Raw genomic sequence first — 113,440 nt, 5'->3', positions numbered from 1 at the left:
GCCGACATAGCCATAGACGCCCCGCACCCCGGCCGGGCAGTCGGGGCGCATGGGCATGGCGCTCCATGCCGGCTCGGTCATGCGCAGCACATGCCGCAGGTCGATCGCGTATCCCTGGTCCCCGACCTCCAGGATGACCGCCGGCCGGCGCACCACGCCGGCATGGCCCTCGTCCTGCCGGCCGCGCGCGGCCAGCAGGCGGGCCCGTTCCTCCATAACCCGCCGCGCATAGCGCCCGGCGCGGCCGGACGGATCGTCCGCATCCTGCCGCATGCCGTCGCGCCGGGTCAGAACACACCCCGCATCAGCCACGGCCCGTCGGCCACCATGTCATCGGCGCGTTCCGTCCCGTCCGGCCGGATCAGCCGCAGCAGGCCGCCCGCCGTCAGGCCGCCGCCCTCGGGCAGAGGGCTGTCGGGCGGCTGGCGCTGCAGCAGCGTCCGGGCCTGGCGCAGCAGGCGACGCCCCTCGCCGGCCTGCCCGCCGTCGCGCAGCAACCGCGCCAGATGGACATGCGCCATGACATGCTCGCGATCCAGGTAGATGGTGCGGCGGAATCCCCGCTCGGCCGCGCCGGCATCATCGGCCAGCACGCCGGACAGGAAATTCAGCCCGATATCCAGCGGGTGTCGGGCCAGCGCCGCCCGGCACAGGCCCAACGCCTGCTCCACCGCGCCGCTGTCCGCCAGGTCGCGCACCCCGGCCGCCGCGACGCCGGCCTCGGCCGGCACGTCCCGGCCCTTGCCGGGGCCCGCAGGGGGCGGCTGGCGGACAGGGCGGCCGGGCAGCGGCACGGCAGGCGAAAAAAGGGACGAGGCGGCGGCCGTCCGCCGGGGCGGCCGGGCCGGCCCGGCCCGGCAGTCCCGGGGACGAAAGGCGACCGTCCCGGGAAACGTCACGGTTTCCAGGAACGCGCCGCATTCCGAAACCGGGTCGGAATGGCCCAGCAGCAGCCAGCCCGGCGGCGACAGGCGCCCGGCCAGCGCCCGGACCAGGTCCACCGCCTGCGCGGCCTGGAAATAGATCAGCACGTTCCGGCACAGGATCAGGTCGAACGGCCCCGCCGGGCCGCCGCCCGCCGGCAGGTCCATGATGTTCCCGTATTCGAAGCGCACCATGCGGCGATAGGCGTCGCGCAGCACCCAGTGCCGGCCGCATTCGGTCGGACGGAACCATTGCGACCGTTCGGCCCGCCCGACATCGCGCAGCGACCAGGCCCCGTATTCCGCCGCCCGCGCCCGGTCCAGCGCCTGGACGCTGATGTCCGTGCCCAGGATGTCGATGGTCCAGTCGGGCTCGCCCCGCGCCCGCAGCAGGCGGCGCAGCAGGATGGCCAGCGAATAGGGCTCGGCCCCGTTGGAACAGCCGACGCTCCAGATCCGCATGGTCCGCAGCGGGCGCAGGCGGGTGATCAGGTCGGGCAGGATGGTCCGTTCCAGCGCGTGGAACTGTTCGGCATAGCGGAAGAAGAACGTCTCGCCGATCGTCACCGCCGATTCCAGCGCCCGCCATTCGACATCGCCCGTTCCGGGGCCGGACAGCAGGGCCAGGTATTCCATCGGGCGGGCGCAGTGGCAGGCTTCCATCCGGCGGGTCAGGATCATGTCCAGCAGATCCATCTTGTCGGCGTAGTAATGCAGCCCGGTGCGCGCGACGATCCACCCGGCCAGCCGTTCCAGGATATGCCGCCGTTCCGCCATCCCGCATTCAGACATCGCCGTCCCCCCACAGCGCGGCCCGCTGGTCCCGGGCGGACGCCAGATGGCCGATCCGCTGCCGTTCCCGCTCGATCAGCAGCCGGTCCGGGTCCATCAGCAACGCGGTCATGCCCCCATCCAGTTCAATTTCCCCCACCAGCCAGTCCCCGGCGGGCGCCCCGTCGGCGGGCAGGGCCGATGCCGGCCCGGCCTGCGGGCGGACGTCCAGCACGCTGTCGACCATGAAGGCCACGCGCGTGCCGCCGGCCTGGCCGCACAGCAGCAGCGGGCGATACAGCATCACGGCCTCATCCGGCGCCGCCCAGGGGCGCAGCCCCAGCAGCACCGCCAGGTCGATGGCCACCACGCGTTCGCCGCCCAGGCGAAAATAGCCCAGCACCGGCGCCGGGGTTCCCGGCGGGCGCGACAGGGCCGGCATCGGCACGCATTCCCGCACCGCGGGCACCGGCAGGGCATAGCTGCCGCCCGCCAGACGGAAGACGACGACGGCCCCTGATATCGTATCGCGTGATATCGTTTCCCTTGGCACCGCGGCTCTGCTGCCCCCACTCGGCGCACCGGTCCCGGCGGCCGCCGTTGCGGCGCCGCCCTCCCGGTTCTCTATTCACCGAAGATTGCATTTAATACAAGCGACGGCTACCTCCGGCAGGGATGCGTACCCGACACACCGGGCGCGCCGTGTATCCGTTGCCGGAGACCATCGTCATGGACAGCTTCAACCCGGGCCGTGCCGCCGACCGGTTCCTTCAGCCAGAAGAGGGGCCATCCGCGGGCACGCCGTCCCATGACGGAGCATCCCGAAGCCACGTGCCCTCCCGCTTTTCCCTGGGCCGCCTGGTGCGCGTGCTGGTATGCGCCGTGTTCTACGGCCTGTTCTATTTCGTGCAGCAGGTCACCGAACTGCTGGCGCCGCTGCTGCTGATCGTCGGCGTGGGCTGGAGCGTGCTGCCGCACGTGATCGGCGCCATCGGCACCAGCGCGGCCTCGGCCGACCCGCAGGCGCGCGATATCGTCACCCATGTCGCCGGCACCATTCCGCACCAGATCGTCGTCGGTTCCCATGTCGTCACGGCCATGTCGCTGGTGACGGACGGATTGCTGATGATGGCGGCCGCGGCGCTGTGCGCCACCCTGGCCGCCGTCGCCGCGCGCGAGATGTAGGGACCCATGCCCCGGCGGCCCGGCGGACGGCGCCCATGATCCGCCTGCGCGACGTCAGTTTTCGCTACGGTGACGGCGCCGCCGACGGCGGAGGCGGCGCTTCGGGTGGGGCCGCGCTGCGCCGCATCTCGTTCGACGTGCCGCAGGGCGGTTTCCGGTGGCTGCTGGGCCCTTCGGGGGCCGGAAAATCCAGCCTGCTGCGCCTGCTGTCCCTGGGCGCGCGCCCGACATCGGGCGGAATGGACATCCTGGGCAGCGCGATCGAACACGCACGGCGCGCCACCCTGGCCCGCCTGCGCCAGCGCATCGGCATCGTCCATCAGGATTTCCGCCTGCTGCCCGACCTTCCGGTCTTCGACAATGTCGCCCTGCCGCTGCGCCTGCAGCATCGGCCGGAAGATGAGATCCGCGACGAGGTCGAGGCGATCCTGTCCTGGGTCGGCCTGGGCGCGCGGGCGGCCTCGCGCCCCCCGCAGCTTTCGGGCGGCGAGCAGCAGCGTGTGGCCATCGCCCGCGCCGTCATTCACCGGCCGGCGCTGATCCTGGCCGACGAACCCACCAACGCGCTGGACGATGCCCAGGCCAGCCGGCTGATGGAGCTGTTCCAGGACCTGTCGGGCCTGGGCACCACGATCGTGGTCGCCACCCACAACGACGCCCTGATCCGCCGCTATCCGGCGCACGAGCTGGAACTGGCGCAGGGCAGGCTGGCGCGCGATGGCTGACCGCCCCGGACGCCCCTACCGCGACCGGCCATACGGCGAGCCGGGCCCCCTGGCGCGATGGAGCCGGGGCCGCCGCGCCGACGGGCTGGCCCTGCGCCACGCGCTGCCGGACCGGCTGCTGCCCGTGCTGGTCGCCGCCATGGCGGTGCTGGCCGCCCTGGCCCTGGCCGGCGCCACGGGGGCGCAGGTCCTGTCGGACCGCTGGTCGGCCGGCGCGGCGTCCATCGTCACCATCCAGATCCCGCAACCCGATGCCGCGGCCTCCGCCGCCGTGACTTCCGCCCCGGCACAGACGCGGGCCGACGCGGTCCTGGCCGCCCTGGCCGACATGCACGGCGCGTCGCAGGTCCATCGCCTGGCCAAGGATGAACTGACGGCCCTGCTGGCGCCCTGGCTGGGCCATGACGGCAATTTCGCCGGCACCTTCGCCCTGGCGCTGCCGGCGGTGATCGAACTGCACCTGCCCCCCGGCGGCTCCTCCGGCGGCGCGGATGACGCCGCCGCCCTGGCCCGCCTGCTGGACGCCCGCGCCCCGGGCACGCTGGTCGAACGCAACGACGTGTGGAGCGACCGGCTGGGCACGCTGGCCCGCAGCCTGCGCACCTGCGCCATCCTGGCGGTGCTGATCGTCGCCGGGATCGCCGCCGTGCTGATCACCGCCACCACCCGCGCCGGCCTGGGCGCGCGGCGCCAGCCCATCGAACTGATCCACGCCATGGGCGCCACCGACGGCTATATCGCCGGCCGGTTCGCCCGCCGCACCGCCCTGCTGGCCTTCACCGGCGGCCTGATCGGCAGCCTGCTGGCCCTGCCGGTGCTGGTCCTGCTGTCGCGCGTCGCCGCCCCCTTCGCGGCCTCGGGCACCGCATCGCCCCAGGCCCTGCCCGCGCTGACGGACTGGTCGGCCTGGCTGTCCGCCCTGCCCACGCCGCTGGTCGTCACCCTGCTCGCCCTCGCGCCGGCGGCGGCGCTGATCGGCTGGCTGACAACACACATCACCGTACGCACATGGCTCCGCCGCCTGCCATAAAAGCCAGTCCGGACGCGCGGCGTTTCCTGTATGGCGCGCTGGCCGGGCTGCTGGCCTTCGGCCTGCTGTGGGGCGCCGGCTTCGCCTGGTTCTTCCGCGACGCGCTGCGCCCGCCCGCGATGCCGCCCATCGCCGACGGCATCGTGGCGCTGACGGGCGGCCAGGGACGGATCGAGGCATCCCTGCGCCTGCTGGCCCAGGGACGCGGGCGGCAATTGCTGATTTCGGGCGTCGCCCCGCACGCCACCACGGGCAGCGTGGCCAGCCGCCTGCAGCCCCAGGGCGGGGGGGACGGCATCCCCGCCGCCCTGTGGCGGCATGTGACGCTGGGCCGCCATGCGACCTCGACCATCGGCAACGCGGATGAAACCGCCGAATGGGCCCACGCCAACGCCATCCATTCACTGATCGTCGTCACCGCCGGCTACCACATCCGTCGCGCGACGATGGAAATCCGCCGGACGGTGCCCGGTATCGTGCTCTACCCCTATCCGATCCAGCCTCCCGCCCTGCAGGCGCCGCTGCGCGTGGCCTCGGTCCGCCTGATGGCCACGGAATACGACAAATGGATCATGGCCAGCCTGGGCCTGACCCGCGACATGGACGGCTACGGCCGCTGAATGCCGGCCCGCGGCCTTGTCATATTCGCGTTTTCCGGTGTACGGCGGCTGCCATGACTTTCGTCCGCGCCTGCCTGTTCAATCTCTGTTTCGTCACGCTGACGGTCGTGATGGGCATTGCCGCCCTGCCGATCCGCCTGTTCGCCCACGGCTTCGCCCTGCGCTACGCCAAGCTGTGGACCCGCCTGTCGGTGGCGGCCCTGTGCCGGATCTGCGGGATCAGGGTCATCGTCACCGGGCGCGAGAACCTGCCCGCCGGTCAGCCCTGCCTGCTGGCGTCCCAGCATCAATCGGCCTTCGACACGCTGGTCTGGATGAACTTGGTGGACCGGCCCGCCTATGTGATGAAGGAAGAACTGACCCGCATTCCGCTGGTCGGGCCGATGCTGCTGCTGGCCGGCATGATTCCGGTGCGCCGCACCGACGGACCGAAGGCCCTGCGCGCGCTGCTGGCCGCGACCGGACAGGCGGCGGCGGACGCGCGGCAGATCGTGATCTTCCCCGAAGGCACCCGCACCCGCCCGGGCGAGAAGGCACGGCTGCATCCCGGTATCGTCGCCATGGCCAACCATACCGGCCTGCCGGTCATTCCCGTGGCCACCGATTCCGGTCTGCGCTGGTCGCGCAACGCCTTCTTCAAACGTCCCGGCCCGATCCATATCGCCATCGGCCCGGCCCTGCCCCCCGGACTGGGACGGGCCGGGATTCTTCCGGCCATCTCAGCGGCATGGGACGAACTGTCCGGCCGCTTCGGAAAAGCTCCATCCGAGGACAACCCTGTGGATAACTCTGTGGGCGTTCCCGTCATCGATCAGGACGGCCTGCAACCCCCGATTTGACGATCACGGTACTCGGGTCCGCCGATCGACCGGCACGGCGCCACGCGGTCCCGACAGGCAACGTGCCGAAATTCGGACAAATCCCGTATTTTTCAACGCCTTTCCGGAATCCCGCGCCAGAATCGGGCCGGTCCCCCGGCGCGGCCTTCCGCACCCTGCGGCTGCCGCGCGACATGGGCTGCCGGTCCTGTGGATAAATTTTGTCCCCCGCCCCTTCCTCTCCTGTGCCCGGACAATATGAAAGATTTGTGAATCAAGCTCTTCGCCGCCATCCGCAAAGTGCTTTATCAAGGCGCGATGCCCGGTTCAGTCCCCTTTTTGCATCGCCTGCGCCGAAGCCCGTCGGCCGGCCGCCGGGTGCGCCGCGCCGGACTGGTCCTGGGGTGCGTGGCCGCGCTGGACGGGCTGTGCTGGCTGGCCGCGCAGCGGGTGATGGACAGGGCGCTGGATGGCTGGACCACGCGCCTCGCCCGGCAGGGCTGGAGCGTGCAGGCAGGCCCCAGGGCACGGGGCGGATCGCCGCTGACGGCGCGCATCACGCTGCGGTCCCCCCGCCTGCACGGACCGATCGGCCGGCGCAGCGCGGCCTGGGGCGCGGACGGGCTGGCGATATCGGTTTCATGGCTGCATCCCGGCACCTTGCGGGTCGGACTGATCGGGACGCAGGCCCTGCGCCTGTCCGGCCCGGACCGCGCCGGCCTGCTGGCCCTGCGCGGCCGGGGCCAGGATGCGGACATCACGCTGCCGCTGGCCCTGCGGCCGGACGCGCCGGGGGGACAGGCCGCATGGTCGGCCCGGCGGCTGGATGTGCGGGTGCTGGACCCGGCGGGGCACGAGACCGGCTTCCGCCTGGATGGCGTGCAGGGCCACGGATTGTGGAACGACCAGGCCGGCCCCGACGCCAGCCGGCTGGCGCTGGCCGTGACGGCCGACCGGGTGGACCTGCCGCTGAACTGGCCGCTGATCGGGTCCATGCCCCCCACGCTGCCGGACCCGCGCCGCCTGCATGACGCCGGCGTGGAGGTGGCGTTCCCCGGTCCCACCCCCGGCGACCCATCGGCGCATATGCTGCTTCAGGACGCCCACGCCACCTGGTCCACCCTGTCGCTGCATCTGGTGGGACACGCGACCCTGCCGCCTACGGGCGGCCCGGACGGCACGTTCACCCTGTCCCTTACCGGCATCGGAACCACGATCCACGCGCTGGAACAGAGCGGAACGGTCCCCCGCGACCTGGCACGCGCGGTCACCGCACTGGACCGCTGGGCCGCCGAAACCGGCGCGGACGGACCCGCCGGTCCCTCGCCCGCCACCCCGGTGCTGAGCGACCGGCGCCTGGACCTGCCGCTGCGCCTGCGCGCGGGCGGCGTGTTCCTGGGCACGCTGCCAATCGGCAGCATCGCCGACGATCTGCCCTGACCTGAGAGGGGGTGGGCGCCCGCCTAGCGCCGACCGCCCTGCGGGCCCAGCGCGTCGCGCAGGGCCGCGACTTCGCGGCGCAGCCGTTCCAGTTCCTCTTCCATCGTCTCGGGTTTCACCGCCCCCGGCGATGCATCCCCGGCCGCGTGAGCGTTCCCATCGGCGAAAGACGGCGCGTCCGGCCGCGCGGCGGGACCGGGTGCCGGCGCGTCGGGCGCGGGCTGGTACATCGACACGAACATGGACAGCGCCCGGTCCATCATCGCCATGTTCTGCCGCCCGATCTTTTCCATTTCAGGCGGCAGGAAGGTTTCCATCGTCCGCTCCATGGTGCTGCGGATCTGCTTCTGGCTGGCGGCGAACTGCTCCATCATCTGGTCCAGATAGTCGGGCACCAGCCCCTGCATGCTGTCGCCGTAGAAGCGGATCAACTGCCGCAGGAAGGTCGCGGGCAGCATGGCGCGGCCCTTGGTCTCTTCCTCCATGATGATCTGGGTCAGGACCGAACGGGTGATGTCGTCGCCGGTCCGCGCGTCATAGATCACGAACTCCTTGCCACAACGGACCATATCGGCCAGCGTATCGAGCGTGATGTAGATTGAGCTTTCGGTATCGTACAGGCGTCGGTTCGCGTATTTCTTGATGACGATCGGGGCGACCGGGCTGTTGGCATCCGGCAATATACCCTCCATCAACGGGGCTGGGCCACATGCGGCCAAAGTGAAAGCGGCCCGTCGGACGACGAACGGCAATGCAACGGGAATGACATATCGAAGTTCGCGACCGCGATGCAATCGCCACGGCTACGACATGCGGGTCACGGAGGATAGCATGACCGGCTTTCCGGCGCACGATGCCTTGACGCACCCCCGCGCACCCGCCCCGCCGAAATGACCCGGTCCGACCCGCCCGAGGACCCGCCCGACCCGGCGGCCCTGATGCGCGACTGGCTGGCGATCTGGCACAGCGAGGCCACGGCCCTGCGCCTGGACCGCGAGGCCGCCGAGACCATGCAGCGCCTGACACAGCACATCGCTCAGCAATTCGCCCCCTTCTGGACCGGCCATGCCCCGCCGCCCGCCTCGCCCGAAACGGACCCCGGAACGCCCCATGGCGACGCCCACGCCCGCCCCCCCGCATGGCCCTTCCCTGGGCCCTTCCCTGGGCCCTTCCCCGGACCAATCCCCTGGGGAACAGCCCCCGCACACGGTGGCCCCGGGCCCGATGCTGCGCCGGGGTCCCCGGCCGCTGGCCCTGCACCTGTCGGGCGCGCTGACCTCGATGCCATTCGCGCGCAGCTCGACCGGATCGAACGACGGCTCGACCAGCTCGAAGACCGGCTTTCCGCTTCCGCCCGGCCTGCCGGGGGGTGATCCCGCCGCCCTCGACCCGGTTTTCCTGGCCGGAGTGGCCGCCTATCGCCGCCACCCCTACCAACGGGTGGACCCCGCGCCGCCGCCCGTGCTGTGGGCGCAGGGCGATATGCGGGTGCTGGACTACGCCCCCACGGGCGGCCGGCCGGTCCTGTTCGTTCCCAGCCTGATCAATCGCGCCTATGTCCTGGACCTGATGCCGGGGCCGGCGGCAGGCGGCGTGTCGATCCTGCGCGACCTGGCCGCGCGCGGACTGCGGCCGCTGCTGGTGGACTGGGGCTGGCCGGGCGAGGCGGAACGGCGCCTGGATTGCGCCGGCTACGTGACGGAGCGGCTGGAACCCGCCCTGGCCGCGATCGCGGCGCAATGCGGCGGCCCGGTCACGCTGGCGGGCTATTGCATGGGCGGGCTGCTGGCCGTGGCGGCGGCCCAGCGCCGGCCCGGCCTGGTGCGCGCACTGGCCCTGCTGGCCACGCCGTGGGACTTTTCCACCCTGCCCCCCGGCACGGCCGGCGCGCTGGCACACATCATCGCCCCCTATGCGGGCCTGATGGCGCTGACCGGGACGGTGCCGGTCGATGCGCTGCAGACCGCCTTCGCCGCCATCGATCCGCCGGGAATCATCCGCAAGTTCCGCCGTTTTGCCGACATGGCGCCGGACGACCCGCGCACCGCGCTGTTCGCCGCGATGGAGGACTGGCTGGGCGACGGAGTCCCGCTGGCCGCCCCGGCCGCCATCGCGTGCCTGCGCGACTGGTACGGCGCCAACCAGCCGATGCGCGAGTGCTGGCAGGTCGGCGGCACGACCATCCGGCCCTCCACGCTGGCCCTGCCGACGCTGGTCGCGATTCCGGAACGCGACAGGATCGTCCCGCCCGAAAGCGCGCGCCCCCTGGCCGCCCAAATCCCGCACGCCACCGAACTGCCGGTCGCGGGCGGCCATGTCGGCATGGTGGCCGGCCCCCGCGCCCGCGACCTGCTGGGGGCCCCGCTGGCCGCGTGGCTGCTGCGCCATGGCTGACAAAACGCATGGAAGGCGCCGCACGATCCTGTAGGATTCCATTCTGAAACAAGGATGGTATCCATGATCCCTGCCCCGGACCCGACACCGCGCGTGGCCTTGGTGACAGGCGGCACGCGCGGCATCGGCGCGGCCGTCAGCCGCGCCCTTCGCGACGCCGGCCGCCGGGTCGTGGCGACCTACGGCACGAATGTCGAACAGGCCCGCCATTTCGAAGCCGAGACCGGCATCCGCGCCGTTGCCTTCGACGTCGCGGATCTGGAAGCCTGCGCCGACGCCCTGGCGCGGATCGCGGAACGGGACGGCCCGGTCACCATCCTGGTCAACAATGCCGGCATCACCCGCGATTCCACCATCGGCCGCATGACCCGCGCCGCCTGGGACGACGTCATCGACACCAACCTGGGCGGGGCCTTCAATCTGTGCCACCTGGCCATGCCCGCCATGCGGGCCCAGGGATTCGGCCGCATCGTCAACATGGCCAGCATCAACGGCCAGACCGGCCAGTTCGGCCAGGCGAACTACGCCGCGTCCAAGGCCGGGCTGCAGGGCCTGACCCGCGCCCTGGCGCTGGAAGGCGCGCGCCACAACATCACGGTCAACACCGTGGCGCCCGGCTATATCGACACCGCCATGCTGGAAACGGTGCCGCCGCATATCCTGACCGGCATCATCGACCGCATCCCGGTCGGGCGGCTGGGCACGCCCGAGGACGTGGCCCGTGCGGTGACGTTCCTGACGGCGGACGAAGCCGGGTTCATCACCGGCTCCACCCTGTCGGTCAACGGCGGCCAGCACATGCCCTGAGGCTGCTTCAAGAGCCTGTATTCCTTTTTACCGGAATGCATCCTTCTCCCGCCTCAGGCGGGCGAACGTCGCCACGTCGGGGGCGCGCAGGAACGGGTTGGTCTGTTTTTCCAGCCCCAGCCGCACCGGCACGGTCGGCCGGGCCTCGGCGCGCAGGATGTCGATTTCCGCCACCCGTGCATGCAGCGCCGCGTTCTCCGGTTCGACTTCCTGCGCGAAACGGGCGTTGGACAGGGTGTATTCATGCCCGCAGCAGATCAGCGTCGCATCCGGCAGCGCGGCGATCCGGCGCAGCGAGTGGAACATTTCCTCGGCCGATCCTTCGAACAGCCGCCCGCAGCCCAGGCTGAACAGCGTGTCACCGCAGAACAGCGCCGGGACCAGGGGAAAATGGAACGCGATATGGCCGCGCGTATGCCCAGGCGTTTCCATCACGGTGCCGATGGCCCCGCCCAGCGCGATGTCGTCGCCCTCCGCCACCGCCTGGTCCAGCATCGGCAGACGGTAGGCATCGGCGGCGGCGCCGGTCACGATCGCACCGAAGCGCTTGCGCAGCGCATCGGTCGCCGCCACATGATCGGCATGATGATGCGTCAGGAAAATCTGGTCCAGCCGTCCACCCGCCTCCTCCACCGCCGTGACCAGGGGCGCTTCCTCGGCCGGATCGACCAGCGCGGTCGCGCCGCTGTCCTCGTCACGCAGGAACCAGGCATAATTGTCGGTCAGGATCGGCACCGGGCGGATCGAAAGTCCCATGATCTGTCTCCATCTCGCAGGGCACGCCCGTTCCATGCCGCGCGACGGCCGGGGGCACTTCCCTTCAACGTTTGTCCTGACAGGGCGTGATGCAAGTCGATATTCGCGCCGCCGCACGATTCTATGCCAGCCGGCCGGGGGAAAACACGGCCCGGCTGCTGCGCCAGCGGCTGCAGGCCTTCTGGCCGCATACCGGGGGGGATCGAGTACTGGGGCTGGGCTATACGCTGCCCTTCCTGCCGCTGTGGTCCCGGCCGGATCGCGGGCTGTGCGTTTCCGCCCGCCTGGATACGGCCGTCACGCGCGAAGCCCCGTCCGAGCGCGCGGCCGGCATCCATGACTGCCTGGTGGACGAGGGCCGCCTGCCCTTCCCCGAGCTGCATTTCGACCGCGTGGTGCTGGTCCACGCCCTGGAAGTCACCCACCGGCCCGACGACCTGATCCGGTCGGTCTGGAAGGTGATGAAGGATGACGGCAGGCTGCTGCTGGTGGTGCCGAACCGCGCCGGCTGGTGGGCCCATTCGGACGATACCCCGTTCGGCCAGGGCACCCCCTTTTCGCCCCGCCAGATCACCCGCCGCCTCGCCCATGCCTTCCTGCGCGCCGAACGGCACGACGGCGCGCTGTTCCTGCCGCCGGTCGCGGCCGCGCTGCGGCGCCTGGGCGCCGTCACCGAGGCCGTCGGCCACATGCTGCTGCCCGGACTGGGCGGGGTATTCGTGATCGAGGCGGTCAAGGACGTCTATTCCGGCGTCCCGGCCGCCCCGGCGCTGATCCGCGCCCCCCGCCGGATCTACGAACCCGGCCTGACCGCCCGATCCTGCGCCGGCCGCCACGCCGCCCGCCAGGGCGACCCGTCCGCCAAAGCAGGCTGACCGGCGGCGCGATCCGTGCCACACTTCGCGCCAGACGGGGCCCGGACCGGCTGGACCAGCCGGGACCGATGCTTGACCGTTACACCCGAACGCTTCATGAACCTCGGCCCATGTCCCTGATCCAGTCCCTGAAACTCGTCCTCGCCCGGCCGCACCCGGCCGCGCGTCCCTTTCTTCTCGCGTCGGGCGCCGCCGCCCTGGCGGGCCGGGCCCTGCCCTGGCGTCCGGCCCGATGGCTGGGCACCGCCAGCGGCCTGTTCTTCGGGTTCTGCCTCTATTTCTTCCGTGACCCGGAACGCGTGCCGCCGGTCGATACCCACCTGGCCCTGGCGCCGGCCGACGGCCATGTCGTATCGGTCGAGAAGGTCGTTCCGCCCGACTCCCTGGACATGGGCGACGTCCCGGTATGGCGCGTCGCCACCTTCCTGTCGGTGCTGGACGTGCATGTGAACCGCATGCCCGCCGCCGGCACGGTCACGCGGGTAGCCTACCACCCCGGCCAGTTCCTGAACGCCAGCCTGGACAAGGCGTCCGAGCTGAACGAGCGCAACGCGCTGCGCCTGACCCTGCCGGACGGGCGGAACATGGCGGTGGTGCAGATCGCGGGACTGATCGCCCGGCGCATCCTGTGCGACGCCGAGGAAGGCATGACCTATGAAGCCGGCGAGCGGTTCGGCCTGATCCGCTTCGGATCGCGCACCGACCTGTATCTGCCGCCGGGGGTCGAACCCCTGGTCACGGTGGGACAGACGATGGTCGGCGGCGAAACGGTCATGGCGCGTCTCTGACGCCGATGGATTCCCCCAACGTATCCCCTGGCGGCCCGCAGGACATGCCGGCGGTCCCGGTGCCCGAAGCGCCGGCGGCCCTGCGCCGGCCCCGGCGGCCGGGCCGCAGGCGGCGGCCCCGGGTTCGCGGTCCGTCCTTCAACCGGCTGATCCCCAACATCATGACGATGCTGGGGTTGTGCGCCGGGCTGACGGGCATGCGCTTCGCGCTGGACGAGCGGTTCGGCGACGCCGCCGTCGCGCTGCTGATCGCCGCGTGCATCGACGGGCTGGACGGGCGCATCGCCCGGCTGCTGCGCGGCACCAGCCGGTTCGGCGCGGAATTCGACAGCCTGTCGGACTTCCTGTGCTTCGGCGTGGCCCCGGGATTCGTGCTGTATCTGTGGGCCCTGCGTGACGCCGGGCGCTACGGCTACCTGCCCTGCATCATGTTCACCGTATGCATGGCGCTGCGCCTGGCGCGCTTCAACGCCAGCCTGGACGATACGGACAAGCCCAAATACGCCAGCAGTTTCTTCACCGGCGTTCCGGCCCCGGCCGGGGCCGGGCTGGCGCTGTTTCCCGTCTTCCTGGGGCTGGAAGCCCGCAAGCTGGGGTGGGACGGCATCTACGCCATCACGCGCCTGCCCCTGCTGCCGGCCCTGACGCTCAGCGGCACGGCGTTCCTGCTGGTGTCCACCCTGCCGGTCTGGTCGTTCAAGAATTTCAAGGTGCCGTCGGCCTACGTGCTGCCGCTGATGCTGGGCACCGGTGCCTATGCCGCGGTCCTGGTGGCCGATCCGTGGGGCGCGCTGGCCGCGGCCGGGGTCATCTACATCGCGCTGCTGCCGCTCAGCCGCCGCAGCTTCCACCGCCTGAAGCGCGAGGCGCAGGATCTTCAGACCGAGGACGACAGCCCGGATTCCGCCACCCCGGCCTGACCGGCGACGTCGCGCTCCAGCACCCGCGCCAGCCCGGCCAGGATCGCCGCCGGCGAGGGCGGGCAGCCCGGCACCGTCATATCCAGCGTGGCGCGGCCTTCCAGCCCGCCCAGCACGGCGTAATTTTCGGGAAACGGGCCGCCATCGATCGCGCAGGCCCCGACCGCGACCAGCGCCCGAGGCTCGGGCATGGCATGCCAGGCGGCTTCCAGCACCGGCGCCATGGCCCGCGTCAGCGGACCCGTCACCAGCAGCACCTCCGCCAGGCGCGGCGTCGCCACGAACGCGATCCCGGTGGCCGGCAGGCCGTAGGCCGCCCCGTCCAGCGCCGCGACCTCCATCGCGCATCCCTCGCACCCTCCGGTCTCGACATGAAAGACCGCCAGCGGCCGCGCGCCCGTGACGGGCAGGCGAACGGCCGGGCGCCGGCCCGCCAGGATCGCGCGCAACAGGGCCATGGTACCCTCCCTACAAATCCGCCGCGGCGGCGGACAGGCCGAACGACCGGACGATCATCGCCACGTCATCGGCATCCGCGCCCGCTAGCACATGCTCCAGCGCCGCGACATGTGCCAACGCCGGATCACGCACATGGGCCGCCCGCACCGCGCCGCCTTCCATCCTCACCCAGTACCACACCGCGCCGCGCGGCCCTTCGGCACAGCCCACACCCTCGCCGTCGCGGCGGGGCGGCGTCCCGGTTCCGGGCAACGGCCCGTCCGCGCCGGCGGATTCCAGGATGCGGACGCTGCCGCCGATCTCGGCCAGGCGCAGGTCGATCCGCGCCGCCACGTCACCGGCGCGGCGCACCCCGGTATCCAGCCAGCCCAGGCGATAGCCCGGCACCAGTCGGCGCAGGTCTTCCTCCCGCGCCGAGGCCCGGCCGGCCACCCCGCCGACGCCCAGCATCCGGGCCGTGTGCTCGCCCAGCACGCCGCGCCCCACCACCCGGGCCTCCAGGCCGGGCCAGTCCCGGCACCGCCCGACGACACGCATGCGGCCCCGCACCAGGTCCGCCACCTGTCGGGCCACGGCCGCGATCGCGGCTCCGTCCTCGGCATCGCCGGCCCCGGCATGCCCGTCCGGGCCCTCCGGCCGCACCAGATCCATCAGCAGCCGATGCCCGAACATCCGGCCGCACAGATCCATGACGCTCTCGCGCAGGTATTCGCATTCCGCCGCCAGCGCCGTCGCCCCGGCTGCCCGGGCGGTGCGGGCGACGTCATGCAGATGGGTCGCCACCCGCTCGATTTCCGCCAGCAGCACGCGGCAGCGCTCGGTTCCGGTGCCGACCATGCTGTCGGACGCGGCCTCGATCGCCCGGCACAGGGCGGATTGATGGGCGACCGACGCCCCGGCCGCCGCCCGCCCGGCCAGGCGCACCGCCGCCGGGGCATCCAGCCCGCACAGCCGCGCCATCACGCCGCGATGGGCATAGCCCAGCCGCCATTCCGCCCCCCCGACCGTATCGCGCCCCCCCAGCGCCAGACGCAGATGGCCCGGCGTGTGGTGCCCGCCGTCGGCCGGCCCGATACCCAGGATGGTCCCTCCGCCGGGCTGGGGCCGGAATTCCGGCGGATCGGGCGGCCAGGATACCGGGCCGGGCCGGGGACCCAGCGGCCAGGTCGCCGTCCAGACCCCATGATCCAGCCAGGGGCGCGTATCGCGCGCCTCCATCGCCTCGAACCCCCACAGGTCGTGTACGCACCGTTCCGGCAGCGACGCCGCCGGGCGCACGCCGGACAGGCCCAGGTAACGGCCGCCATAGGGGGCCACGCTGGCGACCAGCACCCGCTCGCCGCCCTCCAGGAACAGGGCATGCACGTCCTGTCCGTCGGCCCACAGCCCCACGAAGGGCAGCGGATCGCGGGCCAGCGTCGCGACCAGGTCGCGCCAGCCCTCTTCCTCCAGCCGGAACCGCCATGCCCCGGCCTCGGCCTCGCCCCGCCGGATCAGCGCGGCCGCGCCGCCACCGGGCGCGAAGGGTCCGTTCGGCGTCATCGCACCACCAGCCCGACCAGCACCGCCATGCCGGCCAGCAGCAACCCGGTCACCAGCCATGCCACCGGCTCCTCGCCCGGGGGCGCGGCACGGATGGACCCGCGCCCCGCCACCACGGCCGCAACCAGCGGCACCAGAAGCAGGGGGGCCGCGTCACACACCGCGACCAGGGTCAGCACCAGGCCCCCGAAGGGCAGGAAGGGCGGACGCAGCGACCACGCCGCACCGCGCACGCCCAGCGGCGCCGACAGGGCGGCCGATGCCAGCAACGCCACCATTCCCGCCATCCCGGACCGGCCGCCGGCCCCCGCTGCCACCGCCGCCAGGCCGATCATGCCCCCCAGCGCCAGCCGGGCCGCCCGCGCGGGGGACGCGTCCCGCATCGGCAGGACCATCAGCCAGAGGGTCACGATGCCCAGCAGCATCGTCCCTGTCCCGTCCGGCCCCGCCACCAGGTGCCGCAGCACGGGAATGGCAGTCATGACCGGTGCCAGCGCCATGGCGGCCGGGGCGTCCCCGGCCACCATGACGACCGGTGCCGCGGGCCCCAGCCCCGCCACCGTGCCCAGCCCCACGGTCAGCAGCACACCGCCCAGGCCGTCCAGCCGCCCCGCCGCGTCCGGCGTCGCGACCAGCAGCACCGCCCCCGGCACCGCCAGCAGAATCCCGGACAGGTTGAGGCGGAACGCGTCCCAGCCCAGCCGCGCCGCGCCGCGTGTGGTGGCGGTGGCCAGCGCCGCCAGCATCGCCACCCCGCCGACCGCCACCGCGCCGGATAGCGGGTCCGCGCACGCCGTCGCCACGGCCGACCCGCCGGCCAGCCCGTGCATCAGCGCCATCGTCCCCCGCGACGCCCCCGTGACCGTCCCTGGGGACACCCCCATGAACGCCCCTGGCGACGGCGACAGCATGACCAGGACCAGCGCCAGCAGCGGCAGGGGCAGCAGCACGCGCAACAGCCCGGACGGCACGGCGAAGGGCGTCGCCGGCCATGCCCCGCCCACGCAGGCGGCCAGGACGGCCAGCACCAGCCCGACCGCCGCCAGGCCGATCGAAGCGGCGCGGACCGAGGGTCGCGGACAGGCCGCCAGCATCGCCATCGACAGGAAGGGCCAGCACAGCGCCAGCGGCATCAGCAGCGGCGCGGCATTCATTCCATGCTCCTCCACGCGATCCGGCGCAGGCAGACGAACGCCACCAGCATCAGCGCCGCCTGCAGCACCACCACACCAGCCAGCATGCCCCCCCGTCCGGACAGGCCCGCCAGCAGCATCAGTCCGTTCACCGCCGCCGCCAGACCCGCGCATTGTCCCACCACCGACCGCCGCACGGCCGCCGCCAGCACGCCGCACAGAATGACCGTCAGCGCGGCGATCAAACCCGGTCGCGTCGCCATGTCGACCAGCCCGCGCGGCACCGCGACAACCGCCAGGACCGTCAGCATCAGCCCCGCGCCGACACCCACCGCGCGCTCCCGCGCGGTGGGCGGATCGTCCTCCAGCCGCGCCAGGCCCCAGGCCAGGGGCAGCACCACCGCCAGCACGCATACGGCCGCCAGGCACGGAAGCAGCGGTGCCGCCGCGTCCGATGCCGCGGCCAGCAGCGCCAGGGCCACCAACCCCCCGTGCCACAGCAACGCCGCCCCGCGCCCCCCGGACAGGACGACCGACACCACGATCAGCACCCCCAGCAGCAGCGACAGCATCACCCGAACTCCCGCCCCGCGAACAGGACCACCACCGCCAGCAGCGCGAACAGCACCGACAGGACCAGCCGGGCCCGCTGTGCCCGGACCGGGGCCAGCACCACCACCCGCACGGCCACGATGCCGGCACACGCCACCCCGACCCGCGCCAGCCACGCCGCCACCGCCCCCAGCAGGGACAGCGGCGTGGCCGCCCCGCCGTCCACGGGCACCAGGCCGCCGGGCCAGGCAAGGTCCCCCGCCAGCGTGATCCAGGCCAGCAGCGCCATGTCCCGCGCCAGTTCCAGCGCCGCCCGGTCCCGGCCGCCCAGATCGGCCAGCAGGTCCGCCGCCCGGGCATCGTCGCCCGGCCCGATATCCGGGCCCGCCAGCAGCAGCGCCACGGCGGCCAGGATCAGCGGCGTCCGTGCCCCGTCCATGTCCGGGTCATGCATGCGGGTCAGGATGGCATCGATTCCGCCATGGCCCGTCGCCAGCACCGCCCCCGCCACCACCAGGGGAAAGACCGTCTGCATCACCGCCAGCGCGGCGCCGGTGGCCGCCGCCGCACGGCCGGACCGCGCCTGGCCCGCCGCCAGGGCCGGCCCCAGCAACGCCAGCCGGACCAGCACCAGCAGGCCCGCGACCAGCAGCAGGTCCGACAGGCCGGAACCCGGCAGCCCCAGCGCGAAGGACGGCACCAGCGCGCACGCCGCCACGGAAGCCGCCAGCGCCAGGGGCGGCATGACGTCCGCCATGCCGGCCGCGCGCAGTCCCCGCTGCCGCGCCAGCGCCAGAAGCCGGCGCCAGCGCATCCGCACCGGCATGGGCCGATCGCCGCCCAGCCGCGCCGCGCCCGCCGCCACCACACCGCGCACGACCGGCGCCAGCGCCACCATCATCGTCACATGCACGGCCAGCAGCACGCACCCCAGCAGCAGCCCGATCATGGCCGGCCCCACATCCGCGCCAGCGCCGCGACCGCGATCCACAGCAGGACCAGGATCATCGCATGGCGCGCCGCCTGCGCCGCCGCCCATTCCGTCAGCACCCGGCCCCATCGGCGGCACCAGCGCCCGGCCCGCACGCCCCGCCGTACCACGCCCCGCGCCGGCCGCGTGGCGTCCAGGATCGCGTCGATCTGGCTGACGAACAGCGCCGGCCCGGCCTGCGTCGCGGCATCGCCGAACGGCATCCAGGGCGGCGAAGGGGGCGCACCCTCGGTCCAGGCCGCGACCGGACGGGATGCCGGGATGCCGGCCAGACGCGCCGCCGCCAGGACCAGCCCCCCCGCCAGCAGCAGAAGCAGCACGATCCCGGCCGGATAGAACACGCCATCCCCGCCCGGCGCGACCAAGCCCAGCCAGGGCGGTCGCGCACCCGACGGAACCATGCGCGCCAGTCTGGGCGCCAGTCCGGGCACCAGTCCGGCCGCCTGCCACCCCGCCGCGCGCGTCAGCCACAGCCACAGCCCCGGCACCAGGGACAGCGCCCCCGCAACACCCAGGCAGGCCAGGGGCACACGTAGCGCGGCGGCGGCGCAATCCACCGCGCCGGCGGCACGCGGCGTGCGCGGCCGGCCCAGCACCACGCAGGCCACCAGCCGCAGCGTGGCCAGCATCATCAGCCCGGACACCAGCCCCACCCCGCCCAGGGCCAGCAGGGGCGCGATTTCCCCCGCCAGTCCCTCCGCCCGCGGCAGGGCCAGCAGGGAGTGCACCACCAGCCAGAGCACGGCGAAGCCGGCCAGCGGCGGCAGGCCGCACCCCACCGCCAGCGCCAGGACCAGCACCCCGGACGCGCGCGGCATCAGCGCGGCCAGCCCGCCCGCCCGGACCAGGGCCAGCGGCCCCGCCGCCGCCGCGATGTCCCGCAGGACCAGCAGCACCGCCAGCATCGCCATGCCGACCCCGCCCAGCAGCAGCACCAACGCGCGAAACGCCCCCAGCGCCAGCAGCGGCAGGTCATCCGCGCGCCCCACCACCACCAGCCCGACCAGCAGCAGCCCCAGCCCGCCCCATGCGGCCAGCAGCCCGGACAGCACCCGCGCGGCATCGGGCGCCGTCAGGGCCCGTGCCCCCCCCGCCAGCGCCGCCAGCAGCCCCACGGCCGCGACACCCCCGCCCCACGCCGCCCCGACCGGGGCGGCGGGCCAGTCCACCAGCATCCGCACCGCCAGGCAGCACCCCGCGACCAGCCCCGCCAGGTCCCGGACCGACGCGGGCGCGACATGCCGCGCGCCGGACAGCGGACGCGGCGACAGGCCCATCAGCGCCGCGGCCGCGACCAGCACGGGCCCGGGCAGAACCGACAGGCGCCACGCGTCCCCGCCCGACAGCAGGGCCGTCCCCAGCGCCACCGCCGCCACGCCCCATGATCCGCTTGCGGGGGCCCCTCTGGGGCCGCCCCCGGGGCCGCGCGGCAGAACCACCAGCGCGGCGGCACCGACGCAGAACAGGACCGGATTGCCGGTCGCGACCGTCAGGGCGGCGCAGGCCAGCCCGGCATCCCGCGCGCCGGACATCAGGCCGAACAGCGTCAGGACCAGCAGGAACGGCAGGGACATGGCATCGACATGCAGGATGGCCGCGCCGAACCGCGCGTCCCCGCTGGCCGGAAAGCACGCCAGCGCCAGCCCCGCCAGCAGGGCCAGCCCCCATCCGGCCCGCAGCGCATGACGGCCCACGGGCAGCGTCGTCAGGCTGGCGAGCAGCAACCCCGACAGGACAAGAGTCAGAAAAAGCGGAAGGATGCGCCCAATCCCCGAATCACGGGCCAAATCACGGCACGATCAAACCACGCCGCTCAGATCATGGCGAGGGGAACCTTGCGTGCCGGCGGCGGGATCGAGCGGTCGATCGCGGCCAGGTCCTCGGCACTCAGCGCCAGTTCGGCCGCCGCGATGTTTTCACGCTGATGCGCCGGGCTGCCGGCCTTGGGAATCGCCACCAGATTGGGCTGGCGCAGCACCCAGGCCAGCGCCACCTGCGCCGGGGTCGCCGGACCCAGCGTGGTTTCGTGCCGCGCCGCGATCCGCGCCAGCACCGGCGCGCGCAGCAGGTCGCCCCCCTGCCCCAGCGGGGAATAGGCCATGGTCAGGACATGCCGGCGCCGGTCGGCCTCCAGCAGGTCGAATTCCACCCCGCGATAATCCAGGCTGTAGAGAACCTGGTTGGCGGCGCAGTGCACGCCCCCCGTGACGTGGGCCAGCGTGTCCATGTCGCCGGCATCGAAGTTCGATACGCCCCAGGCCCCGATCAGCCCCTCGTCCTTCAGCCGCTCGAACGCCTCGACCGTCTCCTCCAGCGGCACGGCGCCCTGCCAGTGCAGCAGGTACAGGTCGATCCGGTCCGTCCCCAGCCGCCGCAGCGAGGCCCGGCAATGTTCCGGCACCTGCCGGCGCGAGGCGTTGGAGGGCACGATCTTCGTGACCAGGTAGACCTCGTCCCGGCGTCCGGCGATCGCCTCGCCGACCAGGCTTTCGGATCGCCCGCTGCCATACATCTCCGCGGTATCGATCAGCCGCAGCCCCTGATCCAGCCCGCCTCGCAGGCTCTCGATCTCCTGCGCGCGCCGGTCGGCACGGTCGCCGAGCGCCCAGGTGCCCATGCCCAGGGCGGGAAGCCGCGTGCCGTCGGCCAATGTGACGGAACCCATCATGCCGGATCTCCTCCTGCCTGTGCCGGCCCGCCCATCAAGCCTTGCGGGCCCAGCCTTTTGCCTGCTGCTGCCAGTAGACGAGCGTATGCCCGGCCTCGCGGCATGTCACCCATCGCCGGCGCGCGGCTGCCACCGCATCCGCGTCGCTGCCGTCGAACAGGTCGAACACCCGTTCGAACGTCCCGGCATCCGGACAGACAACGCCGTCGATCGCAAAAAGATAGGTCGCGCCATTGGGCACGTCCGGGCCGTCGGTCAGCCAGATCGGCTGCAGCGCACCATGGCCCATGGCGGCGCTGCCATGCGGCAGCCAGACCGGATCGGCGGATTGCCACAGCGCCTCGTCCATCGCCTTCACCCGCGCCGCGTCGCCGCACCGCAGGACGGCACGCCGCCCGGCATCCAGCGTGCGCCCCAGCAGGGCCGGCAGCGCCTGTTCCACCGGGGTCCGCGTCAGATGATAGAAGCCGATTTCCGCCATGCTTCCCTTTCCCCTGGAGTGTGTCCGCATTCCCTAACAGGCTGTCGGATTGGGCGCTGCCGTAGTGATGAGTGATGGCGACGACGGCGTTTATGCGGCCGTCAGTCGCGTGATCCTACGGCAATTATATGCGAGGGCGACGAGCGTCCATTCTGTTGCGACGTTGGGGAGGCCACGGAGATGGAAACGGGTGAAGCCCATGGCGCTCTTGATGATACCGAAGACCGGTTCGACGGTCTGCTTGCGTAAGGCGTAAAGGGCTTTTGCCGGGTTCTGTTGCAGCCTGGCCTTCATTTCCAGGCGCCAGGGCTCGGTGATCCGGCGCGGCTCCCTGGGTGGCGGTTCTGGCCGGAAGTCATAAGGGCGCCGATTCACAGGGCGTCCGATGGCGACCAGCGGGTCCACGCCGCTGGCCTGCAACGTTTCGACGGCTTTGCCGCTGGCGAAACCCGTGTCGGCGAGGACGGTTCGTGGCAGGCCGATCCTCTCCTCCATACCCAGGATGGTGGCGGCGAAGCTGGGCGCGTCCGCCGTCGTCGCAACGACGCCATTTTCCAAGATCAACTGGCTGCCCTCGGCACAAACCACGGCCTGGGCATTGTAGGCTTGCCGGTATTCATGCGCGTCGGAGCGGCGCATCAGCTTGCTGTCCGGATCGGTCAGGTTGATCTGCCGGTCTGGTGGCGGTTCATCGTCCGGTTCTTTCGGCGGCCGACCGCGCCGTCCCCGCTTCGCATCAAAAGCTGCCTTCTTGCGCTCATATTCTGGTCGGGCGGTCTTGGCCTGCTCGCGGGCTTCCGCCTCCAGTCGCGCACAGGCTTCATCCAGCTTTGCCTTCAGAGCCTCCCGCCGGGCCAGTTCCTCCGGCAACGCCTGATGATCCACATCGGTTGTATCCGCCGCCTCTGCCCGTTCCATCAGGGTGGAGATATCGGTGGCCAGTTTCTCGCGCAGCTCTTTCGCGCGATCATAACGAATGGAACGGTATTTCGAGGCATTGGCATCGATCTTCGTGCCGTCGATCGACACCGTGCCAAGCCGCACCAGTCCCGTCTCGCGTGCCAGCAGGAGTACATGCATGAACGCTGCCTCGATCGCCGTGCGGTTGCCGCGCCGGAACGTCGCGATCGTGTCATGGTCAGGATGCAGGTTCGCCGCCACAAAGCGCATACCGATATCACGATATGTCGCCCGTTCGATCCGACGCGATGAGAACACGCCGTTCGCATAGGCGTAAATCAGCAGCGCCAGCATCAGGCGCGGATGATACTGCGCCTTGCCGCCAGTCCGCACAGGAACGGAAAATGCCCTCAACGGCACCCGCTCTACCGCCGCCACGATGAAATGCGCCACATCGTCCGACGGCAGCCATGACTTCAGATCCGGCGGCAGAAGATACGGCTGCGATCGATCAAACGGAATGAAGCTGCTCATCCTGAAAGCTTACCGCAGATCGCCAGAGCCAGGTACCCCAACCCGACAGCCTGCTAAAGCGTGTCCGGGAACGTAGGCTGGTGAGCGAGAACGGCCCGCAAGGCCGCGCCCGGCGTGTGTCTGCGAGCACCGGAGCGCAACAGACGCGCGCCGGATCGCCACCAGCGCGCGTTTCCGGACACGCTACTCATGGTACTCGCGGACGAACTGGTCCAGCAGCCGCACGCCGAAGCCCGATGCGCCCTTCGGGGTGCAGGGCACGCCCTTCTTCGCCCAGGCGGTCCCGGCGATGTCCAGATGGGCCCAGGGCACGTCGTTGACGAAGTATTCCAGGAACTTGGCGGCGGTGATTGCCCCCGCCGGCCGGCCGCCGACATTCTTCAGGTCCGCGATATCGGACTTGATCTGCTCGCGATAGGAATCGGACAGCGGCATGCGCCACAGAAGCTCGCCGGTTTCCTCGCCCGCCGCCAGCAGATGCCCCGCCAGCGCGTCGTCGTTCGAGAACAGCCCCGCGTGCCCATGCCCCAGGCTGACGACGATCGCCCCGGTCAGGGTCGCCAGGTCGACCATCAGGCGCGGCTTGAAGCGGCCCTGCACGTACCAGAGCACATCCGCCAGGACCAGGCGCCCCTCGGCATCGGTGTTGATGACCTCGACCGTCTGGCCGGACAGGGTCCGCACCACATCGCCGGGCCGCTGGGCGTTGCCGGCCAGCATGTTCTCGACCAGCCCGACCGCGCCCACGACATTGACGCGCGCGCCCCGTCCCGCCAGGGCCGCCATCAGCCCCACCACGGCGGCCGCGCCGGCCATGTCGGTCTTCATCTCCTCCATCCCGGCGGCGGGCTTGATCGAGATGCCGCCGGAATCGAAGGTCACACCCTTGCCGATGAAGGCCAGAGGCGCGGCGTCCGCCTCGCCGCCGTTCCAGCGCATGATGACGGTGCGCGGCGGCGCGTCGCTGGCCTGGGCGACGCCCAGCAGCGCGCCGAAGCCCAGATCCGCCATCGCGTCGCGGTCCAGGATCTCGACCTCCACGCCCAGGTCGCGCAGATCCTCGATCCGGGCCGCGAATTCGGGGGGACGCAGCACGTTCGCCGGTTCGCTGACCAGGTCGCGGGCCAGGCAGATGCCCCGCGTCACCGCCGAGAGGTCGGTCCACGCCGCCGCCTGCCCGGCGTCCGGTGCCAGGATCGTGATCTCCTCCAGCCGCCAGCGCGACTCCTCGGCCGGGCGGGTCTGGTAGCGGTCGAAGCGATAGGCCTCCAGCGCCGCGCCATGGGCCACATGGGCCAGCAGTTCGGACGGGACGGCATCGGCCGCGACCCACGCCGCCTCGGCCAGGGTGCCCAGTGCCTTCACCGCGGCGGCCGATGCGGTCTCGACGACCCGCACGCCGATCTCCGCCGCCTTGCCCAGCCCGACCAGCACGATCCGGTCGAACCCGCCCCCGGGCGCCAGCAGCATGCAGGTCCGCCCCCTGGTGAAGCGGAACGACGAGGCCTCGACCGCGCGGGTCAGCGCGCCGCCGGTCGCCGAATCGGCGGCGGTGAAGGAGGCCGGACGCGGGCCGTCCTCGGACACCAGAAGGGCCAGGGTGCCGTCGGCCGGAAGGGCGGCGGATGAAAAACCTGTCTGCAGCATGAGGGCGCTCCGGGTGGGGTTGCGGGGGACGGCGGGTCCCTCGATTTTGCCGGGCAGAATGCCCCATGCGCGGCCGTCTGTCCAAAACATGCGCCGACACTGCCCGCGCGCGCGAAAGGCGCATGACGCGCGGCGGGGAGTAAGCTAATGCCAAGGCATGACGCATTCATCCTCTCTCCTGCAGGCTGGCGACCAGGCGCTGCTGGACCTGGCGACCCGACTGGCCGACGAGGCCGCCGCCCTGATCCGCGCCATCCGCGCGCGCGGGTTCGAAACCGTCACGAAGTCGGATTCGTCCCCGGTGACCGAAGCCGACCACGCCGCCGAGGCTCACATCCTGGCCGGGCTGCGCGCCGCGTTCCCGCACATCCCGGTCATTGCCGAGGAAGAGGCCGCCGCCGGTATCCGCGTCGCGGGCGGCAAGACGTTCTGGCTGGTCGATCCGCTGGACGGCACGAGGGAATTCGCCGCGGGCCGCGACGATTTCACCGTCAATATCGGGCTGGTCCGCAACGGCCGCGCCGTGCTGGGCGCGGTCGCCCTTCCGGCCTATCACCAGCTCTATGCCGCCCATGTCGCCACCGGCGCCATGCGCATCGACGCGGACGGCACCCACGCGATCCATGCCCGCCCGGCACCCGGGGAAGGGCTGACGGTGCTGGCGTCGCGCCATTACGCCGACGATCCGCGCCTGGCATCGTTCCTGGGGGGGCACCGGATCGCGCATCTGGGCAATATCGGGTCCGCCGCGAAGTTCATCCGCGTGGCGGAAGGCGCGGCCGATCTCTACCCCCGGCTGGGCACGACCATGGAATGGGACACCGCCGCCCCGCAGGCCGTGGTCGAGGCCGCGGGCGGCAGCGTCGCCCTGCTGGACGGCACGCCCCTGCGCTACGGGAAGCCCGACTGGCGCAACCCGCATTTTATATGTGCGGGAAAGCGGGAGCATTCATGAGCGCACCGCGTTATGATCCAACCGAACCAACGGCTTGAGCGGACGGGCAGAGGAGTCATGACAGAGCGTCTGGAGGCAAACGACGCCGGCATCGCCCGGGCGGCCGATCTGCTGCGGGCGGGGGGATTGGTGGCATTCGGGACCGAGACCGTCTACGGCCTGGGCGCGGACGCCACCAACGACACCGCCGTGGCACGCATCTTCGCCGCCAAGGAACGCCCGCGCTTCAACCCGCTGATCAGCCATTTCCCCGATGCCGAGGCGGCCTTCGCCCAGGCCGCGCCCAACGACGTGGCGCGGCGCCTGGCCGAACGGTTCTGGCCCGGGCCGCTGACGATGGTGCTGCCGCGCCAGCCAGGCAGCACCATTTCGGACCTCGCCGCCGCCGGCCTGCCGTCGGTGGCGGTGCGCGTGCCGCGCGGCGCCATCACCACCGCCCTGCTGCGCGCCGTGGGCCGGCCGGTGGCGGCGCCTTCGGCCAACCTGTCGGGCCGGGTCAGCCCCTCGGACGCCTATCACGTGCTGCGGGGCCTGTCCGGCCGCATCGATGCGGTCCTGGATTCCGGCCCCTGTCCGGTCGGGGTCGAAAGCACGGTGCTGGACCTGACGGGCACCGCGCCGATGCTGCTGCGTCCCGGCGGCGTGACGGTCGAGGCGTTGAGCGAGGTCTGCGGCCCGATCTCGCACCCCGACGATTATGCCGACACGCTGCCGCTGTCGCCCGGCCGCCTGGCCTCGCACTACGCCCCGGGCCTGCCGGTGCGGCTGGACGCCCATGACGTGGCGGCGGACGAGGCCCTGCTGGCCTTCGGGCCGGAACTGCCCGGCGCCGGCCTGGTGTGGAACCTCAGCCCCGCCGGACGGCTGGACGAGGCCGCCGCCCGCCTGTTCGCCGGCCTGCGCTTCCTGGACAGCGAGGGCGCGCGGCGCGGCCTGGTCCGCATCGCCGCGATGCCGATCCCGCGCGTCGGGCTGGGCATGGCCATCCGCGACCGGCTGCGCCGCGCGGCCTCTCCCCGGCCGGCATGACGGGACACCCGCATGACGACCGTTCCCCTTCCCGCTGATCCGTGGCCATGAGCGACAAGTTCGACCCCAAGGAACTGAAGATCCTGTCGGATATCCTGGCCCTGGTGCTGGAGGAACATCCGGGACAGTCCGCGAACGCGCTCGACGCGCTGCGCAACCGCGCGCGGCGGAACGGCACCACGGGCGGCGCGCTGAAGAACCTGTTCACGGCCATCGCGCCCAGCCCGCCGCCCCGCGCGCAGCCCCGTCCCCGCGCGCCGCGCGGCGCGGGGGCCGCCGCAAGCGCGACGGAAATGCAGGCCGCCCGGGTCCGGATTTCCCAACTGACCGAAAGCCTCAACCGGCTCGACATCGACCTGCGCCATGCCCGCGCCCGGGCCGAGGAACTGCGCTCGCAGCTCTACCTGACCCAGCAGGCGCGGGCGGAAACCCAGGCCGCCCTGTCGGTCATGCAGGCACGGCCCATGCCCCGACGCCGGTCGATCGTCGTCCTGGCCTTCGCCGTGGGCGCCCTGGCCGGGATCGCCGGCATGGCCGGCATGGAATTCCTGCACGCCCTGGATACCCCGACCGCGCCCTACAGCGCCACCGCGCTGAAATAGGCCTCATTACTTTTCCCGGAATCATTGCATGACCGCCTGCCCCGCCCCGACCGCCGACCTGCTGGACCGTCTGGCACATCTGCTGGGTCCCTCGGGCATCCTGACCGCCCCGTCGGACACCGATCCGTACTGCACGGACTGGCGGGCGCTCTATCACGGCCGCACCGCCGCCGTGCTGCGCCCCGCCGACACCGCCGAACTGGCCCAGGCGGTCACGCTGTGCGCCCAGGCGGGGGTGGCGATGGTGCCGCAGGGGGGCAACACAAGCATGGTGGGGGGCGCCACCCCGGACGACAGCGGGCGCGAGGTCGTGATCTGCCTGTCGCGCATGAACCGCGTGCGCCGGATCGATCCGCTGGACCACACGATGGAAGTCGAGGCCGGGGTGACGCTGAAGGCCGCGCAGGACGCCGCGCGCGAGGCCGGGCTGATGCTGCCGCTGTCGATTTCATCGGAAGGCTCGGCCCAGATCGGCGGCGTGCTGGCCACCAATGCCGGCGGCAACAACACCGTGCGCTACGGCAACGCGCGGGAACTGGTCCTGGGGCTGGAGGTCGTGCTGCCGGACGGCAGCGTGTTCCACGGGCTGCGCCGCCTGCGCAAGGACAACACCGGATACGCCCTGCGCCAGCTGTTCGTGGGGTCCGAGGGCACGCTGGGCTTCATCACCGCCGCCATCCTGCAGCTTCAGCCGCAGCCGCGCGCGACCGAGGCCGCCCTGTGCGCGGTCGCCGACGCCAAGGGCGCGCTGGCGCTGTTCGCGGCCTTCCGCGCGCAGGACCCGGCGCTGATCCAGGCGTTCGAATACATGTCCGGCGCCGGCATGGACCTGGTCACGCGACTGGTCCCGGGCGCCAGCCTGCCGCTGGCCGAACCGGCACCGGCCTACGTGCTGGTCGAACTGGCCACCCCGCGCGCCAATGCCGACCTGCGCGGGGCGCTGGAGGACGTGCTGGGCGCGGCGCTGGAGGACGGCACGGTCACCGATGCGGTGATCGCCGAGAGCGAGGGCCAGCGCATGGCCCTGTGGAAGCTGCGCGAGGAACATGCCGAGGCCCAGCGCCGCGCCGGCGCCAGCGTGAAGAACGACGTCTCGGTCCCGGTCTCGCACGTGCCGGAACTGATCGACCGGGCCACCGCCGCCTGCGCGGCCCTGATCCCGGGCATCCGCCCGGCGCCGTTCGGCCATATCGGCGACGGGAACATCCATTTCAACCTGGTCCAGCCCGAAGGCATGGACCCGGCCGCCTTCCTGGCACTGGACCACCGGATCATGGATACGGTGGGGGCCATCGTGCGCGACCTGGACGGCTCCTTCTCCGCCGAACACGGGGTGGGGCGGCTGAAGCCCTACATGATGCCGGACTGGCGCGGCGGCGCCGAACTGGCCACGATGCGCCGGATCAAGGACGCGATCGACCCGCGCGGCCTGCTGAACCCCGGCGCCATATTTCCCCCCGATACGGGGAATCCGGCCCGCGTGACCCCGGACGCATGACCCCGGACGATCCGGCTGCATAACAGTCGTATAGCACCTATGCCGCGGGGCTTTCGCCGGGCCCCCGGCGGGGCTACACATGCGTATGTCGTTCGCCCGATCCGTCACCCGACTGCAGCCGAGATCGCGCCTGCCGATGCTCGACCGCTATGTCCTGCGGCAATTGCTCGTGGCCCTGCTGGCCACGACGGGCGGCCTGTCGGCGCTGATCTGGCTGACCCAGTCGCTGCATTTCGTCTCGCTGGTGGTCGAGCGCGGGCTGTCGCTGCGGGTCTTCATCGGGCTGACCAGCCTGCTGGTCCCCTCCTTCGTCGCCGTCATCCTGCCGATCACGACCTTCATCGTCGTGCAGTTCGTCTATCAGCGGCTGGCCGGGGACAGGGAACTGACGGTCATGCGCGCCGCCGGCCTGTCGCCCTTCTTCATCGCGCGGGCGGGGCTGCTCTGCGCCACCATCTCGGTGGTGTCGTGCATGATCCTGAACATCTGGATCGTGCCGCTGTCCTTCCATGCCTTCAAGCAGTACGAATTCCAGATCCGCAACCGAATGGCGGCCTTCATGCTGCAGGAGGGCGTGTTCACCCCCGTATCGCCCACCATGACCGTCTATGTCCGCTCCCGCGATCGCGACGGTACGCTGCACGGCATCGTGGTCGAGGACGACCGCCAGCCCGACAATCCGTCGACCGTCCTGGCCCAGCGCGGCACGATGCTGGTCGTCGACAACCAGCCGCGCGTGGTCCTGTATGACGGCTCGCGGCAGGAGATCGACCGCAAGAGCGGACGGCTGAACGTCCTGACCTTCAGCCGCAACACGATCGACCTGACATCCTCCCGCGGGGACCAGGCGCGCTTTCGCGACGCGACGGAAATGTCGCTGCATGAACTGCTGCACCCCGACCCGCAGGAGGTCGCCCCCCGCGACCGCGGCAAGTTCGCGGTCGAGGCCTGGCGCCGGCTGACCGCGCCGTTCACCGCGTTCTCCTTCGCCATGGTCGGGCTGGTCGCCGTGCTGCGGGGCGCCTTCTCCCGCCATGGCAACATCATCCGCCCGGCGGTCGCGATCCTCAGCGTCGTCAGCCTGCTGGCGCTCAGCCTGATGGTGCAGAACCTGGCCAGCCGCAATACCAGCCTGATCCCCCTGATGTGGGTCGAGGCGATCCTGCCCGGGATCGCCTGCGCGCTGATGCTGTTCCTGCCGGAACTGAAATGGCGCGATGCCGGCGCCCAGCCCGGCCTCGACGCGCCGGCCATGACGGAAACGGGCCGGTCATGACGGTTTCCGTCACCCTGTCCTTCTATATCGCCCGGCAGTTCACGCTGGCGGTCATGGCGATGATCCTGTCGCTGACGGGGCTGGTCTCGCTGTTCGATTTCATCGACCTGCTGCGCCGCGTGGCCACCCGGCCCGACGTGCCGACCAGCCTGGCCAGCGAGATCGCGCTGCTGCACGTCCCCTATTTCATGATCGAGATCCTGCCCTTCGGCGTGCTGCTGGGCGGGATCGTGTGCTTCTGGCGGCTGACCCGGTCGTCCGAGCTGATCGTGGCGCGCGCGGCCGGGATTTCGGCCTGGCAGTTCCTGACCGGCCCGCTGTCCTGCGCGCTGCTGATCGGCATCCTGGCCACCGGGGCCCTGTCGCCGCTGTCGTCCATCATGTATCGCCAGGCGGAAACGCTGGACCACGTCTATCTGCGCAGCGGCGGCCCGCTGAACCTGTCGGACGGCGCGCTGTGGCTGCGCCAGGCCGATTCCGGCCTGGTTCCCCACGGGGTCGCGATCCTGCATGCCCGCAGCGTCCACCTGCAGGGCGGGGTCCTGCGGATCGGCGGCATCAGCCTGTTCCGGCTGGACGATACCGACCATCTGATCGTCCGGATCGAAGCCCCCGAGGGCTATCTCGGCCGGAAGGTCTGGATTTTCCAGGATGCCAGGACGATCCGCCCCGACCGCCTGCCCGTCCCGGCGGGCCGGTTCGTCATGCCGACCGACCTGACCGTTCCCCGCGTGCAGGAAAGCTTCGCCTCGCCCGACACGCTGTCGGTCTGGGCGCTGCCCGGCTTCATCGCCCTGCTGGAACGTTCGGGCTTTTCGTCCATCCGCCACCGGCTGCATTTCCAGACCCTGCTGACATTGCCCATCCTGGCCGGCACCATGGCGCTGGTGGCGGCGGGCTTTTCGATGCGGCCGACGCGGCGCGGCGGCGTCGCGCGCATGATCGGCAGCGGCGTCGCCGCGGGGTTCGCCCTCTTCACGATCTCGAAGGTGGCCGCGCAATTCGGCGAATCCGGGGCGATGCCGCCGCTGCTGGCCGCCTGGGCCCCGACCGGAGCAGGACTCTGCCTTGCAGTTTCTCTGCTGCTTCATCTAGAAGACGGATGATGCCGATCCTGATGTCCCGTCGCCTGTTTCGCCCTGCCCGGGGCCAGCGTTCGCAGGCGCGTGGCACATTGCTGGCTGCCGGCCTGCTGGGCAGCACGTTCCTGGGCGCGGTCATCCAGGTTCACCGCGCCCATGCGCAGGTCCAGGCCAAGCCGATCAAGATCACGACCGGCAGCCCCATGTCGCAGTCGGCCCCCGTCACGTTCCAGGCGGACACCGTCACCTACGACAACGCGCGGGGCATCGTGACCTGGACCGGCAACGTCCAGATCTGGCAGGAAGACCACGTCCTGCGCGCCGATACGGTGACGTACGACCGCAATACCGGCATCGCCGCCGCCCACGGCCACGTCGCGATGGTGGAACCCGACGGCACGGTCATCTTCAGCGACTACGCCGAACTCAGCAACGGCATGCGCGACGGCATCATGACCCGCCTGCATATGCTGATGACCGAAAACGCCAAGCTGGCGGCCAACGGCATGCGGCGCACCGGGGCCAAGGTCAACGACATGGCGCGCGCCGTCTACACGGCCTGCAACATCTGCGCCCAGCATCCCGAACGGCCGCCCTTCTGGCAGTTGCGGGCCTATGACGCGATCGACGATACCGAACACAAGCGCATCGACTTCCGTGACGCCTATCTGGACATGTTCGGCATTCCGGTCATGTACATGCCCGCCTTTTCGATGTCCGACCCGTCGGTCAAGCGGCAGAGCGGCTTCCTGACGCCGGGGATCACGCCGCATGACCGCTATCTGGGCGCCTATGTCACCATCCCCTATTACTGGGTGATCGACAAACAGTCCGACATGACGATCCAGGGTCTGCTGTCCACCCGGACGGGCCCCCAGGTCAGCACCCAGTACCGCAACGCGCTGAATTTCGGCACGCTGAACATCCTGGCCGGCCTGGCCTACGACACCAACCGCCAGGGGTCGTACGTGAACACCTTCGGCAACACCACGGGCACGTCCGACGAGCACGGCATACAGGGCTACATCTTCGCCCAGGCGCAGGCGTCGATCACGCGCGCCTGGCGCGCGGGGGCGAACATCAACCTGGCCACGTCGGCCGACTACATGCGCGACTATCGCGTGTCCGGCTACGGCCAGGAAATGCTGACCTCGAACGTCTATCTCGAAGGGTTCGGAACCGGGTCCTATTCGCGCGTCGACGCCCAGGCCTACCAGGGCCTGAACCAGGGCGTCATCCGCGACAACGAACTGCCGTGGGTGCTGCCGCGCTACACCTACAGCTATTTCGGCCAGCCCGACGCGTGGGGCGGCCGGCTGGCGGTGGATACCACCGATTTCTACGTCTATCGCGCATCCGGCGTCTCGGACCAGCGCGGGCAGCTCTCGCTGAACTGGGACCGGCCGTTCCGCAACCATCTGGGCCAGCTCTGGAAGCTGACCCTGCACCTGGAATCGGCCATCCACCGGGCGACCAGCCTGAACCAGCAGCCGATCTACGCCCCGACCACGACCCGCCAGCAGATCACGGGCCAGGTCCTGCCGACGGTCGCGCTGAAGATGAACTGGCCGTTCCTGCGGGGCTTCATGAACGGCAAGGGCACCCAGATCCTAGAACCCATCGCCCAGGTCATCGCGGCGCCCAACACCGGCAACAGCCGCAACAGCAACCTGCCGAACGAAGACAGCCTGTCCTACGAATTCACCGATTCGACGCTGTTCGCGATCAACCGCTACCCGGGGACCGACCGGCTGGACGGCGGCCTGCGCGGCAATTTCGGCGTGCATGGCAACTGGACGTGGAACGGGCATGAAATCGATACGCTGGTCGGCGAAAGCCTCCAGGAGCATATCGACCACAACCGCATTCCCTATTCCGGGCTGAACCACCATTTTTCCGACGTGGTGGCGCGCGCGCGCTTCGCGCCGAACCAGTATATCGACTTCACCGGCCGCACCCGGATCGACCCGTATGCCGGCCGGATCGATTTCGGCGACGCGCTGGTCAGCACCGGGGTAAAGCATTTCCACCTGACCAGCGGCTATGTCTACGAACCGGTGACGCCGTATTATTATTATGCCACCAACATCCAGACGGCGAGCCCCAACGCGGCCTATTATGTGCGCACGAACGAGGTGACGGTCGGTGCCAACACCAACTGGCAGAACTACAGCCTGTCGGCCTTCGTCCGCCGCAGCCTGTCGCGCCAGCAATTCGTCAGCATGGGCGGCAACGCCGGCTACAACAATGACTGTTTCGGCTTCAACCTGATGTATATCAAGCAATATACGTCGATCGGCGGCCAACAGCGCAATTCGACCATCATGTTCACCCTGACCTTCAAGACCATCGGTGCCTTTGGTATTCGTGGCTGATCCGATGCGTGAGAGACCGAGCAGAATGCGACGCCGCCCCACCAAGACCGGTTTTTCCTCGAATGTCATGGCATGCCTGCTGGCGGCCGGGCTGGCGGCCGTCGCCGGCGGCCCGGCGCTGGCCGCCCGCCATGCGCCCCCCCCCGCTTCCGCCCATTCATCCGACCAGTCGGACGCGACGAGCCAGGATGCGATCATCGCCATCATCGACGGCACGCTGCTGACCCGCCGGGACGTGGACAATCGCGGACGGCTGTTCGCGCTGTCGGCGGGCCTGACGCTCAGCGACGACGTCATGGCCCGGCTGCGGCCGCAGATCCTCCGGCAGCTGATCGACGAGCGCCTGCGGCAGAACGAGATGCTCTCGCGCCACATCAACGTGTCGCCCGACCAGATCGCCGCCTCGATCGCCGACATCGAACGCCGGAACGGCATGCCGAAGAACGCCCTGCGCGACCGGCTGGCCCAGGACGGAATTTCGCTGACCACCATGATCGACCAGATCCGCGTGCAACTGGGCTGGTCGCAGGTGCTGCGCGAGGAAATGGGAACCCGCGGCCGCATCACCGCGGCCGAGATCTCCCAGCGCGAGGAGGCCCTGCGGCACGAGGACGGCAAGCCGCAATACCTGATCAGCGAAATCTTCATCCCGGTCGACGATCCCCGCCATTCCGAGGACGAGCTGAAATTCACCCAGACCATCATCCAGGAACTGCGCAACGGCGCGCCGTTCCCCATCGTGGCGGCCCAGTTCTCGCAGAACCAGGCGGCGCTCGAAGGCGGATTGATGGGCTGGGTGCAGGAGGACAGCCTGGACCCGCAGGTCGTCGAAATCGCCAAGGCCATGCCGCCCGGCGCCATTTCCAACCCGATCCGCGTCGCGGGCGGCTATGTCATCGCGACGCTGAACGGCCGCCGCGTGATCGGTCACCAGATGGGCACGCTGGTGTCGCTGCGCGAGGCGTTCATTCCCTTCACCACGCCCCTGGACCCGCAGGCGCCGAGCGAGCAGCAGCGCGATGCGCTGAAGCAGGCGCAGCAGATTTCCACGACCGTGCATTCGTGCCCGGAGCTTGAGGCGATCAACCACAAATTCGGCGACAAGCACCCGTCCAATCCGGGCGACGTGCAGCTCGAACGCGTCAACGAGCAGATGCAGAAGGTCCTGACCGGCCTGACCCCGGGCCAGGCCAGCCATCCGCTGGTGGCCCCCGACGGTATCGCGGTGCTGATGGTCTGCTCCCGCCAGCAGAAGAACTTCGCCCAGCAGACCCCCAGCGACATCGCCGACCAGCTGATGAACGAACGGGCGGAACAGACGTCGCGCCAGCTGGATCGCGACCTGCATCGCCGCGCCATCATCGAAATGCGCTCGAAGGTATGAGGCAGCCGCTCTGACCACTCCACCCCTGCCCGGTAGCCAGCCGTTGCTGGAACCGCTGCGCGACGTGATCGCCCGCCACGGGCTGGATGCGCGCAAGGCCCTGGGCCAGCACTTCCTGCTGGACCCCGGCATCACCGCACGCATCGCCGCCCTGGCCGGGGACCTGACGGGCCGGCATGTCGTCGAGGTCGGCCCCGGCCCCGGCGGCCTGACCCGTGCCCTGCTGGACAGCCCGGCCGAGACGGTCACGGCGGTGGAAGTCGATGCGCGCGCGGTCGCGATCATCGCCGAACTGGCCACCCTGTTCCCGGGCCGCCTGCACCTGGTCGAGGCCGACGCGACGCGCCAGGACCTGACGCGGCTCTGCCCCGCCCCGCGCCAGGTCGTCGCCAACCTGCCCTATAATGTCGGCACGCCGCTGCTGGTCGGCTGGCTGCGCCAGGCATCGGCCTGGGAACGGCTGACCCTGATGTTCCAGATGGAAGTCGCCGAGCGGATCTGCGCCGCCCCCGACAGCGCCCAGTACGGCCGCCTGGCCGTGCTGGCGCAATGGACCTGCCGGTGCGCCCTGGTCATGCGCATCCCCCCCGGCGCGTTTTCGCCGCCGCCCAAGGTCTATTCCGCCGTCGTCAGCCTGATCCCCCACGCGACCCAGCCCGACCCCGCCCTGTTCCGCGCCATGGAACAGGTCACGGCGGCGGCGTTCGGCCAGCGGCGCAAGATGCTGCGCGGCTCCCTGCGCCCGATCGGCGGCGAAGCCCTGCTGGCCGCCGCCGGCATCGACGGCGCCCGCCGGGCGGAAACGCTGGATATCGCGGAGTTCGACCTTCTGGCGCGGTGCCACGCGGAAAGGCAGGGGCTCCCCCCCTGACCCGCCAAAGGGCTCGGCCCTTTGGAAACCCGGTCGTTTTTCTTCCTACCCTGCCCTGGCCCGGCTACGCACGCGCGGGCGGCGCGTCGCCGCCGCGTCGCGTTCCACATCGACCATATAGTCGCGCGTCAGCGGCACGGCGTCGATCGACCGTGTGATCTGGAGCTGGAAATTCATGTGCCCCTGCACGCGGAAGGACAGTTCCGCCGCAGCCAGATAGAATTCGAACATCCGGCAGAACCGTTCATCGTACATCGCGGCGACCCGCTCGCGATTGGCGGCGAAGCGGTCGCGCCACAGCGCGATGGTCTTGGCGTAATGCAGGCGCAGGATCTCGCAATCCGTCACCCACAGGCCGGATTTTTCGATCGCCGCGAAGGTTTCGCTCAGCGCGGGCGAATAGCCGCCGGGAAAGATGTAGCGATCGATCCAGGGATTGGTCGAACCCGGCCCGTCATGCCGCCCGATGGAATGCAGCAGCATGACCCCGTCCGGAGCCAGGATATTCGCCACGAGGTCGAAGAACTGGCGATAATGGCCGATCCCCACATGCTCGAACATGCCGACCGATACGATGCGGTCGAAACGCCGCGTCACGGCCCGGTAATCCACCAGTTCGAACCGCACCCGGTCCGCCAACCCCTCGTCCCGTGCCCGCTGCCGCGCCACGCCAAGCTGTTCCTCGGACAGGGTGATGCCGGTGACCCGTGCGCCGTACTCCCGCGCCAGCGTCAGCGCCATGCCACCCCAGCCGCATCCGATATCCAGCACTTCCAGGCCCGGGCGGTCCAGCCGCAGCTTGGCGGCGATATGGCGCTTCTTCGCCACCTGCGCCTCTTCCAGCGTCTCGTCCCCACGCGGAAAATAGGCACAGGAATATTGGCGGTCGCTGTCCAGGAACAGGTCGTACAGCGCACCGTTCAGGTCGTAATGGTGCGCGACATTGCGCCGTGCGCGGGACGCCGGATTGAACTGCGTCCAGGTCCGCTTGCCGTAGCGGATCACCGCCGCCACCGATTCGCCGATATGGCCGGCCTGCATGCTGTTGGCCATCAGGACGTCCAGCAGGTCGTACAGCGTGCAGCCCGTGGGCACGACCAGACCGTCCATATAGGCTTCGCCGAACGCCAGGCCGGGATTGACGATCAGGCGCCGCTCGACCGACGGGGAGAGAATGCGCATCGCCGCGACTGGCCCAGGCGTGCCGACATAGGTCCGCCGCGTGCCGTCGGAATAGACGACGTCCAGCCGCCCCAGCGAGATGAAACTGCGAAAGATCCTGTCTATCAAGGGCGTCATGGACTCACCTCTCTTCTTTCGGCCGGGCCCGAAGCATGAAGGGTCCGGATCGATCCGTAAAGAACCGGTGATGACGCTTTGCGTGCCTTTTCAAAGACAAAGGCCCGGAAGAGCATGCTCTTCCGGGCCTTTGCGACAGAACGGAAACGGAAAGGATCAGGCTTCCGCCGGAGCTTCCACCGTTTCCTCGAGCGCTTCCTCGACGAAGCCCGAGGGCTCCTCCTTCTCGACGCCGATCTCTTCGCCACGGGCCTGGCGCTCGGCTTCTTCTTCCGAACGGGCCACGTTCACCGTGACGGGGATCGAAACTTCCGGATGCAGCGCGACGCGGACGTCGTACAGGCCCAGTTGCTTGATCGGGTTTTCCAGGATCACCTGCGTGCGGGCGACCGTCAGGCCGGCCGCCGTCGCCGCCTCGGCGATGTCGCGGGTCGTGACCGAGCCGTACAGGCTGCCGCTGTCGCCGGCCTGGCGGATCAGCACGACGGACAGGCCGTGCATGCGCTCGGACAGGCGCTCGGCCTCCTCGCGGCGCTTCAGGTTCAGCGCCTCGAGCTGCACGCGCTCGCGCTCGAAGCGCTCGCGGTTCAGGGCGTTGGCACGGATCGCCTTGCCCTGCGGCAGCAGGAAGTTACGGGCATAGCCCGGCTTCACCTTCACGACGTCGCCCATCTGCCCCAGGTTTTCGACGCGCTGGAGCAGGATCAGTTCTACTGCGGACATGATCTGCCTCCCTCAGCCGACAATGTAGGGCAGAAGCGCCATGAAACGGGCCCGCTTGATCGCCTGGGCCAGCTCGCGCTGCTTCTTCGCGGACACCGCGGTGATGCGGCTGGGGACGATCTTGCCGCGCTCGGACAGGAAGCGGCTGAGCAGGCGAACGTCCTTGTAGTCGATCTTCGGCGCGTTGGGGCCGGAGAACGGGCAGGACTTGCGGCGACGATAGAACGGCCGGCGCGCACCCACGGCCGTGCGACGGGCGGCGGGGTTGATTTCAGTGGTCTCGGACATGGATTCTTACTCCGCTTCGCCGTCGGTGTCGCGCCCGTCTTCACGCTCGTTGCGTGCCCGGAACTCCTCGCGATCGTCGTAGCCGCGACGGGCACCGCCGGCACCGCCACGTCCGCTTTCAAAGCGGCCGGCCGGCTTCGGACCACGGAAGCCGCGCTCGCGCTCGTCGCCCTTGCGGGACAGGATCACGGACGGCGCCTCGTCGATCTCGTCGACGCGCAGGGTCAGGACGCGCATCACGTCCTCGTTCAGGCCGAGCTGGCGCTCGATTTCCTTGATCGTCTCCGGCTTCGCATCCAGACCCAGGAGCATGTAGTGCCCCTTGCGGTTCTTCTTGATGCGGTAGGCCAGGCTGCGCAGGCCCCAATATTCGCGCTTCTTCACAGCGCCGCCATCGGTTTCCAGCAGCGCGGCGATCCCGTCGGCGACGGCCTCGACCTGCTGCTGCGATACATCGTTACGTGCGATGAACACGGTCTCATATAACGGCATGGGAACTCCCTTCGGATAAGGTCAACCCGACCGTTCCGGACCCGGTCCGGACGGCGCCCCTCCCGCGGGGCATGGGTATAGCCGGGGCGATGCCGCGTCCCGGCAGGGAAGGTGCGGTGTGAAGCACAAACCCCGGCCGACCACAAGGGGAAACTGCCGAAAAGCCGAATTCGGGCGGCCGGTGGATCAGGGGCGCAGGGCCCGGGGAACCGTCAGCCCCAGCCGGTCGGGAATGTCCCAGACCTCGCGCACCGTGCGCACGGGCCGGAATCCGGCCCGCAGATAGGTCTCCATCGCCCTGGGATGGTCGGCGGTGCAGGTATTCACCCGCACGCTGTCGGGGTGGAAGGCCCAGGCCGCGTCCAGGGCGGCCCGCAGGAAGGCATGGCCGATCCCATGCCCGATCTGGCCGGGCATCAGGCCGAAATAGGCCAGGTTGACCTCATCCGGCTGGGTCCGGTCCAGTTCGAAGAAGCCGCAGACCTGCTCGCCGCGCCACAGGACGTGGACCAGCACGCCCGGGTCGCGCAGCAGCGCCGCCAGTTCCCGGTCGGGCACGACGCGGCGCAGCCACCAGCAATAATCCTTGCCCACCCCGTCATACAGGCGGCGATAGAACGCAACGCCCGGCGCCGGCTGATGCACGATGCGGTAGCCTTCCGGCAGGGCAGGCGCCGGACCGGATGGCGGGGCGTCCATGCACAGGAAGGTCACGTCGACAACGGCCCGGGTCGCCGGCCCGGAGTCCGCCCGCGCGTCTCCGACGGACGCGACCATGGCCCGGCGAATCAGTTGTCGTCCAGGAACGAGCGCAGCTTGCGGCTGCGGCTCGGGTGCTTCAGCTTGCGCAACGCCTTCGCCTCGATCTGGCGGATGCGCTCGCGCGTCACGTTGAACTGCTGGCCCACCTCTTCCAGGGTGTGGTCGGTGTTCATGCCGATGCCGAAGCGCATGCGCAGCACGCGTTCCTCACGCGGGGTCAGCGAGGACAGGACCCGCGTCGTGGCTTCGCGCAGGTTGGTCTGGATCGCGGCGTCCAGCGGGATGACCGCCGTCTTGTCCTCGATGAAATCGCCCAGGTGGCTGTCTTCCTCGTCACCGATCGGCGTTTCCAGCGAGATCGGTTCCTTGGCGATCTTCAGGACCTTGCGCACCTTCTCCAGCGGCATGCCCAGCTTTTCGGCCAGTTCCTCGGGCGCGGGCTCGCGTCCGATCTCATGCAGCATCTGGCGCGACGTGCGGACCAGCTTGTTGATGGTCTCGATCATATGGACCGGGATGCGGATCGTGCGGGCCTGGTCGGCGATCGACCGGGTGATCGCCTGGCGGATCCACCACGTGGCATAGGTCGAGAACTTGTAGCCCCGGCGATATTCGAACTTATCCACCGCCTTCATCAGGCCGATATTGCCCTCCTGGATCAGGTCCAGGAACTGCAACCCGCGATTGGTATATTTCTTGGCGATCGAGATCACCAGGCGCAGGTTCGCCTCGATCATCTCCTTCTTCGCGCGGGCCGAATCGCGCTCGCCGCGCGACACGGTGGCGTAGACGCGGCGGAATTCGCCGACCGGCAGGCCGGTTTCCTGCGACAGGGATGCGACCTGGCCGCGCAGGTCCAGCACCGACGCCGAATGCTTGGCGACGAAATTCTTCCACGCCTTGCCCGGCAGGGCGGACACCATGTCCATCCAGCCCGGGTCCAGCTCGCTGCCGCGATACTTGATCAGGAAGTCCTCGCGCGAGACCTTGGTGCTCTCGGCCAGGCGCAGCATGCGCCCTTCCAGCCCGTTCAGCCGCTGGAAGATTTCCTTCAGGTGCTGCACCAGCACCTCGATGCGGGTGTTGTGCAGGTGGACCTGCTGCACCTTGCCCACCAGTTCCTCGCGCAGCTTCTCGTACGATTTCTCGGACTTGTCCGACATCTCGGCGCCCGAGGTCAGGGTCTCCAGCCGCTTCGACTGCAGCTTCTGCAGCCGGGAATACAGTTCCTCGATTTCCTCGAACTGCGCCAGGATCTCGGGCTTCAGCTTTTCTTCCAGCGCGGACAGCGACAGGCCGGCGCTGTCGCCTTCCTCGCCGTCCTCGCTCTCGGGGGCCGCGTCGAAGCTGCCGTCTTCCTGCTCGCCGCCCTCGGCGCCGGCCTCGGCTTCGGCGCCGCCGGACTGCATGGCCTCCAGGTCCACGATGTCGCGCAGCAGCATCTCGCCCGCCTTCAGGCGCTCGTGCCACGAAATGATGGCGCGGAAGGTCAGCGGGCTTTCGCACAGGCCGCCGATCATCTCGTCGCGGCCGGCCTCGATCCGCTTGGCGATGGCGATTTCGCCCTCGCGCGACAGCAGTTCGACGGACCCCATCTCGCGCAGGTACATGCGCACCGGGTCGTCGGTACGGCCCAGGCTCTCGGTATCGACGTTGCCCGCGGCACCCCCGGCTTCCTCGCCCTCGGTGTCGGCCTCCTCGGCCTTCTCCTCGCGATTGGCCTCGCTGTCGTCGTTATCCTCGTTCTCGACGACCTGGATGCCCATTTCGGACAGGACCGCCATCACATCCTCGATCTGCTCCGACGACATCTGATCCTGGGGCAGGACGGCGTTCAGCTCGTCGAAGGTGATGTACCCCCGTTCCTTGCCCCGTGCGATCAGTCTCTTGACGGCTCCGGATTGGGTATCCAGCAGAGTGGTGTCGTTGTCCTGATCGCCAGCAGTCGCTTCCGAACCCGCGGCTGTCTTTGTCGCCATCGCCTGCCCTATCCTCAACCGCTAAAGCGCCCTCGCCTGTGTCATGCAACGGCGTCGCCGGCCCTGTTTCGCGGTCCGGTCGCGTTGCCGCGCAGGGCGCGTAAACCACCGGATACGAAATGACCACTTTGTCGCATCTGACAAATTACAGTGTGGTGCAGGTGGTCGATTCACTCGCGGAAGTCAAGGCCCGGCATGGCGCGCCGACGCGCAACCTTACCCTTCGCCGGGCGTGAGATCCCCGCGCCGCAACGCCTCCCAGGCCAGAAGCCGGGTCCGCAAACTGGCCCACGACCGCGCGTCCAGCGTGCCGGCGCACAGGCTTTCGGTGTCCAGGCGGATATCTTCGCCGAACTGCCGGACATTCAGCAAGGCAAAAAAATGCCACCATTCCTGCACCACGTCGACCGCCATCAGGTCGTCGGGCGCGCTCAGCGACATCGGCAGCGGCCGGGCGGCCACCACCGCCATCCGTTCCTCCGCCAGGCCGCCCTCGTCCAGGCGCCGGTCCAGCGCCTTCGCATCCGTCAGGTCGCCCGACGCGGCCAGGTCCATCACCGCGGCCCGCACCCGCGCCAGGGCGGGCGGCAGGTCCAGGCGGCAATAGGCGTCCTCGACCTCGGGCAGGATATGGGGGTGGCGCAGCAGGATCGCGGTCAGGATGCGCATGCGCTCCTGCGCCGCGGCCGCTTCGTCGAACGGCGCCGGGGCGGACCCGGCCGGCCACGACACGCCCGCCTGCCTGCCGTCCCCGCGCTGGCCGCCCTGGCCCGCACGCTTCCCCTGGCCCGGACGGCGGCGATAGGTCTCGAAGAAGCGGTCCAGCAGCGTGCTGCGATATTCCGCCGCCAGCCCCTTGTCCGCGATCAGCGCCGCCGCCTCGACCAGGCGCCGGCGCACCGCGGCGCGCTGCTCGGGCCCGGGGTCGCGTACCCCCTGGGTCAGCAGGTCGAACAGCACGTGGCCGATCGGCCGCGCGCCCTCCAGCAGTGCCGCCACCGCGCCGCTTCCCTGCCCGCGCAGCAGGCTGTCGGGGTCCTCGCCCTCCGGCAGGGCGCAGAAGCGCAGGGTGCGGTTGATATCCAGCAGCGGCAGCGCCGTTTCCGCCGCCTTGACCGCCGCGCGCTGCCCTGCCCCGTCGCCGTCGAAGCACAGGATCGGGGCCGCCGCCATCTGCCACAGCGCCTCCATCTGTTCCGACGTCAGGGCGGTGCCCAATGGCGCGACCGCGCCGGGGAACCCCGCCTGGTGCAGGGCGATGACGTCCATGTAGCCTTCGACCACCACCAGTTCGACCGGCGGCGCCCCGCGCGGCCGCGCGGTGCGCAGCGCGGCCCGGGCGCGATCCATGCCGAACAGGGTCCGCCGCTTGGAAAACAGCGCGGTCTCGGGCCCGTTGAGGTATTTCGGCTGCCCATCCCCCAGGATGCGCCCGCCGAACGAGACCAGGCTGCCCCGCCGGTCGCGGATCGGGAAGGTCACGCGGTTGAAGAACAGTTCCCCCTTCGGGCGCCCGTCCTCGTCCACGCGCATCAGCCCGGCCTGCGCCAGCATCTCGGGCGTGACCCCGTGCGGCGCCAACTCGTTCAGCAATCCGCCCCGCCCGTCGCCGGACCAGCCCAGCCCGAAGCCGGCGATCGTCTCGTCCGACAGGCCCCGCCCGCGCAGGTAGGCCAGGCCCGCCCGGCCCTCGGGCGCATGCAGCCGGCGCACCCAGGCGGCCTGCACCAGGTCCAGCACGTCGGACAGGCCCCGGGCGCGCTGCTCGGCCTCGCGCTCCCGCGGGCTGGCGCGCGGCACCTCCAGCCCCGCCTCGCCCGCCAGTTCGGCGACCGCTTCGGGAAAGGAGCGTCCCTCGCTCTGCATCACGAAGGAAATGACGTCTCCATGCGCGCCACAGCCGAAGCAGTGGAAATGATCGTCATAGACGTAGAATGACGGCGTCTTCTCGCCATGGAAGGGGCAGCAGGCCTTCCAGTTCCTCCCCGACCGGACCAGCTTGGTCCGGCGGCCGATCACCGAGGCGATCGGCGTGCGGGCACGCAATTCCTCCAGAAAGGCGGGATCGAGCGCCACCGCGTCAGGCGGACAGCAGCGTCTTGACGGTGGCGCTGGCGCGGCCGGCATCCAGTGCCGCGCCGAAGCGCGCCTTCAGCGCGGCCATGACGCGGCCCATGTCCTTCATCGACGCCGCCCCCAGTTCCGCGATCGCCTCGCGCGTCGCCGCCTCCAGCGTGGCGGCGTCCAGCTCGGCGGGCAGGTAGCCGCGAATCGTCTCGATCTCGGCTTCTTCCTTCTCGGCCAGTTCGGGGCGGCCGCCCTGGCGGTACATCGCCGCCGATTCGGTGCGCGACTTGATCATGCCGCGCAGCATGGACACGATCTCGTCCTCCGCCACCTCGCCACCCTTGGCCCGGGCGCCGATGTCGACGTCCTTCAGCCTGGCGTTCACCATGCGCAGGGTGCCGACGCGCCCGGACTGCCCGGCCTTCATCGCCGCCTTGAGGTCTTCCATGAAACGCGCGCGCAGGGACATGATCCCGTTCTCCTGATCCAGTGGCGGGCGCCGGCGAGGGGCCGGAACATTTTTCCCACCGATTTGCCGTCGATCCGGGTGGGAATTTTCTTCCCAGCCGATCGGGACGCTGGTAGGAGATAATCCCGGAAGGAAGAATTCGCCATGCCGATATCGATCGAGACCATCATCGAGCGTCTGGGCGGCGCGGATCATGCCGCCCGGCTGACCGGCGTCGGGACCGAGGCCATCCGCAAATGGCGGCAGGCCCGCGCGATCCCGCCCAAGCATTGGACGGTCATCCTGCGCCACACCGGCCTCAGCCTTTCCGACCTGCAACCCGACAGCGCGTCCGACCGAGCGGAGACCCAGATGCCGGAGACCCCGTTACCCCCCGCCACCCAGCCCCCCGAAGGCGCCACCGCCGCGCTGGTCCTGGCCGACGGCACGGTCGCGTGGGGGCGCGGCTTCGGCGCGCATACGCCGGCCGCCGGCAGCGCCATCGGCGAACTGTGCTTTTCCACCGGCATGACCGGCTATCAGGAAACCCTGACCGATCCCTCCTTCGCCGGGCAGATCATCACCTTCACCTTTCCCCATATCGGCAATGTCGGCACCAACGCGGATGACGACGAAGCCCCCCGCGTGGCCGCGCGCGGGCTGGCGGTCAAGCAGGACCTGACCGAGCCCGCCAACTGGCGCGCGACGCAGGGGCTGGACGCCTGGCTGGCCGGCCAGGGCGTGCCGGGCATCTGCGGCGTCGATACCCGCGCCATCACGCTGCGGGTGCGCGACGGCGGCCCGCAGACCGCCATCCTGGCCTACCCCGCCGACGGCGTGTTCGACCTGGACGCCCTGCGTGCCCAGGCCGCCGCATGGCCGGGGCTGGAAGGCATGGACCTGGCCCGCGACGTGACCTGCGCCGCCCCCTATTCCTGGGACAAGGGCGTCTGGACCTGGCCCGCGGGCACCTGCCCGCTGCCCGAGCGCCGCCGCCGCGTGGTCGCGGTCGATTACGGCGCCAAGCGCAACATCCTGCGCTGCCTGGCCAGCGCGGGCTGCGACGTGACGGTCGTGCCGGCCACGGCCACGGCGGACCAGATCCTGGCCCACGCGCCGGACGGCGTGTTCCTGTCCAACGGCCCGGGCGACCCGGCCGCGACCGCCGAATATGCCGTGCCGGCGATCCGCGGCGTGCTGGAGGCCGGCAAGCCGGTCTTCGGCATCTGCCTGGGCCACCAGTTGCTGGCGCAGGCGCTGGGCGCGCGCACCTACAAGCTGGCGCGCGGCCATCGCGGCGCCAACCAGCCGGTCAAGGACCTGGGAACCGGGCGGGTCGAGATCACGAGCCAGAATCACGGCTTCGCGGTGGACGAATCCAGCCTGCCCGCCGACGTGCGCGTGACCCATACCAGCCTGTTCGACGGCTCGAACGAGGGCATCGCCTCCGACCGCTATCCGGCCTTCTCGGTCCAGTACCATCCCGAGGCCAGCCCCGGCCCGTCGGACAGCCATTATCTGTTCGACCGCTTCGTCGCCCTGATCGACCGCGTCAACGCACCCGTCTGAAAGCAGCACACCATGCCCAAACGGACAGATATCCGCTCCATCCTGATCATCGGCGCTGGTCCGATCGTCATCGGCCAGGCGTGCGAATTCGACTATTCCGGCGCCCAGGCCTGCAAGGCCCTGCGCGAGGAAGGGTACCGGGTCATCCTGGTCAATTCCAACCCGGCCACGATCATGACCGATCCCGGACTGGCGGACGCGACCTATGTCGAGCCGATCACCCCGGAATTCGTCGAGCGGATCATCCTGCGCGAAAAGCCGGACGCCATCCTGCCGACCATGGGCGGCCAGACGGCGCTGAACACCGCCATGGCGCTGGACAAGTCCGGCTTCCTGAAGGAACACGGGGTGGAGTTGATCGGCGCTGACGCCGAAGTCATCGACCGTGCCGAGGACCGGCAGAAATTCCGCGAGGCGATGGACGCGATCGGCATCGAAAGCCCGCGCAGCGTGATCGCCCATACGCTGGACGAGGCCCGCGCGGCGCTGGAGCAGGTCGGCCTGCCCGCGGTCATCCGTCCCTCGTTCACCATGGGCGGCTCGGGCGGCGGCATCGCCTATAACCGCGAGGAATTCGACCAGATCGTGGCCTCGGGCCTCGACGCGTCCCCGACCACCGAGGTGCTGATCGAGGAATCGGTGCTGGGCTGGAAGGAGTTCGAGATGGAGGTCGTCCGCGACAGCGCGGACAACTGCATCATCGTGTGCTCGATCGAGAACATCGATCCGATGGGCGTGCATACCGGCGATTCCATCACCGTCGCGCCGGCGCTGACCCTGACCGACAAGGAATACCAGCGCATGCGCGACGCCTCGCTGGCGTGCCTGCGCGCCATCGGCGTCGATACCGGCGGGTCGAACGTGCAGTTCGGCGTCAACCCCGCCGACGGCCGCATGGTGGTCATCGAGATGAATCCCCGCGTCTCGCGCTCCTCCGCGCTGGCGTCCAAGGCCACGGGCTTTCCCATCGCCAAGGTCGCGGCCAAGCTGGCCGTGGGCTACACGCTGGACGAACTGGCCAACGACATCACGGGCTCGACCCCGGCGTCGTTCGAGCCGACCATCGACTATGTGGTGGTCAAGATCCCGCGCTTCACCTTCGAGAAATTCCCCGGCACCCCCGCCCTGCTGTCCACCAGCATGAAATCGGTCGGCGAGGCGATGGCCATCGGCCGCTCGTTCCCCGAGGCGCTGCAGAAGGGCCTGCGCTCGATGGAAACCGGGCTGGCCGGGCTGGACCCGGTCGAGGCCCCGGGCGACGGCGGCGAGGACGCGTTCCGCGCCGCCCTGTCCCAGCCCCGGCCGGAACGGATCCTGATGGCCGCCCAGGCGTTGCGCGCCGGCCTGGGCGTGGATGAAATCCACGCCGCCTGCCGGTTCGAGCCCTGGTTCCTGCGCGAGTTGCAGAAGATCGTGGCGGCGGAACATGCCGTGGTCCGCGACGGCCTGCCCCAGGACGCGCTGGCGCTGCGCCGGCTGAAGGCGCTGGGCTTCTCGGACGTGCAGCTCGGCCGCCTGTCGGGCACCGGCGCGCACGAGGTCGCGTCCCTGCGCGCGCGGCTGGCGGTCGCGCCCGTCTACAAGCGGATCGACACCTGCGCCGGCGAATTCGCCTCGGCCACGCCCTATATGTATTCGACCTACGAGGGCGGGTTCGGCGTGCCGGATTGCGAAAGCCACCCGACCGACCGGCGCAAGATCGTGATCCTGGGCGGCGGTCCCAACCGCATCGGCCAGGGGATCGAATTCGACTATTGCTGCGTCCACGCCGCCTATGCGCTGCGCGAGGCCGGGTTCGAGACCATCATGGTCAACTGCAACCCCGAGACCGTCTCGACCGACTACGACACCTCGGACCGCCTGTATTTCGAGCCGCTGACCGAAGAGGACGTGATCGCGCTGATCCGGCGCGAGCAGGCCAGCGGCACCGTGCTGGGCTGCATCGTGCAGTATGGCGGCCAGACGCCGCTGAAGCTGTCCCGCGCGCTGGAGGCCGCCGGCATTCCGCTGCTGGGCACGCCGGCCGACGCCATCGACCGCGCCGAGGACCGCGAGCGGTTCCAGGCCATGCTGCACAAGCTGGGCCTGCGCCAGCCGGACAACGGCATCGCCCGCACGGCGGCCGAGGCCGAGGACGTGGCCGAGCGCATCGGCTACCCCGTCGTGATCCGCCCGTCCTACGTGCTGGGCGGCCGGGCGATGGAAATCGTCCATGACCGCGCCAGCCTGCAGCGCTACATGCGCGTGGCGCTGCAACTGGCCGGGCACGACATCGCCTCGGGCCCGGTGCTGATCGACCGCTACCTGAACGACGCGATCGAGGCCGATGTGGACTGCATTTCCGACGGCCACACCGTCTATGTCGCCGGCGTCATGGAACATATCGAGGAAGCGGGCATCCATTCCGGCGACAGCGCCTGCTCGCTGCCGCCCTACACCCTCTCGCCCGCCATCGTCACCGAACTGAAGGAACAGACCGAGGCGATGGCCCGCGAACTGGGCATCGTCGGGCTGATGAACGTCCAGTACGCCATCAAGGACCAGGACATCTTCGTCCTGGAGGTCAATCCCCGCGCCTCGCGCACCGTGCCCTTCGTCGCCAAGGCGACCGGCGTGCCGGTGGCCAAGATCGGCGCGCGGGTCATGGCCGGGGCACGGCTGTCGGAATTCCGGCTGGACGACCGCGCCGTGGCGCCGCACGTCGCGGTGAAGGAAGCGGTGTTCCCCTTCAACCGCTTCCCCAACGTGGACACGATCCTGGGCCCGGAAATGCGCTCCACCGGCGAGGTGATGGGCCTGGACGCGTCGTTCGAGCGGGCCTTCGCCAAGTCGCAGCTTGCCGCCGGGGTGCGGCTGCCGCTGTCGGGTGTGGTGTTCCTGTCGGTGCGCCGCAGCGACAAGGCCGCCATCCCGGCGCTGGCCCGCCGGCTGGTGGACATGGGCTTCACCATCCTGGCCACCCGGGGCACCGCGCAGCACCTGCGCGACGCCGGGATCGCGGTCGAAGTGGTGAACAAGGTGCTGGAGGGACGGCCCAACTGCGTCGATGCCATCCGATCGGGCGACGTGCAGATGATCATCAACACCGCGCAGGGCGCCCAGTCGGTGACGGACAGCTTCGACATCCGCCGTTCGGCGCTGACAACCGGCATTCCGCACTTCACCACCATCGCGGGCGCGCGGGCCGCGACCCACGCAATCGCGGCAATGCGGGAAGGACCGCTTGAAGTCGCGCCCCTTCAATCCTACTTTAGCGGATCGTTCTGAGCATACCGCACCGACGCCGGGTGCGGGACCGGTTCCTGCCGGCCCCGCACCCGGCGCATTCGGTCTTGTGGGATGCTCTTCTTCAACCTTTGATGTCAGTCGCGCGACTGACCTTCATTCCGGGGACGCGCCTTGCAGAAATTTCCGATGACAGGCAAGGGCCTGCAGCGGCTGGAAGAAGAACTTCGCAAGCTCAAGAGTGAAGAACGCCCGGCCGTCATACGTGCCATCGCCGAGGCCCGCAGCCACGGCGACCTTTCGGAAAACGCCGAATACCACGCGGCGCGGGACCGCCAGTCCTTCATCGAGGGCCGGATTCTTGAACTTGAGGACATCATCTCGTCGGCCGAGGTGATCGATCCGGCGAGCCTGTCGGGCGACCAGGTGAAATTCGGCGCCCAGGTCAGCCTGGTGGACGAGGAAACCGACAAGGAAGCCACCTACCAGATCGTCGGCGTGCACGAGGCCGACATCAAGCAGGGGCTGCTGTCGGTGTCCTCGCCGCTGGCCAAGTCCCTGATCGGCAAGCGGATCGGCGATTCCGTCTCGGTCCCCGCCCCGGGCGGCGACCGGACGTACGAGATCCTGGCCGTCACCTACGGCTAGGCGGGATGCGATGATCACCCTCAACGACGTTCGCGCCGCCGCCGCGCGGATCGAGGGGCGTGTCCTGCGCACGCCCACCGTTCCCTCGCACGCGCTTTCCAGGGCGACGGGGGCGGACATCGTCCTGAAGCTGGACAATCTCCAGGCCGTGGGCTCGTTCAAGGAACGCGGGGCCGCCAACAAGCTGGCGCTGCTGACGCCCGAGGAACGCGCGCGCGGAGTGATCACCGTATCGGCCGGCAACCACGCCCAGGGCGTGGCCCGCCATGCCGCGCTGCTGGAAATCGACGCGGTCATCGTCATGCCGCGCTTCACCCCGGCCGCCAAGGTCACCCGCACCGCCGCCTGGGGCGCGCGCGTGGTGCTGGAAGGCGACAATTTCGCCGAGGCCACGGCCCATGCCAACGCCCTGTGCGCGCGGGAAGGCCGGGTCTTCGTCCATCCTTACGACGACCCCGAGGTCATGGCCGGCCAGGGCACCTTCGCCCTGGAACTGTTCGAGGATGCGGGCCCGCTCGACATCTTCGTCGGTCCGATCGGCGGCGGCGGCCTGCTGTCGGGCTGCGCCGTGGTGGGCCGCGCGCTGCGTCCCGGCATGGACATCATGGGCGTGCAGGTCGAAAGCTATTCCTCGCTGTCCGCCTTCCCGGGGGACGAGATCATGCCCCCCGGCGGCGCCACGATCGCCGAGGGCATCGCGGTGCTGCAGATCGGGCGGCAGCCGCTGTCGGTCATTCGCGACCATGTCTCACGCGTGCTGGTGGTGCCGGAACGCGCGGTCGAGGATGCGATCACCCTGATGGCCGAGGGCGCCAAGCAGGTCAGCGAGGGCGCGGGCGCCAGCGCCCTGGCGGCGGTCCTGACCTATCCCGAACTGTTCCGGGGCAAGCGGGTGGCGCTGCCGGTGACGGGCGGCAATATCGACAGCCGCATCCTGGCCAACACGCTGCTGCGCTCGCTGCTGCGCGACGGGCGGCTGCTGTGCCTGAAGATGGAAATCCCGGACCGGCCGGGCGTGCTGGCCGACATCTCGCGCATGATCGGCGAGGCCGGCGGAAACATCATCGAGGTCTCGCACCAGCGCCTGTTCACCGCCGCCAGCGTGCAGGCGGCCGAACTGGAAGTGATGATCGAAGCCCGCGACCCCACCCACGCGATGGAGATCATGGGGCAACTGGCCAAGACCTACATCGTCCGCCGGGTGTAGCCCCTCATATCCTGCCCGCCGGCAGGATTTTGCTGGATCGATATCAAAAATAAAATATGATATCGGTCCTTATGAAGAAGGGGCTTTCATCATGTCCTCTGTCGTCATCCGCAATCTTCCCGAAGAGACGCATCGGGCGCTGAAAGCGCGGGCCGCCCTGCATGGACACAGCACGGAAGCGGAAATCCGCGCCATTCTGGAAGCCGTCGTCCGGCCGCCGAAGCGCGTCAGGCTGGGGTCGCTTCTGGCGTCCATAGGTCGTGAAGCCGACGTGACCGAGCAGGATGTCGCGGCCTTGCAGCAGGTTCGGGATCAGACCCCAGCCGAGCCGATGACATTCGAATGATCCTTCTTGATACCAATGTGGTCTCGGAGCCATGGAAGCCTGTTCCTGAACCGCGTGTCCTGGAATGGATCGACGCCCAGGCGATCGAGACGCTGTGGCTGTCGGCCGTCACGGTGGCGGAATTGCGATTCGGAATTGCCGCCATGCCGGCAGGCCGGCGGCGTTCGATCCTGCATCAGAGTCTGGAACAGGACGTTCTGCCCCTGTTCGACGGGCGTGTCCTGCCCTTCGATCTGGCGGCGTCCCAGGCTTATGCAGATCTGATGATGCGGGCCAGGTCCGATGGACGGGCGATCGGCCAGGCGGACGGCTATATTGCCGCAATTGCCGCATCCCGCGGTTACGCGGTGGCCAGTCGGGATGTGTCGCCGTTCGAGGCGGCCGGTGTGAAGATCCTGAATCCGTGGCAGGGCGCCTGATGGCCGGACAGATCCGGCAGTCCGTGGCGTCCACGGCATGGCCTTCGACGCCGGCCTATGTGTCGTCGATGGTGAAGCCGACCTTCAGCATCACCTGATAGTGGCTGACCTTGCCGTCCACGACGTGGCCGCGCGTGCCCACGACCTCGAACCAGCGGATGGAATGCAGGCTGTCGGACGCGCGGGCCAGCGCGCCCGCGATGGCACCCTCGATCGAATCGGGGGATGAACCGACCAGTTCGACGATCTTGTAGACATGTCCGGACATCGTCTTCCTCCCTGTCCTGTAGGGGGAAAACGATGCCCGGACGCCTTGGTTGCTATTTGGTCCCGAACAGCCGGTCGCCGGCGTCGCCCAGACCGGGACGGATATAGCCGTGATCGTCCAGCCCGCGATCGATCGCGCAGGTGATGATCTTCACGTCGGGATGCGCCCGGGACAGGAAGGCCACGCCCTCGGGCGCCGCCAGCAGGCAGACGAACACGACGTGCCGCGCCCCCGCCCCCTTCAGCCGGTCGATGGCCGCCGCCGCGCTGTGGCCGGTGGCCAGCATCGGATCGACGACGATGCAGACACGCTCGCCGATATCGTCGGGCAGCTTCATGTAATATTCGACCGGCTCCAGCGTCGCATGGTCGCGGAACAGGCCGATATGCCCCACCCGCGCCGCCGGCAGCAGGTCCAGCATCCCGTCCAGGATGCCGTTGCCGGCCCGCAGGATCGACACCAGGCACAGTTTCTTGCCCGACAGCAGGTGCCCTTCCATGCGCTCCAGCGGCGTTTCGATCTCCACCGCTTCCAGCTTCAGGTCGCGCGTGGCCTCGTAGGCCATCAGCAGGCTGATTTCGCGCGTCAGGCGGCGGAACCCGGCGGTGGAGGTCGTCGCCTGGCGCAGGCGCGTCAGCTTGTGCTGGACCAGCGGATGGTCCAGCACCACCACCGGGGCGGGCGGAGTCTGCTCGCCGCTCATGCGGGCACGAACTCCAGCGCCACGCCGTTGATGCAGTAGCGCTGGCCGGTGGGCGGCGGCCCGTCGGGAAACAGATGGCCCAGATGCCCCTTGCAGGACGCGCAATGGATTTCCACCCGCACCATGCCGTGGCTGGTATCGACCTGTTCTTCCACCGCGCCGGGCAGCGCGTCATAATAGGACGGCCAGCCGCTGCCGCTGTCATATTTGGTATCGGACCGGAACAGCGGCGTGCCGCAGGCCGCGCAGCGATACAGGCCGGTGCGTTTTTCATGGTTCAGCGGGCTGGACCCCGGCCGCTCGGTCCCATGCTCGCGCATCACGCGGACCTGCTCGGGCGTCAGCACGCCGCAGACGGTGGGGGTTTTTACCTGGGTCATGCCGCATTCTCCATTCGGGCGGGCGTCTTTCCGTCGCCGGGACATTCGCAATCCCGAAATTTGATGCCATCATGAACGACAAAATTACGGGAGAGAATACCCATGACCACCCAGACGCACCTGCATCCCCGACGCCCGGTCATGCTCGTCATCCTCGACGGGTTCGGCTGGCGCGACGACCCGACGGACAACGCCGTCCGCGCGGCCCATACCCCTGCCTTCGACCGCCTGTGGCAGGAAGGCCCGCACGCCTTCCTGAAGACATGTGGCGAGGATGTCGGCCTGCCGGAAGGGCAGATGGGAAATTCCGAGGTCGGGCACCTGAATATCGGCGCCGGCCGCGTGGTCATGCAGGAACTGCCGCGCATCTTCGCCGCCATCCGTGACGGCAGCCTGGCCGCCAATCCGGTCCTGATGGGCCTGGTCGCAACCCTGAAGCAGAGCGGCGGCACCTGCCACCTGATGGGCCTGGTCTCGCCGGGCGGCGTGCATTCCCACCAGGACCATGCCGTGGCGCTGGCGAAGATCCTGGCCGACCAGGGGGTTCCGGTCGCCTTCCATGCCTTCACCGACGGGCGCGACACGCCGCCGCATTCCGGCCGCGAGTACGTGGCCAGCCTGCGCGCCGCCCTGCCGGACGCCGTGTCCATCGCCACGATGTCCGGCCGTTACTACGCCATGGACCGCGACCGCCGCTGGGACCGGGTGGAAAAGGCCTATGACGCCATCGTTTCGGCCCAGGGGCCGCATGGCGAGGACCCGCTCGCGGTGCTGGATGCGGCCTACAAGGCCGGAACCACGGACGAATTCCTGCCCCCGACCGTGCTGGGCACCTATGGGGGGATGAAGGACGGCGACGCCATCCTGTCCTTCAATTTCCGCGCCGATCGCATCCGCCAGCTTTTCGACGCGCTGCTGGAGAAGAATTTCGAGGGCTTCGCCCGCTCGCGCGTCATCCGGTTCTCCGCCGCCGTCGGCATGACGCGCTACAGCGACCGGCTGGCGGAGCTGATCGGGGTGCTGTTCCCGCCCGAGACGCTGGACGACCTGCTGGGCGAGGTGGTGTCGAAGGCCGGCCTGCACCAGTTGCGCATGGCCGAGACCGAGAAATACCCCCACGTCACCTACTTCCTCAACGGCGGCAAGGAAGCCCAGCTTCCGGGCGAGGACCGGATCATGGTGCCCTCGCCCAAGGTCGCGACCTATGACCTGCAGCCGGAAATGTCCGCCCCCGAACTGACCGACAAGGCGGTGGCGGCGATCGAAAGCGGCAAGTACGACCTGATCGTCCTGAATTACGCCAACGCCGACATGGTGGGCCATACCGGCGTGTTCGGTGCCGCCGTCAAGGCGATCGAGGCGGTGGATCGCGGCCTGAAACGCCTGGTGGAAGCGGTGCACCGCCAGCGCGGCGCACTGCTGGTCACGGCCGATCACGGCAATGCCGAAACCATGTTCGACGCCAAGACCGGCGGCCCGCACACCGCCCACACGCTGAACGTCGTGCCGGTGGTGCTGACCGGCGTGCGCGAGATGACGCTGCATGACGGCCGCCTGTCCGACCTGGCGCCCACCCTGCTGGCCCTGATGGGCCTGCCGCAGCCCGCCGCCATGACCGGGACGTCGCTGCTGGTCGAAAAACACCGTTTTTAACTTGAAACGCGCGCTGGTGGCCGGCCTGCTCGCCGGGCTGGCCACCTGGGTCCCGGCCCCCTGGGGGGTCCCGGCCATTGGGGGATCGGCCGATGCCGCCCCGCCCCGTGCCCCCCGCCACCATGCGCTTCATTCCGGCCGGGGGACCGATGACGCGGCGGCGGCGGCCCGCCGCGCGGTGGAACAGGCCCGCCTGGCGCGGCAGGCCCTGATCGCCCGGCAGCAGCGCCAGGCCAGCGACCTGGCCGCCCGCACCCAGGCACGCAACGCGGCGCAGGCGCAGGCCCGCCAGGACACCGCCCGCGCCGCCGCCCTGTCGGCCGCGACGGTCGACGCCACCGCCCAGCTTCAGCAGACCGAACAGCAGACCGCCGACCTGGCCGGCCGCGTGGACGCCCTGCGAGCGGAACAGGCACGCCTGCGCGCCGAACTGGACCGGGATTCGGCCGCCATGGCGCCCATGCTGCCCCTGGCGGCACGGCTGGCGCGCTATCCGGCCGACACGCTGCTGGCCGCCCCCGTGCCGCCCGACGACGCCGTCACCGGCCTGCTGGTCATCAGGGGCCTGTCCGCGCAACTGGAACAGCGGGCCGACGCCATCCGCACCCGCCGCGCCGAACTGGCCCGGCTGGACGACGACCTGGCGCGCGAGGGCGCGCGGCTGGACGATCTGCAACGCCGGCAGGCGACGCAACGCGACGAGGTAGCCCGCGCCGCGCAGGCCGCGCGCCTGGCCCAGCGCCGGTCGACCGGCGCGGCGGCGCTGGCCGCGCGCCAGGTCGAGGACGCGACGCGGCAGGCCACCAGCCTGCAGGACGCCGTCGCGCGAATCGAGGCGCTGGAACAGGCCGCCGAGGACCGGCTGGAACGCGCGGCGCAGGCGGCGATGCGCGCGCACCACGCCGACGAGGCCGCCGCCGCCCACGCCCGCGCCCAGGCCATAGCCCAGGGTCCCGGGCCCGGTCCGGGCCCCGGGCCGGCGGCCGGGCGCGGCGCGCCGGTACCGGGCACCATCGTCACTGGCTGGGGCGCGGGGACCGAGGCCGGTCCCGCCACCGGCATCACCTACGCCCCCCCGCCCGGCGCCACGGTCCGCGCGCCCTGCGCGGGGCAGGTGGATTTCGCCGGCGCGTTCCGGTCGTACGGCCAGATGACCATCCTGGATTGCGGGCGGCATTACCGCTTCGTGCTGGCGGGACTGGGGTCGCTGGCGGTTTCCACCGGCCAGGCGCTGGCCCGGGGCGCGCCCGTCGGCAGCATGCCCGGCTGGTCGGGCCAGGGCGGCCGGCCCACCCTGTTCGTGCAGCTACGCCGGGGCGGCACCGCGATCGATCCCGCCCCGTTCCTGTGAGTAGGCAGTTTCCGCCGCGTGGGAGTTCGGTATAAGATTGCCGAAAATGACTCCCCACGTGCCCTTTGGCACGTACCGCCGTCCACGGCCCCACGCCAGGGGCGGCGGGCGGCTTCATTCAGGAGACGTACGGCATGACGTTCCGCACCGGCCTGCTGCTTGGTTGCGCCTTTCTGGCAGGTATCGCCGCGGGTCCGCAGATCACCCACCTTCCCGGCCTGGGGGGTGGCAACCTGACGTCCAACGCCCTGGCCGCCAGCCTGTCGAAGGACAGCGATTCACCGGCCGAGAATTTCCGCCTGCTGTCGCTGTTCGGCCACGTGCTGGAACAGGTGAAGGCGAACTATGTCGATCCGGTCTCGAATCGCGACCTGATCATCAACGCGCTGAACGGCATGCTGAGCGGCCTGGACCCGCACAGCTCGTACATGACCGAAAAGCAGTACGGCGACCTGCAGGTCCAGACCAAGGGCGAATTCGGCGGGCTGGGGCTGGAGGTGCAGGGCGAGGACAGCCATATCCGCGTCGTCTCGCCGGTCGACGACACGCCGGCGGCGCGCGCCGGGATCAAGCCGGGCGACTACATCGTCGCGATCGACGGCAAGAACATCGACGGCCTGCCGCTGGACGAGGCCGTGGGGCGCATGCGCGGCAAGCCGGATACCAAGATCACCCTGACCCTGATCCGGGAAAAGACGCCCAAGCCGATCGTCGTGACCATGACCCGCGCGATCATCCATATCCAGGTCATCCGATCGGCGCTGTACGACACGGTGGGCTACATCCGCGTCTCGCAGTTCAACGAGGAGACCGGCCCGGGATTGGAAGCCGCGTTCCGCAAGCTGAAGGACGAAGCCCACGGCCACCTGACCGGGCTGGTGCTGGACCTGCGGTCCGACCCGGGCGGGCTGCTGAACCAGGCGATCCAGGTCGGGTCCGATTTCATCCGCAATGGCGAGATCGTTTCGACCCGCGCCCGCCATCCGCAGGAAAGCCAGCGGTGGGACGCGCACGGCACCGACATCACCGACGACCTGCCGATGGTGGTGCTGATCAATGGCGGTTCGGCCTCGGCCAGCGAAATCGTCGCCGGCGCGCTGCAGGACCACCAGCGCGCGGTGGTGGTGGGCGAAAAATCCTTCGGCAAGGGCTCGGTGCAGACCATCCTGCCCATCCCGGGCGACGGCGCGCTGCGGCTGACGACGGCGCGCTACTACACGCCCTCGGGCCGGTCCATCCAGGGGCTGGGCATCGTGCCCGACGTGACAGTGCGCGAAACGCGCGAGGACCCGGCCTACAGCATCCGCGAGGCCGACCTCAGCCACATCATCAAGAACCAGGGCGGCAATACCGCCAAGCCGCCGGCCCGCACCGACCTGCCCGCCATCGTGTCGTCCATCCCCGACGAGCCGCCGGCGAACTGGCCGTCCTTCGACCCGACCAAGCCGGCCACCGACTTCCAGTTGCAGGAAGGGCTGAAGATCGTCCGCGCGATGGGAACGGGGCCGCGTTCGGCCGCCGCCGCCGTCCCCGCGGCGCCGCGTCATGACTGACGCGGCGACCCTGCCCTATCGCCGCAATGTCGGCGCCATGCTGTTCAACGCCCGGGGCAAGATCCTGATCGGCCGCCGCACCGACCAGCCGGGCGCCGGCGGCCCGCTGGATGGCGGCGTCTGGCAGTGCCCGCAGGGCGGCATCGACGCCGACGAGGACCCGGAAGAGGCGGTGCTGCGCGAACTGCGCGAGGAAATCGGCACCGACCGGGCCGTCATCATGGGCGCGCGGCCGGACTGGCTGACCTACGACCTGCCCGCCGCGCTGATCGGCCGGGCGCTGGGCGGGCGCTATCGCGGCCAGACGCAGAAATGGTTCGCCCTGCGCTTCACCGGGCAGGATTCGGATATCCGCCTGGACGACCAGCAGCCGCCGGAATTCGATGCCTGGCAGTGGATCGACCTGCCCAGCCTGCCGGAGCGCAATGTCGGCTTCAAGCGCGACATCTACCGGACCCTGGTCCGCGACTTCGCCCGCTTCAGCCAGCCTGCCTGAGGGCGGGCAGCACGTGCAGGCGCAGCAGCGGCGCCAGCACGGCCTCCCCATGGGATGCGCGCAGGTCGAACCACAGCATCTGCGCGATTTCCGCGCGGATGGCTGGCCGGCCCTCCAGCCGGCCGCGATACACCGCCGACTGCACGGTGAATCCCGGCTCGTTCGCCGCGGGCGCCGCGAAGCGGCCCAGCAGCGCGACCGATTCCGGATGCAGGCCGCAGCCCAGTTCCTCGTCCAGTTCGCGCCGCAGGGTGGCGGCCTCGTCCTCGCCCGGCTCGGCCTTGCCGCCGGGCAGCATGAAGGCATCGGTGCCGCGCTTGCGCACCAGCAGCAACGCCCCTTCGCGCACGATCGCCGCCGAGACGACGCGAATGACGGGCCCCAGGTCCTGCGACAGGCTCAATGCGCCGCTCCCGGCTTGCCGCCGCCACGGATGGGCGACAGCAGGAAGCAGAACGGCACCACCATGAACGCCCCTATGCCCAGGATCATGAAGACCTCGTTATAGGCCAGGATCGCGATCTGGCGGGTGAATTCCAGGAACAGCCGATGCTGCGCCACGGCGTTGACCGCCGCCGAGGCCACCCCGCGCCCCGCCGCCGCCTGGCGCGCATGCGCCAGGTAATCGACATAGGGCTGGCTGAACGGCGTCATCCAATGGACCATCTGCGTCTGGTGCGCCTGCCGGATTTCCGTCAGCAGGGCGGTGGACCCGGAGATCGCGATCGAGCCCAGCACGTTGCGCGCCATGCTGAACAGGGCGGACGCATCGGCGTTCAACTCGCGCGGCAGGGTCGCATAGGTGATGGTGGAAATCGGCACGAACAGGAACGCCAGGCTGGCGGTCTGGCTCATGCGGAACCACACCAGGTGGCGGAAATCCAGCGCCGGCACCAGATGCGCGGACCAGAACAGCGACACGCCCATGAAGAAGAAGCCGAACGCGATCAGCACCCGCAGGCTGACATATTTCATCGCCCGCCCGACCAGCGGGATCAGGATGATGACCGCGATGCCGCCGGGCGAGAGGATCAGGCCGGACAGCGTCGCGGTATAGCCCATCACCTGCTGCGCGAACTGCGGCACGATGATCGCCGAGGCATAGAGCAGCGCGCCCACCGCCCCGATCAGCGCCGTGCCGGTCGCGAAATTGCGGTCCTTGAACACGCGCAGGTCCACCGCCGGCCGCTTGGTGGTCAGCAGCCAGGCGACCGCCCCGCCGATGCCCAGGACGGCCAGTACCGCCATGGTGCGGATCATCCCCGACCCGAACCAGTCCTCGTCCTCGCCCCGGTCGACCGCGACCTCCAGGCAGCCGAAGCCGATGGCGATCAGGCCGATGCCGACGATATCGAGCGGCGCCTTCTGCTTCTGCGCCCAGGGCGGGTCGTCCACGACCATCGACACCGCGAAGGTCGCCAGCAGGCCCACCGGCACGTTGATGAAGAAGATCCAGCGCCAGGAATAATTGTCGGTGATCCACCCGCCCAGCGACGGCCCGATCACCGGCGCCACGATGGTCGCGATCGCCGTCAGGCCGAACGCCGCCGCCCGCCGTTCGGGCGGGAACGTGTCCAGGATGATCGATTGCTGGTTCGGCTGCAGCCCGCCGCCGAAGAAGCCCTGCATCAGGCGGAACATGATCAGTTGCGGCAGGCTGTGCGAGATCCCGCACAGGAAGGACGAGACCGAGAACATGAAGATGCAGATGATGAAATAGCGCTTGCGCCCCAGCAGCTTTCCCAGCCACCCGGAAATGGTCAGGACGATGCCGTTCGCCACCAGGTACGATGTCAGGGTCCAGGTCGCATCGTCATAGGTCGAGGACAGGCTGCCGGCGATATGCGGCAGCGAGACGTTGACGATGGTCGTGTCCAGGATTTCCATGAACGCCGCCACGGTCACGATGACCGCGATCAGCCACGGGTTGGCCCGCGGCTTCCAGGGCTGCGGCGCATCCGCCGCCGCCCCCGCATCCCCCGGCGGCGCGCCGCTCACTTCGTGTAGACCGTCGGCTCGACCGACAGGCCCAGCGACAGCGGCACGTCGGCGCGCAGCCCCTCGTCGATCAGGATCTTCACCGGCACGCGCTGGACGATCTTCACGTAATTGCCGGTGGCGTTTTCCGGCGGGAAGGCGCTGAAGGTGGCACCCGTGCCGAGCTGGATCGAATCCACATGGCCCCGCAGGTTCAGGAACGGATAGGCATCGACCGCGATATCGACCTTCTGCCCCGGCCGCATGTGGGTGACCTGCGTTTCCTTGTAGTTCGCGATCACCCAGACCTCGGGCTCGACGATCGAGAAGATCGACTGGCCTTCGCTGACGAAGCTGCCGCGTTCGATATTGCGCTGGGAAATCCAGCCGTCATGCGGCGCCCGGATTTCGGTCCAGCCCAGGTTCAGTTCCGCCTGGGTCAGTTGCGCCTGCGCCTGCGTCACCTGCGCGTCGAACTGGCCGACCCGCGTCTGCGTGTTCGAGATATTGGCCTTCACCGGCTCGGCCACCTGCAGGTTGCCCTGGGCCTGCAGCACCTGGGCCTTGGCGGCCTGCAGCGCGGCGGTGGCGTAGTCGATATCCTGCTGCGTGGTGGCCGCGCGGGCCACCGCGTGCTGGCGGCGATAATCGGTCTCGGCCCTGAATTCCTGCGCCTGGGCGGACAGCAACTGTCCCTGCGCCGCGATCAGGCGGCCGGGGAAATCCTTCTGCGCGACCAGCAGGCCGAACTGCGCGCCGGCCGCCTGGGCACGGGCGATGTCCAGCGTCGCGGCCGCGTTGTCGCGCGCGGCGCGATAATCGCGGTCATCGATCTTCGCCAGCAGGTCGCCGGCATGCACGAACTGGTTGTCGTTCACCAGCAGGGCGGTGACGTAGCCGCGCACATGCGGGGCGATCGTCACCGCGCGCCCGGCGGTGAAGGCATCGTCGGTCTCGATATCGTTGCGGGTCAGGAACCAGTACACCCCCGCCCCCACGGCGACGACCGCGACGAAGGCGATCAGGCCGATCCGCACCATCGGATTGGATTTTTTCCTGCGCGTGTCGTCCGGCGTCTTGCCCGGCGTAGCGCCGTCTTGCTCGGCCATACGGTTCCTCTTGTTTCCAGCCCTGCCGCCAGCGCGGACATATTGACCGAACCGGTCGGTCAATCCATGGCACGAAGCGCCCGATCCATCAACCGCCCCCGCAGGTGAAAAACCCACGCGCCACGATACCGCGCGGCGCTTCACGGCCATCAGGTTGTTTTGAAATCGTTTTTTAAAGCAATCGTAAAGGACGCGCCACCAGCCCGCGTTTACGGGCCGACTTCGCCGAATGCCTGTGTCCGGACCATCCGGGCGTACAACCCGTCGGCTTCCATCAGGGCCGCGTGGGTACCGCATTCGACCCCCTGCCCGCCCGCCATCGCGACCACCAGGTCGGCCGAGCGTACGGTCGACAGCCGATGGGCCACGACGATGGTGGTCCGCCCCTGGCGCAACTGGCCCAGCGCCTGCTGGACCAGGGCCTCGCTCTCGCTGTCCAGGGCGCTGGTGGCCTCGTCCAGCAGCAGCACGCGCGGGTCGCGCAGCAGCGCGCGGGCCAGGGCCACGCGCTGGCGCTGGCCGCCCGACAGGCGCTGCCCGCCCGGCCCCACCCGGGTGGCGAAGCCCTCGGGCAGCGCGTCGATGAAGGACTCCGCCGCGGCGGCGCGCGCCGCCGTGCGGATTTCGGCATCCGTGGCGCCCGGGCGGCCGATGCGGATGTTGTCGGCCACCGACAGGTCGAACAGCAGCGTGTCCTGGCTGACATAGGCGATGGCGTCGCGCAGGTCGCCCAGCCGGAGCGCCCGCAGGTCGACCCCGTCCAGCACGATGCGCCCGGCGCCGACGTCATGCAGGCGGGGGATCAGCGACAGGGCGGTGGATTTCCCGGCCCCGGACGGGCCGACCAGCGCCACGGTCAGCCCGGGCCGGGCCTCGAAGCTCAGCCCGTCCAGCCCGGCCCGTCCGTCCGGATAGAAGAAGGACACGTCCTCGAAGCGCAGATGGCCGTTGCCGGCGGGCAGCGGACGGGCATCGGGGGATTCGACGATGTCGGCGGGCTCGTCGATCACGGCGAAGATGCGTTCCAGCCCGGCCGCCCCTTCCTGCAACGCCGCGTTCAGCGATCCCAGCGCCCGCAGCGGGCGCGCGGCCAGCAGCAGGGCCGCCACGAAGCCGGAAAAATCGCCCAGCGTCGCGCCGCCCCGCGCGGCGCGCCAGCCGGCGAACCCCAGCACGGCGGCGACCGCCGAGCCACCCAGCACCTCCAGCACCGGATCGACGCGGGCCCGCCCCCGGGCGATGCGCTGCAGGGCCATGTGCAACTGGTCGAACGTGTGGCTGACGCGGGCCTCCTCGTTCTGTTCCAGCCGGTAGACGCGCACCGTGCGGGCCTGCGCGAAGCTTTCGGTCAGCAGGGCCGAGGTCTCGCCCATGCGTTCCTGCATGCCGCCCGAGGCACGGCGGACCTTCTTGCCCAGGCGCTGGATCGGCACCGCCGCGACCGGATACAGCACGGCGGCGATCAGGCTGAGTTCCCAATCCATGTAGAACATGGACACGACCAGGCCCGCGACCGTGACCACGTCGCCGATCGAATTGACCGCGCGGATCATCGCCTCGCGGATCGACACGGCATCGGTGGTGAAGCGCGCCGAAAGCTGCGCCGGGGCCTCGCGCTCGATGCGCGAGATATCGGTGTGCAGCAGATGCCGGAACATGCGCGCCTGCAGCCCGCGTATCACGATCAGGACCAGGTTCTGCACCGCCACGGTCTGGCCGTACTGGGACAGCGCCTTGGCGGCGGTGATCAGGATCACCAGCGCCGGCACCTGGTAGAGGATGCGCGGATCATGGGCGGCGAACATGTCCAGCGCCCGCTGGATCACCAGCGGGTACAGGCCGGTCAGCGACGCCATCACGACGGTCAGCCCGATCACCGATGCGATGCGCCCGCGATGCAGGCGCACTTCCGACCGCCACAGCCGGCGCAGCAGGACGGTACTGCGCTCGGAATTCTGCGGGCCGCCCCCGGGGGGCACCAGCGACGCGGCGGCAGGGGACGGGGTTCGAGGCGGGACGACGTTCATGGGGCTCTTTAAACAAGGAGTTCGCAACAAAGGAAAGCGACGGGCCGCCCGCCGGTTGCCCACCCGGTCAGGCGGTATCGGCGACCATGCGCTCAAGCTGGGCCATGCAGGCCCGCCGCCCGGCGCGGCATCCCCCTGCCATCCACCAGTCGCGAACCCGCTCCAGCACTGCGCCCACACGCGGCCCGGCCGCCACGCCGGCCGCCACCACGTCGCGCCCGGCCAGGGGGAAGACCGGCCGCGCCCGGGCCAGCAGGTCGGCCCGCAGCCCGTCCCATGCCGCCGAGGGCGCGCCTACCCGCTCCGCCTGCACCCGCCAGCTTCGCCGGACCAGGATCTCGGCCGCCTCGTTCGCCAGCATCCGGCGCCGCGCGTCGTCGTCCGCCCCCGGTTCGGGCACCTCCGGGTCGGGCGCCGCCGAATCGGCCGTCACGCCCAGGGAGGCCAGGGACGCGGCTTCGGCCCGCGACAGGCGCAACCGCGCCGCCAGAAGGCCGGGCGTCGCCCGGGCCAGGACGCCGAGGAACAGGATGGCGTCGGGCGGCGCCCCGGCGGCGACCAGCCGGGCCAGCGCCGGCAGGTCGTACCCCTCAGGCAGCAGCCGCGCCAGCACGCCCGTCCGCTCCATCAGCCCCAGGCTCTCCATCACGGCGGGGCCGGAGAGGATGCGCCGCAATTCGGACCAGACGCGTTCGGCCGACAGGCGCGACAGGGCCCCGGCCGCCGCCGCATCCGCGATCGCCGCCATCGCCGCCGCATCCGGTGTCCCTTGGCCATAGCGGGCGTGGAAGCGGAAGAAGCGCAGCACGCGCAGCGCGTCCTCGCGGATGCGGGTCGCCGGATCGCCGACGAAGCGCACATGCCCGGCTTCCAGGTCCGCCCGGCCGCCGAACGCATCATGCACCACCCCGTCCCGGCCGCAGGACATCGCGTTGATGGTGAAATCGCGCCGGGCCGCGTCCTCGGCCCAGTCGTCGGTCCAGGCGACGACGGCGTGGCGCCCGTCGGTACGTTCGTCCCGGCGCAGGGTCGTGATCTCGTAGGGGCGGCCCGCGATCACCGCCGTCACCGTTCCATGGGCCAGCCCGGTGGCCACGACCTTGATCCCCGCCGCCTCCAGCGCCGCCAGCACCTGGTCCGGCGGCTCCGGCGTGGCGAGATCGAGGTCCGAGACCGGACGGCCCGCCAGCAGGTCGCGCACCACGCCGCCCACCAACCGCGCCCGCGGCAGCACGGCCCACAGGCGGTCCAGCCCCGCCCGCCCGTCCGGCAGCACTGTCGCCAGACGGCACGGCAGGTCGTCCGCCGCCACGGCGCACCCGTACGTCATGCCGGGCCGATCACGCGGCACCCTTTACCGGGCATGCCATTCATTCGGATGCGTCGGGCGTCGGCAGGCGCGACAGCGGGAAGAAGACGTTGCGGCTCCACACCCCCAGGCAGGGCACGCCGCAACAGACCCCGGGGACCGCCAGGGCCGCCAGTTCGTAATAGACGGCACGGGCAATCCGGGCCTGGATGGGAAAGGCCCCGTCGCCGTCGCGCACATGCAGGTAGGGAACGGGGCCGCTGCCGCATTCCGCGCAGGGCACGTTCCAGTCGGCCTGGATCGGATGCTCCGGCCCGGCACAGACCACCAGATCCACATTGGTGCGGAAGGACAGTACCTGGCTGCGCCCGCACCCGGCCCAATGCAGTTCCACGGCAACGAAGGGCGCATCCTCGACGGTGATCGTCCCACGCTCGGTCGGGGTCTGCATCCAGTACGCCCCCTCGGCATCCCGCGTCAGGACCGAGGCGAACAGGCAGACCATCGGCTTGCGGCGGATCGGCGTGCCGCGATAGAGCCACGTCCCGTCGCGCTGCACCAGGAACGGCAACGCCCCGCAGGACCGCCCCGCCCCCCGCGGCCGCTCCGGAGGGGACGCGTGGGGGCCGGCGGCAGCCAGGGAGGAGCATTCCGCGCCGGCCAGATCGAAGGCGGCGTGCGTATTCTGATCGTCAGCCAACTGCGTTACCCGCGCCTGTTGAACCATGCTCCCCGATATAGGGATCAGACCCGACGTGATGAAACCCCCAACCCCCGATAAACCCCCCAACCAAACCCGGGACTTGATGAACCCGGACCTTGATGAAACCCCAGGACCTGTCAGATTAAGGGTATGACGATATCGGACGCCCTGCCCTCCGCCACCGGAACCGTACCGGACACCGCGCGCACCTCCATGCCCGACGCAGCCGCCGCCGACCTGGGCCTGGCGGACCGCCTGGGCGGCAAGCTGCAGGCCGCGCGCGCCGAGATCGGGCGCATCATCCACGGCCAGCGCGACGTCATCGATCAAACCCTCGTCAGCATCCTGGCCGGCGGCCATACGCTGCTGGTGGGCGCGCCGGGGCTGGGCAAGACGCTGCTGGTCACGACGCTGGGCACCGTGCTGGGGCTGGAGGCGCGGCGCGTGCAGTTCACGCCCGACCTGATGCCCTCCGACATCACGGGCAGCGAGATCCTGGACGAAGACGAGCATGGCCGCCGCAGCTTCCGCTTCGTGCGCGGCCCGGTCTTCTGCCAGTTGCTGATGGCCGACGAGATCAACCGCGCCAGCCCCCGCACCCAGTCGGCCCTGCTGCAGGCTATGCAGGAACACCGGGTGGCCATCGCCGGGACCGAGCACGCGCTGCCCCATCCGTTCCACGTCCTGGCCACCCAGAACCCGATCGAGCAGGAAGGCACCTACCCGCTGCCCGAGGCGCAGCTCGACCGGTTCATGCTGCAGGTCCCGCTGGGCTTCCCCGACGCCGCGGCCGAACGCGCCATGCTGCTGGCCACGACCGGAACCCAGGACGCCACCCCGCGCCCCGTCCTGACCGACCGCGAACTGATCGACGCCCAGCGCCTGGTCCGCGCCCTGCCGGTCGGCGACAAGGTGGTCGATGCCATCGTGCGCCTGGTCCGCGCCGCCCGGCCGGAAACCACGCAGGACGCGACCATCCGCGACTCCGTCGCCTGGGGGCCCGGCCCCCGCGCCGCGCAGGCCCTGATGCTGGCCACCCGCGCGCGGGCGCTGATGGACGGGCGCCTGTCGCCCAGCATCGACGACATCGCGGCCCTGGCGGAGCCGGTGCTGGCCCACCGCATGTCCCTGACCTTCACCGCCCGGGCCGAGAACAGGAGCCTGCCGCAACTGATCGACGGCCTGCTCCAGACCCTGGACTGACCGCCGGCGGTGACGCGATCCTCTCCCTCCCTCCCTGACCACGGGCCTGACGACCGGCCGGGCCGCGCGGCCCGGCTGCTGCGCCGCCTGCTGCGCCGGCCGCCCCCGAACGGCCGCGCCACGGCGGGCGGGGACGCGGCCCTCGATACGCCCGGCGCGGCCGTTCCCCTGCCCCTGGCGGCGGAAACGCTGGCCGCCCGCATGCCGGCCCTGATCCTCGCGGCCCAGCGCATCGCCGCGACCGTGGCGGTGGGCCACCATGGCAGGCGGCAATCCGGCCCGGGCGAGGATTTCTGGCAGTTCCGCCCCGCCCAGCCCGGCGAGCCGGTGACCCGGATCGACTGGCGGCAATCCGCGCGCAGCCTCCGCGCCTATGTGCGCGAGACCGAGGCCGAGGCCGCCCAGACGCTGTGCCTGTGGTGCGACCCCAGCGCGTCGATGCGCTGGCGCTCGGGCGCGGCGCTGCCGCTGAAATCGGACCGCGCGGTGCTGCTGGCCCTGGCGGTGGGCACGCTGGCGCTGCGCCAGGGGGAACGGGTGCGGGTGCTGGCCCCGGACGGCCCCATCGACATCCCCCCCGGCGGACGGGCGGCCCTGGACCGGCTGGCCGTGGCGCTGCTGCGGATCATGGAGGGCGGACCGGACAATCCCGGCCTGCCCAATCCGCACCAGGTTCCCCGCCATGCAAGGGTCGTGCTGCTGGGCGACGGGCTGGGCGAGATCGCGCCGCTCGACGCCCTGCTGCGCGGCCTGGCCGCGCGCCCGGCGCGGGCGCACCTGCTGCTGGTCAACGACCCGGCGGAGGCCAGCCTGCCCTATGCCGGGCGCGTCCGCTTCGCGGGGCTGGAGGACGAGGCCGCGATGACCCTGTCGGGCGTCGAAGGCCTGCGCGCCGCCTATCGCGATGCCTATGCCCGCCATCAGGACGATCTGGCATCCGTGTGCCGCGCCACCGGCCTGGACCTGATCCGCCATGTCACCGACCAGCGGCCGGAAACGGCGCTGCTGGCCCTGCACGCCGCCCTGATGGATCGGGGCGGCGCGGCCGGACGGGCAGCGCGGGGGGGGCGCGGCCGATGATCTTCCAGTTTCCCTGGCTGCTGGCGGCCCTGGCGGTCCTGCCCGTCATCTGGCTGCTGCTGCGCGCCCTGCCGCCGGCACCCCGGCGGCAGTCCTTTCCCGCCATCATGCTGCTGCGCGGACTGCACGCCCGGGTCACGGACGCGGCGACCGCGCCGCCCTGGCTGCTGCTGCTGCGCTGCCTGGCGCTGGCCGGCCTGATCGTGGGGCTGGCGGGGCCGGTGGTGCCACGCGACCAGGCGACGGGTCCGCGGGCCGAGGGCTCCGGCGATCCGCTGCTGGTGCTGGATAACGGCTGGGCCGCCGTGCCGGGCTGGACCCACCGGCTGGCCGCGCTGGACACCGTGCTGGACCGCGCCGGCCGCGCCGGACGCCACGCCCGGCTGCTGACGACCGCGCCCGGCCCGGCGGGCGAGACCCCGGCCATCGGCGCGGCGATGACGCCGTCCCTGCTGCGCGGCGCGCTGGATTCCACCCGCGCCATGCCCTGGCCGACCGATCGCGCCGCCGCCGCGCGGGCCCTGCGCGCGCTGGCCGCCGGCGGATGGCGGGGGCCGGTGGTCTATGTCTCCGACGGGTTGGCCGGCCCGGACGATCCGGCATTTGCTGCGGCGCTGGCCGCTATCGGCCCGGTACGCACTCTGACGGCGCCGGACCTGACGGTCGCGTCCCTGGTTCCCCCTGCGAAGGACGATCCCGGCGCGGCCGGCGACACGCTGCGGGTCGCGCTGGCCGCCCTGCCCCAGCCCCACCCACGCCACCTGACCGTGCGGGCCGAGGCCGCCGACGGCGGGGTGCTGGCGCTGGTCCCGCTCTCGCTGGCCGCCGGGGCGGACCGCGCCACGGCCGGCGTAGCGCTGCCCGCCGAACTGCGCAACCGCATCGACCGGCTGGTACTGGACGACATGCCCGGCCCGGCCGGCATGCGCCTGCTGGACGAAGGCGACCGGCGGCGGCCGGTCGGGCTGATCGGCGTCGCCGGCACCGATACCCCGCTGGTCGGGCCGCTGTTCTACCTGCGGCGCGCGCTGGCCCCCACCGCCGAACTGCGCGAGGGCTCGGCCGCGACCCTGCTGGCCCGCCCGCTCTCCGTGCTGGTCGCCCCGGACGGCGCGCTGGACAGCCCGCAGACCCGCCGCGCCGTCGCCGCCTGGGTGCGCAAGGGCGGCATGCTGGTCCGCTTCGCCGGACCGCTGCTGAACGGCAGCCCGGACCGCGACATGGCCTCGCCCGACATGCCCGCCGCCCCTATGGAAGCCCCCCAGGACGACGCCGCGCATCTCCCCCCCGCCGACACGCTGCTCCCGGTGCCGCTGATGCAGGGCGAGCGGCAACTGGGCGGCGCCATGTCGTGGGGCAAGCCGGAACAACTGGCCCCCTTCCCCGACGCCTCGCCGTTTCACGGACTGCCGATCCCGCCCGAGGTGACGGTGTCGCGCCAGGTCCTCGCCCGCCCGGCCGCCGACCTGGCGGATCATAGCTGGGCGCGCCTGTCCGACGGCACGCCGCTGGTCACCCATGCCGCGCTGGGCGCGGGCGAGGTCGTGCTGTTCCACGTCACCAGCACGGCGGACTGGTCCAACCTGCCGCTGTCCGGCCTGTTCGTCGCGATGTTGCGCCGGCTGGCCGAACGCGCGGCCGGCGTGGAAGCGCCCGCCGACCACAGCCTGCTCGCGCCGTACATGACGCTGGATTCCGACGCCATCCTTGGCCCGCCCCCGCCGGGCGCCCGCGCCCTGCCGGCGGACGCGTTCGGCACGCAGGCGGCCTCGTCCGCCCACCCGCCGGGCCTGTACGGCCCGCGCACCGCCCGCCGGGCCCTGAACCTGGGCGACGCGATGCCTCCCCTTTCCCCCCAGCAGCCGATCGGACAGGCCGCCAGCCTGGACGGCCAGCGCCGCGACCTGGTGCCCGGCCCGTGGCTGGTCGCGGCGGCGGTGCTGCTGCTGGTGCTGGACGCGCTGCTGACGCAGATGCTGCGCGCCGGGCGGCTGGCGGGCGGGCGCAGGGCCGCCGCCCTGGTCGTGGCCGGGCTGCTGGCCGCCCACGCGCCCGCGCGCCCCGCCCTGGCCGATCCGCCGCCGGCCGGCGTGCCGGGCGCCGCGCTGGAAACCCGGCTGGGCTATATCCTGACCGGGCACGACGATATCGACACCGTGTCGCGCCAGGGGCTGCAGGGCCTGTCGGATTACGCCAACGCCCGCACCTCCGCCGTGCTGGGCCATCCGGACGGCGTGGTGCCGGGCCGCGACGACCTGTCCTATTACCCGATGCTGTACTGGCCGGTCACGGCGGACGCGACCGCCGATCCGGCCCGCGCGGCGGCGCTGAATGCCTATATGCGCCACGGCGGAATCCTGATGATCGACAGCCAGGGCGTCGATCCGGCCGCCCCCGGCGGCGGGCATGACAGCTTCGCCGCCCCGGCGCCCGGCACGGCGGCGGCACTGCGGCGCATGACGCAGGGGCTGGACATCCCGCCGCTGACCCGGCTGACCGACCATCACGTGCTGGCCCACACCTTCTACCTGCTGCACGGCTTCCCCGGCCGCTATGACGGATTGCCGGTCTGGGTGGCGCGCGAGGGCGACAGCGCCAATGACGGCGTCAGCCCGGTGATCGTGGGCGCCAGCGACTGGGCCCATGCCTGGGCCGTGGATGCCCAGGGCGATACGCCCTACGCCACCATGCCGGACGGCAATACCCAGCGCGTGGCGGCCTACCGGTTCGGGGTCAATGCCGTGCTCTACGCCCTGACCGGCAATTACAAGGCGGACCAGGTCCACGTCCCGGCCCTGCTGCGGCGGCTGGGGGAATAACCGATGCCCGACCTGCACACCTTGCGCCACATGACGGGGTTCGCGCCCCTGGTTCCGTCCTGGGTGCTGTTCGTCCTGGCCGGCCTGGCCGTCGCGGCCGCCCTGGCCGGGCTGCTGCGCCGCGCGCGCGGCACGCTGTGGCGCGCGGCGGCGGCCGGCGTGCTGCTGCTGTGGCTGGCGGGGCCAGAGCGGATTCGCGAGGTCGGGCAGGTGCTGCCCGAAACCGGCCTGCTGATCGTGGACCAGTCGCCGTCGATGGGCATCGGCCAGCGCGCCGCGATCGCGCGCCGCGCGGCGGAACAGATCCAGGCCCAGGCCGCGCGCCTGCCCGGACTGACCCTGCGCACCGTCACCGTGCGCGGCGGCCACGACCAGGGCACGCAGCTCTTCGCCGCGCTGGACCAGGCGGCGGCGGACATTCCCCCCGGCCGGCTGGCCGGCGCCATCATGCTGACCGACGGCCAGGACCACGACGTCCCCGCATCCGTGCCCGACCATCTGCGCCCCACGGACGCCGCCGGCCACCGTACGAACCTGCCGCTGCACGTGCTGCTGACGGCGCGGGGCGAGGAAACCGACCGGCGCCTGCGCATCCTGCAGGCGCCGCCCTACGCCATCGTCGGCCAGACCGCGACCCTGCGGGTGCAAATCGACGATCTGGGTCCCCATCCGGCCGCCGACGGCCGGGCCGAACTGACCCTCAGCCGGGGCGGCGAGCCCCCCCTGCACCAGATGGTGCACGTCGGCACGCCGCAGGACATCACCCTGCCCGTCACCCATCCGGGCCCGATGCTGGTCGGCCTGTCGGTCTCGCCCCTGGCGGGCGAGGTCTCGACCGCCAACAACCAGGACGTGGTGCGCATCAACGGCGTGCGCGACCGGTTGCGGGTGCTGCTGGTCTCGGGCACCCCCAACCAGGGCGAACGGGTCTGGCGCCGGCTGCTGAAGGCCGATCCGTCGGTCGACCTGGTGCATTTCACCATCCTGCGCCCGCCGGACAAGGATGACGGCACGCCGCTGTCGGACCTGGCGCTGATCGCCTTCCCGGTGCGCGAACTGTTCCAGCAGAAGATCGGCCAGTTCGACCTGATCATCCTGGACGGGTTCGAGAACCGCGCCATCCTGCCGCGGGCCTATCTGGAAAACATCGCCGACTACGTGCGCAACGGGGGCGGCCTGCTGCTGATCGGCGGCCCGGAATTCCTCGGCCCCGGATCGCTGCAGGACACGCCGCTGGGCGACATCCTGCCGGCCCACGTGCCGGTGGACGGCGGAATGGTGGAACAGCGCTTCAAGCCCGCGCTGACCGCCGCCGGCCAGCGCCACCCCGTCACTGCCGACCTGCCGGGTGCCGGCACTGCCCCGGACGGCCATGATACCGGCCATGACGCCGACTGGGGGCCCTGGTACCGCGCGCTGCGGGCGGACACTTCCCACGGCCAGGCGCTGATGGACGGGCCGGACCACACGCCGCTGCTGATCCTGGACCGGGTGGATCGCGGCCGCGTCGCCTTCCTGCTGTCGGACCAGATCTGGCTGTGGTCGCATGGCGAGGGCGGCGGCGGCCCGCAATCGGAACTGCTGCGCCGGATCTCGCACTGGCTGATGAAGGAGCCGGAGCTGGAGGAGGAACAACTGACCGCCGCCATCGCGGACGGGCGGATGGTGGTGACGCACCGCACCGCCGCCGAGACCGGTCCCACGGCCGTGACCATCACCGCGCCGGACGGCATCACCCGGCAGGTCCCCCTGCGCCCCATCGGCATCGGCCTGTCGGAGGCCGCCGTGCCCGCCACCCAGCCCGGAATCTGGATGGCCGACGACGGCACCCATCGTGCCTTCGCCGCCCCCGCGCCCGGCGATCCGGTGGAATTTTCCGACCTGCGCGCCACCGCCACGATCCTGTCCCCCATGGCGGACCGGACCGGCGGCGGGGTCTACTGGCTGGGCGACGACGCGGCGCAGCCGCGCCTGCCGGCCCTGCACGCACCCGGCCCGGGCGCCGCGTCAGGCCCGGACTGGATCGGCTTTCCGCAGCGCGACGCCAGGCTGGTCACCGGCCGCACCGCCCGCCCCCTGCTGGCGGGCTGGATCGTCCTGCTGCTGGCGGGCGGGCTGCTGCTGGCCGGCTGGTGGCGGGAAGGAAGATGATTTCCGTCGCATTGGACCCTGATCTGGATTATGAAATGGCTGCCGGTTCCGCGTCCGGCAGGCCGGCCCGCCCCGTCACCCGCCGGCCCGCATCCGCCCCGAACAGGTCGCGCCTGTTATCGAGACGAGTGTCACTGAGACCAACGATGATTGTCAGATCCGGTATCCGCATCCTCTTCATCGCGCTGCTGGCCGGCAGTGCGGTGCTGATCGCTCCGATGCATTTCGCCTACGCCCAGGATGACGAGGAATCGGACGCCGAGGCCGCCGACGCCGCGAAGCAGGCCGAGGCCCGCCGCGCCGCCCGCGCCGCCGCGCCGCCGGCCGCGCTGCCGGGCGCGGTCTCGTCCGAGGACATCGGCGGCCACGCCAACGGCGACCTCAATCCCACCGCCGCCCTGTTCGACGCGATCAATCGCGGCAGCCTCGGCGCGGCGAAGGAAGCCCTGAATCGCGGCGCGGACACCGAAGGGCACAATGTGCTGGGCCAGACGCCGCTGGACATGGCCATCGACCTGAACCGCAACGACATCACCTTCCTGCTGCTGTCGCTGCGCACGCTGAACGACGACCACGTCATCGCGGCCTCGACCACCCATTCGGGCGTCTCGATCCAGAACGGTGCCGGGCATCTCAGCATCAACGGCAGCAGCCATGGCAAGCGCGTCGTGGTGGCGGGAAGCGGCGGCACGCCGCAGCCTTCGATCGGGTTCCTGGGCTTCGGGGGAAGCTAAGAGGCTGTGTCAAAAGCCCTGCTGCTGAGCGAGAGCGGCCAGAAGGGCCGCGCCCGGCGTGTGTTTCCGAGCACCGAAGCGGAGCGGCCTTATGGGCCGAGAGCATCGGAGCGCAGGAAACGCACGTCGGATCGCCAGCAGCAGGGCTTTTGACATAGCCTCTAAGGCGTCACCCGATCGGACGGCCAGGGCCCTGACCCTGGCCCGGGACCGCCAAAGGGCCTAGCCCTTCGGCGATTCGGTGGTGGCATCCAGGGACAGCGCCTCGTTGCGCAGCGTATCCAGCGGGATCATCTGCCCGTCGCGCTGAAGGTGCCAGAACGTCCAGCCATTGCAGGACGGCGCGTTCGTCAGCAGCGCCCCCAGCTTGTGGATCGACCCGCGCTGCGTGCCGCTGACCAGCGTGCCGTCCGGCGCCACGGTGGCGGACACGCGCTGATGGCGATCGTACATCACCGTGCCGACCGGCAGCAATCCACGTTCGACCAGGCTGCCGAAGGGCACGCGCGGGGTCTCGCGCTTCGCGGGGGTCGTCAGCACGCTGTCCAGCGGCACCGGGCGCTCGCGCCGGGCGCGGCCGATCGCGGCCTCGGCATAATCGGGGTGACGTTCGATGCCGATGAAGCGGCGGCGCAGGCGCCGGGCCATCGCCGTCGTCGTGCCCGTCCCCGCGAACGGGTCCAGCACGATGTCATCGACGTTGGTCGAGGCCACCAGCACCCGGTGCAGCAGGCTTTCCGGCTTCTGCGTCGGATGCAGCTTCAGCCCGTGGGAATTGCGCAGCCGCTCGCCCCCCGTGCACAGCGGCAGGTACCAGTCCGACCGCATCTGCACGTCGTCGTTCAGCGCCTTCATCGCCTGGTAATTGAAGCGATAGCGGCTGTCCGCCCCCCGTGCCGCCCAGATCAGGGTTTCATGGGCATTGGTGAACCGCCGCCCGCGGAAATTCGGCATCGGGTTGGATTTGCGCCAGATCACGTCGTTCAGGATCCAGAATCCCAGATCCTGCAGGATCGCGCCGATCCGGAAGATATTGTGATAGGACCCGATCACCCAGATCGTCCCGTCCTTGCGCAGCAGGCGACGTGCCTCGCCCAGCCATGCCCGGGTGAAGCGGTCATATTCCGCCAGGTCGCTGAACTTGTCCCAATCGTCATCGACCCCATCGACGACACTGTCGTCGGGCCGCCGCAATTCGCCGCGCAACTGCAGATTATAGGGCGGGTCGGCAAAGATGCAGTCGATCGACCCCGTCGGCAGGGTCTGCATCAGTTCGACGCAGTCGCCGCGCAGGATCTGGTCCAGGGGCAATTCCATCATCACCGCGCCGCTCATGACACGTCTTCCAGGACGGCGGGGACCAGTCCCGGCGCCATCCCGGGCGCCGCCGCGGGCACCAGCCCCAGCGTCAGTTGCCGAACCAGCCCGAACGCTTCGCGATGATGGGGGGTCGTGCCCGCGCGGCACAGCGCCGCACGATGCTCGGCGGTGCCGTATCCGGCATTGCGCTCCCACCCGTAGCCCGGCCAGCGGCAGGACAGCCGCGCCATCAGCCGGTCGCGCACCACCTTGGCCACGATCGAGGCCGCGGCGATGGACAGGCTTTCGCCGTCGCCGCCGACGACGCACTGCGCGGGACAGCCGAAATCGGGCGCGGCATTGCCGTCCACCAGCACCATGTCGGGCTGGTGCGGCAGCCGCGCCACGGCGCGGCGCATCGCCAGGAAGGCGGCACGCAGGATATTCAGCCGCGCGATTTCGGAAACCGAGGCCGCGGCGACCGCGATATGCACCCCCCGCGCCGCATGCAGCGCGGCATAGGCCCGCAGCCGCGCCGCTTCGGTCAGCTTCTTCGAATCGTCAAGCTGGGTGGCAAGGCGCCGGGGCACGCCCGAATCGAACATCACCGCGGCGGCCACCACCGGCCCCGCCAGCGGCCCGCGACCGACTTCGTCCACCCCGGCGACCCGGCCGCCATGCTGCATCTCGCGTGTGTAATCCGGCATCCACCCCATCCTGAACCGGGGCGGATCGGGCGCCACCGCCCGATTCGCACGCCGAATCACGTCCAGTAAGGATGGAAACCACCTTTACGCCATGTTGCGCAAGATGCTGATTCCACGCCGAGTCCTTTCAAACGGAAAAATCTTGCCCGTCATGCGACTCGACCGGCCGAAATCAGCCCTTCGCCTTGCGGCGCGGGGCGAAGATCAGTCCCATCAGCAGGCCCACCGCCGCCGCGATGCCGATCGACACCAGCGGCCGGTCCTGGACGAACAGCACCGCCTGTTCCAGCTTGCCCTCGCCTTCCTCATACAGTTCGGCGAATTCCTGCCGGGCCATGCCGGCCAGCTGGTCGGCCTTGCCTTCGGCCTGCATTCCCACGTCGCCGGTCAGGCCGCCGGCCGCGTCCTTCACCCGCCCCGTGCCTTCCTCGACCACGCCCTTGGCCTTTTCGACGAAGGTATCGCTGGTGGATTCGGTCATATCTTCCTCCTTAATCGGGATAGCGCTGCCAGGCAGGATGCCACTGTAATGATGGCAGCCTTAGGGCCATCCCACGCCTTCGGGGGCAGAACGAACGGGACGCGCCCCGGGTTCCGGAGCCAGGCGCCGCCGCACGTCCCCCGAGGCAGGACGATACCACGCGGAACGGGAAAAAGGATGGCCCCAGGCCGCATCCCAGCCCGGTCCCCCGCTGGCGGCGGGCGGCAGGACTGTTACATTTTTACACCGATTATAAGCAGGATTTAACGTCAATTCCCGACGCAGATGCTAACACTGCCCCCGAAGCCGCTCACGCGGCACGACGCGCCCGACGCCAACTGGATTGAGGAAGACCCGACGACCATGGACAAACCGACACGCGACCCTTCCGAAGCGCCCGCGCATGAGGCAGCCGGACGGCAGGGCGGGCCCCGGGGCGGATCACGTCGCCGTCTGCTTCTCTGGGGAACGGCGCTGGTCGGCGCGGCGGTGATCGCGGCGGCGTTCCTGCGGCCGCATACCGACGCCACCGGCGGCAGCGGCCGCCACGGCCACCAGGCGGTCGGGGACGCGCAGCCCGTTGCCGTGGCGACGGTCCATCCCGGCGACATGCCGATCGAACTGACCGAACTGGGCACCGTGGTGCCGATCACGAACGTCACGGTACAGCCCCGCGTCGACGGCTACCTGATGCAGGTCCTGTTCACCGAGGGCCAGCACGTGAAGAAGGGCGACCTGCTGGCGCTGATCGATACCCGGCCGTACGAGGTGGCGCTGGCGCAGTACCAGGGCCAGCTGGCCTCGGACATCGCGCAGCTCCAGCAGGCGCGGGTGGACAACGACCGCTACCAGCGCCTGGTCCGCCAGAACAGTATCGCGACCCAGACCGCCCAGGACCAGCAATACAAGGTCGCGCAGCTCGAAGGCACCGTGAAGGTCGACCAGGCCATGGTCGACAACGAAAAACTGCAGCTCGTGTACTGCCACGTCATCGCCCCCGTGGACGGGCGCGTCGGCATCCGCCAGGTGGACATGGGCAACTACGTGACCGCCGGGCAGACCAACGGGCTGGTCATCCTGACGCAAATGCAGCCGATTTCGGTCATCTTCACCCTGCCCGAAACCGAACTGGGCGCGGTGGCCGAGCGGCTGCGCACCGGCATCGCCCTGCCGGTCGCGGCCTGGGACAGCACCAACACGCGCAAGATCGCCGACGGCACGGTCAGCGTGCTGGACAGCCAGATCGACACCTCGACCGGCACGGTGCGCCTGCGCTCGATCTTCACCAACCAGGACGAAACCCTGTTCCCGAACCAGTTCGTCAACGCCCACCTGCTGGTCAACACCCAGCATAACGTGCTGCTGGTGCCGACCAACGCGGTCCAGACCGGGCCCAACGGACCGTTCACCTATGTCGTCAAGCCCGACAACACGGTCGAGGTCCGCGACATCAAGACCGGCGCCACCCATGGCGACGTGGTGGTCGCGGCCTCGGGCCTGAAGGATGGCGACGTGGTCGTGACCGACGGCACCGACCGCCTGCATGCGGGGTCGAAGGTCACCATCCCGGCGGCGGCCGACACCAAGACGGGCGCCGATACCAAGGCGGGCACGGACAACGGGTCCCGTTCGGGCGCCCAGGGTCGGCAATGACCCCCTCGGCCATGAACCCGGCCAATCCCCCGATCCGTCTTCCCCTGCCGGAGAGCCGTGCGTGAATCCCTCCCGCCTGTTCATCGAACGCCCGGTCGCGACCACGCTGCTGATGCTGGCCATCATGCTGGCGGGGCTGCTGGGCTATCACTTCCTGCCGGTCTCGGCCCTGCCGCAGGTCGAATATCCGACCATCACGGTCCAGACCTTCTATCCGGGGGCCGGGCCCGACGTCATGGCCACGTCGGTGACCGCGCCGCTGGAAACCCAGTTCGGACAGATGCCGGGCCTGGACCAGATGACGTCGCAATCGTCGGGGGGGGCCTCGGTCGTCACCCTGCGCTTCGGGCTGTCGATGTCGATGGACGTGGCGGAGCAGGAGGTGCAGGCCGCGATCAACGAGGCGCAGATGCTGCTGCCCACCGATCTGCCGGCGCCACCGATCTACGCCAAGGTCAACCCGGCCGACACGCCCGTGCTCACGCTGGGCATCACCTCGAAGACCCTGCCGCTGACCGAGGTCGAGGATTACGTCTATACCCGCCTGGCACAGAAGATCAGCCAGATTTCCGGCGTCGGGCTGGTGACGCTGTCGGGCGGCAACCGCAAGGCGATCCGCGTGCGGGTCAACGTGCCGAAGCTGACCTCGTTCGGCGTGGACATGGACACGCTGCGCACCACGATCGGCAACGTCAACGTCAACTCGCCCACCGGCACGTTCGACGGCGCGCAGCGCGCCTCCACCCTGCGGGTGGACGGCCAGATTTCCGGCGTGGACCAGCTCCTGAATCAGGTCATCGCCTACCAGGACAGCGGGCCGGTGCGCATCCGCGACGTCGCCACCGTCGTCCAGGGGCCGGAAAACACCCAGCTTGCCGCGTGGTCCAACCGCACCCCGGCTCTGGTGCTGAACGTCCAGCGCCAGCCCGGCGCCAACGTCATCGCCGTGGTGGACAACATCAAGTACGCCCTGCCGCAACTGCAGCAGGCGCTGCCGCCCGGAATCTCGATCACCCCCCTGACCGACCGGACGACGACCATCCGCGCTTCGGTCGCCGACGTGGAATTCGAACTGGTGCTGGCGATGGCGCTGGTGGTCGCGGTTATCTTCGTCTTCCTGCGCAACGTCCCCGCGACGATCATCCCCAGCCTGTCGGTTCCGCTGTCGCTGGTCGGCACGCTGGCCGCGATGTACCTGCTGGGGTTCTCGCTGGACAATTTGTCGCTGATGTCGCTGACGATCGCGACCGGCTTCGTCGTGGACGACGCCATCGTCATGATCGAGAACATCTCCCGCTACATCGAGGCCGGCGACGACCGCATGACCGCATCCCTCAAGGGTTCCGGCGAAATCGGCTTCACCATCATCTCACTGACCGTGTCGCTGATCGCGGTGCTGATCCCGCTCCTGTTCATGGGCGACGTCGTGGGGCGGCTGTTCCATGAATTCGCCATCACCCTGTCGGTGACGATCATCCTGTCCGCCGTCGTGTCGCTGACGCTGGTGCCGATGATGTGCGCGCGGCTGCTCAGTGAACGGCCGCACGGGCCGGACGCCAAGGGGTGGTCGGCCACGGTCGAACGCTGGACCGAATCGGTGATCGCGGCCTATGGCCGCGCGCTGACCGTGGTGCTGCGCCACCAGCCGCTGACCCTGCTGGTCTTCGTCTGCACCCTGGTGCTGACCGGCGTGCTGGCCTGGTTCATCCCCAAGGGCTTCTTTCCGGTGCAGGACACGGGCGTGGTCCAGGGCATCTCGGTCATGGCGCAGTCGACGTCCTTCGATGCCATGTCGACCCACCAGCAGGCATTGGGCGACCGCATCCTCCAGGACCCCGACGTCGTCAGCATGTCGTCCTTCATCGGCGTCGACGGCCAGAACATGACGCTGAACCAGGGCCGGTTCCTGATCAACCTGCGCCCGCACGACGACCGGTCGGAAACCGCCAGCCAGATCTCCGCCCGCATCCAGCAGGAGGTCGCGGACATCCCCGGCGCCAGCCTGTACCTGCAGCCGGTGCAGGACCTGTCGCTGGACACCACCGTGGCCGCGACCCAGTACCAGTTCCTGCTGGAAAACCCGGACTACGACCAGTTCCGCACCTGGGTGCCCACCGTCGTCGCCGCCCTGCAGAAGGAACCCGCCCTGGCCGACGTCACGTCCGACCTGCAGGCCGAAGGGCTGATCGCCCACGTGACCCTGGACCGCACGACCGGCGCCCGGTACTCGATCACGCCGCAGACGATCGACAACGTGCTGTATGATTCGTTCGGCCAGCGCCAGATCTCGACCATCTACACGCAATCCAACCAGTATCGCGTGATCATGGAGGCCGATCCCGCCTTCCAGAAAAGCCTGACCTCGCTGGACAAGCTGTACCTGCCCGGCATCAGCGGCAATTCGGGCAGCAGCACCTCGGGCCCGACCCGCGCACCCACCTCGGGCCTGGTGCCGCTGCGCTCGGTCACGACGGTGACGCGGGGCACGGCGCCGCTGCTGATCACGCATGTCGGCCAGTTCCCGGCCACCACCATCTCGTTCAACGTGTCGCCCGGCTATTCGCTGGGCGAGGCGACGAACGCAATCGAACGGGTGGAACAGTCGCTGCACCTGCCCGCCAGCTTCCAGACCTCGTTCCAGGGCACGGCGGCGGCCTTCCGCAACAGCCTGGGCAACGAATTGTGGCTGGTCCTGGCGGCGCTGGTCGCGGTCTATATCGTGCTGGGCATCCTGTACGAGAGCTTCATCCACCCGATCACCATCCTCTCGACCCTGCCGTCGGCGGGCATCGGCGCGCTGCTGGCCCTGCAGCTCAGCGGCGCGGGACTGGACGTGATGGGCATCATCGGCCTGGTGCTGCTGATCGGCATCGTGAAGAAGAACGCGATCATGATGATCGACTTCGCGCTGGAAGCCGAACGGGTCGAGGGGATGGAGCCCATGCACGCCATCCATCACGCCGCCCTGCTGCGCTTCCGCCCGATCCTGATGACGACGCTGGCCGCCATGCTGGGCGCGCTGCCGATGATGATCGGCACCGGCACCGGTTCGGAACTGCGCCGTCCGCTGGGCATCGCCATCGTCGGCGGGCTGATGGTCAGCCAGTTGCTGACCCTGTTCACCACGCCGGTCATCTACCTGCTGATGGACCGGATCAGCCTGCGCCTGCGCCGCCGCTTCGGCCGCACTGACGCCGATGTCGCCCCGCCCCGGACGGCGACATGAACCCAGTCCGCCTCTTCGTCCTGCGACCGGTGGCGACCACGCTCCTGACCGTGGCGCTGCTGCTGGCGGGCGTCATCGGCTACCAGGCGCTGCCGGTCGCGGACCTGCCGAACGTCGATTTCCCGGTGATCCAGGTCCAGGCCCGACAGGCCGGCGGATCGCCCGAGGAAATCGCCAGTTCGGTGGCGGCCCCGCTGGAACGCCGGCTGGGCGCGATCGCCGACCTGACCGAGATGACGTCCCAGTCCACGCAGAACCAGGTGCGGATCACGCTGCAATTCTCGCTGGACCGCGACATCAACGGCGCCGCCCGCGATGTCGAGGCCGCATTGCAGGCCGCGCGCGCCGACCTGCCATCGTCGCTGCGCCAGAATCCCAGCTATTTCAAGGCGAACCCCAACGGCGCGCCGATCATGATCCTGGCGCTGACGTCCCGCACGGCCACGATGCCGCAATTGTACGACATGACGACCAACGTCCTGCAGCAGCACCTGTCGCAGATCCGCGGCGTGGGCGAGGTCGAGGTCGGGGGCAGTTCCCTGCCCGCGGTGCGGGTCGAGATGAATCCCCTGCCGCTCTATAAGTTCGGCATCGGGTTCGAGGACGTGCGCGCCGCCCTGGCGTCGGCCAACGCCCATACGCCCAAGGGCTTCATCGACCAGAACGGCGTGCGCTACACGCTGGATACCAACGACCAGGCCCGCAGCGCCCAGGCCTATCGCGACCTGATCATCGCCTATCACAACAGCCGGCCGGTCCGCCTGGCCGACATCGCCCAGGTCAATGACGGGGTCGAGGACGTGCGCAATGCCGGCTATTACAACCGCCAGCAGGCGGTGCTGGCGATCATCTTCGCCCAGTCCGGCGCGAACGTGATCCACACGATCGACCAGATCAACGCGGAAATCCCGGCCCTGCGCGCCGCCCTGCCGCCCAGCGTCCAGCTTCACAGCATCCTGGACCGCTCCATCACCATCCGCGCCGCCCTGGCCGACACGCAGTACACGCTCGTGATCTCGGTCGTGCTGGTGGTGCTGGTGGTGCTGGTGTTCCTGCGGTCGGGCCGCACCACGCTGATCCCCGCCATCGTGGTGCCGACATCGATCATCGCCACCTTCGGGGCGATGAAGCTGCTGGGCTATTCGCTGGACAACCTGTCGCTGATGGCGCTCACGGTCTCCACCGGCTTCGTGGTCGACGACGCCATCGTGGTGATCGAGAACATCAGCCGCCACCTGGAATCCGGCATGGACCGGCGGCAGGCCACCCTGCAGGGCGCGCAGGAAGTGGCGTTCACCGTCTTCTCGATCTCGATGTCGCTGGTCGCGGTCTTCCTGCCCATCCTGCTGATGGGCGGCGTGGCGGGGCGGCTGTTCCATGAATTCGCGATGACGGTGTCGATCACGATCCTCGTCTCCATGGTGCTGTCGCTGACCCTGACCCCGATGATGGCGGCGCAGGTGCTGGGCGGCGACACGACGGCGCCCGCGGAACCGGCGACCGGACTATGGGCCCGCGTCGCCATGGTGCTGGAACGCATGCTCCACGCGCTGCAGAACGGATATGCCCGCACGCTGGACGGCGCGCTGGCCTATCCGCGCCTGGTGCTGCTGTCCCTGCCCTGCACCATCGCGCTGATGGTCGCGCTGTTCATCCACATGCCCAAGGGCTTCTTTCCCGACAGCGACACCGGCCTGCTGATGGGGCGCCTGATGGGGGACCAGTCGATTTCCTTCCAGGCCATGACCCAGAAGATCGACGAGACCCAGCGCGCGATCATGAAGGACCGCGACGTCGTCAGCGTGACCGGCTTCATGGGCGGGCGCGGTTCGGCCAACCAGGCCAACCTGTTCGTGGTGCTGAAGGACAAGTCCCAGCGCGGCGACCCGCCCAGCACCACGATCGCGCGCATCGGCCGGCGCCTGCGCAACATGGTCGGCGCGCATTTCTACGCCATGGCGCCGGGCACGCTGCGCATGGGCGCGCGCCAGAGCAACGCGGCCTATCAGTACACGCTGGAATCCGATTCGCCGGGCGAGCTGTACGAATGGACGCCGAAGCTGGTGGCGGCGCTGCAGAAGCATCCGCAACTGGCCGACATCTCGTCGGACATCCAGCAGGGCGGCTCGGCCCTGAACGTCGCGCTGGACCGCGAAACCTCGGCGCGGACCCTGATCACGCCGCAGCTCGTGTCCAACACGCTCTATGACGCGTACGGCCAGCGCGCGGCATCGGTCATCTTCAACGCGCTGAACCAGTATCGCGTGGTGATGGAGGTCGAACCCCGCTTCTGGGAAAATCCCGACAGCCTGAAGCAGGTCTGGGTCAGCACCGCCGGCGGAACCGCGAGCGGCGGCACGCAGTCGAATACCATCCGCGTCTCCAGCGCGGCCAGCGCCAGCACCGCCGCCGGCCTCAGCAGCCAGTCCTTCCGCAACCAGATCGCCAACAGCCTGGCCGGCGGCAATTCGGCCTCGAGCGGCTCGGCGGTCTCGACCAATTCGGAAACCATGGTGCCGCTGGACATCGTCTCGCGCATCACGCCGCAGCTCACGCCGCTCTCGGTCAACCACCAGGGCCAGTCGGTCGCGGCGACGATTTCGTTCAATCTCGCGACCGGCGTGTCGCTGGACCAGGCGGTCCAGATCGTGGACACCGAGATGGTGCGCCTGCACGTGCCCCCCACCATCCATGGCAGCTTCGCCGGCAATGCGGGCCAGTTCCAGAAATCGGTCAATAACGAACCGGTGCTGATCCTGGCCGCCCTGGCCGCGGTCTACATGGTGCTGGGCATCCTGTACGAAAGCTACGTCCACCCGCTGACCATCCTGTCCACCCTGCCCTCGGCCGGGGTGGGCGCGCTGCTGGCGCTGGACCTGACGGGCGAGGATTTCTCGCTGATCGCGATGATCGGGATGATCCTGCTGATCGGCATCGTGAAGAAGAACGCGATCATGCTGGTCGATTTCGCCATCGAGGCCGAACGCGACGGCCACAGCCCGGGCGATGCCATCCGCACCGCGTGCCTGCTGCGCTTCCGCCCGATCATGATGACGACGCTGGCCGCCGCCCTGGGGGCGCTGCCGCTGATCCTGGGCCATGGCTACGGGGCGGAACTGCGGCGCCCGCTGGGTATCGCCATCGTCGGCGGCCTGGTCGTCAGCCAGGCGCTGACGCTGTACACCACCCCGGTCGTCTATCTCTATCTCGACCGCTTCGGCAGGTGGTGCCGGGGCCGATACCTCTCCGCCGCCCGCGCCCTGACGGGCAGGCGCGATCCACTCTCCCAACAGGATGCCTGAACCGGATGACTTCGCCATTTTCCCTGATGTCCCGCCGGGGCGCCCTGCATCTGGGCGGCATTCTGGCACCGCTGGCGCTGGCCGGCTGCATGGTCGGGCCATCCTACCACCGCCCCGCCGCCCCGGTTTCGGCCCGCTTCAAGGAACTGACCCCGGCCGCAGGCTGGGAACGCGCCCGGCCCGCCATGGCCGAACTGCCCAAGGGCGCCTGGTGGACGATCTATAACGATCCCGTCCTGAACCGACTGGAATCGCAGGTCGCGATCTCGAACCAGAACGTGCGGATGTACGAGGCCAACTACCGCCAGGCCCGCGCCATGATCGACAGCGTGCGGGCACAGCTTTTTCCCACCCTCAGCGGCAGCCTGGGGTTCAACCGCAACAGCCAGGGGCGTGGCTCGCGCTCGGCGTCCACCGGCAGCCTGGTCAGCTACGGGGGGGCGGCGACCAACACGACCGAGACGACCTATTCGATGGGCCCCAGCGCAAGCTGGGACCTGGATCTGTGGGGCCGCATCCGCCGCAATATCCAAAGCCAGGTGACCGAGGCCCAGGCCAGCGCCGCCGACCTGGCGAATGCCACCCTGTCCTACCAGGCGCAGCTCGCCACGGCCTATTTCAACCTGCGCTACCAGGATTCGCTGCAGGAGCTGCTGCGCCGCTACGTGGATTTCAACACCCAGGCGCTGCAGATCACGCAGAACCAGTACGAGGCCGGCACCGCCGATCCGACGGCGGTGATGCAGGCCCGCACCCAGCTTGAACAGAATCGTGCCACGCTGATCCAGGCCGGCATCGCCCGCGCGCAGTACGAACACGCCATCGCGGTGCTGATGGGCCGTCCGCCCGCCGACCTGACGATCACGCCCGGCACGCTGCCCCGCCAGATCCCCGCCATTCCGGTCGGGGTCCCCGCCGACCTGCTGCAGCGCCGCCCCGACGTGGCCGCCGCCGAACGGGCCATGGAACAGTACAACGCCCAGATCGGCGCCGACATGGCGGCGTTCTTCCCCGACGTCACGCTGACGGCCGACTATTCCTACAGCGGCGACCCCATCGGGCAACTGGTCCAGGTGGTCAACCGGATCTGGTCGCTCGGCGCCTCGGCCTCGGAAGTCCTGTTCCAGGGCGGGTCCCGCATGGCGGCGGTGCACGGCGCCAACGCCCAGTACGACAGCGCCGTCGCGACCTACCGCCAGACCGTGCTGACGGCCCTGCAGAATACCGAGGACAATCTGTCCAACCTGCGCATCCTTGAACAGCAGGCAACCCAGCAGCAGATCGCCCTGGATTTCGCCAACCAGGCCGTCCAGGTCTCACTGAACCAGTACGAGGCCGGAACCCAGATCTACACCACGGTCATCACCAACGAGACCACGGCCCTCAGCAATGCCGAATCCGCCCTGTCCATCCAGCAGCAGCGCATGGTCGATTCCGTGGCGCTGGTGCAGGCGCTGGGCGGCGGGTGGAACGCCACCAGCCTGCCGTCGAAGGCTTCGATGCAGACCGACAATCCGTTCCTGCCCTCCTTTATCCAGAAGGACAAAAACCAGTAGGGCCGGAACCGGCGATGCCCGAACCGGCTGGGGCGATCACAGGATCGCCTTGGCCGTCAGCAGCGCGATCAGCAGGAAGATGACGAAGGCCAGGATGAAGATGAAAAACAGGATCTTCGCAATTCCCGCCGACGCGGCCGAAATACCGCTAAACCCGAACACTCCGGCCACGATCGAAATCACCAGAAAAAGCAGCGCCAGCTTCAACATCATCACAACTCCATAAAACGTTCCGTGAAATCAAACGCTTCGACTGGCTTGCAAGTTCCCCCGCCGGATCGGCCGCCCGGTTCAGGGCGCCGTCCGCGCCGGCGGCGGCAGCGCCAGATAGGCCAGCCGCTTCACCTCCCGCCGCGCCAGGGTCACGCTGTCCAGGATCAGGCCGCAGGTCAGCGCCAGTCCCGCCAGCATCATGCACCCGGTCGCCAGCACGGCCGTCGGCAGCCGGGGCACCAGTCCCGTGCGCAGGAATTCCAGCACGACGGGCACGCCGGTCCCCAGGCCCAGCAGGAACAGCAGCGCCCCGAGCGTGACGAAGAACTGCAACGGGCGCTCCTGCTTCACCAGATTGACGATGGTCCGCAGGATCCTGATCCCGTCCCGATAGGTCCGCAGCTTGGAAACCGTGCCCTCGGGGCGTTCGACATACTGCGTCGCCACTTCGCCGATCGGCATGCTGAGTTCCAGCGCATGCACCGTCAGTTCGGTCTCGGTCTCGAAACCGGCCGAAAGGGCGGGAAAGGATTTGACGAAGCGCCGGGAAAAGACCCGGTAGCCCGACAGCATATCCGAAAGCCGATGGCCGAAGACCGCCGTGACCAGGCCGGTCAGGACCTTGTTGCCCAGCACATGGCCCCGCCGATAGGCGGCCTCCCGATCCGTCACGCGGGCGCCGTTGACCATGTCCAGCCCTTCGTCGCGCGCCATGGCCAGCATGGCCGGCGCGGCCGCGGCATCGTAGGTGGCGTCGCCATCGACCATCACATAGAAATCGGCCTCGATATCGGCGAACATGCGCCGGACGACATACCCCTTGCCCTGCAGGCGTTCCGTCCGCACCACCGCCCCGGCCGCCGCGGCGACGTCCACCGTCCGGTCGGTGGAGTTGTTGTCGTAGACATAGATGACCGCGCCCGGCAGTGCCGTGCGAAAATCGTGCACGACCTGGGCGATGGCCAGTTCCTCGTTATGGCATGGCACCAGGACGGCAATCCTGCACTCATCCACGTCAAATGCCTCGCCAGCCATGTCGCGAATGCTGGGTATCGTCTGATAACCTGCCACTTCCATCCTCATGCCAAAAGAAACAGAGACCCGGCCGGATGCCGATCATGAAGTCGGCGCCGGGGCCGTTCCAGGGAATAAAGGCGCGACACAATCCTTGAAGCCGCGCCCACCGCCGCGTAGGACACAAAAAACAGACGATCCGGTCTCTGGAAACCCGGCGCGGGTCATAGCGTTCTTACTGTGAGAAAGCCAGTGTCTAATCATCCAGAAAATGTCTCCGCACCCGATCACGAAGGGGGAATGGACACATCTGTTCCATGTGTTGGTCCGGCCTCCTTCTGGGCACCACAGCATATCCTGGAATCGGCATGGCTGGAGCACGCACCGTTCGCGTTCTGGCTGATGGAGAAGGTTCAGCCGGCCGTCTTCGTCGAACTGGGGACGCATGCCGGGTTCTCGTTCCTCGCGTTCTGCCAGGCGGTCCAGCGGCTCAGGCTGCCGACACGGTGCTATGCGGTCGATACCTGGGCGGGGGACGAGCACGCCGGCTTTTACGGCGAACAGGTATTCAACACCCTGTCCGGCCTTCAGGGGCAGCATTATGCGGGATTCTCGCGACTCATCCGCGCGTATTTCCACGATGCGCTCGTCCATTTCACGGACGGCGAGATCGATCTCCTGCACATCGACGGACGACACCGCTACGAAGATGTCCTCGAGGACTATACGACCTGGCTGCCGAAAATGTCCGAACACGGCGTGGTGCTGTTCCACGACATCAACGTTCGGGAAGGCGATTTCGGGGTCTGGCGCCTGTGGGAGGAACTGCGCGCCAGACACCCGTCATTTGAATTCTTTCACGGGCACGGGCTGGGCGTACTCTGTCCGGGTTCGCGCGTGCCGCCCGGATTGCGCCCGCTGCTGGAGAGCGGCACCGAGGCCCGCGTGGCGATACGCGAAGCCTACTCACGGCTGGGCGCCGCCGTTTCGACCCAGTACGTGCTGGAACGGGCCCACAGGGAACTGAATGCCGAAATCGGCGCCTTGCATCAGCAACTGGCGACCCGTGCCCAGGACGAAGAGCGGCTGCGCGCGGATCTGTCGTCGATCCAGCACGAACGCGACAGCATCCAGAAGGATCTTTCCGCGAATATCGACGACCTGAACCAGCAGTTGGATGCCCGTGACCAGGAGGACGAGCGCCTGCGTACCGACCTGTCGTCGGTTCAAGGCGAACTGTCCATTACCCAACGGGATCTTTCCAGCGTCCAGAACGTGCTGGCGCTGACGAATACCGAGGTCGCGCAGATCCGGGCCAGCACGACCTGGCGCGCCACGAAGGTCGCCCGGGACGTGGGGTCGCGCCTTTCGCCCCGTGTGCGTCACCAGTTGCGGCGCGGTGCCAAGGCGGTGTGGTGGGCCATGACGCCCCATCGGATGCCCGCGCGACTCCGTTTCCGCCGCGCGCGCGCGGTACAGCACGCCGTCTTCAGCGAGACGCCAGGCGACCCGTCCTGCCCGCACATCGCCTATCAGCCCTGGCCGGCATCATCCGGCACCGCACTGCCGAACGGGATGCCGCAAGGCACCTATCGGCTCGCCTCCGACCCGTCGGGCTACGTCTTCGTACCCCGGCGGCGCCCCGACAATCTGGACGCGCAGATCGCGCGCCTGGCGAAGCGCCCCGCATTCTCGATCGTCGTGCCGCTGTACAACACGCCGGACGATCTGTTCCAGCGAATGGTGGGCTCCGTCCTGGCGCAATGGTATCCGCACTGGGAACTGATCCTCGTCGACGACAAGAGTCCGCAGCAATCCGTGCGCGACAATGCGTCGAAGCTCGTCGATCCCCGGATCAGGACCATTCTGCTGGAAAGCAACATGGGAATATCGGGTGCGACCAATCGGGGGCTGGCCGAAGCCGGCGGCGACTACATCGTGTTCCTCGATCACGACGACGAACTGACCGACGACTGCCTGTTCGAACTGGCGAAATGCATCGACGCGGAAGATCCCGACTACGTCTACAGCGACGAGGACAAGATCGAGCCGGACGGGCGTTTCAGCCAGCCGTTCTTCAAGCCCGACTGGTCGCCCGATACGCTGATGAGCACGATGTACACGTGTCACGTGTCGTGCGTGCGCCGCGCGCTGCTCGAAACGGTGGGCGATCTGCGATCGGAATTCGACGGAAGTCAGGATTGGGATTTCGTCCTGCGCGTGACGGAAGCGGCCAAACGCATCTCTCACGTGCCGAAGGTGCTCTATCACTGGCGTATCATCCCGCAATCAGTGGCTTCAGATTTGAATGCGAAGCCTTATGCGGTCGACGCGGGCCGTCGCGCCCGCATGGCGGCGCTCGAACGTCGTGGACTGAAGGGAACGATCGAAGCCGTCCCGCAACTGGCGGGATATTTCCGCGTCAATTATGACGTGCAGGGAACCCCGCTGGTATCCATCATCATTCCCACCAAGAACAACGGGACCGTATTGAAAAACTGTCTCGATTCCATTTTTGGACATTCGCATTACCGAAACTTCGAAATCGTCCTGCTTGATAATGGTTCAACCGACGCGGCAACGGTGAATTACCTGGACTCCCTTCACGCCAACCCGAACGTGCGGGTGATAAGGCATGACGCACCGTTCAACTATTCCGAGATCAACAATATCGGCGTCGGCGATGCGAAGGGCAGCCTATTGCTGTTCCTGAACGACGACACTCAGGTGATCTCACCTGACTGGATCGGACGGATGGCCGGATATGCGCAACTTACGCATGTCGGCGCTGTCGGTGCCAAGCTGTTGTATCCAGACAGCCGGAAAATCCAGCATAGTGGCGTCCTGAATCTGGCGGATGGTCCCAATCACGCCTTTTGGTCTGCCGACGCATACACTCCGGGCTATTTCGCCCGCAATTTGCTCGAATATGACTGGATCGCCGTGACCGGAGCCTGCCTCATGATCGAGCGAACGAAATTTGATGCTGTCGGCGGGTTCGACGAGTCCTTCCCGATCGCCTATAACGACGTCGATCTGTGTTTCCGTCTGGTAGAACACGGCTTCTATAATGTGGTGTGTCCTGGCGCTGAGCTTTTCCATTATGAATCTCTAAGCCGAGGAAATGACAACAAAAACAAAGAAAAACGGCGACGCCTCGATCAGGAAAAAAATCGGCTTTATTATAAAAATCCACATTTCCTGATGCACGATCCTTTCTACAATCCCAATTTGGGACCCAATGATTTTTATTTTTCGCTTTCATGAAACCGACTCGCTTTAATTCGATTTTTCTATAATTTTTTGCGGAATAGTTATGGTGTCCCACCTGAAGCAGTCCATCGCACGAGCCGACGCCGTCTCTTTCGATGTGTTCGATACGCTGTTCGTCCGCCCGCTTGCCGATCCGGAAGACCTCTTCGACATCATCGGCGAGAAATTCGGCATCGCCTCCTTCCGCCGCCTGCGCCAGGAAGCGCAGGTACGGGCGTTCCAGCGCATGCGGGAGAACGGACAGAAGGAAATCACGCTCGACGGCATCTATGCGTGCTTCGATTCCGTGTCGGTGCCGGCATCCGTGCTGCGCGATGCCGAGTACCAGCTCGAACTCGCCCTGACGCTGCCCAATCCCGATCTCATGGACGTGTTCAGGCAGACGATCGCCGATAAACCCGTCGTCATCACGTCGGATATGTACCTGCCGCAAGCCTTCTTCGACGATCTTTTCCACAAGCACCGGCTGCAGCCCAGCGCGACCTTCATTTCGTCGGAGCGAAACGCAACCAAGCGCGATACCGGTGAACTGTTCGACCGGGTGTCACAGGAACTCGGCATAGACCCGGGGCGCATCCTGCATATCGGGGACAATCCGCTGTCGGACGTGGAACGGGCCAGGCAAAAAGGCCTGTCCGCCTATCATTACGTCGATCCCACACGACAGCAGAAATCCAGTCGCTTTCCCCCGTCGGCATCGATCGCCGGCAGCCTCATCCGCTCGATCGCCGATCGGCCGCCGCCGGGATCGTTTACCGAACTCGGGTTTCGTTTCGGCGGGCCGGCGGCAGTGGGCTTCCTCGACTGGATTGTCCGCAAATCAGCGCAGGACAAGATCGACATCGTGCTGTTCGTATCGCGAGACGGATATGTTCTTGAACGCCTCGCCCGCACGATGCCCGCGGGGACCTTGCCGCGTTTCACCTATTTCATGGGCTCGCGCGTCGCCTTTACGCTCGCCGCCACCGACGAGTCCAACTTCAATACGCAGATGGAATTCTTCCTTGCGGGCGCACATGGATTGCGGCCGATCGAGGTGCTGGAGCGGCTGGGCGTCACGCCACCGGCCGACCGGGTGATGGATGACCTCGGCCTCGGAGCCGGAATCGTCATCAGCAATGACAATATCAGCCGCATCCGGGATTTCGTGGGCGCCTTCCGCGGAGACATCCTGCAGGTATGCCGTCGCAACCGGCGCGGCCTCCTCAACTACCTCAAACAGGTGGGCGTTGAACCGGGCATGCGCGTCGCCATGGTCGATGTGGGCTGGAACGGAACGACGCAGGATGCCTTCGACCTCGCCCTCGGCAAGCTGATGCAGGTCGAACTGTTCGGCTACTACCTGTGCCTGAACGAATCGGATGATTGCCGGCGGCGGCGGCAAAGACTGAGGATGGACGCCCTGCTGTCGCGCGAATCAATCGGCCCGGAACGGGTAACCGCCGTTTATGCCAATCGTGTCGCCGTCGAACTGTTCTTCTCGGCACCCCATGACGCCGTCATCGGCTACCAGGATGCGATTGGAAAGGATGTCGCCATCATCGAGGATTCCGGGCGAATTGCCATTGATGGCCATGCCCGAATTTCGACGGAGATCACGGACGGCATCGAACAGTTCGCGCTGACATTCCGTAATCTTTGCGCCGAGATCGGCCTTGTTGCCGATCCGCTGGCGACTGCACTGCCGGTTGTGGACTTTGTCGAATCGATTGACGCGGAAACGCGCGGCTTACTGGCGTCCGTCGAAAATTTCGATGCATGGGGCAGTACGCGAAACCAGCGCGTCGCGCTGACGACATACCTGCCGTAAGGCAAGGCCCGTCCCCTGCCGGGCATCGGCGCCCCCCGACGGGCCGCCGACGCCCGGACCTACAGGATTTTCCTTGCCGTGCGCTCCTTCCCTCCCAGAAGGTCGATCGCGAAAAGGATCCAGCCGACAATGAAGGCGAAAAACGCCCACTGGATATGGGGTGGCACAAAGCGGAACGTCACGACGGAACGACCCTGTCGAACCGGTATCTGCTGAAAAATCTCGCCCGTCCGGCTGATCGGCACCGGGTTGCCGTCGACGGACGCGTGCCAGCCCTCCATGTACATTTCCAGGCGGGTCAGTTGCGACGGTCCGGTGCAATCGACGTCCATGAGATCGCGGGAACGAGGCGTCAGCACACAGCCGGGTGCCGCGGCATAGGGTGTCGGATCGGGCAGTTCGAAAATCCGCATCACGCCGTTTCCGAATGCTTCCCGCACGCCATGATCGGCTGCGGCATAGTGCTTGAACGATGCGAAGCCCGGGCTGTCCAGTGATCCCGCAGGCACCAGGACAAATCGCACGCCCGCCTTCCGATAGGCCTCGACGTTCACCACCAGATTGTCCGCCGCGGACGGACCGTTCGGATCGTTCCGGCTGAAGCCTGTGAAGAGGATCGACGGCGCATTGGCATCGAGGTGCCGGGCAACGTAATCCGTCCAGTCCCTGGGGAGCGGAAGATCGTTGTGGTTGATGGACGCAATCCCGAAATAGCTGCCATAGTTGGGTTGAACCGGCCCGAATGTCGCGAAACGCTGAAAACCGAGATGCTGCTGCAGGTACTGTACCCCTGTCAGGTCGATGGCGCCATGCGACGGAGAACTGAGTGACGGCAAGGCAAACAGCACGGCGACTTCCGCGACGAGCACGCCCGCCATGCCGCGTGACCGTGTCGCCGCCGTCAGGGGCAGCCAGGCCAGCACGCCGGTACCGATCAGCAGGATCGCGGCAAACACGATGCTGTCCAGCGCAAGCCTGTTGCGCGCCAGGGGCAGATGATGTCGATGCGTCACATAGGCGGTCACGACGCAGACGGCCGCAACGGCAATGCAGGCGGCGGTAACCCGGGCGAACCTGTGGTTTCGTGCCAGGTCCGTCAACCCGAATGCGGCGAGCACGCACAGGCAGAATTCCCAGGACGGCGACAAATAACGGTAGAGCGCCACGAACTTGAACCCCGGGAAGAACTGGGCAAGGAGGCCGGCCCCCGGTGCGCCGTACGCGATGCCGATCGTCACGACAATCCACAGCCCCAGCGCGACCCTCACGCCGCGCAACGCCTGTCCTCCCAGGCCGCACAGCGCAAGGACAGGCAGAATGCAGCCTGTGTATCCCCCCACCGATGACCAGAACTCCGTATATTGCGGAATCTGGAAGATTCCGCCGAAGGCATAAGGCACCAGCAGGGCGAACAGGAAGGCCGGACTCAGCGAGATGAACGCGAAACCACCATTCGCGTGTCCCCCCGTGTTGGCAACAAGCATATAGTCGCCGAACGGAACGAGGATCAGTGCGGAAATCGCCAGTGCGGCCAGGCCAGAAACGACGATCCGGCGCAGGAAGGCCCAGCGCATCGGACGCGCGAGTGAACCCAGCCGCACCAACGTCCAGGCAAGGACCAGCAGGCCGTCCAGATAGGCGACCTCGGGAAAGCCGGCATAGAGCGAAGCGGAGAGCCCGATCGTGACCCATGCGCCGCCTCCCCTGCGTCCGGCCTCGACCCGCTCCCGTATCGTTTCGACGCCCAGGAGGGTCAATGGCAGGAAGGCGATGGGATTGATAACGGCATTGGCCAGCCAGGCGAATGTGCCATCGAATTCGAATACAAGGGCCGCGGCAAGCGCGCCGAAGCGCATGCATCCGATCTTGCGCAGTACTGCATAGGTCGAAAGGCCCGCAATGATCTGCAAGCATAGATGCATGTACAACTGGCCATTATGCAGCGCCAGCAATAACGTCAATGGGAACAGCGCCGCCGACTGCATTTCCCCGGCAAGGGGCATACCCACGCCCTCATAGGGATTCCACCACGGCAGGCGTCCGCTCAGAACATCCTCGGCCGCCCGATACCCCAGTGCATGACTCGTGAAACCGATGTTCGGGTCGATGGTCGGCATCGGCGGATAGCCGGTTAGCGGACCGGCATGCAGACCGGTCTGGAGCCCGGCATAGAGCAGCGCAGGATCGGCGATCAGCAGGCCGATCAGAAGTGGAAACTTCAGGAGAAGTGGAGCACACACCAGCAATATGACACAAAGGGCGTTTTTATTTATATCGACCGATTTATTTTTTTTTATGATATTGATCATTATTGCCCACATTGCAAAATTGAAACATTTTCTCCCGAAAGGCGGCAATGCGTCCGGTTTCCCAGGCACATCCTGAACATTCAATTCAGAGGAGATCGGCCCCCCCGATTCAACACACCGTCCATGGCCCCTCGGACCATAAAGCGAATTCTGGACATTTTTCTATCAGCAAAAAAACCAAATATGACAAAAAATGGAATGACCCTTCTTAAGAAATATATCCTCCACGATACGGGAATATATTTCCTTCGCGCTAAAATGATAGAATTCCTCACCATGTAGTAATTTCTAAACGGACTGTGCAATGATATTACACGACCCAATACATTTATTCTTCCATTCCCCAAGGAATGACTCATGATTTTCTCGAAACTTATAAAACTCCGATAGCCGCGAGCCATCGCCCGCAGGCCCCATTCCACATCGACCAAGTCTATAAATAGGGATTCGTCCATCAATCCTATTTTTTGCAATATTCTGGCTGGAATTAGTGAACCGGACGCAATCAGAAAATCAACTTCCACTAATTTTTCTTTTTCCGGATCGACGTGCTGTCGAACGACCCTGCGTCCATCCCCTCGCCAGATAGCATTTATCTGCCCGTCCTGCGTGTCCCGATACGCATTTGCTACCGCACCGACCCAGACACCCTCATGTTCCAGCTTTACGCATATATCATGGAGATGGTTCACCGAGCCTTCGGGCAGGATCGTATCCTGATCCATCAGCAAAATATATTTGGCACCCTGCCCGATCCCATGGGAAATGCCGACATTCTGTGCGTGGGCCAGCCCCATATTTTCCGAAAGTTCCAGAAATTCATGCGGGCCTTTTCGAACGACGCCGCCAATCTCGGCAGCGTTGCGCGAATGGTTGTCCACGACGACGATTCTTCCAACCTGCTCATGAAGAGCTGCCATCACATCCCGAAATACCGCGATGTCGGAATTATAAGTCACCACAACAGCGCATATTTCGTGATTCATAAGAGTACTGAGAGTCCGTTCGGAACGACAATGAAGGGGGGCGGAATTTTCCCGACGCATATAAGCCAGACGCAAGAACGCACGTCCATCACCATTCTGGCACCCATTGACACCAGACGGTAAGGAAGCGCGGCCGGACATGCCGTCATGGGGACGGCAATGTCGCCCTATTCAGTTTCGATTATCGGGACAAACGCCGTATCGCTCACGCCGCCGGGTTGGCCAACAATGTGGTGACCGTCCGCGCGACACTGTCACGCCAGTGCGGCAGGCGGACGCCGAACACGTCATGCAGGCGCGTGCAGTCCAGGCGGGAATCCTGCGGCCGGGCGGCCGGGGTCGGCCAGTCGGCGGTGGTGATGGCTTCGACGACGGGCATCGGGCGGCCGAGGCGGGCCGCATCCTGCAATGCGGCGACGGCCAGGCCGTGCCAGGTGGTGTCGCCGCTGCCGGCGGCATGAGTGATCCCGGCGAACGCATCCCGCCAGCCGTCACGGGCAATGGTGTCGGCAATGGACAGGATAGCGCCGGCCAGGTCGTCGGCACTGGTCGGGTTGCCCCGCTGGTCGCCCACCACCCGCAGCACCGGGTTCTTCGCCCCCGCATTCAGCATGGTCCGCACGAAGTTCCGCCCATATGGGGAATAGACCCACGCCGTCCGCAGGATGATCGCGCGGTCATGGACCGCCAGGATCGCCTGCTCGCCTTCCGCCTTGCTGCGACCATAGACCGTGCGGGGCGAGGTCGGGTCGGTTTCGACGTAGGGCGCGCCCTTGGTGCCGTCGAACACGTAATCGGTCGAAACATGGATCAGCGGGATGCCCCGCGCGGCGCACAGCCGGGCCAGATGCGCCGGGCCGTCTCGGTTGGCACGCTCGGCCCCCGCCACGTCGTCCTCGGCCGCATCCACCGCCGTCCAGGCGGCAGCGTTGACGACCAGGCCGGGCGCGGCCTCTGCGATCGCGGTGTCCACCGTCTCCGGCCGATCGAAATCGAGGTCGGGGCGCCCGAGGCAGTGCAGGCCGGGCGAGTTGGACCGTCCCAGCGCGGTGGCGAGCTGGCCGGACCGGCCGATCACCAGGATCGGGCAGCCCACCATCAGAACCAGTCCCGCACGGTGGAAAAGTCCGGCGCGGCGGCGTCCTTCTCCGACAGGACGGCATCCTCGGGCGCCACCGGCCACGCGATGGCCAGGTCCGGGGAATTCCAACGCACCGAGCGTTCGCAGTCGCGGTCCCACAGGTCGGTGCATTTATACTGCACCTCGGCATTCTCGGTCAGGGTGCAGAACCCGTGCAGGAATCCCGGCGGAATCCAGAGCTGCGACCCGTTTTCCTCGCTCAGTTCGGCGGCGACCCATCGGCCGAAGCTGGGCGAGCCCTGCCGCGCATCCACCGCCACGTCCCAGATCGCGCCGCGCGTGCAGCGCACCAGCTTGCCCTGGGCGTGGGGCGGCAACTGGCAATGCAGGCCGCGAATCACGCCACGCTGGCGCGACAAGCTGTGATTGTCCTGCACGAACGCCACATCGATTCCAGCTTGGGCCATGGTGCGCAGGTTGTAGGTCTCGGAGAAGAACCCCCGCTCATCCGCGAAGCGGCGCGGCGTCAACAGCAGGATGTCGGGGATGGAAAGGTGTTCGATCTGCATGCTGTCTATCTCCCGTCCGCCAGGTCGCGCAGCAGGCGTCCCAGTTCGGTCTTGTGCACCGTCTGGGCGATCGCGCGCAGTTGCGCGGCGTCGATGAATCCCATGCGGAAGGCGACCTCGGCGGGCGATCCGACCAGCATGCCCTGGCGGGACTGGATGGTCTGCACGAACATCCCGGCCTGCATCAGCGCGTCGGGTACTCCGGCATCCAGCCAGGCGCAGCCCCGGCCCAGCTTTTCCACCTGCAGCGAGCCTTCTTCCAGATAGATCCGGTTCAGGTCCGTGATCTCCAGCTCGCCCCGGGCCGAGGGGCGGATCGCGCGGGCGAAGGCGCTGACGCGGGAATCGTAGAAATACAGCCCCGTCACCGCCCAGCGCGACGTCGGCTGGGCGGGCTTTTCCACCAGGTCGCGGGCGCGGCCGTCGGCGTCGAAGCTTACCACGCCATAGCGTTCGGGGTCCTGCACCTGGTAGGCGAACACCGTGGCGCCGACATCGCGCCGCGCCGCCGCCTGCAGCAGCACGCTCAGATGGTCGGCGAAGATCAGGTTGTCGCCCAGCGCCAGCGCGCAGGCCGCGCCCTGCAGCCAGTCCTCCGCGATCAGGAAAGCCTGGGCGATGCCGTCCGGCGAAGGCTGGACGCGATAGGTGAAGCGCACCCCATACTGCGTCCCGTCGCCCAGCAGGCGGCGGAACTGCGGCAGGTCGTCGGGCGTCGAGATGATCATGATGTCCCGGATGCCCGCCAGCATCAGCGTCGAAAGCGGGTAGTAGATCATCGGCTTGTCATAGACCGGCAGCAGTTGCTTGCTGGTCGCCAGCGTCATCGGGTGCAGCCGCGTGCCCGACCCGCCGGCCAGCAGGATGCCCTTCATCGCGGTCTCGATCTTCTGCGGATTCATGCTGCGGCTCCTGCCGGGGTAACGCCCAGCCGCCGATTGCTGTCATGGCGGGCCTGCAATGCCGTCCACCAATCCTGATGGTCCAGGTACCACTGCACCGTCCGGCGGATTCCGGTCTCGAAATCGTGGCGTGCGCGCCAGCCCAGCGCGGCCTCGGCCCGCGAGGGATCGATCTCGTAGCGGAAATCGTGGCCTGGCCGGTCCGTGACGAAGCGGATCAGCCGCGCGTGCGGGCCCGCCGGGTCGGGCCGCAAATCGTCCAGCACCGTGCAGATCGCCCGGACGACGTCCAGATTGCTGCGCGGCTGGCGCGCGCCGATGGCGTAGGTCTCACCCGGCTGGCCGCGTTCGACCGCCAGCACCAGGGCCTCGGCATGGTCGTCGACGAACAGCCAGTCGCGCATGTTGGCGCCATCGCCATAGACCGGCAGCGCGCGGCCGCCGATAGCGTTGATCGTCACCAGCGGGATCAGCTTTTCCGGGAAATGCCAGAAACCGTAATTGTTGGTGGTGTTGGTCACGAAGGTCGGCAGCCCGTATGTGTGCTGCCACGCCCGCACCAGATGGTCCGACGCCGCCTTGGACGCCGAATAGGGGCTGCGCGGGTCGTAGGGCGTGCTTTCGGTAAAGGGGGCATCCCCCGGCTGAAGCGTGCCGAAGACCTCGTCGGTCGAGACGTGGTGGAAGCGGAATGCCGCCCGCCCCGCCGCATCCAGCCCCGACCAGTACTCCCGCGCCGTGTCCAGCAGCGTATAGGTGCCGACCACGTTGGTCTGCACGAACACGCCCGGCCCGTCGATCGACCGGTCAACATGGCTTTCGGCCGCCAGGTGCATCACCGCATCCGGCTGATGCGCCGCGAACACCGCCCGCATCGCCGCCCCGTCGGTGATATCCGCCCGGACATGCACATAGCGTGGGTCCGAGGAGATTTCGGCCGTGGACTCCAGCGTCGCCGCATAGGTCAGGCTATCGACATTCACCACCGAATGGCCCGTGCCGCCGATAATGTGCCGCACCACTGCCGAGCCGATGAACCCGCATCCACCCGTTACAAGAATCCGCATTGTCCTACCCATATGCAGCCGTTTTTTTCGATTAGTCGCTGAAATTGGAAAAGATTCAGTTTACGCCGCCTTCCGCCGCTCGGCAGCTTTTTTCCTTTCCGTCCCATAGACGAAAAAACCCGGCACAAGGCCGGGTTTCTTTTCGATTCGCCAGAAGGGCAGCCGATCAGGCCGCCAGGCTGTCTTCGGCAGCCGCTTCGGGGCGGGGGCCGCTATCCTGGCCCTTGGCCGCGACATCGCGATCGACCAGTTCGATCACCGCCATGTCGGCCGCGTCGCCATGGCGGATGCCCGCCTTGAGGACACGGATATAGCCGCCATTGCGGGCCTTGTAGCGGTCGGCCACCGCCGAGAACAGCTTGGAGACGATCACATCGTCACGGAGCTGGGCATAGGCCTGACGGCGCGCATGCAGGTCACCCCGCTTGCCGAGCGTGATCAGCTTTTCCACCACCGGGCGAAGTTCCTTCGCCTTGGGCAGGGTGGTCGTGATCTGCTCGTGCTTGATCAGGGCGACCGCCATGTTCCGGAACATGGCAGCGCGATGGGACGAGGTAACGCCGAGCTTCCGGCCGGCAACACCGTGACGCATGATGAAGTCTTCCTGTCTTTCCGGTCAGAACGGCTCGTCGAGCCTCTTGGCCAGGTCTTCGATATTTTCCGGCGGCCAGGCCGGCACATTCATACCAAGGGACAGCCCCATTGAAGTCAGGACTTCCTTGATCTCGTTCAGCGACTTGCGACCGAAGTTCGGAGTGCGCAGCATCTCCTGCTCGGTCTTCTGCACCAGGTCGCCGATATAGACGATGTTGTCGTTCTTCAGGCAGTTCGCGCTGCGGACCGACAGTTCCAGTTCGTCGACCTTGCGCAGCAGGTTCCGGTTGAACGGCAGGTCGTCCTGCGGCTCTTCGGTCCTGACCGGACGCGGCTCGTCGAAATTGATGAACAGCTGCAGTTGGTCCTGCAGGATACGCGCGGCCAGGGCCACCGCATCCTCGGGCGTCACCGCGCCGTTGGTTTCCACCGTCAGCAGCAGCCGGTCATAATCGGTCACCTGGCCCACGCGGGTCGGCTCGACCTTGTAGGACACGCGACGCACCGGCGAATAGATGGCATCGACCGGAATCAGGCCGATCGGCGCGTCCTCGGGACGGTTCGCCGCCGCCGGGACGTAGCCCTTGCCCAGGTTCACGGTGAATTCCATGCCGAACTTCACGCCCTCGTCCAGCGTGCAGATCACCAGGTCGGGATTCATGACTTCGATATCATGCCCGGTCTGGATCTGGCCCGCCCGCACTTCACCCGGCCCGGTGGCCGTCAGCACCATGCGCTTCGGCCCCTCGCCATGCATCCGCAGGGCAAGCTGCTTGACGTTCAGCACGATGTCGGTGACGTCCTCGCGGACGCCGGCCACGGACGAGAACTCGTGCAGGACGCCGTCGATCTGGATCGCCGTCACCGCCGCGCCCTGCAGCGAGGACAGCAGCACGCGCCGGATGGCATTGCCGAGCGTCATGCCGAAGCCGCGCTCCAGCGGCTCCGCCACCACGGTCGCCGTGCGTAACGGCTCTCCGCCCGGCTCGACTTCCAGCTTCTCCGGCTTGATCAGAGATTGCCAGTTTTTCTGGAGGACCAAGGTGATGGCCTTTCAAAACTGATCTGCACCAAGGCAGACGGCACCCGCGTAACCGGGCGCCCGGATGACAATCAACCCCGTCCGCGACAGCGCGGACGGAAAACGAACTCGGACCCGGAGATCAGACGCGACGACGCTTGCGCGGGCGGCAGCCGTTGTGCGGCACCGGCGTCATGTCGCGGATCGAGGTGATCGAGAAGCCGACGGCCTGCAGGGCACGCAGCGCGCTCTCACGCCCCGACCCCGGACCGGACACCTCGATCTCCAGCGTCTCCATCCCATGCTCGCGCGCCTTGCGCCCGGCGTCCTCGGCCGCGACCTGGGCCGCGTACGGGGTCGACTTGCGCGAACCCTTGAAGCCCTGGGCACCAGCGGAAGACCACGCGATCGCATTGCCCTGCACGTCGGAGATCGTGATCATCGTGTTGTTGAAGGTGGAGAGCACATGCGCCACCCCCGAGATAATGTTCTTCCGCTCTTTCTTGCGAATACGCGGAGCAGCAGCCTTCGCCATAGTCTTCCTGGTCCTGTCTGTTCAAAGACGCGGCCCGCGCCCGGTACCGCGAGGGCACCCGACACGGGCCGCGAATGCGGCGAAAGCCGCTTAGCGGGTAGCCTTCTTCTTGCCGGCGATCGCAACGGCCTTGCCCTTGCGGGTGCGGGCGTTGGTGTGGGTCCGCTGACCACGAACCGGCAGGCCGCGACGATGGCGCAGGCCGCGGTAGCAGCCCAGGTCCATCAGACGCTTGATGTTCATCGCGACTTCGCGACGCAGATCGCCTTCGACCCGATACTCGCTGTCGATCAGTTCGCGGATCTTAAGGATCTCGTCGTCGGACAGCTCGTTGACCCGGCGCTCGGCCGGGATCTCGAGACGACGGCAGATTTCCTCAGCCTTCGTCTCGCCGATGCCATAGATATAACGCAGGCCAATCGTCACCCGCTTGTTGGTTGGGATGTTCACGCCGGCAATACGCGCCACGCCACTTACTCCTCGTCCACCCGCATCGCACGGGCCCTAAAGATCGTCGCCGGGGCTTTTCCACACCACCGGCCATGCCGGAGCGTCGTGAACGTGCCGGCACCGCCGGTCAACCCCATCATCAATCGGATTCGTTTTCTCGGCACTCCGTATCCCATGACACGGGAGCCGATACCTTGAGGGCGCGCAATATACCCGCGCGCCCTTTGGAGTCAATGAATAACGATCACTTCTTCGTGATCGCATCCATGATTTCGAACACCTTCGCCGTCACCGTGTCGATATCCGCCATGCCATCGATCCGGCGCAGCAGCCCCTCGGCCTCGTAGTAAGGCAGGATCGGGGCCGTCTGCTTGCGATAGGCCACCAGGCGGGCCGCGACGGTCTCACGCCGGTCGTCCTCGCGGCGCACGAAGCTGTGGCCGCCGCAGACGTCGCAGGTGCCCTCCACCTTGGGCTTCTTGAACAGGTCGTTATATCCCGCTCCGCAGGTCGCGCAGGTGAAACGCCCGGCGATCCGGTCCGCCAGCGCCTCCTCGTCGACTTCCAGAAACAGGACAACGTCGATTCGGGCTCCGCGACGCTTCAGCATCGAATCGAGCGCTACCGCCTGCCCCTGGGTCCGCGGGAATCCGTCCAGAATGAATCCCTTGGCGCAATCGGGCTGCGCGATCCGGGATTCGAGCATGGCGACGATGACGTCATCGGGCACCAGTTGCCCGGCATCCATCAGCGCCCTGGCCTGCTTGCCGATCGCGCTTTCCGCCGCGACCTCGGCCCGCAGCATGTCGCCGGTCGAGATCTGCGCAATTCCATACCGGGCTTCCAGCCGCTTGGACTGGGTGCCCTTGCCGGCCCCGGGGGGGCCAAGAAAGATGACGTTCACCGCGCCCTGCCTTTCCCACGGGCCTTGCGCATCAGGCCCTGATACTGGTGCGCCACCAGGTGCGACTGGATCTGCGTCACCGTGTCGATGGTGACCGACACGATGATGATCAGGCTGGTGCCGCCGAAATAGAACGGGACATTATAGTGGCTGATCAGGATCTGCGGCAGCAGGCACACCGCGACCAGATAGGCGGCGCCGATGCTGGTCAGCCGCGTCAGGATCCGGTCGAAATAGGCCGCCGTGTTCGCTCCGGGACGGATGCCGGGGATGAAGCCCCCCTGCTTGCGCAGGTTGTCCGCGGTTTCCTGCGGATTGAAGGTCACCGCGGCGTAGAAATACGAGAAGAAGATGATCATTCCCGCATAGAACAGCATGTACAGCGGCTGCCCCTGCCCCAGTTCCTGCCCCAGGAACGACAGCCAGCCCGGCATGGACGCGTTGTTCATGAAGCCGGCGATCGTCACCGGGATCAGCAGCACCGACGACGCGAAGATCGGCGGAATCACCCCGGCCGTATTCACCTTCAGCGGCATGTGCGTCGAGTCGCCGCCATAGATGCGCTGGCCGACCTGCCGCTTGGGATACTGGATCACCACGCGGCGCTGCGCCTGTTCCATGAAGACGATGAAGGCGATCGTGATCGCGGCCAGGACCAGGAAGACCAGCACGAAGAACGGCGACAGCGCGCCCGTGTAGCCAAGCTGAAACAGGCTGGCCAGGGCATGGGGCAGGTTGGCGACGATACCGGCGAAGATGATCAGCGAAATGCCGTTCCCGACCCCGCGCGAGGTGATCTGCTCACCCAGCCACATCAGGAACATCGTGCCGCCCAGCAGCGTCACCACGCACGAGACGATGAAGAACATGCCCGGCGCCACCACCGCGGCCCCGGCGGCGCTGTGCATGTTCTCGAGCCCCACGGCAATGCCGTAGGCCTGGAACAGCGCGATCAGGACCGTCAGGTAGCGGGTATATTCATTCAGCTTGCGCCGTCCCGCCTCGCCTTCCTTCTTCAGGTTTTCCAGCGAGGGAAGCGCCGCCGACATCAGCTGCACGATGATCGAGGCGCTGATATAGGGCATGATGTTCAGCGCGAACACGGTCATACGCCCCAGCGCACCGCCGGTGAACATGTCGAACATGCCCAGGATGCCGCCCTGGTGGCGGGCCAGAAGCTGGCCCATGACCGTGGCATCGACACCGGGAACGGGAATGTAGGTTCCCAGGCGGTAGACGATCAGCGCCCCGAGGGTGAACCAGATTCGCTTCTTCAGTTCCGTTGCGTTGGCAAAGGAACTGAAATTCATATTGGCAGCCAGCTGCTCGGCCGCGGAGGCCATGCGCCCGTCCTTTCACAACAACAGCGCCACCGCACGAAACGGGACGCTGTCATGACACATCAGCAAAGAGTGTAGGGTGTCGCCTCGGTCCGGCGCAAGAGACAAGGCCGGAGAGGACACCCAAGGGGCGGCAATATCCCGATCGGAAGGGGGGCGCCGGACCGGCGCCCCACCCCGAATCGTGTTCCGCCGCAGCCCTCAGGCCGGAGCCTGGGCCTCGTCGCGCGCCGCCTTGGTCCGGACGCTGCCGCCGGCCTTCTCGACCGCGGCAACGGCGGTCGCGGACGCGCCGGAGACCTCGATGGTCACCGCGCGGGCCAGCTCGCCCTTCGCCAGCAGGCGGACGCCCGCGAACTTGCCCGACCCGACCAGGCCGGCCGTGCGCAGCACGTCCTCGGTCACCACGGTGCCGGCATCGATCTTGCCGTCCGCGATGGCCTTGTCCAGCGCGCCCAGGTTCACCGGAGCATATTCCTTGCGGAAGATGTTCTTGAAGCCGCGCTTCGGCAGACGGCGATACAGCGGAAGCTGACCACCCTCGAAGCCGTTGAGGGACACGCCCTCACGCGCCTTCTGGCCCTTCACGCCCTTGCCCGACGTCTTGCCCTTGCCGGACCCGATGCCGCGACCCAGACGCTTCTTGCGATAGCGGGAGCCCGCGTTATCGCGCAGTTCGTTCAGGTTCATTTCAACCCTCCACCTTCACGAGGTGGGACACCTTGGTGATCATGCCGCGAACCGAAGGAGTATCCTCCAGTTCCCGGGTGCGGCCGATCTTGTTCAGGCCCAGCCCGACCAGCGTCGCCTGCTGACCCGGCTTGCGACCGTTGCCCGAGGCCACCTGGGTGACCCGGATCGTCTTGGCCTCAGACATCGGCGGCGGCCTCCCCGGTTCCGGCCACGTCGCGGCGGCCCAGGATGTCCGACACCTTCTTGCCACGGCGGTTGGCCACCGTGCGCGGGCTGGCGCAACGCTCCAGCGCGGCGAAGGTCGCCTTGACCATGTTATGCGGGTTGCGGGTCCCCAGTGACTTCGCGACCACGTCATTGATGCCCAGGCTCTCGAACACCGCGCGCATCGGGCCGCCCGCGATGATGCCCGTGCCGGCATCGGCCGAACGCAGCACCACCTTGCCGGCGCCGAAATGACCGGCGACGTCGTGATGGAGGGTACGGCCCTCCTTCATCGGGACGCGGATCATCGCGCGCTTGGCGCGGTCGGTCGCCTTGCGGATTGCCTCGGGCACCTCGCGGGCCTTGCCGGCGCCGTAGCCGACGCGACCCTTCTGGTCCCCCACCACGACCAGCGCGGCGAAAGCAAAGCGACGGCCGCCCTTCACGACCTTCGCAACACGGTTGATCGTGACCAGCTTGTCGACGAGATCGTCGCCTTCGCGCTCACGATCGCGGCCACCCCGGCCGCCTTCTCTCGGTTCACGTGCCATTGCGTGCCCCTTTCCTTAGAAGGCGAGACCGCCCTCGCGGGCAGCCTCCGCCAGGGCCTTGATACGCCCATGATACATATACGAACCGCGGTCGAAGACGACCAGCGACACACCCGCCGCCACCGCGCGCTCGGCAACCAGCTTGCCGACCGCGACAGCCGCGTCGGAATCCGCGCCGGTCTTCAACTGCTCGCGCAGCGCCTTGTCCAGGCTCGAAGCGGCGGCAAGCGTACGCCCGGCGACATCGTCGATCACCTGGGCATAGATGTTCTTGCCTGACCGGAACACGGACAGGCGCGGACGCCCGCCGCCCTTGCGGCGAAGCTGGAAGCGCAGACGCTGACGCCGACGCTCCCGCAGATCCTGCTGCGTGCTCATTACTTCTTCTTGCCTTCCTTGCGACGGATGGTCTCCGTGTCGTAACGGACGCCCTTGCCCTTGTAGGGCTCGGGCTTGCGGAAGCTGCGGATGTCCAGAGCGACCTGACCGACCCGCTGCTTGTCCACGCCCTCGACCACGATGGCGGTCGGGCGCGGCGTCGTGATCTTGATGCCCGCGGGGATCGCATAGACGATGTCATGCGAATAACCGAGGTTCATGACAAGGTTGCTGCCCTGGACCGCGGCACGATAGCCGGTGCCGGTCACTTCGAGGGTCTTGGAGAAGCCCTCGGACACACCCTTGACCATGCTGGCCACCAGGGCCCGCGTCGTGCCCCACATCATCCGCGCCGGGGCGGCGGTGCCGACCGGACGGACCGAGACCTTGTTGTCGGCGATCTCGGCTTCGATGTGCTGCGACAGCGGCAGCTTCAGCTCGCCCAGCTTGCCCTTGGCCACGAAGATGCCATCGACGATGGACACCTGAACGCCCGACGGAACCTCGACGGGATATTTGCCTACACGCGACATGTATCCCTCCTCAGAACACGCGGCAGAGGACCTCGCCGCCAACATTGGCAGCGCGGGCTTCCGCATCGGACAGGACGCCACGGGGCGTGGACAGGATCGACACGCCGAGACCGGCATAGACCCGCGGCAGTTCCTTGATCTTCGAGTAGACCCGGCGCCCGGGCTTCGACACCCGGTGGATCTCCTTGATGACCGGCTCGCCATCCAGATATTTCAGCTCGATACGAAGCTGGGCCACGCCCTTGCGCAGGTCTTCCTGCGCATAGCCGCGGATATAGCCTTCGCGGCGCAGGGCCTCGAGCACATTCGCGCGCAGCTTCGACGCCGGCGCGACACAGGCCGCATGACGCGCACGCTGCGCGTTGCGGATCCGGGTGAGCATATCACCCAACGGATCAGAAAGTGACATCGTTTCCCGCCCTTACCAGCTCGACTTGACCATGCCCGGGATCTGACCGCTGGAGGCCAGGTCGCGCAGAGCCACGCGGCAAAGTTCGAACTTCCTGTAGTTGGCGCGGGCGCGCCCGGTCAGCTTGCACCGCAGGCGCACGCGAACGCGCGATCCATTGCGGGGAAGCTCTGCGAGTTTCATGGATGCCTCGAACCGATCCTCGACCGGAAGCGTCCGGTCCATGATGATGTTCTTGAGCGCAATCCGCTTAGCCTTGTCCCGGCCTGCCATGCGCGCACGCTTGGCATTCCGGTTAACGGCGGAGATCTTGGCCATGCCTTGTTCTACCCTCCGGAACCTGTCGGGCCATCCCGACGGTTTTCCAAACAACGTGTCTAATAGGTCTTCTGACCTCTGGGCGGAAGCCCCAATCGCCGCAATCAGGCGGCGAAGGGCAGATCAAACGCCTTCAGAAGAGCCTTCGCTTCCGCATCCGTCTTCGCGCTGGTGACGAAGATGATGTCCATCCCACGGATATCGTCGACCTTGTCGTACTCGATTTCCGGGAAGATGATCTGCTCCTTCAGGCCCATGGCGAAGTTGCCACGACCGTCGAAGCCCTTGTTGCCGGGCAGGCCGCGGAAATCGCGGACGCGCGGCAGCGCGATGGTCACCAGACGGTCCAGGAATTCGTACATCCGGGCGCGACGCAGCGTCACCTTGCAGCCGATCGGCAGGCCGGCACGGATCTTGAAGCCGGCGATCGCCTTCTTCGCAACCGTCTTGACCGGCTTCTGGCCCGAGATCAGCGTCATTTCGCCAAGGGCGGCATCCAGCTTCTTCTGGTCGCCCGCGGCTTCACCCACGCCCATGTTGATGACGATCTTCTCGAGATGCGGAACCTGCATCACGTTCTTGTAACCGAACTCCTCGCGCAGCTTCGCGCGCAGCTCGTCCTGAAAACGCTTCTGCAGACGCGGCACCGAGCGGGTCTCTTGCACTTCAGACATCCCCGCCTCCTCAGCCTTCGACGACTTCGCCGGTCGCCTTGGCGACGCGGACCTTGCGGCCATCTTCCAGGATACGGAAACCGACGCGCGTCGGCTTGCCGCTCTTGGGATCGACCAGCTTCAGGTTCGACAGGTGGATCGGCATCTCCTTCTCGATGATGCCGCCCTGCTCACCCATGCGGTTCGGACGCGTATGGCGCTTGGCCATCGCGACGCCACGGACAACCGCCTTGTTGTCATCGGGCCGAACCGACAGCACTTCACCACGGCTGCCCTTCGACGAACCCGTGATCACGACGACCTGGTCGCCCTTCTTGATACGCGCAGCCATCACAGCACCTCCGGTGCCAGCGAAATGATCTTCATGAACTTGCGCGCGCGCAGTTCACGGACGACCGGGCCAAAGATACGGGTGCCGATCGGTTCCTGCTGCTTGTTGATCAGGACGGCGGCGTTCCGGTCGAAGCGGATGGCGCTGCCATCGGCGCGGCGCACCGGGTAGGAGGTACGCACGATCACCGCCTGGTGAACGTCGCCCTTCTTGACCTTGCCGCGGGGGATCGCTTCCTTGACGGACACGACGATCACGTCGCCGACCGAGGCGGTCTTCCGCTTGGAACCGCCCAGCACCTTGATGCACTGCACCTGACGCGCACCCGAATTATCGGCGACGTCCAGGTTGGTCTCGGGATGGATCATAGCCTATGCCCTTCTTACGCCTGCGCGCCGGACGCGACGTCGGCGGCGCCCAGCGGGGCACCATTCCGTACGACCACGGTCCAGGTCTTGCGCTTGGAGATCGGCTTGCATTCTTCAATGCGCACCATGTCCCCAATCTTGCACTCGTTCAGTTCATCATGCGCCGCATACTTCTTGGAGCGCCGGATGAACTTCTTATACAGCGGATGGATGACCCGACGATCGACAAGGACGGTGACCGTCTTGTCCATCTTGTCGCTGGTCACCCGTCCGGTCAGGACGCGCCTCGGCATCGCCCGTCTCCCTTCAGGACTTCGCGGCCGGCGCACCCGCGCCGGCGGCATTCTTCTTCAGCGCCTGGGACGCTATCGTCTTCACGCGGGCGATCTCGCGACGCACCGTGCGAACACGCGCCTGTCCCTCATTCTGGCCGGTCGCGCGCTGGAACCGCAGGTTGAACTGCTCGCGCTTCAGGTCGATGAGAAGCGCCTCCAGTTCTTCAGCGGTCTTGGCACGCAGATCGGCCGGCTTTGTTGCCTTTGCCATCTCACGCCTCTCCGATGCGGGTCACGAACTTGGTCTTGATCGGCAGCTTCGCAGCACCAAGGGCCAGCGCCTGACGCGCCAGCTCCGGCGGAACACCTTCGATCTCGAACAGGATACGACCCGGCTTGACACGGGCTACCCAGTATTCCGGCGACCCCTTGCCGGAGCCCATACGCACTTCGGCGGGCTTTGTCGAGACCGGAAGATCGGGAAAGATCCGAATCCAGACGCGACCGGCACGTTTCATCGCGCGGGTAATGGCCCGGCGAGAGGCCTCGATCTGCCGGGCGGTCACCCGCTCCGGCTCCAGGGCCTTCAGGCCGAACGCACCGAAATTCAGTGTCGTTCCGCCTTTTGCCAGCCCATGAATGCGGCCCTTGTGGGCCTTGCGGTACTTTGTCCGCTTGGGAGAAAGCATTGTTCTAAATCCTCACGCGCCGCCTGGCGCCCTTCTCGGTCCTAAGTCCCCGCCAGCTTAGCGCTGCGGGGCCTGCTCGGCGGCGCGACGATCCTGCGCCAGCGGGTCGTGGGCAAGGATCTCGCCCTTGAAGATCCAGACCTTCACACCGCAGGTGCCATAGGTGGTCTTCGCCGTGGCCACGCCGTAATCGATGTCCGCACGCAGCGTGTGCAGCGGCACCCGACCCTCGCGATACCATTCGACGCGCGCGATCTCGGCGCCGCCCAGACGGCCGCCGCAATTGATCCGGATGCCCTGGGCGCCCAGACGCATCGCGGACTGCACGGCGCGCTTCATCGCACGGCGGAAAGCCACGCGGCGCTCCAGCTGCTGGGCGATGTTTTCGGCAACCAGGGTCGCGTCGATCTCGGGCTTGCGGATCTCGACGATGTTCAGCGCAACGTCGGTCTTCGCCATGCGGGTCAGATCCTTGCGCAGGACGTCGATGTCCTGGCCCTTCTTGCCGATCACGACACCCGGGCGGGCGGCGTAGATCGTCACGCGGGGCTTCTTCGCCGGACGTTCGATCACCACGCGGGACACGCCGGCACCCGACAGCTTGCGGCGCAGGTGCGCACGCAGCTTCAGGTCGTCGTGCAGCAGGCGCGAATAGTCGGCGCCGGCATACCAGCGGCTGTCCCAGGTGCGGTTGATGCCGAGCCGCAGCCCGATCGGATTGACTTTATGTCCCATGATCAGGCCGCCTTCTGCTCGGTTGTCTCAGCCTCTGCCGCACGCTCGGCCACGACGATCTTCAGATGGCTGAAGAACTTCTCGATGCGCGACGAACGGCCACGGCCACGCGCGTGGAAGCGGCGCATGACGATCGACTTGCCGACCTCGGCCCGGACGACGACCAGCTGGTCGACGTCGAGCTGATGGTTGTTCTCGGCGTTGGCGATCGCGCTCTCCAGCGTCTTCCTGACGTCCTGAGCAATCCGGCGCTTCGAGAACGTCAGGATCGCCACCGCCTGCGACGCGGGCTTGTTGCGGATCAGGCCGGCGACCAGGTTCAGCTTGCGCGGGCTGACGCGGATATTCCGCGTCAGGGCCTGCGCCTCGGTCTCCGCAAGCGTGCGGGGATGCTTAGGCTTGCTCATATCAGCCCCGCTTCGCCTTCTTGTCCGAGGAATGACCGGTGAAGGTCCGCGTCGGCGAGAACTCGCCGAACTTATGACCCACCATGTTTTCCGACACCTGAACGGGCAGGAACTTGTGCCCGTTATAGACGCCGAACGTCAGACCGACGAACTGCGGCAGGATTGTCGAACGACGCGACCAGATCTTGATCACCTCGCTACGGCCCGACGCGCGCGACGCATCGGCTTTGTTCAGTAGATACCCGTCCACGAACGGGCCCTTCCAGACGGAACGTGCCATCTTCTTTGCCCCTTACTTGCCGGTCTTCCGGCGACGGATAATCAGACTGTCCGTACGCTTGTTGACCCTGGTCTTGTAACCCTTCGTCGGCTTGCCCCACGGCGTGACCGGATGACGGCCGCCCGAGGTGCGGCCTTCACCACCACCATGCGGATGGTCGACCGGGTTCATCACGACGCCGCGGTTGTGCGGGCGACGACCCAGCCAGCGGCTGCGACCCGCCTTGCCCATGTGCTGGTTCATGTTGTCCGGGTTGGACACCGCGCCGATGGTCGCCATGCATTCGCCACGGACGACGCGCAGTTCGCCGGACTGCAGCTTGATCTGCGCATAGCCGGAATCCTTGCCGACCAGCTGGGCATAGGTCCCGGCGGACCGGGCCATCTTGCCGCCAGCACCCTGCTTCAGCTCGATGTTGTGCACGATCGTGCCGACCGGAATGGCCGACAGCGGCATCGCATTGCCCGGCTTGATGTCGACGCGCGCACCGGCCACGACCTGGTCGCCGGCCTTCAGGCGCTGCGGCGCCAGGATGTAGGCCAGCTCGCCGTCCTCGTACTTCACCAGCGCGATGAAGGCGGTGCGGTTCGGGTCATATTCCAGACGCTCGACCGTGCCGACCACATCGAACTTCCGCCGCTTGAAATCGACGTAGCGATAGGACTGCTTGTGACCGCCACCGATGAAGCGCGACGTGGTGCGCCCATGGTTGTTGCGGCCGCCCGACTTGTTCTTGCCTTCGGTCAGCCCCTTGACGGGCTTACCCTTCCAGAGCTCCTTGCGGTCGATCAGGACCGTTCCGCGCAGGCTGGGGGTGACCGGATTAAAGTGCTTCAGTGCCATTGTCTTGCTACCCCGCGTCAGACCAGCTTCGCGGTCAGGTCGATGGACTGACCCTCGGCAAGCTGTACAAACGCCTTTTTCACATCCGAACGCTGGCCGGGGCGACCCTTGAAGCGCTTCGTCTTGCCCTTCTGGACAAGCGTGTTCACGCCCAGGACCTTCACGCCGAACAGCGTTTCCACCGCGACCTTGATCTCCGGCTTGGTCGCGTCGATCGCGACCTTGAACGCCACCTGATTCTTCTCGGAAAGCGCGGTCGCCTTCTCGGTGATCAGGGGGGCGCGGACGATGTCATACATCGCCTCGCGCGACATGCGCTCCGCCTTCTTGCGGATTGCGAGCACGTTGGTCATGCCAGGCGCTCCTTCAGGCCTTCGACGCCGGCGCGGGTGATCGCCAGCACGTCGTGGTTCAGGATGTCATAGACGTTCGCGCCGATCGTCGGCAGCGCATCGATCTTCGGCAGGTTGCGCGCGGCGCGGCCGAAATTCTCCTCGACCGTGGCATCCACGATCAGGGCGGACTTCCAGCCCAGCGCCTTCACCTTCGCCGCCAGCTCGGACGTGCGGCCCGAAGCGGTCGCGGCGTCCAGCACCACCAGCTTGCCTTCCGCCGCCTTCTGCGACAGCGCGGAAATCAGGCCCAGGCGACGCACCTTCTTGGGCAGGTCATAGCCATGGTCGCGCACGACCGGGCCATGCACGGCGCCACCGGTGCGGTACTGCGGCGCACGCAGCGAACCCTGGCGGGCGCTGCCGGTGCCCTTCTGGCGGTACGGCTTCTTGGTCGTGCCGGAGACTTCGCCCATCCCCTTGACCTTGTGCGTGCCCGCGCGGCGCTTGGCCAGCTGCCAGTGCACGACACGCGCCATGATGTCCGCCCGCGGCGTCACCCCGAAAATCTCGTCCGGAAGGACGGCCGTGCCGGCGCTTCCGTTGTCGAGGGTTTTGATTTCGTAATCCATTGCCCTCTATCCTCAGCCCGCAGCCGCAACCAGGGCCGCCGGATACGGCGCCTCGGCATGACGGGCCTTCTTGATCGCATCACGAACCAGAACCAGCTCGTTCTTGCCGCCGGGCACGGAGCCGCGGACCATGAGCAGATTCTTCTCGGCATCCACCGCCGCCACCTCGAGATTGAGGGTGGTCACGCGTTCGGAGCCCAGATGGCCGGCCATTTTCTTGTTCTTGAAGGTCTTGCCCGGATCCTGGCGGTTACCCGTCGAGCCATGCGAACGATGGCTGATGGACACGCCGTGCGAGGCTTCGAGACCCGCGAAGTTCCAGCGCTTCATGGCGCCGGCAAAGCCCTTGCCCTTGCTGGTGGAGGTCACGTCGACCTTCTGCCCGACCACGAAATGGGCGGCAGACAGGGTCGCGCCTGCTTCCAGCACGGCATCGTCCGCCACGCGGAACTCGGCCAGCTTCTTCTTGGGTTCGACCTTCACGCGAGCAAAATGGCCGCGATTCGGTTTGGAGACATTCTTCACCTTGGCGTTGCCGAAGCCCAACTGCACGGCGGTATAGCCGTCGCGGTCCTGGGTACGGACATCCACCACCTGCAGGTTATCGACATGCAGGACGGTGACGGGCACGTGGGTGCCGTCTTCCTTGAACAGCCGGGTCATGCCCAGCTTCTTTGCGATCAATCCGGTGCGCATCGTCTGGACCTTAAAGTTTGATCTCGACATCCACGCCGGCGGCGAGGTCGAGCTTCATGAGAGCGTCCACGGTCTGCGGGGTCGGCTCGACAATGTCGAGCAGCCGGCGATGGGTCCGAATTTCGAACTGCTCGCGGCTTTTCTTGTCCACATGGGGAGAGCGGTTGACGGTGAATTTTTCGATATGCGTCGGCAGCGGGATAGGACCCCGAACCCGCGCACCCGTACGCTTCGCCGTGTTGACGATCTCTTTGGTGCTGTTGTCGAGCACCCGATGATCGTACGCCTTCAGGCGAATGCGGATGTTCTGGTTGTCCATCTTCTGTTCAGTCCAACTTTACTGGTTCGGGGGAACCCGAGCCGCCAAAGGAGACCCCGGCCAGATCGCTCCGGCCGGGGGCTCCAGTTTCTTGGGTAAGAACCCGATCAGGCCGTGATCGAAGCAACCACGCCGGCGCCGACGGTGCGGCCGCCTTCGCGGATCGCGAAGCGCAGGCCTTCGTCCATGGCGATCGGAGCGATCAGCTCGACATCCATGGCGATGTTATCGCCCGGCATGACCATTTCCGTGCCTTCCGGCAGGTGCACGACGCCGGTGACGTCGGTGGTGCGGAAATAGAACTGCGGACGATAGTTGGTGAAGAACGGCGTGTGACGGCCGCCCTCTTCCTTCGTCAGGATGTAGGCCTCGGCCTTGAACTTCGTGTGCGGGGTGATGGAGCCCGGCTTCGCCAGGACCTGACCGCGCTCGACGTCCTCACGCTTCGTGCCACGCACCAGC

The 113,440-nt window shown here is 68.5% G+C and carries 113 protein-coding genes (2 of these 113 running past the window's edge); 41 read left to right on the top strand and 72 right to left on the bottom strand.

Going from position 1 to position 113,440, the window contains the following annotated elements; all coding sequences use genetic code 11:
* The 3 genes in view from GDIA_RS15420 to GDIA_RS15410 are tightly spaced (at most 14 nt apart) and all read right to left on the bottom strand, a layout consistent with a single transcriptional unit that may run on beyond the window.
* Positions 1-273: the beginning of a chemotaxis protein CheW gene (locus GDIA_RS15420; protein WP_012227773.1), read on the bottom strand. It extends 294 nt beyond the left edge of the window; only the first 273 of its 567 coding nucleotides appear in the window; the start codon lies at positions 271-273; the stop codon falls past the left edge of the window.
* 14 nt (positions 274-287) lie between these two features.
* Positions 288-1,715 (bottom strand): CheR family methyltransferase, encoded by a 1,428-nt coding sequence (locus tag GDIA_RS15415; RefSeq protein WP_012554737.1) that lies wholly within the window; start codon positions 1,713-1,715, stop codon positions 288-290.
* On the bottom strand, positions 1,708-2,247 hold the full coding sequence (locus tag GDIA_RS15410) for a chemotaxis protein CheW (protein ID WP_012227775.1): 540 nt from the start codon (positions 2,245-2,247) through the stop codon (positions 1,708-1,710). Before GDIA_RS15410 ends, GDIA_RS15415 begins: the two co-directional genes overlap by 8 nt.
* Before the next feature lie 122 nt (positions 2,248-2,369).
* Here GDIA_RS15410 and GDIA_RS15405 point away from each other — a divergent pair, with 122 nt between their 5' ends.
* The 6 genes from GDIA_RS15405 (at position 2,370) to GDIA_RS15380 (ending at position 7,512) form a co-directional block, all read left to right on the top strand.
* The gene (locus tag GDIA_RS15405; RefSeq protein ID WP_012227776.1) at positions 2,370-2,879 is read left to right on the top strand and encodes a hypothetical protein; all 510 of its coding nucleotides are present in this window, start codon (positions 2,370-2,372) and stop codon (positions 2,877-2,879) included.
* A gap of 35 nt (positions 2,880-2,914) precedes the next feature.
* Positions 2,915-3,604: a cell division ATP-binding protein FtsE gene (locus tag GDIA_RS15400; protein ID WP_012227777.1), complete on the top strand. Its 690-nt coding sequence runs from the start codon at positions 2,915-2,917 to the stop codon at positions 3,602-3,604.
* The gene (locus GDIA_RS15395) at positions 3,597-4,634 is read left to right on the top strand and encodes a cell division protein FtsX (RefSeq protein ID WP_012554735.1); all 1,038 of its coding nucleotides are present in this window, start codon (positions 3,597-3,599) and stop codon (positions 4,632-4,634) included. Before GDIA_RS15400 ends, GDIA_RS15395 begins: the two co-directional genes overlap by 8 nt.
* The gene (locus GDIA_RS15390; RefSeq protein WP_012554734.1) at positions 4,613-5,254 is read left to right on the top strand and encodes a YdcF family protein; all 642 of its coding nucleotides are present in this window, start codon (positions 4,613-4,615) and stop codon (positions 5,252-5,254) included. The genes GDIA_RS15395 and GDIA_RS15390 overlap by 22 nt, the downstream gene beginning before the upstream one ends.
* A gap of 53 nt (positions 5,255-5,307) precedes the next feature.
* On the top strand, positions 5,308-6,093 hold the full coding sequence (locus tag GDIA_RS15385; RefSeq protein WP_012227781.1) for a lysophospholipid acyltransferase family protein: 786 nt from the start codon (positions 5,308-5,310) through the stop codon (positions 6,091-6,093).
* A gap of 297 nt (positions 6,094-6,390) precedes the next feature.
* Complete coding sequence (locus GDIA_RS15380) at positions 6,391-7,512, top strand: DUF2125 domain-containing protein (RefSeq protein WP_012554733.1); 1,122 nt, start codon at positions 6,391-6,393, stop codon at positions 7,510-7,512.
* Positions 7,513-7,535: 23 nt separating this feature from the next.
* Here the strand turns inward: GDIA_RS15380 and phaR are convergent, their stop codons facing one another.
* Both phaR and GDIA_RS19380 read right to left on the bottom strand, forming a co-directional pair.
* Positions 7,536-8,192 (bottom strand): polyhydroxyalkanoate synthesis repressor PhaR, encoded by a 657-nt coding sequence (gene phaR, locus GDIA_RS15375; protein ID WP_012554732.1) that lies wholly within the window; start codon positions 8,190-8,192, stop codon positions 7,536-7,538.
* Positions 8,193-8,315: 123 nt separating this feature from the next.
* Positions 8,316-8,579, bottom strand: a complete 264-nt coding sequence (locus tag GDIA_RS19380) for a hypothetical protein (RefSeq protein ID WP_162013731.1) — start codon at positions 8,577-8,579, stop codon at positions 8,316-8,318.
* 157 nt (positions 8,580-8,736) lie between these two features.
* Between GDIA_RS19380 and GDIA_RS15370 the strand changes: the two genes are divergently transcribed.
* Positions 8,737-9,906: an alpha/beta fold hydrolase gene (locus GDIA_RS15370; RefSeq protein WP_050935072.1), complete on the top strand. Its 1,170-nt coding sequence runs from the start codon at positions 8,737-8,739 to the stop codon at positions 9,904-9,906.
* A gap of 63 nt (positions 9,907-9,969) precedes the next feature.
* On the top strand, positions 9,970-10,713 hold the full coding sequence (locus tag GDIA_RS15365) for a 3-oxoacyl-ACP reductase (RefSeq protein ID WP_012554730.1): 744 nt from the start codon (positions 9,970-9,972) through the stop codon (positions 10,711-10,713).
* A gap of 27 nt (positions 10,714-10,740) precedes the next feature.
* On the opposite strand, the gene gloB is transcribed toward GDIA_RS15365, so the two are convergent.
* The gene (gene gloB, locus GDIA_RS15360) at positions 10,741-11,469 is read right to left on the bottom strand and encodes a hydroxyacylglutathione hydrolase (protein ID WP_012554729.1); all 729 of its coding nucleotides are present in this window, start codon (positions 11,467-11,469) and stop codon (positions 10,741-10,743) included.
* Between the two features lie 89 nt (positions 11,470-11,558).
* Here gloB and GDIA_RS15355 point away from each other — a divergent pair, with 89 nt between their 5' ends.
* From GDIA_RS15355 to GDIA_RS15345, 3 genes are all read left to right on the top strand, one after another.
* A complete protein-coding gene (locus GDIA_RS15355; protein ID WP_012554728.1) occupies positions 11,559-12,344 on the top strand; it encodes a methyltransferase domain-containing protein in 786 nt (261 codons plus the stop codon).
* A gap of 110 nt (positions 12,345-12,454) precedes the next feature.
* Positions 12,455-13,132, top strand: a complete 678-nt coding sequence (locus GDIA_RS15350; RefSeq protein ID WP_012227791.1) for a phosphatidylserine decarboxylase — start codon at positions 12,455-12,457, stop codon at positions 13,130-13,132.
* Between the two features lie 44 nt (positions 13,133-13,176).
* Positions 13,177-14,052: a CDP-alcohol phosphatidyltransferase family protein gene (locus tag GDIA_RS15345; RefSeq protein ID WP_012554727.1), complete on the top strand. Its 876-nt coding sequence runs from the start codon at positions 13,177-13,179 to the stop codon at positions 14,050-14,052.
* Here the strand turns inward: GDIA_RS15345 and GDIA_RS15340 are convergent.
* The 10 genes from GDIA_RS15340 to GDIA_RS15295 all read right to left on the bottom strand — a co-directional run bounded on the left by GDIA_RS15340 (position 14,010) and on the right by GDIA_RS15295 (position 24,959).
* Complete coding sequence (locus GDIA_RS15340) at positions 14,010-14,510, bottom strand: NADH-quinone oxidoreductase subunit B family protein (RefSeq protein ID WP_012554726.1); 501 nt, start codon at positions 14,508-14,510, stop codon at positions 14,010-14,012. The genes GDIA_RS15345 and GDIA_RS15340 overlap by 43 nt on opposite strands.
* Before the next feature lie 10 nt (positions 14,511-14,520).
* A complete protein-coding gene (locus GDIA_RS15335; protein WP_144880074.1) occupies positions 14,521-16,113 on the bottom strand; it encodes a hydrogenase large subunit in 1,593 nt (530 codons plus the stop codon).
* Positions 16,050-17,207: a hypothetical protein gene (locus tag GDIA_RS15330; RefSeq protein WP_012554724.1), complete on the bottom strand. Its 1,158-nt coding sequence runs from the start codon at positions 17,205-17,207 to the stop codon at positions 16,050-16,052. Before GDIA_RS15330 ends, GDIA_RS15335 begins: the two co-directional genes overlap by 64 nt.
* The gene (locus GDIA_RS15325; RefSeq protein WP_012554723.1) at positions 17,204-17,758 is read right to left on the bottom strand and encodes a hypothetical protein; all 555 of its coding nucleotides are present in this window, start codon (positions 17,756-17,758) and stop codon (positions 17,204-17,206) included. The genes GDIA_RS15330 and GDIA_RS15325 overlap by 4 nt, the downstream gene beginning before the upstream one ends.
* Complete coding sequence (locus GDIA_RS15320; RefSeq protein ID WP_012554722.1) at positions 17,758-18,687, bottom strand: hypothetical protein; 930 nt, start codon at positions 18,685-18,687, stop codon at positions 17,758-17,760. Before GDIA_RS15320 ends, GDIA_RS15325 begins: the two co-directional genes overlap by 1 nt.
* Positions 18,684-20,516, bottom strand: a complete 1,833-nt coding sequence (locus tag GDIA_RS19805) for a hypothetical protein (protein WP_012554721.1) — start codon at positions 20,514-20,516, stop codon at positions 18,684-18,686. Before GDIA_RS19805 ends, GDIA_RS15320 begins: the two co-directional genes overlap by 4 nt.
* A 26-nt stretch (positions 20,517-20,542) precedes the next feature.
* Positions 20,543-21,397, bottom strand: a complete 855-nt coding sequence (locus GDIA_RS15310) for an aldo/keto reductase (RefSeq protein ID WP_012554720.1) — start codon at positions 21,395-21,397, stop codon at positions 20,543-20,545.
* A 34-nt stretch (positions 21,398-21,431) separates the two neighbouring features.
* Positions 21,432-21,878 carry a DNA polymerase III subunit chi gene (locus GDIA_RS15305; RefSeq protein WP_012227801.1) on the bottom strand — a complete coding sequence of 149 codons (447 nt, stop codon included), beginning with the start codon at positions 21,876-21,878 and terminating at the stop codon, positions 21,432-21,434.
* A gap of 90 nt (positions 21,879-21,968) precedes the next feature.
* On the bottom strand, positions 21,969-23,312 hold the full coding sequence (locus tag GDIA_RS15300; RefSeq protein ID WP_012223140.1) for an IS1182-like element ISGdi13 family transposase: 1,344 nt from the start codon (positions 23,310-23,312) through the stop codon (positions 21,969-21,971).
* 183 nt (positions 23,313-23,495) lie between these two features.
* A complete protein-coding gene (locus GDIA_RS15295; RefSeq protein ID WP_012554719.1) occupies positions 23,496-24,959 on the bottom strand; it encodes a leucyl aminopeptidase in 1,464 nt (487 codons plus the stop codon).
* A 157-nt stretch (positions 24,960-25,116) separates the two neighbouring features.
* Between GDIA_RS15295 and cysQ the strand changes: the two genes are divergently transcribed.
* The 9 genes from cysQ to rsmA all read left to right on the top strand — a co-directional run bounded on the left by cysQ (position 25,117) and on the right by rsmA (position 36,031).
* Positions 25,117-25,914 (top strand): 3'(2'),5'-bisphosphate nucleotidase CysQ, encoded by a 798-nt coding sequence (cysQ, locus tag GDIA_RS15290; RefSeq protein ID WP_012227803.1) that lies wholly within the window; start codon positions 25,117-25,119, stop codon positions 25,912-25,914.
* A gap of 57 nt (positions 25,915-25,971) precedes the next feature.
* A complete protein-coding gene (locus tag GDIA_RS15285) occupies positions 25,972-26,943 on the top strand; it encodes an L-threonylcarbamoyladenylate synthase (protein WP_012554718.1) in 972 nt (323 codons plus the stop codon).
* Between the two features lie 47 nt (positions 26,944-26,990).
* Positions 26,991-27,545 (top strand): hypothetical protein, encoded by a 555-nt coding sequence (locus GDIA_RS15280; protein ID WP_012554717.1) that lies wholly within the window; start codon positions 26,991-26,993, stop codon positions 27,543-27,545.
* Between the two features lie 28 nt (positions 27,546-27,573).
* Positions 27,574-29,043, top strand: a complete 1,470-nt coding sequence (locus tag GDIA_RS15275; RefSeq protein WP_012227806.1) for an FAD-binding oxidoreductase — start codon at positions 27,574-27,576, stop codon at positions 29,041-29,043.
* A gap of 79 nt (positions 29,044-29,122) precedes the next feature.
* Positions 29,123-30,319 carry an LPS export ABC transporter permease LptF gene (lptF, locus tag GDIA_RS15270; RefSeq protein ID WP_012227807.1) on the top strand — a complete coding sequence of 399 codons (1,197 nt, stop codon included), beginning with the start codon at positions 29,123-29,125 and terminating at the stop codon, positions 30,317-30,319.
* On the top strand, positions 30,316-31,425 hold the full coding sequence (gene lptG / locus GDIA_RS15265; protein ID WP_012227808.1) for an LPS export ABC transporter permease LptG: 1,110 nt from the start codon (positions 30,316-30,318) through the stop codon (positions 31,423-31,425). Before lptF ends, lptG begins: the two co-directional genes overlap by 4 nt.
* Positions 31,422-33,776 carry an LPS-assembly protein LptD gene (locus GDIA_RS15260; RefSeq protein ID WP_012227809.1) on the top strand — a complete coding sequence of 785 codons (2,355 nt, stop codon included), beginning with the start codon at positions 31,422-31,424 and terminating at the stop codon, positions 33,774-33,776. The genes lptG and GDIA_RS15260 overlap by 4 nt, the downstream gene beginning before the upstream one ends.
* 25 nt (positions 33,777-33,801) lie before the next feature.
* Positions 33,802-35,160, top strand: coding sequence for a peptidylprolyl isomerase (locus tag GDIA_RS15255; protein WP_012554716.1), 1,359 nt, complete (start codon positions 33,802-33,804; stop codon positions 35,158-35,160).
* A 43-nt stretch (positions 35,161-35,203) separates the two neighbouring features.
* Positions 35,204-36,031 carry a 16S rRNA (adenine(1518)-N(6)/adenine(1519)-N(6))-dimethyltransferase RsmA gene (gene rsmA, locus GDIA_RS15250; RefSeq protein ID WP_012227811.1) on the top strand — a complete coding sequence of 276 codons (828 nt, stop codon included), beginning with the start codon at positions 35,204-35,206 and terminating at the stop codon, positions 36,029-36,031.
* A gap of 45 nt (positions 36,032-36,076) precedes the next feature.
* Here rsmA and GDIA_RS15245 read toward each other — a convergent pair whose 3' ends face one another.
* The 8 genes from GDIA_RS15245 to GDIA_RS15210 all read right to left on the bottom strand — a co-directional run bounded on the left by GDIA_RS15245 (position 36,077) and on the right by GDIA_RS15210 (position 44,110).
* On the bottom strand, positions 36,077-37,330 hold the full coding sequence (locus GDIA_RS15245) for an SAM-dependent methyltransferase (protein ID WP_012227812.1): 1,254 nt from the start codon (positions 37,328-37,330) through the stop codon (positions 36,077-36,079).
* 156 nt (positions 37,331-37,486) lie between these two features.
* Positions 37,487-38,053: a 50S ribosomal protein L9 gene (gene rplI / locus GDIA_RS15240; RefSeq protein WP_012227813.1), complete on the bottom strand. Its 567-nt coding sequence runs from the start codon at positions 38,051-38,053 to the stop codon at positions 37,487-37,489.
* A 12-nt stretch (positions 38,054-38,065) separates the two neighbouring features.
* Positions 38,066-38,341, bottom strand: a complete 276-nt coding sequence (rpsR, locus tag GDIA_RS15235; RefSeq protein ID WP_012227815.1) for a 30S ribosomal protein S18 — start codon at positions 38,339-38,341, stop codon at positions 38,066-38,068.
* A gap of 6 nt (positions 38,342-38,347) precedes the next feature.
* Entirely contained in the window at positions 38,348-38,833 is a 486-nt protein-coding gene (rpsF, locus tag GDIA_RS15230; protein ID WP_012227816.1) for a 30S ribosomal protein S6, read from the bottom strand.
* Between the two features lie 186 nt (positions 38,834-39,019).
* Complete coding sequence (locus GDIA_RS15225) at positions 39,020-39,610, bottom strand: GNAT family N-acetyltransferase (protein ID WP_012227817.1); 591 nt, start codon at positions 39,608-39,610, stop codon at positions 39,020-39,022.
* Positions 39,611-39,621: 11 nt separating this feature from the next.
* Positions 39,622-41,574 carry an RNA polymerase sigma factor RpoD gene (rpoD, locus tag GDIA_RS15220; RefSeq protein ID WP_012554715.1) on the bottom strand — a complete coding sequence of 651 codons (1,953 nt, stop codon included), beginning with the start codon at positions 41,572-41,574 and terminating at the stop codon, positions 39,622-39,624.
* Between the two features lie 216 nt (positions 41,575-41,790).
* Complete coding sequence (dnaG, locus tag GDIA_RS15215) at positions 41,791-43,650, bottom strand: DNA primase (RefSeq protein WP_012227820.1); 1,860 nt, start codon at positions 43,648-43,650, stop codon at positions 41,791-41,793.
* Positions 43,651-43,654: 4 nt separating this feature from the next.
* Entirely contained in the window at positions 43,655-44,110 is a 456-nt protein-coding gene (locus GDIA_RS15210; RefSeq protein WP_012227823.1) for a GatB/YqeY domain-containing protein, read from the bottom strand.
* A 144-nt stretch (positions 44,111-44,254) separates the two neighbouring features.
* On the opposite strand from GDIA_RS15210, the gene carA reads away from it, so the two are divergent.
* The 6 genes from carA to GDIA_RS15180 all read left to right on the top strand — a co-directional run bounded on the left by carA (position 44,255) and on the right by GDIA_RS15180 (position 51,503).
* Positions 44,255-45,658 (top strand): glutamine-hydrolyzing carbamoyl-phosphate synthase small subunit, encoded by a 1,404-nt coding sequence (carA, locus tag GDIA_RS15205; protein WP_012227830.1) that lies wholly within the window; start codon positions 44,255-44,257, stop codon positions 45,656-45,658.
* A 12-nt stretch (positions 45,659-45,670) separates the two neighbouring features.
* A complete protein-coding gene (gene carB / locus GDIA_RS15200; RefSeq protein WP_012227832.1) occupies positions 45,671-48,925 on the top strand; it encodes a carbamoyl-phosphate synthase large subunit in 3,255 nt (1,084 codons plus the stop codon).
* Positions 48,926-49,057: 132 nt separating this feature from the next.
* Entirely contained in the window at positions 49,058-49,531 is a 474-nt protein-coding gene (gene greA, locus GDIA_RS15195; RefSeq protein ID WP_012227833.1) for a transcription elongation factor GreA, read from the top strand.
* 10 nt (positions 49,532-49,541) lie between these two features.
* Entirely contained in the window at positions 49,542-50,738 is a 1,197-nt protein-coding gene (locus tag GDIA_RS15190) for a threonine ammonia-lyase (RefSeq protein ID WP_012554712.1), read from the top strand.
* A 91-nt stretch (positions 50,739-50,829) separates the two neighbouring features.
* Entirely contained in the window at positions 50,830-51,084 is a 255-nt protein-coding gene (locus GDIA_RS15185) for a FitA-like ribbon-helix-helix domain-containing protein (protein WP_012227836.1), read from the top strand.
* A complete protein-coding gene (locus GDIA_RS15180; protein ID WP_012227838.1) occupies positions 51,081-51,503 on the top strand; it encodes a type II toxin-antitoxin system VapC family toxin in 423 nt (140 codons plus the stop codon). The genes GDIA_RS15185 and GDIA_RS15180 overlap by 4 nt, the downstream gene beginning before the upstream one ends.
* Before the next feature lie 55 nt (positions 51,504-51,558).
* Here GDIA_RS15180 and GDIA_RS15175 read toward each other — a convergent pair whose 3' ends face one another.
* The 3 genes from GDIA_RS15175 to msrB are packed head-to-tail and all read right to left on the bottom strand — an operon-like array spanning position 51,559 to position 52,854.
* A complete protein-coding gene (locus GDIA_RS15175; RefSeq protein ID WP_012227840.1) occupies positions 51,559-51,771 on the bottom strand; it encodes a dodecin in 213 nt (70 codons plus the stop codon).
* Positions 51,772-51,823: 52 nt separating this feature from the next.
* Positions 51,824-52,474, bottom strand: a complete 651-nt coding sequence (upp, locus tag GDIA_RS15170; protein ID WP_012227842.1) for a uracil phosphoribosyltransferase — start codon at positions 52,472-52,474, stop codon at positions 51,824-51,826.
* Entirely contained in the window at positions 52,471-52,854 is a 384-nt protein-coding gene (msrB, locus tag GDIA_RS15165; protein ID WP_012554711.1) for a peptide-methionine (R)-S-oxide reductase MsrB, read from the bottom strand. The genes upp and msrB overlap by 4 nt, the downstream gene beginning before the upstream one ends.
* Before the next feature lie 102 nt (positions 52,855-52,956).
* Between msrB and gpmI the strand changes: the two genes are divergently transcribed.
* The 4 genes from gpmI to GDIA_RS15145 all read left to right on the top strand — a co-directional run bounded on the left by gpmI (position 52,957) and on the right by GDIA_RS15145 (position 57,907).
* Positions 52,957-54,507, top strand: a complete 1,551-nt coding sequence (gpmI, locus tag GDIA_RS15160; RefSeq protein ID WP_012227846.1) for a 2,3-bisphosphoglycerate-independent phosphoglycerate mutase — start codon at positions 52,957-52,959, stop codon at positions 54,505-54,507.
* A gap of 1 nt (position 54,508) precedes the next feature.
* On the top strand, positions 54,509-55,858 hold the full coding sequence (locus GDIA_RS15155; protein WP_012554710.1) for a murein hydrolase activator EnvC family protein: 1,350 nt from the start codon (positions 54,509-54,511) through the stop codon (positions 55,856-55,858).
* 134 nt (positions 55,859-55,992) lie between these two features.
* Positions 55,993-57,411, top strand: coding sequence for a S41 family peptidase (locus tag GDIA_RS15150; RefSeq protein ID WP_012227854.1), 1,419 nt, complete (start codon positions 55,993-55,995; stop codon positions 57,409-57,411).
* The gene (locus GDIA_RS15145; RefSeq protein WP_012554709.1) at positions 57,404-57,907 is read left to right on the top strand and encodes an RNA pyrophosphohydrolase; all 504 of its coding nucleotides are present in this window, start codon (positions 57,404-57,406) and stop codon (positions 57,905-57,907) included. The genes GDIA_RS15150 and GDIA_RS15145 overlap by 8 nt, the downstream gene beginning before the upstream one ends.
* On the opposite strand, the gene GDIA_RS15140 is transcribed toward GDIA_RS15145, so the two are convergent.
* The 6 genes from GDIA_RS15140 to GDIA_RS15115 form a co-directional block, all read right to left on the bottom strand.
* On the bottom strand, positions 57,891-58,310 hold the full coding sequence (locus tag GDIA_RS15140) for an NUDIX hydrolase (RefSeq protein WP_012227856.1): 420 nt from the start codon (positions 58,308-58,310) through the stop codon (positions 57,891-57,893). The two genes, GDIA_RS15145 and GDIA_RS15140, sit on opposite strands and share 17 nt — an antisense overlap.
* Entirely contained in the window at positions 58,307-59,905 is a 1,599-nt protein-coding gene (locus GDIA_RS15135; protein WP_012554708.1) for a DHA2 family efflux MFS transporter permease subunit, read from the bottom strand. Before GDIA_RS15135 ends, GDIA_RS15140 begins: the two co-directional genes overlap by 4 nt.
* Positions 59,902-60,993 carry an HlyD family secretion protein gene (locus tag GDIA_RS15130; RefSeq protein ID WP_012227859.1) on the bottom strand — a complete coding sequence of 364 codons (1,092 nt, stop codon included), beginning with the start codon at positions 60,991-60,993 and terminating at the stop codon, positions 59,902-59,904. Before GDIA_RS15130 ends, GDIA_RS15135 begins: the two co-directional genes overlap by 4 nt.
* 209 nt (positions 60,994-61,202) lie before the next feature.
* Positions 61,203-63,020, bottom strand: coding sequence for an ABC transporter ATP-binding protein (locus tag GDIA_RS15125; protein WP_012554707.1), 1,818 nt, complete (start codon positions 63,018-63,020; stop codon positions 61,203-61,205).
* 67 nt (positions 63,021-63,087) lie between these two features.
* Positions 63,088-64,350: a CCA tRNA nucleotidyltransferase gene (locus GDIA_RS15120; protein ID WP_012554706.1), complete on the bottom strand. Its 1,263-nt coding sequence runs from the start codon at positions 64,348-64,350 to the stop codon at positions 63,088-63,090.
* 40 nt (positions 64,351-64,390) lie between these two features.
* Positions 64,391-65,056, bottom strand: coding sequence for a DUF1285 domain-containing protein (locus GDIA_RS15115; protein WP_012554705.1), 666 nt, complete (start codon positions 65,054-65,056; stop codon positions 64,391-64,393).
* A gap of 126 nt (positions 65,057-65,182) precedes the next feature.
* On the opposite strand from GDIA_RS15115, the gene GDIA_RS15110 reads away from it, so the two are divergent.
* The 5 genes from GDIA_RS15110 to GDIA_RS15090 all read left to right on the top strand — a co-directional run bounded on the left by GDIA_RS15110 (position 65,183) and on the right by GDIA_RS15090 (position 73,019).
* Positions 65,183-66,235, top strand: coding sequence for an AAA family ATPase (locus GDIA_RS15110; protein ID WP_012227874.1), 1,053 nt, complete (start codon positions 65,183-65,185; stop codon positions 66,233-66,235).
* A 9-nt stretch (positions 66,236-66,244) separates the two neighbouring features.
* Complete coding sequence (locus GDIA_RS15105) at positions 66,245-67,315, top strand: DUF58 domain-containing protein (protein WP_012554704.1); 1,071 nt, start codon at positions 66,245-66,247, stop codon at positions 67,313-67,315.
* Entirely contained in the window at positions 67,312-70,134 is a 2,823-nt protein-coding gene (locus GDIA_RS15100; RefSeq protein WP_012554703.1) for a DUF4159 domain-containing protein, read from the top strand. Before GDIA_RS15105 ends, GDIA_RS15100 begins: the two co-directional genes overlap by 4 nt.
* Before the next feature lie 3 nt (positions 70,135-70,137).
* Positions 70,138-72,285, top strand: a complete 2,148-nt coding sequence (locus GDIA_RS15095) for a hypothetical protein (RefSeq protein WP_012554702.1) — start codon at positions 70,138-70,140, stop codon at positions 72,283-72,285.
* Positions 72,286-72,431: 146 nt separating this feature from the next.
* Entirely contained in the window at positions 72,432-73,019 is a 588-nt protein-coding gene (locus tag GDIA_RS15090) for an ankyrin repeat domain-containing protein (protein WP_012554701.1), read from the top strand.
* A gap of 222 nt (positions 73,020-73,241) precedes the next feature.
* On the opposite strand, the gene GDIA_RS15085 is transcribed toward GDIA_RS15090, so the two are convergent.
* The 3 genes from GDIA_RS15085 to GDIA_RS15075 form a co-directional block, all read right to left on the bottom strand.
* Positions 73,242-74,354: a site-specific DNA-methyltransferase gene (locus GDIA_RS15085; protein WP_012227884.1), complete on the bottom strand. Its 1,113-nt coding sequence runs from the start codon at positions 74,352-74,354 to the stop codon at positions 73,242-73,244.
* Complete coding sequence (locus GDIA_RS15080; RefSeq protein ID WP_012554700.1) at positions 74,351-75,025, bottom strand: ribonuclease HII; 675 nt, start codon at positions 75,023-75,025, stop codon at positions 74,351-74,353. Before GDIA_RS15080 ends, GDIA_RS15085 begins: the two co-directional genes overlap by 4 nt.
* Before the next feature lie 172 nt (positions 75,026-75,197).
* A complete protein-coding gene (locus tag GDIA_RS15075; protein WP_012227889.1) occupies positions 75,198-75,506 on the bottom strand; it encodes a CsbD family protein in 309 nt (102 codons plus the stop codon).
* 363 nt (positions 75,507-75,869) lie between these two features.
* Between GDIA_RS15075 and GDIA_RS15070 the strand changes: the two genes are divergently transcribed.
* The 4 genes from GDIA_RS15070 (at position 75,870) to GDIA_RS15055 (ending at position 85,243) form a co-directional block, all read left to right on the top strand.
* Positions 75,870-77,159 (top strand): MdtA/MuxA family multidrug efflux RND transporter periplasmic adaptor subunit, encoded by a 1,290-nt coding sequence (locus GDIA_RS15070; protein ID WP_081434749.1) that lies wholly within the window; start codon positions 75,870-75,872, stop codon positions 77,157-77,159.
* A 61-nt stretch (positions 77,160-77,220) separates the two neighbouring features.
* Positions 77,221-80,385 carry an efflux RND transporter permease subunit gene (locus GDIA_RS15065; protein WP_012227893.1) on the top strand — a complete coding sequence of 1,055 codons (3,165 nt, stop codon included), beginning with the start codon at positions 77,221-77,223 and terminating at the stop codon, positions 80,383-80,385.
* On the top strand, positions 80,382-83,687 hold the full coding sequence (locus GDIA_RS15060) for an efflux RND transporter permease subunit (RefSeq protein ID WP_012554698.1): 3,306 nt from the start codon (positions 80,382-80,384) through the stop codon (positions 83,685-83,687). The genes GDIA_RS15065 and GDIA_RS15060 overlap by 4 nt, the downstream gene beginning before the upstream one ends.
* A 5-nt stretch (positions 83,688-83,692) precedes the next feature.
* Positions 83,693-85,243, top strand: coding sequence for an efflux transporter outer membrane subunit (locus GDIA_RS15055; RefSeq protein WP_012227897.1), 1,551 nt, complete (start codon positions 83,693-83,695; stop codon positions 85,241-85,243).
* A gap of 36 nt (positions 85,244-85,279) precedes the next feature.
* Here the strand turns inward: GDIA_RS15055 and GDIA_RS18845 are convergent, their stop codons facing one another.
* Both GDIA_RS18845 and GDIA_RS15045 read right to left on the bottom strand, forming a co-directional pair.
* Positions 85,280-85,453 carry a DUF1328 domain-containing protein gene (locus tag GDIA_RS18845; RefSeq protein WP_012227898.1) on the bottom strand — a complete coding sequence of 58 codons (174 nt, stop codon included), beginning with the start codon at positions 85,451-85,453 and terminating at the stop codon, positions 85,280-85,282.
* Between the two features lie 81 nt (positions 85,454-85,534).
* Positions 85,535-86,491 (bottom strand): glycosyltransferase, encoded by a 957-nt coding sequence (locus tag GDIA_RS15045; RefSeq protein WP_012227900.1) that lies wholly within the window; start codon positions 86,489-86,491, stop codon positions 85,535-85,537.
* A gap of 279 nt (positions 86,492-86,770) precedes the next feature.
* Between GDIA_RS15045 and GDIA_RS15040 the strand changes: the two genes are divergently transcribed.
* Complete coding sequence (locus tag GDIA_RS15040) at positions 86,771-89,737, top strand: glycosyltransferase (protein ID WP_012227901.1); 2,967 nt, start codon at positions 86,771-86,773, stop codon at positions 89,735-89,737.
* A gap of 49 nt (positions 89,738-89,786) precedes the next feature.
* Positions 89,787-91,553, top strand: a complete 1,767-nt coding sequence (locus tag GDIA_RS15035) for an HAD family hydrolase (protein ID WP_012227903.1) — start codon at positions 89,787-89,789, stop codon at positions 91,551-91,553.
* Positions 91,554-91,612: 59 nt separating this feature from the next.
* On the opposite strand, the gene GDIA_RS15030 is transcribed toward GDIA_RS15035, so the two are convergent.
* From GDIA_RS15030 to tuf, 34 genes are all read right to left on the bottom strand, one after another.
* The gene (locus GDIA_RS15030; protein ID WP_012554695.1) at positions 91,613-93,862 is read right to left on the bottom strand and encodes a YfhO family protein; all 2,250 of its coding nucleotides are present in this window, start codon (positions 93,860-93,862) and stop codon (positions 91,613-91,615) included.
* A gap of 80 nt (positions 93,863-93,942) precedes the next feature.
* A complete protein-coding gene (locus tag GDIA_RS18840) occupies positions 93,943-94,848 on the bottom strand; it encodes a glycosyltransferase family 2 protein (RefSeq protein ID WP_231854141.1) in 906 nt (301 codons plus the stop codon).
* Between the two features lie 205 nt (positions 94,849-95,053).
* Complete coding sequence (rfbD, locus tag GDIA_RS15020) at positions 95,054-95,947, bottom strand: dTDP-4-dehydrorhamnose reductase (RefSeq protein WP_012227908.1); 894 nt, start codon at positions 95,945-95,947, stop codon at positions 95,054-95,056.
* Entirely contained in the window at positions 95,947-96,498 is a 552-nt protein-coding gene (gene rfbC / locus GDIA_RS15015) for a dTDP-4-dehydrorhamnose 3,5-epimerase (RefSeq protein WP_012227909.1), read from the bottom strand. Before rfbC ends, rfbD begins: the two co-directional genes overlap by 1 nt.
* A 5-nt stretch (positions 96,499-96,503) precedes the next feature.
* Positions 96,504-97,400, bottom strand: coding sequence for a glucose-1-phosphate thymidylyltransferase RfbA (gene rfbA / locus GDIA_RS15010; RefSeq protein WP_012227911.1), 897 nt, complete (start codon positions 97,398-97,400; stop codon positions 96,504-96,506).
* The gene (gene rfbB, locus GDIA_RS15005; protein WP_012554694.1) at positions 97,397-98,467 is read right to left on the bottom strand and encodes a dTDP-glucose 4,6-dehydratase; all 1,071 of its coding nucleotides are present in this window, start codon (positions 98,465-98,467) and stop codon (positions 97,397-97,399) included. The genes rfbA and rfbB overlap by 4 nt, the downstream gene beginning before the upstream one ends.
* A 166-nt stretch (positions 98,468-98,633) precedes the next feature.
* Positions 98,634-99,059 carry a 50S ribosomal protein L17 gene (gene rplQ, locus GDIA_RS15000; protein ID WP_012227915.1) on the bottom strand — a complete coding sequence of 142 codons (426 nt, stop codon included), beginning with the start codon at positions 99,057-99,059 and terminating at the stop codon, positions 98,634-98,636.
* A gap of 24 nt (positions 99,060-99,083) precedes the next feature.
* Complete coding sequence (locus GDIA_RS14995) at positions 99,084-100,103, bottom strand: DNA-directed RNA polymerase subunit alpha (RefSeq protein WP_012227917.1); 1,020 nt, start codon at positions 100,101-100,103, stop codon at positions 99,084-99,086.
* A 121-nt stretch (positions 100,104-100,224) separates the two neighbouring features.
* Complete coding sequence (gene rpsK, locus GDIA_RS14990) at positions 100,225-100,617, bottom strand: 30S ribosomal protein S11 (protein ID WP_012554693.1); 393 nt, start codon at positions 100,615-100,617, stop codon at positions 100,225-100,227.
* 90 nt (positions 100,618-100,707) lie between these two features.
* Positions 100,708-101,085 (bottom strand): 30S ribosomal protein S13, encoded by a 378-nt coding sequence (gene rpsM, locus GDIA_RS14985; RefSeq protein ID WP_012227921.1) that lies wholly within the window; start codon positions 101,083-101,085, stop codon positions 100,708-100,710.
* Between the two features lie 226 nt (positions 101,086-101,311).
* Positions 101,312-101,971 (bottom strand): adenylate kinase, encoded by a 660-nt coding sequence (locus tag GDIA_RS14980; protein ID WP_012227923.1) that lies wholly within the window; start codon positions 101,969-101,971, stop codon positions 101,312-101,314.
* Positions 101,968-103,314, bottom strand: coding sequence for a preprotein translocase subunit SecY (gene secY, locus GDIA_RS14975; protein WP_012227925.1), 1,347 nt, complete (start codon positions 103,312-103,314; stop codon positions 101,968-101,970). The genes GDIA_RS14980 and secY overlap by 4 nt, the downstream gene beginning before the upstream one ends.
* Positions 103,315-103,512: 198 nt before the next feature.
* Positions 103,513-104,001, bottom strand: coding sequence for a 50S ribosomal protein L15 (gene rplO / locus GDIA_RS14970; protein WP_012227927.1), 489 nt, complete (start codon positions 103,999-104,001; stop codon positions 103,513-103,515).
* A gap of 1 nt (position 104,002) precedes the next feature.
* Positions 104,003-104,188 carry a 50S ribosomal protein L30 gene (gene rpmD, locus GDIA_RS14965; protein WP_012227929.1) on the bottom strand — a complete coding sequence of 62 codons (186 nt, stop codon included), beginning with the start codon at positions 104,186-104,188 and terminating at the stop codon, positions 104,003-104,005.
* Complete coding sequence (gene rpsE / locus GDIA_RS14960) at positions 104,181-104,759, bottom strand: 30S ribosomal protein S5 (RefSeq protein ID WP_012227931.1); 579 nt, start codon at positions 104,757-104,759, stop codon at positions 104,181-104,183. The genes rpmD and rpsE overlap by 8 nt, the downstream gene beginning before the upstream one ends.
* Before the next feature lie 15 nt (positions 104,760-104,774).
* The gene (gene rplR / locus GDIA_RS14955; protein WP_012227933.1) at positions 104,775-105,137 is read right to left on the bottom strand and encodes a 50S ribosomal protein L18; all 363 of its coding nucleotides are present in this window, start codon (positions 105,135-105,137) and stop codon (positions 104,775-104,777) included.
* Positions 105,137-105,670, bottom strand: a complete 534-nt coding sequence (rplF, locus tag GDIA_RS14950) for a 50S ribosomal protein L6 (protein WP_012227935.1) — start codon at positions 105,668-105,670, stop codon at positions 105,137-105,139. The genes rplR and rplF overlap by 1 nt, the downstream gene beginning before the upstream one ends.
* Before the next feature lie 10 nt (positions 105,671-105,680).
* Positions 105,681-106,079, bottom strand: a complete 399-nt coding sequence (gene rpsH, locus GDIA_RS14945) for a 30S ribosomal protein S8 (RefSeq protein WP_012227937.1) — start codon at positions 106,077-106,079, stop codon at positions 105,681-105,683.
* Between the two features lie 12 nt (positions 106,080-106,091).
* Entirely contained in the window at positions 106,092-106,397 is a 306-nt protein-coding gene (rpsN, locus tag GDIA_RS14940; protein ID WP_012554692.1) for a 30S ribosomal protein S14, read from the bottom strand.
* A gap of 104 nt (positions 106,398-106,501) precedes the next feature.
* Complete coding sequence (gene rplE / locus GDIA_RS14935) at positions 106,502-107,071, bottom strand: 50S ribosomal protein L5 (RefSeq protein ID WP_012227940.1); 570 nt, start codon at positions 107,069-107,071, stop codon at positions 106,502-106,504.
* A 10-nt stretch (positions 107,072-107,081) separates the two neighbouring features.
* Positions 107,082-107,402 carry a 50S ribosomal protein L24 gene (gene rplX / locus GDIA_RS14930; protein ID WP_012554691.1) on the bottom strand — a complete coding sequence of 107 codons (321 nt, stop codon included), beginning with the start codon at positions 107,400-107,402 and terminating at the stop codon, positions 107,082-107,084.
* Positions 107,402-107,770, bottom strand: a complete 369-nt coding sequence (gene rplN / locus GDIA_RS14925; protein ID WP_007399629.1) for a 50S ribosomal protein L14 — start codon at positions 107,768-107,770, stop codon at positions 107,402-107,404. The genes rplX and rplN overlap by 1 nt, the downstream gene beginning before the upstream one ends.
* Positions 107,771-107,784: 14 nt before the next feature.
* On the bottom strand, positions 107,785-108,063 hold the full coding sequence (gene rpsQ / locus GDIA_RS14920; RefSeq protein WP_012554690.1) for a 30S ribosomal protein S17: 279 nt from the start codon (positions 108,061-108,063) through the stop codon (positions 107,785-107,787).
* Between the two features lie 13 nt (positions 108,064-108,076).
* On the bottom strand, positions 108,077-108,316 hold the full coding sequence (rpmC, locus tag GDIA_RS14915) for a 50S ribosomal protein L29 (protein ID WP_012554689.1): 240 nt from the start codon (positions 108,314-108,316) through the stop codon (positions 108,077-108,079).
* 1 nt (position 108,317) lies between these two features.
* Positions 108,318-108,734, bottom strand: a complete 417-nt coding sequence (rplP, locus tag GDIA_RS14910) for a 50S ribosomal protein L16 (RefSeq protein ID WP_012227947.1) — start codon at positions 108,732-108,734, stop codon at positions 108,318-108,320.
* A gap of 57 nt (positions 108,735-108,791) precedes the next feature.
* Positions 108,792-109,469, bottom strand: a complete 678-nt coding sequence (rpsC, locus tag GDIA_RS14905) for a 30S ribosomal protein S3 (RefSeq protein WP_012227948.1) — start codon at positions 109,467-109,469, stop codon at positions 108,792-108,794.
* 2 nt (positions 109,470-109,471) lie between these two features.
* Positions 109,472-109,876, bottom strand: a complete 405-nt coding sequence (gene rplV / locus GDIA_RS14900; protein WP_012227949.1) for a 50S ribosomal protein L22 — start codon at positions 109,874-109,876, stop codon at positions 109,472-109,474.
* A gap of 1 nt (position 109,877) precedes the next feature.
* Positions 109,878-110,156 (bottom strand): 30S ribosomal protein S19, encoded by a 279-nt coding sequence (rpsS, locus tag GDIA_RS14895; RefSeq protein WP_012227950.1) that lies wholly within the window; start codon positions 110,154-110,156, stop codon positions 109,878-109,880.
* A gap of 12 nt (positions 110,157-110,168) precedes the next feature.
* Positions 110,169-110,999, bottom strand: a complete 831-nt coding sequence (gene rplB, locus GDIA_RS14890; RefSeq protein ID WP_012227952.1) for a 50S ribosomal protein L2 — start codon at positions 110,997-110,999, stop codon at positions 110,169-110,171.
* A 17-nt stretch (positions 111,000-111,016) separates the two neighbouring features.
* Complete coding sequence (locus tag GDIA_RS14885; protein ID WP_012227954.1) at positions 111,017-111,313, bottom strand: 50S ribosomal protein L23; 297 nt, start codon at positions 111,311-111,313, stop codon at positions 111,017-111,019.
* A gap of 35 nt (positions 111,314-111,348) precedes the next feature.
* A complete protein-coding gene (gene rplD / locus GDIA_RS14880) occupies positions 111,349-111,963 on the bottom strand; it encodes a 50S ribosomal protein L4 (protein WP_012227956.1) in 615 nt (204 codons plus the stop codon).
* Between the two features lie 12 nt (positions 111,964-111,975).
* Positions 111,976-112,659, bottom strand: coding sequence for a 50S ribosomal protein L3 (gene rplC, locus GDIA_RS14875; protein ID WP_012227958.1), 684 nt, complete (start codon positions 112,657-112,659; stop codon positions 111,976-111,978).
* Between the two features lie 10 nt (positions 112,660-112,669).
* On the bottom strand, positions 112,670-112,978 hold the full coding sequence (gene rpsJ / locus GDIA_RS14870) for a 30S ribosomal protein S10 (protein ID WP_012227960.1): 309 nt from the start codon (positions 112,976-112,978) through the stop codon (positions 112,670-112,672).
* 107 nt (positions 112,979-113,085) lie between these two features.
* Positions 113,086-113,440: the 3' portion of an elongation factor Tu gene (gene tuf / locus GDIA_RS14865; protein WP_012227963.1), read on the bottom strand. Its footprint extends 836 nt past the window's final position; the window shows 355 of its 1,191 coding nt (coding positions 837-1,191); its start codon lies beyond the right edge, outside the window; its stop codon occupies positions 113,086-113,088.

The sequence above is a fragment of the Gluconacetobacter diazotrophicus PA1 5 genome (assembly GCF_000021325.1).
Taxonomy (GTDB): Bacteria; Pseudomonadota; Alphaproteobacteria; order Acetobacterales; family Acetobacteraceae; genus Gluconacetobacter; species Gluconacetobacter diazotrophicus.
Note: the sequence above shows the minus strand (reverse complement) of the source record. Positions and strands in the feature narration are given on the sequence as shown.

Coding starts and splice junctions, on each gene's coding strand:
- msrB (WP_012554711.1), bottom strand. CDS start 52,854: ATGACCCAGGTAAAAACCCCCACCGTCTGCGGCGTGCTGACGCCCGAG.
- GDIA_RS15385 (WP_012227781.1), top strand. CDS start 5,308: ATGACTTTCGTCCGCGCCTGCCTGTTCAATCTCTGTTTCGTCACGCTG.
- GDIA_RS15175 (WP_012227840.1), bottom strand. CDS start 51,771: ATGTCCGGACATGTCTACAAGATCGTCGAACTGGTCGGTTCATCCCCC.
- GDIA_RS14885 (WP_012227954.1), bottom strand. CDS start 111,313: ATGTCGCGCGAGGCGATGTATGACATCGTCCGCGCCCCCCTGATCACC.
- GDIA_RS15080 (WP_012554700.1), bottom strand. CDS start 75,025: ATGCCGGATTACACACGCGAGATGCAGCATGGCGGCCGGGTCGCCGGG.
- GDIA_RS15330 (WP_012554724.1), bottom strand. CDS start 17,207: ATGAATGCCGCGCCGCTGCTGATGCCGCTGGCGCTGTGCTGGCCCTTC.
- rpsQ (WP_012554690.1), bottom strand. CDS start 108,063: ATGCCGAGGCGCGTCCTGACCGGACGGGTGACCAGCGACAAGATGGAC.
- rplX (WP_012554691.1), bottom strand. CDS start 107,402: ATGGCTGCGCGTATCAAGAAGGGCGACCAGGTCGTCGTGATCACGGGT.
- GDIA_RS15380 (WP_012554733.1), top strand. CDS start 6,391: ATGCCCGGTTCAGTCCCCTTTTTGCATCGCCTGCGCCGAAGCCCGTCG.
- rplR (WP_012227933.1), bottom strand. CDS start 105,137: ATGAGCACGCAGCAGGATCTGCGGGAGCGTCGGCGTCAGCGTCTGCGC.
- GDIA_RS15070 (WP_081434749.1), top strand. CDS start 75,870: ATGGACAAACCGACACGCGACCCTTCCGAAGCGCCCGCGCATGAGGCA.
- GDIA_RS15355 (WP_012554728.1), top strand. CDS start 11,559: ATGCAAGTCGATATTCGCGCCGCCGCACGATTCTATGCCAGCCGGCCG.
- GDIA_RS15075 (WP_012227889.1), bottom strand. CDS start 75,506: ATGACCGAATCCACCAGCGATACCTTCGTCGAAAAGGCCAAGGGCGTG.
- secY (WP_012227925.1), bottom strand. CDS start 103,314: ATGGCCTCCGCGGCCGAGCAGCTGGCTGCCAATATGAATTTCAGTTCC.
- GDIA_RS15335 (WP_144880074.1), bottom strand. CDS start 16,113: ATGGCTGGTGACCGGGTTGCTGCTGGCCGGCATGGCGGTGCTGGTCGG.
- GDIA_RS15030 (WP_012554695.1), bottom strand. CDS start 93,862: ATGATCAATATCATAAAAAAAAATAAATCGGTCGATATAAATAAAAAC.
- GDIA_RS15245 (WP_012227812.1), bottom strand. CDS start 37,330: ATGACGCCCTTGATAGACAGGATCTTTCGCAGTTTCATCTCGCTGGGG.
- GDIA_RS15060 (WP_012554698.1), top strand. CDS start 80,382: ATGAACCCAGTCCGCCTCTTCGTCCTGCGACCGGTGGCGACCACGCTC.
- rpsN (WP_012554692.1), bottom strand. CDS start 106,397: ATGGCCAAGATCTCCGCCGTTAACCGGAATGCCAAGCGTGCGCGCATG.
- carB (WP_012227832.1), top strand. CDS start 45,671: ATGCCCAAACGGACAGATATCCGCTCCATCCTGATCATCGGCGCTGGT.
- rplD (WP_012227956.1), bottom strand. CDS start 111,963: ATGGATTACGAAATCAAAACCCTCGACAACGGAAGCGCCGGCACGGCC.
- rpsF (WP_012227816.1), bottom strand. CDS start 38,833: ATGCCGTTATATGAGACCGTGTTCATCGCACGTAACGATGTATCGCAG.
- rplC (WP_012227958.1), bottom strand. CDS start 112,659: ATGCGCACCGGATTGATCGCAAAGAAGCTGGGCATGACCCGGCTGTTC.
- GDIA_RS15255 (WP_012554716.1), top strand. CDS start 33,802: ATGCGACGCCGCCCCACCAAGACCGGTTTTTCCTCGAATGTCATGGCA.
- GDIA_RS15185 (WP_012227836.1), top strand. CDS start 50,830: ATGTCCTCTGTCGTCATCCGCAATCTTCCCGAAGAGACGCATCGGGCG.
- GDIA_RS15285 (WP_012554718.1), top strand. CDS start 25,972: ATGACAGAGCGTCTGGAGGCAAACGACGCCGGCATCGCCCGGGCGGCC.
- rplQ (WP_012227915.1), bottom strand. CDS start 99,059: ATGCGTCACGGTGTTGCCGGCCGGAAGCTCGGCGTTACCTCGTCCCAT.
- rpsE (WP_012227931.1), bottom strand. CDS start 104,759: ATGGCACGTGAACCGAGAGAAGGCGGCCGGGGTGGCCGCGATCGTGAG.
- GDIA_RS15130 (WP_012227859.1), bottom strand. CDS start 60,993: ATGGCCGAGCAAGACGGCGCTACGCCGGGCAAGACGCCGGACGACACG.
- GDIA_RS15085 (WP_012227884.1), bottom strand. CDS start 74,354: ATGAGCGGCGCGGTGATGATGGAATTGCCCCTGGACCAGATCCTGCGC.
- GDIA_RS15180 (WP_012227838.1), top strand. CDS start 51,081: ATGATCCTTCTTGATACCAATGTGGTCTCGGAGCCATGGAAGCCTGTT.
- GDIA_RS15310 (WP_012554720.1), bottom strand. CDS start 21,397: ATGATGGGTTCCGTCACATTGGCCGACGGCACGCGGCTTCCCGCCCTG.
- rpsR (WP_012227815.1), bottom strand. CDS start 38,341: ATGTCCGAGACCACTGAAATCAACCCCGCCGCCCGTCGCACGGCCGTG.
- GDIA_RS18840 (WP_231854141.1), bottom strand. CDS start 94,848: ATGAATCACGAAATATGCGCTGTTGTGGTGACTTATAATTCCGACATC.
- GDIA_RS15390 (WP_012554734.1), top strand. CDS start 4,613: ATGGCTCCGCCGCCTGCCATAAAAGCCAGTCCGGACGCGCGGCGTTTC.
- rpoD (WP_012554715.1), bottom strand. CDS start 41,574: ATGGCGACAAAGACAGCCGCGGGTTCGGAAGCGACTGCTGGCGATCAG.
- GDIA_RS15210 (WP_012227823.1), bottom strand. CDS start 44,110: ATGTCCCTGCGCGCGCGTTTCATGGAAGACCTCAAGGCGGCGATGAAG.
- GDIA_RS15365 (WP_012554730.1), top strand. CDS start 9,970: ATGATCCCTGCCCCGGACCCGACACCGCGCGTGGCCTTGGTGACAGGC.
- rpmD (WP_012227929.1), bottom strand. CDS start 104,188: ATGTCTGAGGCCAAGACGATCCGGGTCACCCAGGTGGCCTCGGGCAAC.
- GDIA_RS15370 (WP_050935072.1), top strand. CDS start 8,737: ATGCTGCGCCGGGGTCCCCGGCCGCTGGCCCTGCACCTGTCGGGCGCG.
- GDIA_RS15295 (WP_012554719.1), bottom strand. CDS start 24,959: ATGCTGCAGACAGGTTTTTCATCCGCCGCCCTTCCGGCCGACGGCACC.
- GDIA_RS15260 (WP_012227809.1), top strand. CDS start 31,422: ATGATGCCGATCCTGATGTCCCGTCGCCTGTTTCGCCCTGCCCGGGGC.
- lptF (WP_012227807.1), top strand. CDS start 29,123: ATGCGTATGTCGTTCGCCCGATCCGTCACCCGACTGCAGCCGAGATCG.
- GDIA_RS15225 (WP_012227817.1), bottom strand. CDS start 39,610: ATGGTCGCGTCCGTCGGAGACGCGCGGGCGGACTCCGGGCCGGCGACC.
- GDIA_RS15300 (WP_012223140.1), bottom strand. CDS start 23,312: ATGAGCAGCTTCATTCCGTTTGATCGATCGCAGCCGTATCTTCTGCCG.
- GDIA_RS15275 (WP_012227806.1), top strand. CDS start 27,574: ATGACCGCCTGCCCCGCCCCGACCGCCGACCTGCTGGACCGTCTGGCA.
- rpsH (WP_012227937.1), bottom strand. CDS start 106,079: ATGTCACTTTCTGATCCGTTGGGTGATATGCTCACCCGGATCCGCAAC.
- gpmI (WP_012227846.1), top strand. CDS start 52,957: ATGACCACCCAGACGCACCTGCATCCCCGACGCCCGGTCATGCTCGTC.
- GDIA_RS15400 (WP_012227777.1), top strand. CDS start 2,915: ATGATCCGCCTGCGCGACGTCAGTTTTCGCTACGGTGACGGCGCCGCC.
- GDIA_RS15100 (WP_012554703.1), top strand. CDS start 67,312: ATGATCTTCCAGTTTCCCTGGCTGCTGGCGGCCCTGGCGGTCCTGCCC.
- rpsJ (WP_012227960.1), bottom strand. CDS start 112,978: ATGGACAACCAGAACATCCGCATTCGCCTGAAGGCGTACGATCATCGG.
- cysQ (WP_012227803.1), top strand. CDS start 25,117: ATGACGCATTCATCCTCTCTCCTGCAGGCTGGCGACCAGGCGCTGCTG.
- GDIA_RS15055 (WP_012227897.1), top strand. CDS start 83,693: ATGACTTCGCCATTTTCCCTGATGTCCCGCCGGGGCGCCCTGCATCTG.
- GDIA_RS15405 (WP_012227776.1), top strand. CDS start 2,370: ATGCGTACCCGACACACCGGGCGCGCCGTGTATCCGTTGCCGGAGACC.
- GDIA_RS15340 (WP_012554726.1), bottom strand. CDS start 14,510: ATGGCCCTGTTGCGCGCGATCCTGGCGGGCCGGCGCCCGGCCGTTCGC.
- GDIA_RS15280 (WP_012554717.1), top strand. CDS start 26,991: ATGAGCGACAAGTTCGACCCCAAGGAACTGAAGATCCTGTCGGATATC.
- rplN (WP_007399629.1), bottom strand. CDS start 107,770: ATGATCCATCCCGAGACCAACCTGGACGTCGCCGATAATTCGGGTGCG.
- GDIA_RS15320 (WP_012554722.1), bottom strand. CDS start 18,687: ATGATCGGGCTGCTGCTGGGGTGCGTGCTGCTGGCCGTGCATGTGACG.
- GDIA_RS15110 (WP_012227874.1), top strand. CDS start 65,183: ATGACGATATCGGACGCCCTGCCCTCCGCCACCGGAACCGTACCGGAC.
- GDIA_RS15325 (WP_012554723.1), bottom strand. CDS start 17,758: ATGCTGTCGCTGCTGCTGGGGGTGCTGATCGTGGTGTCGGTCGTCCTG.
- GDIA_RS15150 (WP_012227854.1), top strand. CDS start 55,993: ATGACGTTCCGCACCGGCCTGCTGCTTGGTTGCGCCTTTCTGGCAGGT.
- rpsS (WP_012227950.1), bottom strand. CDS start 110,156: ATGGCACGTTCCGTCTGGAAGGGCCCGTTCGTGGACGGGTATCTACTG.
- carA (WP_012227830.1), top strand. CDS start 44,255: ATGCCGATATCGATCGAGACCATCATCGAGCGTCTGGGCGGCGCGGAT.
- GDIA_RS15115 (WP_012554705.1), bottom strand. CDS start 65,056: ATGGTTCAACAGGCGCGGGTAACGCAGTTGGCTGACGATCAGAATACG.
- GDIA_RS15305 (WP_012227801.1), bottom strand. CDS start 21,878: ATGGCGGAAATCGGCTTCTATCATCTGACGCGGACCCCGGTGGAACAG.
- gloB (WP_012554729.1), bottom strand. CDS start 11,469: ATGGGACTTTCGATCCGCCCGGTGCCGATCCTGACCGACAATTATGCC.
- rplF (WP_012227935.1), bottom strand. CDS start 105,670: ATGTCGCGTGTAGGCAAATATCCCGTCGAGGTTCCGTCGGGCGTTCAG.
- GDIA_RS15125 (WP_012554707.1), bottom strand. CDS start 63,020: ATGAACGTCGTCCCGCCTCGAACCCCGTCCCCTGCCGCCGCGTCGCTG.
- GDIA_RS15035 (WP_012227903.1), top strand. CDS start 89,787: ATGGTGTCCCACCTGAAGCAGTCCATCGCACGAGCCGACGCCGTCTCT.
- GDIA_RS15095 (WP_012554702.1), top strand. CDS start 70,138: ATGCCCGACCTGCACACCTTGCGCCACATGACGGGGTTCGCGCCCCTG.
- rfbB (WP_012554694.1), bottom strand. CDS start 98,467: ATGCGGATTCTTGTAACGGGTGGATGCGGGTTCATCGGCTCGGCAGTG.
- upp (WP_012227842.1), bottom strand. CDS start 52,474: ATGAGCGGCGAGCAGACTCCGCCCGCCCCGGTGGTGGTGCTGGACCAT.
- GDIA_RS15120 (WP_012554706.1), bottom strand. CDS start 64,350: ATGACGTACGGGTGCGCCGTGGCGGCGGACGACCTGCCGTGCCGTCTG.
- lptG (WP_012227808.1), top strand. CDS start 30,316: ATGACGGTTTCCGTCACCCTGTCCTTCTATATCGCCCGGCAGTTCACG.
- rplE (WP_012227940.1), bottom strand. CDS start 107,071: ATGTCTGAAGTGCAAGAGACCCGCTCGGTGCCGCGTCTGCAGAAGCGT.
- rpsC (WP_012227948.1), bottom strand. CDS start 109,469: ATGGGACATAAAGTCAATCCGATCGGGCTGCGGCTCGGCATCAACCGC.
- rpsK (WP_012554693.1), bottom strand. CDS start 100,617: ATGGCGAAGGCTGCTGCTCCGCGTATTCGCAAGAAAGAGCGGAAGAAC.
- rplB (WP_012227952.1), bottom strand. CDS start 110,999: ATGGCACTGAAGCACTTTAATCCGGTCACCCCCAGCCTGCGCGGAACG.
- GDIA_RS18845 (WP_012227898.1), bottom strand. CDS start 85,453: ATGTTGAAGCTGGCGCTGCTTTTTCTGGTGATTTCGATCGTGGCCGGA.
- rfbA (WP_012227911.1), bottom strand. CDS start 97,400: ATGAATCCGCAGAAGATCGAGACCGCGATGAAGGGCATCCTGCTGGCC.
- rplI (WP_012227813.1), bottom strand. CDS start 38,053: ATGTCCGCAGTAGAACTGATCCTGCTCCAGCGCGTCGAAAACCTGGGG.
- GDIA_RS15040 (WP_012227901.1), top strand. CDS start 86,771: ATGGACACATCTGTTCCATGTGTTGGTCCGGCCTCCTTCTGGGCACCA.
- rfbC (WP_012227909.1), bottom strand. CDS start 96,498: ATGCAGATCGAACACCTTTCCATCCCCGACATCCTGCTGTTGACGCCG.
- GDIA_RS15190 (WP_012554712.1), top strand. CDS start 49,542: ATGATCACCCTCAACGACGTTCGCGCCGCCGCCGCGCGGATCGAGGGG.
- GDIA_RS15090 (WP_012554701.1), top strand. CDS start 72,432: ATGATTGTCAGATCCGGTATCCGCATCCTCTTCATCGCGCTGCTGGCC.
- GDIA_RS15415 (WP_012554737.1), bottom strand. CDS start 1,715: ATGTCTGAATGCGGGATGGCGGAACGGCGGCATATCCTGGAACGGCTG.
- GDIA_RS15045 (WP_012227900.1), bottom strand. CDS start 86,491: ATGGCTGGCGAGGCATTTGACGTGGATGAGTGCAGGATTGCCGTCCTG.
- rplP (WP_012227947.1), bottom strand. CDS start 108,734: ATGCTTTCTCCCAAGCGGACAAAGTACCGCAAGGCCCACAAGGGCCGC.
- rpmC (WP_012554689.1), bottom strand. CDS start 108,316: ATGGCAAAGGCAACAAAGCCGGCCGATCTGCGTGCCAAGACCGCTGAA.
- GDIA_RS15395 (WP_012554735.1), top strand. CDS start 3,597: ATGGCTGACCGCCCCGGACGCCCCTACCGCGACCGGCCATACGGCGAG.
- GDIA_RS15145 (WP_012554709.1), top strand. CDS start 57,404: ATGACTGACGCGGCGACCCTGCCCTATCGCCGCAATGTCGGCGCCATG.
- GDIA_RS15350 (WP_012227791.1), top strand. CDS start 12,455: ATGTCCCTGATCCAGTCCCTGAAACTCGTCCTCGCCCGGCCGCACCCG.
- rplO (WP_012227927.1), bottom strand. CDS start 104,001: ATGAACCTGAACGAACTGCGCGATAACGCGGGCTCCCGCTATCGCAAG.
- rplV (WP_012227949.1), bottom strand. CDS start 109,876: ATGAGCAAGCCTAAGCATCCCCGCACGCTTGCGGAGACCGAGGCGCAG.
- rfbD (WP_012227908.1), bottom strand. CDS start 95,947: ATGGTGGGCTGCCCGATCCTGGTGATCGGCCGGTCCGGCCAGCTCGCC.
- GDIA_RS15345 (WP_012554727.1), top strand. CDS start 13,177: ATGCCGGCGGTCCCGGTGCCCGAAGCGCCGGCGGCCCTGCGCCGGCCC.
- GDIA_RS19380 (WP_162013731.1), bottom strand. CDS start 8,579: ATGGCCGGTCCAGAAGGGGGCGAATTGCTGAGCGATGTGCTGTGTCAG.